Here is a 115343-nt window from a genome sequence, read left to right as displayed (position 1 = left end):
CCAATTCGTCGGACACTACCCGGATAGGCAATGTGTCGGGCGCGTATGCGGGGGGACCGGCGCTGATATGCGCCTTCGCATACAAGGACGTGCCCGAGAGCTTCACCGTCACGAACCCGTCGCATTCGTCATCTAGGTAGCCCCAGCTCACCTGGTTACCATTGGCATCGGAATAGCCCGCAAATATCTGTGCCGGATTGGTGTAAAGCGGATTAGGCGTTCCGGTTTCGGAATAGCCGCGCCATTTCCCTTTGTTAATATCATACAAAATAGGGTCCTCGCGCCGACCGGCAAATACGGGGTCTATTTGCTCTTTCCCATTGTTGAACCTGGTCAGCGCCGAGCCGTAAATCTTCCCGGCGGCCGGCGTGAAGCGGAACCTGATTTCGGGAAACTCGGGCGTGGGCCTGATGAACTGCACGAACCCGAGCGGCAGCGTTTTGCCGTCGATAAAATTCTTGCATTCGGCCAGCAACGGTTTCAGCTCGTGGGAACGGATGTCGTCGATAGTGGCGTACATCTTGTCGTTCTCGTCATTGGTCCTCCTGAATATCTTGATATTACCCACTTGCACGTCCCAGGTGAGTTCTTCCAGTTCGTGGCCAGCCTTTTTCAGCAAATCGACCGTCAGCGGGACCAGCCGGTCGGGTTGCTCGTCGGTGATCGCGAACACTTCCAGGAACGGGGCTACCGGGTGTGCTTTCCCGGTTTTATCGTCGAGGTTTTCGGCGTCTTTGAAAGCGACGTTCTTCGGCTTGTAAGCGGTGATCTCCCCCGTCGATGGATGTACATTAAAACTTTTCTCCGGGACGATCGTCCGGAAATCCAGGGGTTTGTTTTTAGATAATGTAAGATCGTAGGCGGCCATCGGCTTGTCCGATTCGCCCAGGCGACCGATCGCAATGGGGGGAAGTATTCTTAATGCTAGAATTTTCATATCCGGCAATGTTTTTTGGCTTTGATGTGTTGAGAAACTCAGGCCAGCTCGGCCTGCATGAGTTGGGCAATCGCTTCCAGCAGTTTGCGGTCGATTTCCTGCAAAACATTCAGGTACTGCATGTGCGGTTGGCTTTTCAATGCTTTCAGGCTTTCGACGAGCTTGCCGGAAGCCAGCAGCAGGTCGCGGTGCAGGCGCCAGCGGTTGTGCTCCCCGAATGGCAGGTCGAAGCTGTAAGGGGATGTAAACGGCGGGCCGGCCATGAGCTTGCTGCCTTTGGCGATCGGTGTTTGCACGAGGATGGTCGCCAGGCTCCGGAGATTGTACATTTCCCCGAAAGTAGAGTTGATGATCAGGCCGCGCGGTGTGAACGAGCCGACATTGTTATTACCATTGTCGAGCAGGAAGCTGTGGTTGAGAAAGTTGAGCAACAACCGGTAGCGGGTATCGAAGAGATTGGCCCATAAAATACCGTCCTCGCTCGTAATGCCGTTCTCCTCCATTTCGTCGGCGGGCTCGTTCGAGGCGGTCCCGGCGTCGTCCGGGTTGCCTGCATACGGGTTGGTGGCCACATTATAGGCAGGGTCGAATTGGCCGCCTGTTTCTTCCAGAATGGCTTTAAAATCCGTGTAAATGAATAAAAAGCGCTCGAAATGCGAGGGTGTATCCGAATCGAGGTCGTCGCCTTCACCCTGTTCGGCGATCTGTTCGAGCGCATTGTAGGCATCATCGCGCGAGAGCAGTGGCGCCACGAGCACGTCGGGGCTGTGCGTGAAGCGGCTGTCTTTCGAGCTTCCCCTGTTTCCGCCGGTATAGCCGCGGCCCCATTCGTCGAATTTAGCCTGGTAGGGATAAGTTTCGGGCTGGAATGCGTCGTCCGAGATCACATCCGGGTCCTGGATCAGTTGTAACAGCACTTTGAAAAGTGCGCCCACGGTATGCGGGTCAGAAGCCTCGGCGTGTACCGTTTTGTTGATTTCTTCCGCTATCGGGTCGGTGCCGCTGAGCCATTCCGCTGGCGCTTCGGCATATACGTATTTGGCCAGCGACCCGAGCGTAAACTTTTCGAGTGTGAAAGGAAACGGATAGAAAGGCACATCCCAGGGATAGCTTTCCCGACCGAAGTTCAGCGGGGCGCCAATGATTTTCAACACATTTTGAACCGAAATAAAGTGTCCCATTTCCTCTTTGGCAATCCCCAGCACAATATTCTTCCAGTTATGTACCCGCTCCCGGTACTTTTCAGGGATCTGCGGCCCGCCTATGCTGTAAGCCGCGTAGAGGTATTGCAGCATCAGGCCATGTTCGATTTCGGCATCGACGTGCAGCAACATGGTAATGTAATCTTTCCCGGTAAACTGCGTGGGAACTACGAAGGGCATGTCTGCCGGGGCGTCGTCTGCGGCGCCGTCCAATGCCACCGATTCCGAATCCGACGCGGCCAATCCTTTCAAACGAAGTTCTTTGGGTTTCTGATTAGCCCTGGCCCATTCCAGCACCGGGTCAATGAAATTCTTCCTTAATTGTTTTTCGTCCATGATGATCATTTTTGTGAAACAGGTAGGCAATACTTTTTCAAACCAATGCAAATGCAATGGCCTGTTGAAAGGCAATCTGAAAAGAATTTAGTGGGGCGCTTAAACAGCTACTTCGAAGTAATTCTATATGCAAAAAGCAAATAGTTTCGCAACCTACCCGTAACGGACTGTAATTTTTTAAAGAAGCATTATTAAACGGTCGTGTATTCGATTTTCGGAGAATGGCCGTCGGTCCAGTTTACCTGCGGCAAATCAAATACCAATGTGACGGTCGTGCCCTGGTTTCCGTCGATTTGCAGTGTTCCGCTTACCTCCGTCGCGAGCCCGTGCATGAGGCTCATACCCAGCGATTGTACCTGGCTTGCATCGAAATCGGCCGGCAGGCCGATGCCGTTGTCTTTGATAATCAGGGTTACCTGTGTTCCGACACAGTATTTAAAGATAACGTCTATTTTGCCGGGGCGGCCTTCGGGAAAAGCATATTTGATGGAATTGGTAATGGCTTCGTTGAGCAAAAGACCCATCGGTATCGCGTGCGAAACGTCGAGACAGATCTCGTCCACATCTGTCACAAAAGCGATATGATGCATGGATCCGAAGCTGTCGCGCAGGTACATAACGAGCTCCTTGATGTACACCTGCATATTCACAGTCGTCACATTATCAGTAAGATAGAGTTTTTGATGGATCAACGACATCGCTTCGATGCGGTGCTTGCTGTCCATGACCGCGTCAAATTCTCCGTTGTTCAGGTAGGACGCCTGGGAGTCGATCAGGCTGACGATCATTTGCAGGTTGTTCTTCACGCGATGGTGTACTTCGCGGACCAGCCATTCTTTTTCGCGAACGAGTTGTTCCAGGTAGGAGTTCTTCTGGGCAATGCTGTTGCTGTATTTCTGGACGATTTTCCACCGGCTGAAAAGCGAGAACAACAGCAGGAAAGAGATCAGGAATGCGACGATCGTTACATTTCTGGTCGTATTGCTTCGGTCGAGCAATTCTCCCTGTGTGGCAATATCCTTTTCAAGCAGTTTGATGTTCTCCGATTTCAGTTTTATTTCCGCGTCCTTTTTTTCGAGGTCATACCGGGCGGCAAGTACTTTCAATTCATCTTTCGACCTGAGCAAATTCAATGAATCGCTGTAAGCTTTATAATTGAGGTGATTAAGAAAAGCATTCCTGAATTTCCCTGAAACCGAGTCGGTGCGGTAGCTTACATAATAATAGTCCTGCAAAATGGACAAGTCGGAAGTCCTGTTTTTCAATAAAGCATATTTATCCAGATAAGCCTGGGCCATTTTAATATTCCCGACCATCAGGTAATATTCCACCGCATCCCGATACAGGTTTGCATTAAAAGAAGTATTGCCTTCCGATTCATAGGCAAGACATTTATTTAAATAATAGAGCGTCTTGGGCGCATTGCGCGATTTTAAAAAGAAGACGCGTAAGTCTTCTTCGATTTCGTATTTGACAAACAGGGTCATGTTTTTGGAATGCTTTTGCAGCAATTTTTCCAGGTACGAAATCTGGGCGTTCATTTTGGCGCCCATTTTGATACTGGTATCGATGATATTCCCCAGAATTTCGACAGTACCATCGTCCCATCCGTTTTTGATCGCGTAGGACAATCCCTTTTGCAGAAATTCCAATGCAGTCTCGAAACGTTCGAGTTTTGCATAAGTGACACCGAGCCGGTTATACGTCGTCGCCGCCACGATGGACGTGTCCCGCCGTTCTTCCAGCACTTTCACGGCCAGATGCCCGTACGTGAGCCCGTTGTTGAGGTCGCCCGACACCGTGTAGATATGGCCGATCAGGTTGTAAACCGATTGCAATGCCAGGTAATCGGATTGTTTGTAAAGCGTAATCGCCTTCCTGAGCCGCGATATAGCCTCCGCCGGCTTGCCTTTCAACTGGTAGAGGTCCCCGAGTTCGAGGTTCGCGTCCGCCTCGTGAATTTTATCCCCCGCAACCGCGAACCGGTTTACGGCCATTTTCACGATATCGATCCGCTTATCCATCCCGGGGCCATCCCAATGGTAATAATGCCGCAGCTCCATTAATGCGGCGCCTTCCCGGTCAGGATTTTTTGCTTTTCTGAATAATGTAATGGCCGCATTGACTTTTTGAATAGCAGAAGCGGTGTTACCCGATTCCTTTTCAATATGGGATTCCAAAAGAAAAACATCGCCGCCAATGCGGTCCGAGTGCAATTGGTGATTCAACCGCGCTACGGAATGACAATAGTAGCGGGCAAGTTGCAGGTCTTCTTTGGTTTCGCCGGGTTTCAACAAATAAAAATATCCTAATTCGGTCAGCCATTTCGCCTCCTCGACCTGCGTTTTCGCTTCGCTTAAATTCGTTTTCAGTTCGCGCAGGCGTGCTACCTGATCGTAACCCTCCGCGCGTACGCCATGGGCCACGATAGTCAATGCAAACACCAGCGCATAAATGTATTGCTTCACGAAATCCCGATTTCCCTTTTTATACCCAACTTCTTCATTTTCGAACCTAATGTAGTGGCCGGAATGGCGAGCACTTTGGCCGCACCGTTTTCCCCGCTGATCCTTCCTTCGCATGCTTTCAATACGGCAATAATGTGGTCGCGTTCGTTTTCGAAGATGTTTTTGAATGTCGGTTCCGGCGGATTTCCGGCATCTTTGGGTGTGCTGTTGCCGGGCAGGGAAATCTGGTCGATGACGTTGCCTTTGGCCAGCAGCACGCTCCTTTCGATCACGTTTTCCAGTTCCCGGATGTTACCGGGCCAGTCGTAATCCAGTAATGTTTTCATGACTTTGTCGGACACGCCGCTCACGGCCTTCCCGATTTTACGACTGAAATAGCCGATAAAGTGGTTCACGAGCAGTTCCACATCGTCGATCCGCTCGCGTAACGAGGGCATGACGATCGGGAAAACGTTCAGCCGGTAATAGAGGTCGAGCCTAAACTTGCCTTCCGCAACGGCCCGTTCGAGATTGCGGTTGGTAGCGGCTATCACCCGGATGTCGATCCGGACCGTTTCCGTCCCTCCCAGCCTTTCGATTTCGCGTTGTTGCAGCACGCGCAGCAGTTTCATTTGTATTTCAACGGGCATATCGCCGATCTCGTCCAGGAATATCGTACCGCCGTTGGCCTGCTCGAACCTTCCGATGCGCCGGGTGGTAGCGCCCGTGAAGGCCCCTTTTTCATGCCCGAACAGCTCGGATTCGATCAGGCTGATCGGCAGCGCGGCGCAGTTGACCTTCACAAACGGCTTGTTCCGCCTCGACGAAAAGGAATGGACATTGTCGGCCACCCGCTCTTTACCCGTACCGCTTTCGCCGGTGATCAGCACGGAAGTGTCGGTACCGGCTACCTGGTTGATCAGGTTAAACACGTTCAGCAGTAAATGGCTTTGCCCGATCATGCCTTTGAATGCCTGTTCAGGATCGCGGTTCCCCGCAACGATCCCCACGGATTTTCCCAGCTTGACCTCCGGGAAAGACGGCGGCATTTGCTCGGTCATTTCCTTGACTACCCGTTCGAGCGGCGCCTGGATCCGGTCGCACAGTTCGAGGTCGTTGTCATTGAATGCGTCCGGGCGGCGGCTGTATAGTGATATGAAGAAGAATTTGTCGCCGATCTTGATACCGGGATAAGGCATGATCAGGTTCGACCGCATGCCGAATTTCGTCGCGATCATTTTCCGGATCGAGTTGCCCGATGCTATTTCTTTGAACCGTTCGCCATTGTAGAACTGCGTACGGGGATCTATGGGCGTGGCTTTCATTAACGAGTCGAATTCCGCGTGGGTGATATTCCAGACTGTCCGAACGCCTTCCGAGTCCATTACCTGGTAATCATCGAAACCGGTACGCAAAAAATGCAGGGCATTGAACGGCAGAAAGTTCACCCCGATGCAGCCTACCGCGGCATAATCGAAGGAGATCAGCTTCTGTAATGCTTTGACGATCCCCAATACCCGCCCCGACCATTCGTACTCGTTTTGAAGCAGCTGCTTCACCTCCAACTGAAAATCGGCTTCCCGTTTCAATTGCGATTCGCTACCGTTTTCGTGCAGGTATTCGGCGATTTCGAGCGAAACCAGCAGGTCTTTTTCCCTGAACGGCTTCACGATAAAGCCGCTCGGGCGGGTCGCTTTGGCCTCTTTAAGTACTTCCTCGCTGGAATTTGCGGACAGGTACAGGAACGGGATATGCTGCTGGTTCAGAACCCGGGCCAGATCGATGCCCGTCTTTTTTCCGGCGAGAAAAATATCAAGCAAAACGATTCCCGGCGAGTCCTTTTCAATCAGGCTCACGGCCTCCTCGAACGTCCTGGCAATGCCGGTTACCTCATATCCGGCGCGTTTCAGCATAATGCGCAGGTGATTCGCTTCAACGAACAGGTCTTCGACGATCAGTATCTTTCGTTTCATGGGTTGAATGGGTAGGGAGAGAATCCGGGCTCCGGAAAGGAATGATCATGCAAAATCATGCCCGGCCGTGGCAGGAAAGCGAATTATTTCCTGTACTGCTAATACTAAGCGATTTACCACTCAGAAGCCGTGACTGGCGGGTAGGCGGGCAGGGCATTCGCCTCCGAAATATCGTCATTTGTTTCGTAGATTGACGATATTTCGTCAAAAACGGTAGCAGGTATACCCTCGATTTAATCCGGCAATTCCACAAAAAACGTGGTTCCGGTGCCGGTCACCGATTCGAACCAGATCTTTCCGCCGTGCGCTTCGACAATCTGTTTGCAAATCGAGAGCCCGATACCGAAGGATTGCTCGCCGGCCGTCCCTATCCTCCGGGCGTCGTTGGAAGAGAGAAATATGTGCCCTTTGAGGTCGTCCGGAATGCCGATGCCGTGGTCCTGCACGCTGAGCAGCGTCAGGTTCGAACGTTTTTTCAGGTTTACATTAATGGCGCTTTCCCGGGGAGAGAATTTGACCGCATTGCTCAGCAAATTGGAAAATACGCGCCAGATTTTTTCCCGGTCGACGGGTACGATGGCTTTCTCGTAATCGTAATGGATCGTCTGCCGCTTTTCTTTTCCCTTGTAACTCAGCATGTCAATGCACGACTGCACGATTTCCGACAAATCCTCCTCGCTCTTGCTGATCTTCTTTTTGTCCGGGCCTGCTTGTAATATCTGTCCGATCAGCCCGAATGCCAGCTGGCCCGACTGCTGGATGGCGTTCACGAGCATCGCCTGTTCCTCGGACGGCGACTGGTCCCAGAAGAGGACATCGGCCCCCGAAACCATCGCTGCAATCGGGTTCCGAAGGTCGTGCGCAACGATCCGCAGCATTTTTTCCTTCTCCACTTCCGATTCCTCCAATGCATTGACGGTATCCTGAAGAGCGACATTACTTTTTGTGATGACCTCGTTCAGTTTGGTCACCGCGCGCAGGTTCGCGGCACGTTTGCGGGCATTGCGCCAGATCAGGTATACGATCACGGCCATCGCCAGGGAGAACAGGATCGAAAATTTCAGGTATAAACCTTCCCGGGCAGCTTTTTCGGCCGCCAGTTCCATTTCATGCTCACGCTGAACCTGTTGCAACATATGCCCGACATTGTTTTTGCTCTCCGCATTTCTTTTCTGCTTGCTGTTGCGTTCCGCTTCAAGGTTAGCCATAAACAACCGGCCGGCACCTTTGAAATCTCCCGTTCCGTATAAAATGGCGGCTTGCAGGGTCTGATACAAGCTGTTCGCAGTCGCATTGCCCGTAGTACCCGGCAACAGCCGCAGCGAATCCAGTTGCGCCTGTGCCTTGTCATACGCGTGCGAATCGATGTAAATCTGCGCCAGTATCTGCCGCGACTCCCGCTCGACGTCGATAGACCATTCGATATTCGGGTCGTGTTCGAGGCACTTTTTGATCAATCGCTCCGCGGTACGGTTATCGCCTTTCAAAGCGTAGGCTTCGGCCTGGTTTCTCAGAATGACGATCCGGGCGAACCGGATGAAATTCTGCTCTTTCGGAAACCTGCTTGCATTGCGGTTGATAAACTGGTCGGCCTGGATAAAGTAATCGAGCGCTTTGCCCGGTTCATTGATCAGCATATAGGCCATGCCGATATTGCGCATACTCCCCTGCTTCTCGATGAATTCCAGCTGAAAATTTTCGGGCTCCCGGCAATGCGCCAGCTCCTCTAATTCATGTTTCCAGTACTCGATCGCCTGGTAATAGTTTTCTTCCTTGAACGACATGTTGGCGATCCGGCTGCTGTACCGCGCACATTCGCATATTTCTCCCATCGACGTCAGGAAAGACTTCCCTTTGTAATAGTTGCGATAAGCCTGGTAATATTCCTTTTGCTTCAACAAGTCATCCCCTTTCAGCAGTAACGCTTTGGAATAATCGATCGGGTTTTCCCTGCGTACGTGCCCGGGCCCGAACAACCCGAGCAGGCTGTCGGTATACGCGAGCGCGGCGGCATCCATCGTGGAATCGCGGTGGCTCAGCACCTTCATGAATTTGAAATAGAGAATGCTGTCATGGATGTCCCTGTTTCCCAATGTGGCCATGAAGGAATCCAGGCTGGCGATCGCCCTCGGGCTGCCGATGATCCGCGAACTGCGGTCGAGGCTGTCGATCCACGCTTTCAGCTGCACGTCATGGCTGGCTTTTTCCGACTTCCGGCATCCCGCGAAGCCTCCTGCCAGTACCAGGCAAAGCAGAATAATCCTACATTGAAAATAGGGCAACAACAGGCCAGATTGGTTGTTCATCGCTTTCAGATTGGTTTCTCTTTTACAATGATACCGTGAGACGAAAAAGTATATGCGTTTTGTACAATTTACGCCTGTTTTCCAGCAGGTTGATGGAGCGATCAGGATCGAAAAGTCAGCAAAAATCTACACAATTTGTCTGGATAAATTGTAGAAAGAATTCAGTCCGGAAAGTAAATTAAAAGGCCGGCAGCCGTCCCTGTACCGGGAAGCCGCCGGCCCTTTCGTGACAGCCGTGGTTATGATTTCAGATTATTTAAAATCTGAAAGAAAAAGTGGCCACGAAGTTTCTCGTAAACTGGGCATTCCCTACCGAATCCCAATACCTTGCATTGGAAAGGTTATTGAGTTTCAGGCCGAGTTTCCATTTCTCTTTCTGGTAAAAAGCGGTCGCATTGATGGCGTGATAGGCGGGAATCGAGTAAGTATTGCTGGAATTGACGTACGAATCACTCACATAATTACCCCCGAAACCCAGTCCGACACCTTTCAGTTCGCGGAAAGGCAAACGGTAGCTTACCCAGTAGTTCACGATATTTTGGGGCGCCTGCGTTTCGAATTTCCCTTCATACACATCGGCTTTCACGAATTTATTTTCATTGAAACCATATCCCGCGATAATGTTAAGCCCCGCGACGGGATTGGCAGTAAGCTCCACCTCGACGCCCTTGCTTACCTGCCGGCCGTCCTGGAAACTGTACTGCGCGTCGTCGGTACGTAACGCATTGTCGATATCGATGTAATAATAGCTGATGCTCCCGCCCAGTTTGTTGCCGGGCAGTTCCGCTTTCAGACCGCCTTCCAGCTGGTTGGCAAATACGGGCTTCGGCTTGAACAGGCTGCCATTCGGCTGCTCTACCGGCCCCTGGTTCCGGAAGCCGTTCATGAAGTTCCCGAATACTGATACCTGGTCTTTTACGACCTGGTAAACGATTCCCAGCTTCGGGGAAAGCGATGGTTGCACAAATCCTCCCTCATAGGTTTGCTCGAAACGGTCGTACCGCAAGCTCAGCATCGTCGACAAGCGGTCCGTCCACTTGATCACATCGGAAACATAGATCCCGAGCGCATTGCCTCCGTACGCGTCATGCGATACGGCCGTGGAAGGATCGGCCAGGATGCTGTTGACGCGGTTCAGGCTTGCCTTTTCAAAAGGTCCGTTCACATTGATCTTGTCGAGCGGAACAACGGCGTAAGTGAGTGATTCATCATTATATTCATAGCTGGCGCCGATCAGCAGGTTGTGACGGAACCGGCCGGTATTGAAACTACCATTAAAATTCTGCTGGATATTTGCGTAAGTCCTTTCCCTCGGGCCAAAATGCCGGATGCTGGTAACGGCCGTATCTGCGCTGATCCAATTTATATAAGGCTGATAGCTATGGTTCAGAAACTCGTTTACGTGGGAAATACCCGTTGTGGAAGTCCAGTTCGGACTGATCTGGTACCTGGCCTGCGCGAAATACTTGGTCGCCTGCGCGTCGCTCAGCAGGTCGTTTGCAAAGAAAGACTTCTTGAAACCCAGCGGAATATCCTTGGCCGACTTGAATGGCACCTCGTCCGCGAAAAGCAGCGTGTAGGCTAACCGTGTCGCATTGCTTTTGAAATATTCGAAATCGAACAGGAACGAAAGGCGGTCGCTGGCCTGGTAGGAAAGGCTTGGGGCGATGACGAACCGCTTGGTTTTACCGTACTCGTTGGAGCTGTTCTGCTGGTGTTGTACCGCATTGAACCGCAGCAATACCTTTTTATCTTTATCGAGCGGGGTATTGATGTCAACCGTAGCCCTGCTCAGGTCGAAACTTCCCATGCTGTAACTCACTTCGCCCCCGAAACCCGCGTAGGGCTTCTTGGTGACGAGGTTCATGGCCCCGCCGAAAGTCGATACCTGTGAACCAAAGAGCGTACCCGACGGCCCTTTGATCATTTCGACGCGTTCCAGGTTGGCGATTTCCGTCCCGGTCCGGTAAACCGAAGTCGCCATACCGTTCCGGGCGTAATCGAAGTTGGTAAAGCCCCTGAATACCACCGCGAAGCTTCCGGTAACGTATTCCGAAGGCGCTACCCCGGCGGCGGCACGAAAGACGTCCTTCACGTCGGTCATCATCTGCTCTTTCATCAGGTCCTTGCCCACGACATTGTAAACCTGCGGATTTTCAAGGTTTTTCAAAGGCATTCGCGCCACGTAATCGGTTTCCTTGTTCGTCAGCCGGTTATCGCCGCGCACTACCACCTCCTGCAACTGGCGGTTATCCTCGGCCAGGGTAAAATCCACGGAAGTCGTTTCCCCGGCAGCGACGGTCACCGAGCTCGTTTGCGTGATGAGGCCGGTAAAACTGGCCGTCAGGGTGTAGGTTCCCGCGGGGACCTTGTTGATCGTATAATGTCCTGCCTCATTCACCACGGCGCCTTTAGCCGTTTTTTCAAGAATGATGTTGACGAATTCGGCGGGTTTGCCGTCGGAAGTGGTAACGGTACCCTTGATCGTGCCCGTTTGAGCGAAGGCCTGTACGGATAGTATGGAGAAAATCAGTGCTAAAAGTCTTAACATTTGCATTTATTTTATTTGGACTTAATATAAATAATGGCAAATGTATAAAACTTCCGGTTGGTTCGCGATGGTGTGCCCGGTTAAATTACCGGGCCGACATCAGATGATGGAATAAATATCACCGGGGATTAAGCTTTTTCAGTTCCCCGAGGATCAATTGCTCGTCGCCCAGGTAAAATGCCGCTTTCCGGTAAACGATCTTGTTATTCTGGTCCACGATCAGCATTACCGGGAGGTAGGATATAGCGGCGGCCCTGCTGAAATCCTCGTTGGGGTCGAGATAGGCGTCAAAGGTCAATTGGTGTTCTTTAATGTCCTTTTCCACTGTTTTCGCGTTCTGGGCCGGATCAAAATTGATCATGATCACCTTGGTTTTGGTCGATGCAGCGATCTCGTTTTTGATTAATGTGAATGCATCCAGGCACAGCAGGGCGCTTTTGGAGTCGGATTTCCACCCCAGGATCAGCAAATTTTCGCCCGGGTGGGCAATGCTGGCCGTGTTGACAATTTTCCCACTCATGTCGGAAATTTCAGCAGAAGGCAGGCTGGCCGATTCTTCCTGCGCGAAGGCAAAAGGAAACGTGGTAATCATTAAAAGCAAAGTAAACAGGATTGTACGGTGCGGTCTCATAGCGAATACGGTTAAATAACGGAAGTTGCTTACCTGTTCGCAGGAAAAAATGTACCACCACTTTCACGGAAGCGCCTCGACGCCCCAGCTCGTATTCGGCTCCGGCCCCATTTCCAGCACCAGCGATCCGCCTTTCAAAAGATCGGATGCCTTGAACCAGAAATTTTTCAGCGGCTGGCCATTGAGGGTTGCATTTTGCACATACACATTCTTTCGCGAGGTGTTTTTAGCTTCGATCGTGAAGGATTTGCCCCTTCCGAACTGCTGTCCCAGGTCGATCACCGCCTTTTCAAACAGGGGGCTGCCTACCTCGTATATCGGGTCGACGCGTGTGCCGCCGTCGGTCTGGAAAAGGCCGAGCGACGCCATGACAAACCAGGCGCTCATCTGGCCCTGGTCCTCATCACCCAGATAGGCATTGGAAACCTCGTGGCCATAGTACCTGTCCACCACCGAGCGGCTCCATTTCTGCGTCAGCCAGGGCTTTTTCACCCAGTTGAACAAAAACGCGAAATGCATCGATTGCTGGTTGCCCTGCACCACAGGGTAATCCCAGTACTGATCGTTCGGACCATTGTAGCGCCATTTTACGCTTTCGTTGAAACCCCAGTCGAGCCTTTTTACAAACTCGTTCTCCCCTATCGTTTTCGCAAGCCCGGGAACGTCCTGCGGTACAAAAAAGGTAAGCTGCCACGCATTGCCTTCCACATAATGGTGGTTCGCGCCGGATTTGAACGGATCGAAATCGGGCAGCCATTTGCCTGTCGAGTCTTTCATACGGGCAAATCCGGTAGCGGGGTCGATGACATTCTTCCACCACGTTGCCCTGTCCGCGAATGCCTGGTAATCTTCTTTTTTGCCTAATGCTTTGGCAAACTGGGATACCGAGTAATCGTCGAAACTGTATTCCAAAGTGTTCGAAAACCTGCCCTGGTCGTAAGGCACGTACTTGTGCTTCAAATAGGTAGTCAAATCCTCGTTACCGGCCCGCCCGCCGCCGACGGTGTCCGCCGGAACGGTCTGCATTTTATGTACGGCCTCGTAAGCCTTTTTGACGTCGAAATCGCGGATACCCATCTGGTAGGCACCCACAATGAGCGGGACCTCGTGCTCGGCAACCATCACCGGTATATATTCCATCCCCGCCGGCCCTTTCGCCAGCCAGCCGCCGCGGTCGTACATCGCCAGCTGCGATTTCACCCAGCGGTTCGACCATTCGGGCGTAACGAGGTTCCAGAACTGGTTGAGGTTCCAGAAAGTATTCCAGAATGCGTCGCAGCCTAATGCGACATCGTCCTTGTTCTGAAATTTGTTGACATGCTCGTACGCGTCACGCCAGCTGCCGTCTACATCACTAAACATATTCCTGCTCAGCGAGCGGTACATATTCGTGTAAAACCGTTCCTTCTCGCGCTTGTCGTTGCTGGTCACCGCCACGCGGCCGAGGAGGTCGTTCCAAACGTTTTCTTGGTTGCTTCTTACCTTTTCAAAATCCCAGCCGAAAGGGTCGGAGATCTCCGTTTTCAGGTTCAAAGCCGCATTCTCCACGCTCACGTACGAGATACCCGAGCGTACCTGCACGGATTTGTTCGTTTTCGTATCAAATTCGAGGAACAGACCCGCATTCCGGGCGCTGTCTGCGGCCAGATTGGTTTGCATTTTCACTTCGTCGTTCAGCCAGGTGCCATAGTTTTTGATGGGCTGGTCGAATTCGATGACGAAATGTACCGTGTACTGCTGGTCGATCCCGCCCGCCCATACATTACGCGAGAGCTGGTCGCTATACCCCTCGATCCGCTTATCGCTCACCTTGTCGATCTTTACCTTTTGGATCTTGTAGCCGTATTCCGTCGGGATTTTCAGGTCGACCATCACGCGGCCGGTTTCACTTTTTTCCCAGGTATATTTCTGGAAAGATGCACGGGCGGTGGCGGTCAGCTCGGCGATAATGTCGTTATCGGTCAGTTTTACTTTGTAATACCCCAACGGCGCCTGCTCGGTACTTTTATCGAAACGCGAGCGGTAGCCCGTGTCCGGGTTCGCCTGGTCGCCGATCTTTATTTCCAGTGGCCCGGCAGTGGGGAAAATGCCGAGACCGGTCATCGTCCATTCGTGAATGTGGCTGAACGTCCCGATCGACTCGAAAGTAGGGTCATAACCCGCCTGCCAGCCGCCATTCTGGTTGTCCGGACTGAGTTTCACCATACTGAAAGGCATCCACGGCCCCGGTGCGATCATCCACCGCGAATGCCCGGCACCCAGCATTGTATTCACATATCCGGCCGGTGTTTTGAGCTTTTGTCTACCACGCGCAACTGTCCCGGACTTTATCAATTTTTTATTCACAAAAACCTCAAATACCCCTGTGCCCGGTTGCTCCGCGGCCGGCATTGGCGCTTCCAGCACATAGCGGTCCTGTTCTAATTTTTGGGACAGAATGGTCTCTCCGTCCAGCTTTGCCTCGATTAACGGCTCTCCACGGAGCTGAGTCACGTCGATTAACAACGGCTGAATGAGCTTCCCATCCACATTCAATTCATAATCAGCCGCGTTCACACTTCGCAGCAATGCATCGCCGGGCGTCGACACGCCGGGCGTCGCCACGCCCGGCGTGGCCAAGGTGGCCTTTGCCGGTCCGAGGAGCTTCACCTGGTCGAATGCCAGCCAGCCGCCCTGCAAGGTGGTCATAACGATCTCATTGACGCCTGTATGAATAAGATTCGCCGGAATATCGATCTCCGCCAGTTGCTGTTTTGGCTTAGCCGTAAACTTTCCCGGATCTTTAAAACCCGACCCTTTCGCGAGCCTGAACTTCCAGGATTTACCGTTCACCGATACTTTCAGCAGCGGCGCATGCAGCGAATCGGTTTCAAGCACATCCACGACCAGCTTCCATTTCCCCGGGCGGCCAGGCGGTTTGCCGGCCACCGGCGTGGTTTTAATATCAAACAAAACCGTCAGAAAATGCGACCTGATCCCCGAGGTTCCGCCCGTCCCTCCCCAGCCGTTCACCGGGCCGGGCAGTACATAAGGCCAATCCTTCGATGCCTGCGAGCGCCCGACGAGGAAGAAATTATCTTCATATCCAAAATCCTTTTCCAAAAACCGCTTGTATTCGCCGGGAGCGAGCGCCATGCCCTTCGGAGCATTATCGGCCTCGCCGATCTTCCAGATCGTTTTCTGCTGCGCAAATGCCTGCCCTAGCATGCAGGTGGCGACCAGCAGGACTGCCAGCGTTTTGGTGAGAAGATTTTTTTTCATGGAGTTTATGACAAGCGGGTTTTATGAAATAGTATGTTTATACAAACTATTCCCATATAAAGGTTTATCTAGCTTAACTAATACTCAAAATCAGCGTTTTTATCAAAAATTGGCATTCAACCAATTGCGCCACAAGTATAATGCATCCGGTTTGTATATACAAAGTATCCAAATTAATCTTCTGCCCCAACAGAACCATGATACCGAACCGAAGAAATTCGACACGCTGACTACGAAATAACAGCATCGAAATACTATATATTTACAAACCAAAAGCATCCTCGTTATGAACAGAGTATTGATCGCCGACGATCACGATATTGTCCGGTTCGGGTTGACCATGCTGATCCAGGAAACATTTCCCGGCTGCACGCCCGACGAAGCGTGGAATGCGGAGAGCGTGATGGCCATGATGAAGAAGAACGAATACCCGCTGCTCTTGCTGGACCTGGTAATGCCCGACACCGACCCCAACGCATTACTCCATCACATCAGGCACTTTCATTCCGATACCCGGGTGTTGATCCTCTCCATGAATGACGAAAGCCTTTACGGTGCGCGTTTCATCCAGTTAGGCGCACAGGGATACATTAAGAAGGACGCGCCGAAAGACGAAATCAAGAAAGCCATTCATACGGTACTGGCCGGCAAAAAGTATGTGAGTCAGGAATTGGGGGAAGTATTGGTGCAGGACTCGCTTGACGGGAAAAAGGGCAACCCGTTTGAAAGGCTAAGCGCCCGGGAATTTCAGGTAGCCATGCACCTTGTACAGGGCTATTCGCAAAAACAGATATCGGAAATGCTGCAAGTTCAGTACGGCACCGTGAATACGCTCAAACAACGGCTGTTTGAAAAATTGAATATCGAACACCACAAGGACCTTAACGAACTCTCCCTCATTTACGGGCTTTGACCGACGCTTTCTCCTGACGATCCACCTGGTGCAGCGGTATGCCACTCACCAAGACCGTCGTCCCCGCTCCTTCCCTGCTTTGGATCGTTAACCGTGCGTTCAGTCGGGCCGCGAAGTCGCCGATAAACTGGTAACCCAGCCGCTCCCCGGAATCAAACTCACCGATTGTCCCGGCTTTCCCGATCAGACCGTTGATCTTTTCGAGTACGTCGGGGCGCATGCCGTTGCCGGTATCCGACACCCTGATGACGCACGTCATATCGCTGTCCCTGCTACAATGGACGCTGATCGTCCCGTGATGCGTGTGCTTGTGCGCATTCTCGATCAGGTTGCGCAGGATCGCTTTCAGGAGCTCTTTGTTGGTATAAAGCGCGTACTCTTCTTCGGTTTTGAATTCGAAAGTATTGTCATGCAGTTTCAACAAGTCCCTGCAAAAAGCTTCGAGCTCGTCCACGAGCGATGTCAGCGAAAAGGCGGCTTTCTTCAAATTGAACTGTTCGTCCTGCACCCGCGCCCAGAGGCTGAATTCATCCACGAATGCATAAATTTTCCGGCTCGTGCGCTGCATCTGGCGGCTTATCGAACCTGCTTTTTCAGTTTGATCGGACATTACCGCCTCGTAGTTGGCCTCCGACAAATACCCCAGGAAATGCAGCGGCGACTGCAAATCGTGCCCTACCATCATCAGCATTTTCTCTTTGAGGCGGTTGGCATTGTTCAAATGCGCTGTCCGTGACGCTACCTCGTGCGCCAGTTCGCGGTTGCGTTGAAGAAGGTAGGCATATCTCAATTTGACGATCGCGTAGACGAGCAATGCGATCACCAGCAGCACGATCAGTTTGAAATACAATGTCTGGTAAAAAAATGGCTTCACAAACAGCGGAATGTTCGTCATCACCACATTGTTAATGCCGAAACCCGCCCGCTTCCGCAGTTGCAGGCTGTAATTGCCGTGCGTCAGATTGTTGAATACGACGGTATTGTCTTCCTTCAATGGCTGCCAGATGCTGTCGAGGCCCGTGAGCCGGTATTCGAGCTGCTGATTGGCGGGATTACCGAAAAACGGTGACGCTACCTGTACTTCCAGGTATTTGAAATCCGGTTCCAGATCGAGCGATCTGCCGGCGGGATATTGAGGTTGGCCATCCACAAGTAATTTATCGATGATGATTTTACTGACGGGAAGCAGTTCCTGAATCGCATCGGGCTGAAACTGTACCAGCCCGTCCATGGAGGGGAACGAAAATTTTCCGTTACCCAATACCACAGCCGACGGGGTACAGCTCCCGTTGAATTCATTCGTATTAAAGCCCGAATCGCGTTTGAAACACTGATAATATACTTCGCTAACCTTTCCCGCAACGAAAAGGTCGAGGTCCGCTTTCCGGCAACGGAACAAACCATTGTTGGTACTCATCCAGATAAACCCGTTTCGATCCTCCATAAACGAATGGACGTCTTTCAGCGAGCCGTATTTGTCCAGGGGCATTTTAATCACCCGTCCCTGCCTGATCGCATAGAAACCTTTGCCCGTCGTACCTACCCAGAGTACCTTGTTCCGGTCGAGATGCAGGGTTTCAACAACATCCTTTTCAAACATTTTATATTGAATTTGCTTACCGGTCTTCACATTCAACAGGGCGAGGATACGCATTCCGGCGATCCAGAAATTCTCGTTGTCGAGCGGCAGGAAGGTTCTCACAAGCTGCGTTTCGGCCCACCGCCCGGGCGCCGACCGCAGGGAATCCCCATCCACATAGCGCAGGTTTCCGACCCTCTGGGACGACAGCCAGATCCGGCCATCCGGCGTCTCCCTGATACAGTTACTCCCTATATGTTTAGGCCATGCTTTCAGTTCATTGAGGTTTTCGTCGAGTTCCACCAGCGACTGGTTGTAATGTACTTTATCGTCTATCACCGCTTTGTGCATCCAGTAGTGCCCGCGGCTGTCCCGGAGCACGCCGGCCGTCAGGTCCTTGATAAACGGCACGCCCCAACGCGACGATCCCGGATACACAATGCCGTTGTAGACCAACACACTGGAATCGCCGTAAGGCACCTGCGAGTAGAAGTTCCCGAAACCGTTGGTATGCTTATGAGTGGCGAACTGCTTGCGGCGCAGCAGGTATAACCCTTGCGTCGCTGTTCCGATCAATTGCAGGTTCAGCGCCGGATAATTACGAAAAAAACTGATATCCGTTATATCCGTTTCCAGAACCAGCGTCGCATTCACCGCATTAGGACCGGTTTCGGTCAGTTGGTAAATGGCTTTGCCGGTATAATACCAAAGCATATTGTCCTGTTCAAAGAGCGCGTACTGGCGGCCGGCATTATTCACAGGTGCGGCCAGGTGCGGAGGCAATCCGGTTATGCGGATATTTGACCTGTTTTTTTGGGCATCTATGGCGATCAATGACCCGTTATTTCCCAGAAAATAGCATTTATGGTTTAGCCTGCCCCAGAGATTCAGTCTATTGCCGGAAACCAGCTCCGGCACAATCATTTCCCACCGGACTTTACCTTTGGATGTGAAGGACAATGTGTGTTCCATGGCCCACAGGTGATCGTTCCGGAACAGGGGAATGCTCCGTGTGTACGCTTCTCTTTGTAACATTCTCAGATGGCCCGTGCGATCGAAAGTGTATTTCTGGAAGTCTTCGTCCACAAAGCATACTACCCCGGCCGTGTCCAGTTCGACGCGCCGCATACGGTTGGAATGCAAAAGCGGGTAACCATCCCTGTCATATACTTTGAACCGCTGCCCGTCGAAACGCACCATCCCGGCCTCCGTACCGATCCACAGAAAACCGTCTTTATCGAGCTGTAAGCCCTTCACGCTGTTCTGCGGCAATCCGTTTTCGCTCGTGTAATGCGTTACGTGGTAATCGGCGGTCGACGCAAACGACCGGGATGTTGCAAGAAACGCCACAAACAATACAATGGCTTTTCGAAAAGTAGAATAATGCATTTTTCCTGACGATAACGGGTGCACGCCCAAAAGATTTTTCTACAATATACAGCGATTTTGTATTGATATAACTACAAAATCATTCTACATATCGATACAATAAAAAGACAACTTTTATCACGAAAAGTTCTCTCACTTCCATACAAACCGGTTCACGGCCAAAAGCCAATTTTGACGCTGCTAATTTCAGCTCAACCAATCGTTTTTATTATGAAAAAGTCCTACGCTCTGCTTGCAGGCACTTTGCTTGCAATATCTTTTCAAACCCATGCCCAAACCAAGGTAGGCGGCGCCGGAGCGCCCGATAACAGCGCAATGCTCGAAGTGACCGGTGGAACGGGCAACAATAAAGGCTTACTGGCACCGCGGCTCACCACCGCACAACGCGATGCGATCGCAAACCCCGCGACCGCATTGATGATCTACAACACTACCACGAACCAGTTGCAGGTAAACACCGGCACGCCCGCCGCGCCGGTATGGACGTCTTCGACCGTCAGCAATGCCTGGAACCTTACCGGAAATGCGGGCACCAATATAGCCACGAACTACCTCGGGACTTCGGACAGTCAGCCGCTGGTATTCCGTACCAATGCCGCCGAACGTTTGCGGATCACAGCCGCAGGAAATATCGGCATCGGCAACGGCGCCCCCATTGCACCTTTGTCGTTTGCATCCGCATTAGGGACCAAAGTCGCATTTTTCGACGGCGGGAGCCCGGCCGATTTTCTCGGGATCGGCGTAAGTCCCACCCAGCTCAACTACCACACCGCCACCAACTCCTCGCACGTATTCTGGGCTGGCGGGACAAACGGGGACGGCACAGAGCTCATGCGGATTCGAAACGATGGTAGTGTAGGGATCGGCACCAACGCGCCCGGCGCGAAGTTGCATGTGGCCGGAACGGCAAGGATCACCGGCAGTACCGGCACGCCGACCACCATTGTCGGCCGCGACGGATCGGGCAACCTGGGCAATATCACTTTGGGAAGCGGTTTGTCCATCGTCGGAGGGGCACTGTCGGCTTCGGCAGGCACGGCGGGCTGGTCGCTGACCGGTAATGCGGGCATTAACCCGGCCACCCAATACCTCGGCACTACGGATGCACAACCGCTCCTGCTGCGTACCAATGCGGCGGAGCGGTTCCGGATCACTCCCGCAGGTAATATCGGTATCGGCAACCCGGCACCGGTTGTGCCCCTGGCCTTTGCCTCGGCGTTGGGAGCCAAGCTTTCATTCTTTGATAGCGGCGCTGCCAACCACGTTGGCTTTGGTGTAAGCTCGAATCAATTTAATTACCACACGGTCCCTGGTGCCGATCATGCGTTTTTTGCAGGTGGTAAAAACGGAGACGGTACCGAGCTATTCCGCATTCAGGGCAATGGCAATGTAGGCATTGGTACTTCTTCCCCCGTTGCGAAGCTGGACGTGAACGGTACGGCGCGCATTGCAGGCAGCGCGGGCACACCTGCTTTCATCACAGGGCGCGACGCGACGGGTAATGTGGGCAATATCACGTTAGGCACTAATCTTTCCCTGGCCAACGGCGTATTGTCGGCATCGGGCGGTGGCGCGAGCGGTTGGGGACTGACCGGTAATGCCTCCACCAACCCTGCTACCAATTACGTGGGCACTTCGGACGCGCAGCCGCTCGTCATGCGTACGAATGCGGCCGAACGTATGCGCATCCTGGCAGACGGGACCGTGAGCATCGGTACGGACACGCCCCATCCCAGCGCCAAGCTGGATGTAAGCAACGGGAATATGCACCTGTCGCCCCGGTACGGTATCCGCTGGGCCGAAAACGACGACGCCGAGCGCATTTACATGTACCCGGCTCTGGGATTGCCCGGCAATAACCTTTATGTGGAAGCGCGGGAGAATATGGTGTTCATCACCGACCGCAACAATACCCGGATTAACAGCAACGAAATTGGCTTTATATGGGCTACCAACGGAAGCTGGATCGATGGCAACACCCCGTCGGAATGGATGCGGCTGACTGATATTGGCAGACTGGGTATCGGTACCACGGCGCCGGCCTACAAACTGGATGTAGCAGGTGATATCAATGCTTCCGCCTCCGTGCGGGCCAATGGCGTGGTACTGACTTCCGATGCCCGTTTGAAACGCAATATCAGCAGCACACACCACGGTTTGGGCACCGTAATGAACCTGCGTCCTGTGGAGTATGACAAGAAAAACAGCGTGGAAGCTTCGGACTACAACCGCCACGAGATCGGGTTTGTTGCCCAGGAAATCAGGAAGGTGTTGCCATCGCTGGTCAGCGAAGGGAACGATGCACATAAAACGCTCTCCGTTTCCTATACCGAGTTGATCCCGGTATTGACGAAAGCCATTCAGGAGCAGCAGGCGCAGATCGAATCGTTAAAAGCGGAAAATCGGGAATTGAAAGATAGCCAGGCCGTTACCGCGCAACTCGTGGAGCGTGTGAAGCAAATGGAACAAATGATGGGGGTTAAAGCAGATCAGGGAGTTTCAAAGACTGTCAGCAAGTAATATTATGAAACGACTTATCATACTAACCCTGATTTCCGTCATCGCGGGCAATGCAAGTGGGCAAAACACGACCTATGGTGGTGCCAGCGCCCCGGCGACCGTCGACGGCGGCCGTTTCAGCGACTATTCTCCCGGCGGCACGGTCGTGCTTGCTGACGGTTCCGTCGCATTGGCCAACAATTCGGTTTACGAACACGGCAATAACCTGCTGCAAGTCAACGGCAGCTGGACAGCAACCGGCAGCCTCGACCTGTTCGTAGCGCCGGGGGCCAATACCATCAGCGGCAACATGGCCCCCAGCTTCTCCAAAGCACGATTCAACATCGGCGCGGGCAATACGATGGCCATTACCAACACCCAGGGCGTGAACATCACGGACAGTTTATACTTCAATAACGGGATTACCACAACGGCGCGCAATACACACACTATCAGCGCACTCCGTTTCGGTGACGGCGCTTTCTACACGGGTGGAAATACGGACGCGCAGCACGTCAACGGGTACGTCACAAAAACCGGCGACGACGCGTTCCTGTTTCCCGTCGGCAATGGAGCCGACCTGAGAACGGTGCTGATCTCGGCGCCTTCCGCCCCGGCCGCCATCAGCACCGCCTGGTTCGCCGGAAGCCCCGACAATGTGGCTGACCCGTCCGACGGCAGCACGCACAGCCTTACCGCGCTGGCCTCTTCCCTGAAAGCGGTAAGCCCCGTGGGTTTCTGGGATTGGGCGGTAACGGCCGGGAACGACGACAATATTTTCGTAACCGTTTCGATGCCCGACGTTTCCACATTCGCAATCCCGTCCGACCTGCGGCTCGCCGGTTGGGACGGCACCCGGTGGATTTCGCTGAGCGCATCCGGCAACGCCATTGGAAACACGGAGAACAGCACGCTCAGCGGCATTATTCCGGCAGGCGTTACCATCAGCGCTCTTGCCATCGGAAGCTCCGAGCCCCCGCTTCCCGTAACACTGGTGAGTTTCACGGCGCGGGCAGCGGAGCAAACCGCCCTGCTCGAATGGGAAACAACCGAGGAAGTGAATGCGTCCCATTTTGAAATCCAGCGCAGCAGCGACGCCAAGAATTTCGAAGCGATCGGCACAGTGGAAGCCGCCGGAGACAGCCGGGACCTGGTCAGCTACCGTTTCACCGACGCTTCCCCGCTGGCCGGTATCAACTATTACCGGTTGAAACAGATCGACCGCGCCGGGGACGGTCAGGAAGGTCCTTATTCGTATTCGCGCACGGTCTCGGTCCGGTTTGATGTGGATGTAAAAATCAGTGTTTACCCCAATCCCGCCACCGATCTGATCCGCATCGAATCGGCAGGTCAGCTGGGTACTGTTGAAATCTTCACATTGACCGGAGCCCGGCTCACCGGAGCCCGGCTCAGCGGAGCACAATCGCTTCAAAATCCTGGATCAGGTGCAGCTTGCGGATTTCAAAAAGAGATCAATATCAGCGCATTTCAACCAGGTATTTATCTTTTAAAAGTCAATGGACAGACTTTTAAAATTGTAAAACAATAGTGTATTAAAAAGCGCATGAATTCGGCAGGTCGCCGTTTTCATGCGCTTGATACAAATACATTCTTACGATCAGAGGTCAGCCAAAATTTCGTCGTAATCGACTTCAACAACGCCCATCGCGGTACCTTCAACCCGGTAAGTTGCAACATCGGTAATGCCGATGTAAGTGCCGAATACTGCTTTGATATAAGACTCGATGAACTCGTAACCTTCCGGCCAGAAAGCCTGTTTTCCGCCCGAAGCTATCGCGAGGTACACCTTCTTGTTTTTCAAACAGCCTGCCCTCGATCCGTCTTCATTAAATCGGTAGGTAAGCCCCACGCGCACCAGTTGGTCCAGCCAGGCCTTTAACGGAGCCGAAACGCCCAGGTTATGCATGGGCGTGCTGATGACAATGATATCCGCCTCATCCATCTCGCTGAAAATCGCGTTGGAATAGCGGAGCAAATGCTTTCCTTCCTCCGTGGCCGAATCCGCGTGTTTGTAGAACTCCCCGATGAGCTCTTCGTTCAGATAGGGCGGAGGCGATTGGATCAGGTCGCGCTCCACGACTGTGCCGATTTCTTTTCTGTCTGTTAACTTCCGGACGATGGCCGCGCTCAATGCCCGGCTGTACGACTGCCCGCCCCGCGCACTCGATGTAATGTGTAATGCCTTTTTCATGATTCCGATTACCGTTTGACACATGACGACCGGCATTGCGAAACGGGGACTCAGCAACCTCCGTTCATCCAAAATAGTTTGCTATCATGAAATCGAACTCGCATTTTGCATAAAAACTTAGCGATCATGGAAAAGAAAAAGCCATTTAAATTCTGGATTAACCTGGCGACTTTTTCGCTCGACATTATCAGCTTAATACGCTTGGCATTTCTTTAATTACCAAAAATTAACTGCTTAAAGCTGACCGGCATACTCGGTATCCCGGGTCCGGTATAATTGCTCCGGAACGGATGCCAATTTCGAAGGATGTACTTCACTGCCAAGCCCGTAAAAGCGCTGAAAACTCATCATCAGCGGCCGCCATTTATCAGGGTCGACGTGGTTGGGGTTTTGATCGGATACGATCGACTCGTCGAGATGCACGCGGAGAATTTTCAGTTCCAATGTGACACTCCGGATGTTTTCGATACCTGTTTCGGCAGCGAACGGGTGTATCGCCACGAAGGCCGCTTCCAGATGAACCGGGCATTCCATAACTCTCGGCGCATTTACAATCGTCGATAGAAGTGGCGTCAATCCGGCTTTCCCGAATTTGTCGGCTTCGTGCGTGTAGCCTTTCAACACCTTCCCGGCTGGTACCGGATCGCTTCCGGTGACTAGCGCAAGTCTGTCCACCGCCTCCACCTGGTCCACGGATGGCAGGTTAAGCACGCATTCCCGCGTACGCAGGATGTTTTCCGTGGTTTTGGAATGCGCCGCAATGCCGATCATGCAGCGGTAACCGAGCCAAAATGCGGATGATATGGGGGCAAGATTAAAAGTACGGTCGCTGTTGGTCGTGCCTACGAGTACAACGGGCGTACCGAAGTACAAAATTGAAGGATTGCTGAGATGATGCATTTTTCGCTGCTATTTTTCATCAAAACAGCCAAATATCCGGTTGCCCGCAAACCCGTTTCTTGCGGTGTCGGGTTTTCATCCATTCTTTCGGTGATTTGTAACTCAGGTGCGTCATATTCAATGAAACCACCCGACGGCTCGATGAATCTGCCATTCTACTCTATGAATGCTATATAAAATATATAACTTATTCATTTTGTGTGATTTAACATTCATTACAGGCAATCTGTCGTCGTTCCCTACCTCCCTGTCGATTCCGTTTTGCGGGACCGAGGAAGGCGATTAACATTGTATCGGAAGTCGGCAGCAATCCCGCTTCCGTTAATCTTAAACAATCACATTTAAATCATAAACAACCATGAAAACGCTCCTCGCATCAGTGCTACTAACATGCTCACTTGCCCTTTCTTCAAGTGTATTCGCCCAATCCGAAGCCGGGATTTCACACGCCATCGGAGACGATACCAAAACCCGTTTCTGGGTGGCATCGACTGAAAACGGAAAGATCGACGTCAGCGTCATCAAGTCGGAAAAGGAAGTTTCGGTCAATGTGGTCGATCAATTCGGGCATACACTGGCATCCAAAACGATTAAAAAATCCGAAAGCGCTACCCGGACAAGATTTGACCTGAGCCAGCTTCCCGACGGCCCGTACAAAGTCGTGTTGATCGACGGTAAAGATAAAGAAGTGAAAACCATCGAGTTGAATACCCAGGCTGTGGAAGCCCAGCGGGTCGTATCTTTGGGATAATACAAATTTCAACAGGATTATATCGAAATGTAGGCGGGGCGTCGTGAATACGCCCCGCATTTGATATGCGCTGTTTTATTTGCCTACAATTATTTTAAGGGACTGGGCCTTACCGTCATCGAACGTGAGTTTCAGTGTATGCAAGCCACCAGACAACCTGCTTACGTCGATCCCCCGGGGACCGACGATGCCGGTTTCAAGCATTTTCATGCCTGACCCATTGTAAATAACGGCTTCCCTCACATGACCGTAGTCCTCCACAAACAGCGTTTCACTGGCCGGGTTAGGGTAAACGTTTGCGTAGCCCCGGTTACCAAAATCCGCACGCTGAACCCGGCTATATGCAAATGTTCCATCGCGATCAACCATTTTCAAACGGTAGTAATTGATCCCCGGAGCAGGTCCGTGGTCCTGGTACTGGTAGGCTCTAAGTACCGTGCTTTCACCGTTTGACGCCTGTCTCCCGATGGCCTTCCACGTTTTGCCGTCTGCGCTTTTCTGAATTTCAAAATAGTCGCTATTCGTCTCTTCGGTGGTCGACCACGTCAGCAGCGCGGCGGATGCCTCCCTGGTCACTTCGAAGGAAACCAATGTGACTGGCAGGCTTACGCAAACCGCGTCGAAGGTATCGCCGGTGATCGTCCAGTTTTTGGTATTCACGAGAAAATCCCTCGCTGCTGACGCTTCCGGCCCATAGCTGAGACCGGTCGCAGCAAGGGACCGCGCCGCGGGGGTCGATGGATTGTTTGCCCAGCCTATTAGCGTGCTGGTATAAGTGGGACAACCGATACCACTGGGGATGAGCATATTGCTTATATCAACGGAAGCATTCAATGTCCAGTTGCCCAGATTTTGATTGAATGCAGTGGCATTCTCGAACATATGTCCCATGTTGGTTACCTTGCTTACATCCCAGTCCGAAAGGGGCTGATTGAAGGCGGACGCTCCGTAAAACATATAGTTAGTTGCGGTTGCATTACCGACATTCCAGCTGTTAAGCGGCTGATTGAAGGATGTTGCACCGACAAACGTGCTATTGAAATCGGTCCCCTTGCTCACATCCCAGTCGCCCAACGGCTGATTGAACGATGAAGCATTATAAAACATCCCGCCAAAACTGGTCACGTTGCCGACATTCCAGCTATTAAGGGGTTGATTAAAAGCCGTGGCCCCAAAGAACATGCTGAACATGTTGGTGACGCTGCTCACATCCCAATTATCCAGCGGCTGATTAAACGACTCGGCTCCTTCAAATGCGCTGACCATGTTGGTAACCTTGCTCACGTCCCAGTTGTTCAATGGCTGGTTGAATGCCGGCGTCCCGCGCAATACAAAACTCATGTCGGTCACCATACCGACGTCCCAGGAATTCAGGGGCTGATTGAATGAGGTCGCGTTCGAGAACATGCCATACAGGTTAGTGACCTTGCTCACATTCCAGCTACCGATGGGTTCGTTGAACAGCGGACAATTTGCGAACATCTGATTCATATCGCGGACATTACTCACATCCCAGTTTTTCATATTGGGTGCGCTGCTCAATAGCGTACAATGCGCAAACATCCCGGCCAGGGTAGTCAGGTTGGTGAGTACGGGACTATCCGTCGCCGTGATCGCAGACAAATTGATACAATTTTCAAATGTTAATTCCAAAGAATTCCATGCGGTTGTACCCCATTGCTCGATTGTAAGCAGTTGTGCAGGAGTATTGGCTCCGAAATAGATGCTATTGAGAGGAGCGGGCGACCTGGGCCGGAAGGCAAGACGATATTCGCCGGGGGCAGGCAGCGTAATGAAGACGAAACCATCGTTAAAGGGGGATATTACACCGGACGTTCCGGCAGGAATACTTTCATAATACACATCGAAGTGCCCACTGGCAAACACAGCTACCTTCGGTTCTTCGGCTATGTAAATGTTCGTCTTGACGGTAACCACAAGATCAGCGGGAGTAACCTGGGCTTCAACAACATGCGACCCGAATATGCACATGATCAACAACGCCGGAAGGTGGCATTTACGGCATTTTTTTGCTGCGGAAAAGTATATGTTTAACATCGGCTCCGGATTAAAATTGAAAACATTTCTAGTCTCGAATTTCCAATTTTACCGATATCTGAATGTATTGATTTCAACTACGCTTTTGTAGATAATACGCGACAAAAAAGCGGCCGGCATCCATCCATGCCGGCCGCTGTGTCAGGTATTAAAACGTTAAAGAACGTCGCTGATCATTTTGTTGACCAGCAGCCATTTACCGCCGATTTTGTGAAAGGAAAGATATTCGTGATAAAGAAAATCATACATTCTCACCCTTACCTCGGCCACGGCAATGGAATGGGTGACCCGGACATCAAGCACCTCTCCCTTGAACGGCTTATCTGAATCCCTGGGGCTCTGGCGGTTAGCCACGCCGTCGAGGTACTCGGCGAGTGTTTTGGCATAAGGCTGCCCTTTCACGTCGCCCCAGAGCAAGGTACCTGGGTGATATACTTTGCGAAGCCGTTCCACATCTCCGGTGTAAATGCCATTGAAATAGTCGTTTTCCAATGTTTGGGAGATGATCAATGAATCTGACGTTTCCATAGTCTTCTGTATTTGGGCCATGCTGCCATAATGGAACAACAGCATGGCAATGAACAGGATGTTTTTCATGGGATCACTATTTCACGCGGAGCGATTGAAACGCGGCACGTAATTCTTTGGTAAATGCCTCAGGCTGTTCCCAGGCTGCGAAATGTCCGCCCTTTTCCAGCTTGTTGAAGTAGATCAGTCTGGGATAGGCCCGTTCGGCCCAGGTGCGCGGTACGGCGTAGATCTCGTCGGGGAAGGCACTCACGGCGACGGGTATTTTCAAACCTCTCGGATCGAAGAAACCGCCCGTAGCACCCTGCGAAGCCTCCCAGTAAAGCCGGGCCGACGAAATACCGGTGCGGGTAAGCCAGTACAGGGTAATGTTATCGAGAATATCGTCCCGCGTGAGACCTTCTTCTTCTCCCGCGAACACGCGTGTGATGAGTTTGTAGCTACGGTCGTCGTGATCCAGCATCCAGGCGGCGAGGCCCACCGGCGAATCGTCGACGGCGTACAAGGTCTGTGGACGCAGGCTCATTTCGCTGGCGTAACCCAATCCTTTTTTGTAGAAGAAATCCAGCTGTCCGTAGGCAATTTGCTCGTCTGCGGAAAGCCCGGCGGGTTTGTTACCGGATGCCAATGCCTTCGAAATGTCGGCCGGGACGGTGGCGGCCATATTGGTATGGATACCGAGCAGTGCGGCAGGGGCAATCAACGCCATATTTTCCGAAATGGCATTTCCCCAGTCACCGCCCTGCGCAACATATTGCTTGTAACCAAGCCGGTCCATCAGCGTGATCCACGCTTTCGCGACGCGGACGGGGTTCCAGCCGAGTTCCGCAGGTTTGCCGGAGAAACCGTGTCCAGGAATAGAGGGGATTACCACATCGAAGGCATCCTCCGCTTTACCGCCGTATTTCACAGGGTCGGTCAGCGGGCCGACGATTTTCAGTTGCTCGATCACCGAGCCGGGCCAGCCGTGCGTGATGATGACCGGCAATGCATTTGGATACTTCGAACGGACGTGGATAAAGTGAATATCCACGCCATCGATGTTGGTTACGAACTGTGGCAATGCATTCAGCCTCGATTCGACTTTGCGCCAGTCGTATTTCGTGGCCCAGTAACCGGCAAGCGCCTTCATCGTGGCAAGTTGCACGCCCTGGGTTTCGTCTTTCACGAGTTCACTGTCGGGCCACCTCGTGGCTGTAATGCGATGTTTGAGGTCCGCGAGCTCCGCATCGGGAATGTGGATTTTATAGGGGCGGATGGATTCATCCCCGCGCGAGGCGGACTGGGCATTGACCGGGGCCGCGATCGCCAGCCCGGTGGCCAGCAGACTCGCGGCAATTATGTGCTTTTTCATGTTACTTCATGTCTAAAATTCTGACACAAAGGAACATGGGAACAGGAACTTCATTGCGTGACTTACATCACAATTCTACGGCTTCGTTTTTCATTCAATTTCCACCACTTTGGGAAAATCGACCGGGATTTTCGTCAACGCGTACACATAATTGGTGAACGTGCGCAAAGTCACCAGCGAAATAAGGTCCATCAGCCCGGCTTCGTCATAACCGGCTTCGAAAAACGCATCCCTGACCGCGTCGCTGACGTTCGCTTTGTTTTCCGCAATGGCTTTCGCGAGCTGAATGGCCGTATGCAATTTCGGATCGGCGGCATCGCCTTTGCGGAAACCGATGATTTCCTCGTCTGTAAAACCTCTCTTGCGCGCGAGTATCGTGTGTGCGGCAAGGCAGTAGTCGCATTGGTTTACCTGCGATACGACGAGGTAAATCGCCTCTCTTTCCTTCGCATTGAAGACCCCGTGGCCGAGCGCGTCTTCAAAGTTCATCATCGCTTTCAGGGAAGTCGGCGAATAGCCGATGGTCGCGTACAGATTGGGCACTCTGCCCAGCCGTTTCGAAAAACCATCAAAAATTTCCTGTGATTCAGGGCTTACCTGTTCGCGGGCAGGGACTGAAATAGTTTTCATTGCTTCAAAATATAAGTATTAAGTTGAAATGCGAAAGCTACCGGCTGGTGCTGTGCTTTGCTGCAAATATGGCAAAATCGGCAAGCACTTTTTGCGATGCGCCGGTATCGATATCCATAAAAGGCCAGACATGCTGCTCGCCCTCGAAAGTGATCAGTTCGGCTTCCACCCCGGCGGCCAGAAAGTTGCGGTGCAATTGGATGCTGTCGTCTTCCAATATCTCGGCCGTACCGCAAAGGATCAGCGCGGGCGGTAATCCGCTCAGGTCCGCATTCACGGGCGATACAAGGCCGTCCGCCCGGCCCCTGTTTCCTGCATATAAGCCAGCTGCCCATTGCAGGTATTCGCGGGTCAGGACCGTGTCGGCCAATTGGTTACGGGTATAGCTGTCATTGTTGCATTCGAGGTCTGTCCAGGGCGAAATCACCATGCTGTACCGCGGCATGGGGCGGCCGGCCGCTTTCAGGCCGAGCTGCGCGGCAACGGCCAGGTTACCGCCGGCACTGTCGCCGATGATCCCGAAAATGAGGTCGGGATGTTCTGTCAACAAGCCGGTAATGGCTGCAACGCAATCGTTTAGCCCTGCGGGAAAAGGATTTTCCGGCGCCAGTCGGTAGTCGATCATCAGTACATTCCGTTTCAGCGCCGAGGCAATGTGGCTCACCATCGGGGCATGCGACCGGAGCGAGCCATAAATAAACGCCCCGCCGTGGATAAATACCGCCACTTCGCCCGCGAGCGTCCCCGCAGGCCTCACCCACGTACACGCAACGCCGGCAATGGAAGTGGTTTCGAATTGAACATTTCCGGCGGCCGGATATTGGCTTCCCAGCATATCGAAGCCCGCGCGTCCTGCAAGTAATGTTTCCATAGTTTCGTTGATTGGCGACAAAATTCTGTGTCGGGCAGCGGAAAAAAAATTAAGTTATCTTAGTTTTTTCAACCGGTACATCGACGGAACTTTGTCCATTTGCACCCCCAAAAATGCCCACACAAGATGACCACGCCATTTGCCAGCATACTCGCGAACATAAAAAGATATACGTCATTCACGCCGCAGGAAGAGGAGGAATTTTGTGCACTGCTGAGCATCAGGAAGGTCAAACGGAAAGAATATCTCCTCCGCGAAGGCAACATCTGCGATTGTGAATACTATGTCAATTCCGGCTGTCTCAGGACCTATCACCTCGATCCGAAAGGTGTTGAGCATAACCTGTATTTCGCGATTGAAGACTGGTGGACGTCCGACCTGTACAGCCGCACCACCCGCGAGCCGACCCATTGCAATATCGTAGCCCTCGAAGATTCGGAAGTGGTGCAGATCACCCAGGACGACCTGGAAGCATTTGCATTGCGCGTGCCGGCCATCGAGCGTTTTTTCAGGATATCCTACCAGCAATCGTTGATCAACCAGCACCTCCGGAACCTGCGGATGCTTTACATGAACGGCCAGGAGCGCTACATCCATTTCCGCACCAACTTCCCCGAGCTCGCCAACCGCATCCCGCAAAAGCATATCGCGACATTCCTGGGCCTCACACCGGAGTTTTTCAACACCATTCATGCGAAGGTTTTGCGGTTGCCGGGCTTAAAGTGATAAATTGGGGCTGTAAAAGTTTTCCCTGAATATTCGCCAAGATATGCGCTTCGAAAATGACGATCATGAAAAGATAGGAATCCATGAACTGGACGCAGGGAACTATCAGGAAATCTATGACGTGCAGGCAACGGATATGACGTTCATATGGAACGTCGGGAAACGCATGGAGATCACCGTCGATAAAATCACCTACCAGCTCGCGCGAAATCAGATCATTTTCCTTACCGAGTTTCACCAGATCGACAGCGTCGAGCTGGAAGCCGCGAGAATGGTGCGGTTTAACCAGCCTTTCTATTGCATTGTAAACCACGACAACGAAGTAGGTAGCAAGGGATTTCTTTTCTTTGGCGCGTCGGGCGTGCCTATCGTGTCGGTCGACGAACACGCGCTGCGGGCATTCGAGGTTTCGTGGGAGATGTTTTGTACTGAAATGCTTTCTTCCGATATACTGCAACGGGATATGCTGCAATGTATCCTCAAAAGGATGCTCATTCTGTCGGCCCGCATTCTGCGGCGGTCTTCCAATTTCCACAAGCTCGAAACAAGTCAGAGCGACCTCGTCAGGGAATTTAACTACCTGGTAGAAAAGCATTTCGCCATGCACCATGATGTGGCGTTCTACGCTTCCAAGCTCAACAAATCGCCCAAAACGATTTCCAATCTCTTCTCGGTTTTTTCCAGCCGCGGACCCCAGAATATCATTCACGACCGCATTATGCTCCACGCGCGCCGCCAGATCGGCTATACCAGTTTGTCGATCAAGGAAATCGCCCATGAGCTGGGGTATGACGACATCCAGACGTTCAGCCGTTTTTTCAAAAACAAGGAAGGCATCTCGCCGGTCCAGTACCGGGAGAAAATCCTGCAAACCGCCGGTATAAAAGGAAAAATTGACAACAATTCAGGAATTGCTGCCTAGTATCGGTAACATGGAAAGATGCAACTTTGGGACATGAAATCATTAGGATTTCCTAACCAAAAATCGCATCATGAAAAGAATAGCAATCAATGGATTTGGCCGCATCGGGCGCGCCGCGCTTAAAGTAATTTTCGAAACCGACGACCTGGAACTGGTGGGTGTCAACGACCTGATGGATATCCAGAACGCCGCGTACCTGCTCAAATACGACAGCAACTACGGCAAATACGAAAAAGAGGTTAAAATCGAAGGGGATACGCTGCTGATCGGCGGCAAACCCGTGAAATACCATAGTATCAGGGAAATCGAAAATCTTCCGTGGAAGGCACTCAACGTCGACATCGTGATCGAGAGTACCGGGATTTTTACCAATCAGGCGGCAGCCGAAAGGCACATTACCGCCGGCGCGAAGTTTGTCGTGATCTCGGGCCCTACCAAAGATACGCCCACTGTCGTGCATGGCGTGAATACGGAGGACGGCAAAGTGGCGGTATTCTCCTGCGCGAGCTGTACCACCAACAATATCAGCCCTGTAATCGAAATTTTAGGCCGGAGACTCGGCATCAAAAAAGCGATTTTGAATACCGTTCACGCGTACACGGCATCGCAAACGATCGTGGACGCACCATCCAAGCGCGAACCGCGCATGGGCCGCGGCGCAGCGGTCAACCTGGCTCCCGCCGCTACCGGCGCTGCCGTTGCAACGACGAAGGCATTGCCGCAATATGCGGGCAAGTTTGACGGCGTCGCGATCAGGGTACCGGTGCCCGTGGGATCTATTTCCGACATCACTTTTATTGCCGAACACCCGACCACAGCCGAGGAAATCAACAATATCCTGATCGAGGAGGCTGCCACCGAGCGATATGCGAAAGTACTGGCCGTGACCGACGAACCGCTGGTATCAAGCGATATTGTCAAAAGCCCTTATGCGGCGACGGTCGACCTCGAAATGACGCGCGTCGTGGACGGCGACCTGGTGAAGGTAATGGCCTGGTACGACAACGAATGGGGTTTCACCAATCAGATGATCCGACAAATCCAGTCGATTTAAACTGGTAATTTTCAACCGGTATAAAATTCCACTGTTATGAACTATTCAGCGCTTGCGTTTTCGGACGGCATCAAGGCCATTCAGGAAAGAATGGGCAGCCGGAACGCCTATGAACGGGTGCAAAAGGCGAGCTTCACCGACGGGCTGACGATCGTCGAAACCCGTTTCATTTCGGACATGGACAGCTTTTACATGGCTTCTTTCGGCGAGAACGAATATCCTTACATCCAGCACCGGGGCGGTCCGAAAGGCTTCATCAAGGTGATCGACGCGCAAACGATCGGAATAGTTGATTTCAGTGGAAACCGGCAATATATTTCAGTTGGTAATATCACACATAATCCCAAAGTGTCGCTGATCCTCGTCTCCTACCCGCTCCGTGCGCGGTTGAAAATCTACGCGGAGGCGGAGATCGTGGCCATCAGCGATAACCCTGAGCTGTTCGAGTTGCTCAAACCGGAAGATTATCCGGTCAAGCCCGAACGGTTGCTGCTCTTCCATATCAAAGCCTACGATTGGAACTGTCCGAAACACATTACCCCGCGATACAGTCCGACGGACATCGAGCAGATCACCAATTTCCAGGATGTTTATATTCAAAGGCTGGAACGGGAGATCGAAATGCTGCGGGAAAAAGTGAAGGAGTAGCCAGGTAGCTATTGTAATAAATGTAAATATCAAACTAAAAAATATAACTTTGTCAAAAATGTAAACTTGACACCTCTTCACTGAAATGCCGTATAGCCAACAAGTTTCTGATCAGCAATTGCTGGAAGCTTTATGCGCCGGGCATGAGTGGGCCTTTACGGCCATTTACGACCAGTATTGGTATCCGATGTACAAGGCTGCATTCCACAAATTAGGCCAAAGGCACATTGCCGAAGAGATCGTGCAGGACATTTTCACCCGCCTCTGGAACGAGCGCCGGAACCTGCACACGACCACACTGAACTACTACCTTTTCTCCGCGGTCCGGTTCGAAGTCATCGACCACATCCGCAAAGCCGGGCCGAGAAGCCGGTACCTGGCCTATTATCAGGCATTTGCGAGCCGGCATGAGCATTATACGGAAGACGAGGTCGCCTATAATGAGCTGTTGCGTAACATTGACGAGAGCCTGAAACCCTTTCCTGAAAAAACACGTGAAATCTTCAAACTCAGCCGGATAGAGAGCTGGACCGTCGCGCAGATCGCCGAATTCATGAACCTGTCGGACAAAACGGTCGAATACCACCTCGGCAAAGCTTCCAAAGCAGTCCGCGAGTATCTGAACGAGACTTTGCTCCTGCTGCTCCTCAGTATTTTCTCCTAGCATTCCCCGTTGCATTATTACAGGAAGTTTAATCCAAATCCCTTCATTTTACATAAACTTTCCAAGTTATTTTAAAAACATTCAGGGATAACCCGTGATCAATACGGTTTAGAGGTTGAATCAGACAAAAAGACAAATCTGAGCCAGCCACCCCTGAACCTATGAGTTACGACGAAATCGAAAACCTGCTTCTGAAATACCGCGAGGGAAGATGTACGCCCGCGGAAAAGGACCGCATCCATGAATGGTACGACCAGGTCCAAAGTGGCGCGCCGCAAACCGAGCTTTCGGACACCGAAAAATCAATCCTGAAAGCCAGAATGTGGAACGCGATCCAGCAGGAAAGAAAATCCCCCGAAAAAACCAGAACATTTTTACCACGCCCGGTTATCCTGCGCATGTTTGCGTCGGTCGCCGCGGTACTGATCGTCTCCCTCTCCCTGTTTTACTTTTTTTCAGACAAACCCGCTTCGCATGCGGCCGTGGCCGGGAAGTTGCTCCTGGAAGCGAAGGGGGAAGGCCTGATCTCTACCGCTAACAATACCACCCGGCCCATGCGCATCAGGCTGGCCGATAGCAGTGAGGTCACCCTCGCGCCCGGTGCAGGACTCACCTATCCCCGCAAATTTTTAGCTGGAAAACGGGAAGTTCAACTCCAAGGCGACGCGTTTTTTAACATTACCAAAGACAGCCAGCGGCCGTTTTTCGTGTACAGCGGCAAGCTCGTGACACGCGTGCTCGGTACGAGTTTCTGGGTGAAAGAAGGAGGCGAAGCGCACCAGATGCAGGTGGAGGTGGTATGCGGGAAGGTGTCCGTATTTGAAAACGAAAGCATTGATACGCCGGAACCATCTTCCGGGGCCAGGCATCAGTTCAACAAAGGCGTGATCCTGACCCCGAACCAGCGTGTAACCTATTTCGAAGAAAGCGGGCATTTGATGACCAGCCTCGTCGACCAGCCGGTACTGCTCACCGCCCACGCCGCCCTGCCTCCCGCGATTTACAAGAACATGGCCATGCCGGAGATTTTCCAACGCCTGGAAGATGCCTACGGGGTGGACATCGTGGTATCGGGCGAAGCCGTGAATGAATGTACGTTCACCGGCGACCTTACCAACATGTCGCTGTTCGACCAGCTCGACCTGATTTGCCAGTCCAACGACGGCTCCTACCAGGTTCAGGGAACACGAATCCTGATTTCGGCGGCCGGCTGCAAGTAACTTTTGTTTAACCTAAATAAAACCTTATGCGATAAACCTGTCCAAAAGCCCAAAAAGAAACCGGCAGAAAGCTACCCTGCCGGTCAGTACTGTCCCGCCGCCGGGAATCCGCCAAGATGCGGCTGCGGGGTATTCATTAGTTATAAAAACCTGTCTAAACTATGAAAAAAAACCGATACCGAAAAAACCGGGCATCGCTCTGCTTGCTCATGAGAATTTCTTTGGCCCAGCTTATCTTTTCAATCGTTTTTTCCAGCCTCACCTACGCGGCGCACGTCAGCAAGGCGCAGGAGGTGCTGGAACGGAACGTAACGCTCCACGCCGACAAGGTGGAACTGTCGACGGTGCTCGACCAGTTGGAGCAAAAAGCGAACGTAAGGTTTGTGTACAGCAATAAGGCAATCCGCGCCGAGCGCCCGGTCGCGATCCATGTTGTTAATCAGAAACTGTCGGTGGCATTGCAAACATTGCTCGCCCCTCTCCAGATCACCTACCAGGTTACCCCGTCGGGACGTATCCTGCTCAAAGCCAGCAAGGAATTGCAAACCAAAAGTGCCGGGCAACTCACGATCCAAATGAGGGATATGCTCGCGCAGGTGCTGAAAGGCAAGGTGAGCGACGAAAACGGCGAAGGCCTCCCGGGCGTGAGCGTACGCCTGAAAGGCACCCAACTGGGTACATTGACCGACGCCTCGGGAAACTTCGAATTCGAGGTCAGTAATGTGGAAGCGGTGCTGGTTTTCAGTTTTGTAGGTTACAAAACGCAGGAAATCGCTGCGGGCGACAAGGCGGTGATCAATATATCGATGGTACCGGACGATAAGTCGCTGAACGAGGTGGTCGTGATCGGTTACGGCAGCTCGCGGAAGCAGGATGTGGTCGGATCTGTGGATATTGTTTCCTCCAAAGACGCCGGCGCCACCACCGCTACCAACCCATCGCAGCTGCTCATCGGGAAATCGGCGGGCGTGCAGGTATTGCAGTCGAACGGTACGCCGGGCTCCGACGCCCAGATCCTCATCCGCGGTACCGGCTCATTCACGGGCGTCGACCCCTTGTACGTGATCGACGGTATCCAGGGCAGCAAAACAATGTTCAACACGCTGGCGACACAGGATATCGAAAACATTACTATTCTGAAAGACGCCTCATCGACAGCCATTTACGGTTCCGCCGCGGCGAACGGCGTGGTGATCATCACTACCAAAAGAGGAAAATCAGGCGCGCCGCGCATTAATTTCAATACCCAATGGGGCGTTGCGAAGGCCTGGAAGACGCTCGATCTGCTGAATGCATCACAGTACATCGACCTGCTGAAAGATTTTGCGGCAACGACCAACTCGGCCTTGCCCGCGAAATTCAGTACTTCGGAGGTAACCACCGACCGCACCGACTGGCAGAAAGAGATTTTCAGATCGGGGCTCGTCTCTCAAAATGATTTGAATATCAGCGGCGGGGGCGAAAAAGTGGCTTATAATTTCTCTCTGGGTTATATCAAACAACAGGCCATTGTAAAGAACTTTGCCAACAGCAGGCTGAATGCACGCTTTGCATTGGACGAAACCCTGGGCCGCTTCCATCTGGGCCAGAGCCTGAATATCCGCTACACGAAAGACGACGGCCAACTGGCCAGCATTTCCGATGCGGTATATTATGCGCCCTACAAGCCCATTTACGACCCGACTATTCCCGGCGGCTATTCCAATACCACCAACGTAGACGATTTCAGCAATGGTAACAACCCGCTCGCGGCCATTAACCTGAACCACCCGATCAATACCGGCTTCGTGTTTTTCCCGCAGGTATTTGCCGAAGTGGATATCATTGCCGGTTTGCGGTTTCGTACGCAGCTTTCGGCCGAGATCGGCGGCGGCAAGAACCGGAGCTACCAATATGGCTACACGGCAGGTAACAACCTGACCAATCCGCAACAGGCTACATTAGGTTTCAGCAACTATTCCTTTTACACGCTGGAAAACTACTTTTCCTATAACAAGGTATTTGGCAAACACAGTGTTTCGGCCACGCTCGGTAACAGCTACCTCGATCCGGGCAATTCATCCGGCCTGAATGCGACCGGCACCAAAATTCCGAACGACGCCATTCAGAACATCAGCGTGGCGCAATCACAGGCCGTTACCGGTTCCAATTACGGCTATGCGCGCTCGTCGGTAATCTCCTATTTCGCACGTTTGGGCTACACTTTCGATAACAAGTACATTCTCACGGGAAGTTTCCGCCGCGACGGTGCTTCGAACTTCGGTGCCAACAACCGTTTCGGGAATTTCTACGGCTTCGGCGCCGCCTGGCGCTTTGTGGATGAGGAGTTTGTTAAAAACAACCTGAATTTCCTGAGCGACGGCAAGGTACGTTTCGGGTTGGGAAGAACGGGTAACAACACGATCCCGACCACCGGCGTGACCTCCGTACTGACTTACAGCGGTAGCCCCAATGGTAACCTGGTTTATTCGCTGGGTACCAATGAAGGATTCTCACCTGGTACCACCATTAATACGCTGTCCAACCCCAACATCCGCTGGGAATCGACCGACCAGACGGACATCGGCCTCGACCTCGGTTTCCTCAGCAACCGGCTGACCGTTGCCGTGGATTGGTATAACCGCAAAAGCTCCGGCTTGCTCGTGAGCGTACCGGTATCCGGAAGCACCGGGGCGTCGGCCAGTGGCGGGCAACCCAGCAAATATGCCAATGCAGCCAGCGCGCAAAATAAGGGCGTGGAGTTCTCGGTCGGCTACCGCGATCAGGCACGGGGTGGTTTCCAGTATAATGTAAACGCGAATTTGGCCTACAACAAAAACACCGTCAACTCCCTTGGAAGCGAGTTTGCCGCACCTATTCAGGCGGGGGCATTTAGTAATCTTCCTACATTTACCTACACGGCTGCGGGTTCGGCCATCGGGTCGTTCTTCGGTTATGAAGTATCCCATGTAGCGAAAGATCAGGCGGAAATCGATGCATTGAATGCGAAAGCAGCCGAGCAGGCAGGCGATGCCACTACCAAGTACCAGGCAGGTTTGCTCCCCGGTGACTTTATTTTCAAAGACCTCGACGGCGACGGCAAGGTAACCTCCACCGACCAGAAGATCCTGGGTAACCCAATTCCCAAAATCGTGTACGGTTTCAATGCTGGGGCCAGCTACAAAGGATTTGATCTGAATGTGGTGGTTTCGGGTGTTACGGGTCTGAAGATTTTGAATGCATTCAAATTCGTGACCGACAATGAATCGACGGGGCACAATGCTTCCACCGAAATCCTCAAAAGATGGCGCAAACCCGGCGATGTGGCCGAGCTCCCGCGTGCGGGCCAGAGCGCAACGGGCGACGGTAACCTTCGCCCCTCCGACTGGTGGCTCGAAAACGGTGCCTACCTCCGCGTGCGTAACCTGACGCTGGGCTATACCCTGCCCCAGGGCGTGATCGAAGGCATTGGCGGCGGCAAGGTATTCAAGAACATCCGGGTGTACGCGGCAGCGCAAAACCTGCTCACCTTCACCAAATACAAAGGTTATGACCCGGAGGTAAGCACCCAGAACGGCGGCAGCTACATCTTCTCGCGCGGTATCGACGACCGATTGCAGTTGCCGCAGCCGAGAACATTGCTTTGCGGCTTGCAGCTAGGGTTTTAATGGTTAGGAGAAAACTTATTTGAAGTGAACATGAAAAAGATCATATATTTTCTGACAGGAATCATTGCTGCTTTCCAGCTGGCCGGGTGCGACGAATCCAAACTGGAACTGGAAAGCCAGAGCGCCTACGATTACAACACCTACTTTACATCGTCCGAAGGGCTCAACCAGGCGGTGATCGCGACGTACGCCACATTGCTGCACAACGGGCTGTGGTCACGCGAGTACTACTTTATTTTTGACCTGCTCGGGTACGAAGCCAAGAAAACGACCAACCTGCAAGGCGACATGGCGCAATTGGCCGACTACTCTTTCGGTACCAGCCAGGCGCAGATCGGCCAGCTTTGGAACAGCCTGTACCGGTTGATCCTCCGGTCGAATGTGGTAATCGACCGGGCGGGCGTATGGAACCCGGCATCGGCCGCCGACCAGCAGGCAGCGAAGCAATACATTGCCGAAGCGCGGTTTCTGCGGTCGTATGCGTATTTCAACATTGTCAATTTGTGGGGTAAGGCACCGCTGATCACCGCTTACGACAGTACCGTAGCCAATAACTACCCTTCCCGGGCATCCGCGGAGGCAATCTGGGCGACCATTGAAAACGATTTGAAACTGGCGGCAGCGGATTTGCCGGTAACCTATGACGCCGCTACCGGCCTCGGCCGGGCTACCAGAGGCGCCGCGGTGGCATTGTTGGGCAAATCCTATTTGTACCAGAAAAAGTGGGCACAGGCGGAAACGACGCTGGCACAGCTGACGGCCGCGCCTTTCACGTATTCGCTCGACCCGTCGTACGAAAACCTTTTCAGTTCCACCAACCAGAGCAGTCCTGAAAACATTTTCCAGATCATGAACGCCAAATGGACCGACTGGGGCATTGGCAACCAGTACTACGTGTTCGGCGGGCAGGAAACATGGGGCGGTAAAGCGACGCATTCCGACCGTGCGCAGGAATATGGTTTCAAGGATTGGTTCAACGTTTACATATCGACGACGACCGTTAAATCATTCCAATACCCCAATCCCGCCACCAATGCCAATTACACGGACCCACGTGCGAAGTTCACCTTCTACGGCAGCAAGGAAAGCGGCGGCGATACCCAATATTGCCAGAAATGCACCGGCGGCCCGATCGACTTCCCATTCAAGGCGGATGATCCGCAGGGGTATTATGTCTGGAAAAAATACCAGTACTATAACGAAGTGGCGTCTTACGGCGGACCGGCAAGCTCCATTAACGGACAAGTGATCCGTTACGCCGACGTGCTCCTGATGCTCGCCGAAGCGCAAATCCAGCAAGGAAAAACCAGTAACGAAGCGCTGGCGCTGATCAACCAGGTGCGGAAACGCTCGGGCGCGGTAGCTTACACCGCATTAGGTGCGCAAGCCGACGCCATGAAAATCATCATGCGCGAGCGCCAGGTAGAGCTTTGCGGCGAGCAAAGCCGCTATTTCGACCTTATCCGCTGGGGCATCGCCAAGCAGACCATCAATGCGCAACGCGCCACCGAACCGGGCGATGGCAAACAGCCTTTCCAGGACAAAAACGTACTTTTCCCAATCCCGGATGTTGAAAAAAACTATAATCCGAACGTTTCGAAGGATATAGCGAACGGCTGGAACTAAGCCGGCACGATTGAAAAGAGGTTGTATCGCGTTTGATACAACCTCTTTTATTTCTCCCAAACACCATCAGCATCACGGATTATGGCGAAACCAGCCGGGAAGCCTGCCGCTGATCTACGACCGGGTGTGGATATACGGCGCCGAACTGCCGCAAATGGTGGTCGGAATGCTTGTAGGCAAATATCCCTATTTCCTCCCGCGTCATTTTGCCGAAAAAGTCGTGAATGAAATCCGGGTTTGAGAAGCTTTTGTACGCGTCGATCAACCCGATCCAGATTTTCTTCTGCATTTCCAGATCGCCATCCTGCTCTTTTACGATGAACGGGCTGCTCGTGGGAACATTCTTCTTAATGGGCCGGTCGTCTTTTACGAAAGTTTTCAGGGCCATCCTGCCAAAAATCCATCCTATAAGCTCCTGTTTGTATTTCGGCTTATGGACGCCTAGCACCCATTCATCCCAAATGGTGCAATGCTTTGTCATCTGGTATACATTCATTTTACCCCATTGCGCGGCATTGCTTTTATCGAGCGACTGAATTCTTCTGATCAACTCGTCCCGTGTAGCTTCATCGAAAATCGTTTTCATCGTTTGTTTGTCGTTTAGTTGATGATGTAAAATTACCCGGCACCACAAAGTCGGTCGGCGTGTAAAAATGACAATCAAAGGTGTATTTTGTGCCATCTTTTTGATAGCTTTAAACAAACCTGTCGAACCATGCGAACCAGACATATTTCCGTCATCGTATATGAGGACGTTCTTTTGACGGCCCTGTCCAGCACGGTCGCATTGCTGACCGGCGCGAGGGATGCGGTCGTCGGCAGCGGCAAAGCGGCCCCGTTCGAGGTTGAACTCGTGGGCGTGCACCTGCATGAGGTACAGCTCAACCACCCGGTTCAGTTTCAATGCGGGAAAACCTTGTCCGACGATTTTGACACGGACGTGATCGTCGTGCCGCCGATGAACACGGAAGGTGCGGACATGGATCAGCTGCTATCCAAATACGCGAAACTAACCGACTGGCTTGCAGAAAAATACCGGCACAAAGCACAGATTATCAGCCTCTGTACCGGCGCCTATTTCGTTGCGGAATGCGGGCTGCTGAACGGTATGCCGGCTACTTCGCATTGGGGTGCGATCGACGACATGCGCAAAAGGTACCCGCTCGTCAATTTCAGGCCCGAAAGGGTCGTGACGCAATCGGAGGCTATCATTACCGGCGGCGGGGGCTTTTCGGCATTGAGTGCGGTGTTGTATTTTATCGAAAAAACCTGCGGAAAAGACACCGCCATTACGCTGAGCAAGTATTACGCCCTCGATTACGGACGGACTTCCCAAAGTATCTTCACCATATTCTCCGGCCACCGGGGCCATCAGGACGAGGACATTCACCGCGCACAAACCTATATCGAAAGCGAGTTCAAGGCCGACATTTCCGTAGATCAGATTGCGGGGGAAGTCAACATGAGCAAGCGGAACTTTATCCGCCGCTTCAAAAGCGCCACTTCCCTGAACCCGATCGAATACATCCAGCGGATCAAGGTCGAAGCAGCCAAGAAATCCCTGGAAGCAGGTGAGTCAAATATTGCCTATGTTACTTACGACGTGGGTTATAATGATCTGAAAACGTTCAGGACGATATTCAAACGGATTACCGGGTTGACGCCCATTGAATACCGGAACCGGTACAATACGGAGACGTTGTTGCGTTAAGATGTAACCGCCATGCAACGAAATACCAGTCATCCACGGTCTATTGAGCTGCCGGCGCGTCAGGACACCGCGCCGGCCTTTTTTAACGCTCAACCTACCATCGGATCATCATGTTAAACAAATTAAGAACCAAAGCCCTGAAAAGCCTGAAACTGCTTTTCCCCGTGTTTGCCTGCATTGTTTCGATCTTCCAGTTGGCCTGCGACACGGACCGCAACGTACCCGCAAATCCGCAAAGTATCATTGCCGGATCGGATTCAAGTCCGGTTATTTCAAAAGTTATACCCCGGCAAAAAGCTGTAAAAAACGCCCTTCATCATACCGACACCCTGGCAATCAAGCCATAATACCTCACGCACGCCTGCCCGAAAGAGAAATTAATTCACCCTACCACTTGTATCGTACGATTTAAATCGTACCTTTGAAGGGTACTTAATTTCCCAGCCATGAGTTCCGAAAAAACCGAACCCACCAAAGCCGAGCTCGACATCCTGACGATCCTCTGGAAACACGGGCCATCCACCGTGCGCTCCGTGCACGACCAGCTGAATACATTTAAAGAGGTGAACTACACCACCACCCTCAAACAAATGCAGCTGATGGCCGAAAAGGGCATGCTCACCCGCGACGAAAGCAGCATGAAGCACGTTTACAAGGCGGTCGAGGAAGAGCAAAAAACGAAAGGTCTTCTGCTCGACCGTTTTGTCGATCATTTGTACGGCGGCTCGGCCAGTAACCTGGTGATGCAGCTGCTGGATAACAAAAAAGCTTCCAAGGCCGAGCTGGACGAAATCCGTGCGGTTTTGGACCAATTGGAAAAAGGAAACTCCTAAACGAGCGCAGCCATGAAAAACTTGCTCACCTCCGAAACCACTTACGCCCTGATCAGGCAGATGGGGCTTGCATTGGGCCATTCGCTCTGGATTGGCGCCATTACCGCGCTTCTGGCCGCCGCTGTTGTAGTGTGCACGCGCCGCAGTCGGCCGGAAATCCGTTATAACCTGCTCACAGGCCTGCTTTTGCTATTTATCGTCGCTACGAGCGTTGCCTTTGTGCAATCGGGGCCCGCTGAAACCGGCGAACCTTCTGTTACTGACATTCAACCAGCTGGTATCGTGCGTGAAGCGGTGGTTTCCGCCGAGATAACGCCCCGGCAAAGCGTCGCCGGCATGGCCATCGATTTTCTGAGCCAAAACATTTACGCGATCACTTTGGCCTGGCTGGTTATTGTATTGGTCAAAATAGGCGGGCTCGCGGTCGGGCTTTACCGGTTGCACCAGCTTAAAACGCGGAAGATCTACGGCATAGGCAGCTACTGGGAACGGCGGGTGGCAGATTTTGCCCAAAAAATGGGGATCATGCAGCCCGTGAGGATACTTCAGTCGGGCCTGGTGAAAGTGCCAACCGTACTGGGGCATTTCAAGCCGGTGATACTCGTCCCGCTGGGCGTGATCACGTCCATTCCGGCGGACCAGATCGAAATGGTGCTGCTGCACGAGCTCGCCCACATTCGCCGCCTGGATTTCTTCGTGAATTTCGTACAGCGGCTTACCGAACTGCTTTTCTTCTTTAATCCCGGCATTCTCTGGATTTCCAAACTCATCCGCGAAGAGCGCGAGCATTGCTGCGACGACCTGGCCCTGAAATATTCGGGAAATCAGACGACCTATATCCGCGCCCTACTCTCGTTTCGCGAATACCAGTTGAATGAAAACGTATACGAACTGGCGTTCTCAGGCAAAGGCGGCCTCGTGCAACGCGCCAAACGCATTGCTTCCCGCACCAATTCTACGCTCGGCGCTGTGGAAAAGACGGTTTTGCTCATGGTAATGCTAGCGTTCTTCACCTTTTCGGTCCTGTTTGCTCAAAGGCAATCCCCCGTATCGCGTTCGGGTAGCCCGAATGCGGGCGGCCAGCAGGTTGCACCGCAAAAAGCCCATTTGAAGCAGGTCCGCAATCCGAAAGCAGTTGTACCTTCTCCAAAGAACCAAGCCAATCGGCAACAGGGCAACAACCAGCCGATTAATTTTGAAAATCAAAGCATTAACACTTTAAATACTGCGAAGGACCAGACTATCCAAAATGCAAACCGCGATCATCTGGTACCGCTGGATACCTTGCAGCCATTGCAAAAATCGCTCGCGCCACGCTATCAGCCGATCGGGCAGTTATATCCCGATTCCTCCGACCGGGGACGCCTGGCACCCGTGTTGCACCGGGCTTATGTGCCGACTTACGAAATGCAGCCGCTAAAAACCTACCAACAGGAATACCGGCCGGGCGAGATCCGCATCAAAAGACAGGCGATCAACGAGAAGATTATGGACGCCATCGAGCGGCAGGGCGTGTCGATTTCCCGAAACGAGATCGATTTCAGGATTACCAATAAAGAACTGACCGTCAACGGCATAAAACAACCGGCTACCGTGCACAAGGCCGTGCTCGACGCCGTGCTTACCAAACCGGACGATGTGATCGATTTCACCTACGGCAGCCACCGGTAATCCGATTTTAATTTATTCATATTCAAAAACTTACTTTTTGTAGGACAGGCAAGCTATGCCTGTTTGGCCCAAAAACATAACCTTACTATTAGCTCATGAAAAACATGAACCGGGTGAGAACCACCCTGTGGATTGCCGTTGCCTTGCTGGCGGCATTGGGGAATGCTTATGCCCAGATTAAAGGAAAAGTGGTAACGCAGGACAGCAAACCGCTGGAAGGCGCAGCCGTTTCCGCGCTCGCCGTTGCGGATTCAAGTCTGGTACAAACGGTGCTAACCGAGCGGGACGGAACATTTACAATTTCCGGCCTGAAAACGGGCCATTATTTCACGTCTGTCTCCATGATGGGATTTAAAAGTTTTACCGGCAGCCCATTTGAATTAACCGATGAAAAAACGCATATCGAACTTGGAACCATTGCATTAACCCAGGCCGACATCAAACTTGACGAAGTAAAAGTTACCGGGCAGAAGAATTTCGTAGAATACGAGATCGACCGGACGATACTGAACGTCGACGCGCTGATTTCGAATACGGGGGCCAATGTGCTGGAAGTCCTGGAAAAAGCACCCGGCGTAATGGTCGATCAGAGCGGAAGCATCAGCCTCAAAGGCCAGACGGGCGTGCTGGTACTGATCGACAACCGCCCTACTTACCTTTCCCAGGCCGCGCTGGCAGCCTACCTCCGATCGTTACCCGCCAATTCGGTGGAGAAGATCGAGCTGATCACCAATCCACCCGCACGTTACGATGCGGCCGGCAGCGCGGGGATTATCCATATCAGAATGCGTAAAAACAGGGTTCACGGCCTGAATGGCAGCATTACCCTGAGCCCGTCGAGATCGAAATACTGGCGGCATAATGAAAACCTTAACCTCAACTACCGGAGCAACCGCTTCAATTTCTTCACCAATGCGAGCTTCAACAGCACCGACCAGTGGCGCCGGCTCGATATCGGACGAAGGTATTACGGCGAAAACGGCGCGTTACTGTCGTCGTTTGACCAAACCACCCTCTTCTTTCCCAAAAGCAGGACTACTAACCTGAAAAGCGGAGTCGATTTTTACATCAATGAAAAAACTACCTGGGGCCTCGTGTATACGGGCGCGTTCACCCATTCGCGTGAGCAGCGGCCTGTGAGCAGCGCGGTCAGGAATGCCGCGGGGGCGATCGATTCGCTCATCCGGGCCGACAACAGCGAGCGGAACCGGTTCCGTCAGCATGGTATCAACCTCAATTTCAGCCATCAATACGACAGTACCGGAAGGCTGCTCACCTTCGACCTCGATTATATCAACTACCGCATCCGCGCCCGGCAGACGTTCGTCAATGATTTTCTCGACGGCGATGCGCATTTCAAAAGGCAGGAAAAAATCACCACCGAACTCCCCTCTTCCATCGCCATTTATTCGGCCAAAACAGACTACGAACATCCGCTGCGGAAGGGGAAACTCGGCGCGGGATTTAAAACAAGCCTCGTTCGGACGGACAATGAGGCCAATTACTACCTGCACCAGGGCGAAACCGTTTCGGTGGATTTCGACAAAACGAACCGCTTTCGTTATTCCGAGAATATCAATGCAGCTTATGTGAATTTCAACAGGGATTTTAAAAAGCTTTCCATACAAACCGGTCTGCGGGCGGAGAATACGAACGGTAACGGTCACCAGCTGGGCAATGCATTGAAGCCCGATTCCTCGTTCTCGCTGCATTACACCAGCATTTTCCCCACCGTTTTCCTGAGCTACAAGCTCGACACCAACCAGACGCGCCTGAACTTTTCGTACGGCCGCCGGATTGGCCGACCCTATTATCAGGATTTGAACCCCTTCGTTTTCCTGCTGGACAAATTCTCCTACTTCGCAGGCAATCCTTACCTCAAACCGGAATTCGGCAACAGGTTCCAGCTGTCGCTCAACTACAAGAGCAGGTTCAACTTGTCGGTCCTCTACAACTACACCCGCAATATGCAGGGAGAGGTCATCGAGCAGGCCGGGAACATTTTCATCAGCCGGACGGGCAACATCAGCCGGCTGATCTGGGGCGGAGTTACCCTGACAGCACAGCTCAAAGCAGGCAACTGGTGGACCTGCAACTTCTACGCGGAACTCATCCGCAACAACTTCCGCGGTATGCCCGGCGACCCTAACCGCACCACCGGCTCTACCTACGGCTACATCAGTCCGAACAATCAGTTCCTGTTCAAAAACGGGTGGAGTGCCGAGCTGAGCGGGTTCTACATTACCAGAAGCCAGAGCGCACAATTCGATAAGAAAGACCTGTTCCTCGTCAATACGGCGGTTCAGAAAAAAGTGATGAAAGACAAAGGAATCGTAAAGCTCTCGCTACGCGACGTTTTCAGCTCGCTGGAACCGAACGGGCGCATTCTCAACATACCCAACGCGGATGCGACCTATTACAACGATGCTGATACACGCGTACTTGTGGCTTCGTTTACTTACAGCTTTTCCAAAGGCACTTCCGGGAAGCGGAAACGCAACGTGGGTGGCTCAGGCAGCGAAGAGCAGCGGGTTAAGAACTAGGTTAGTTGGCAGCAAATACTGCGGTATCGTGTAAATCGTCGGAATGGGCCACGAGATCTTCGGTGAGGCCGGTCACCTGCTTGCGGTGCTGGTGGATAATCAACGGATTAATGCTCGAACCATTTACAAGTGTCAGTAACGTTTCATATTCCGTGATGATCTGGCGGTGCATACTGACGATCTTCTGCATCGCCATCCCGGTGTTACCGTCCATGTTCATGATCATCATCGGGCTGGCTTCCGGGCGGGTAATACAGTCGTCGCGCATGCAACATTTGAGCGCGTCGTAGAGGTTTGCGAGTTCTTTTTTTAATACGGAACAAATCATATAATCCCTGCTCAGCAACTTTCGCAGCCCAAAAGGGATATCCTGACGCATCGCAACGGTCAAAACCAACTGTTGCATTTTATAAAGGCGCCAGATCTTCACTACTTGCTTCACGATCGCTTTTACGTTTTCCATGTTAGTTAAGGTTTTACCGTGAACAGCAATAATCATTCCAAACATTTTGACTATCAACTAATTAAATATAGCTACAAAAAACCCGCCTCGCAACGATACGTGCGAGGCGGGCCTCTCATTTATAGGAAAATATCAGTTTATTTTTGTAAAAAACTAATTGTATATTTGACATACAAGCACCCTCTTCTATCTGAAAAAAATGCACACGGATGTCAAAATCGGTTTTGACATAGTATTTGACAATGCTTCCATCGGGATCGTTATTGCCAATGAACAGGGACACATTGTCCTTGCCAATCCTTTTTTGCTCAAACTATCCGGTTACCGGGATACCGAGCTCGTCGGCCAGCCCATTCAAAAACTCCTTCCTTCCTGCACGGATAGTGGGCGCTTGCCTGTCAACATCGCCTTGGAGCCCGGGCGGGAACTGTTTGCGGTCAGGAAGAACGGCAGCCGCTTCCCCATCGAAATAGACCTTACCGAGCACGATACGGACGGCGCAAAACTGGTGATGGCCTGTATTACCAACATTTCGCAGCAAAGAAAAGCAGAGCAGGATGTCAAAAACCTTTCCCGGCTGGTAGCGGAAACCGAGGCGAAGGACGTGGAACTTAACCGGGCCAATAGTTTCCTCAGAAACCTGAGCGAGTTGAAATCGAGGTTTGTGACGATGGCCTCGCACGAATTCCGGACCCCGCTGAGCACGGTGCTGTCCTCGGCTTTCCTGATCTCCCAATACCCCGGCGCAGAAGACCATGCCAAAAGGGAGAAACATGTGCAACGCATTGTGTCGTCGGTGAATATGCTGACGAATATCCTCAACGACTTCCTATCCGTGGGCAAAATCGAAGAGGGTAAAATACAGGTACGTAATGCGGTTTTCGACATCCGGCAAAACATCACGAACCTGACCGCCGAACTCGACGGCATATTGAAGAAAGGCCAGCACATTGCCTACACCCACGAGGGCAGCACGACCGTCCGGCTCGATCCCGAATTGCTCAAACACATTATGATGAACCTGATTTCCAATGCCGTAAAATTCTCGGCGGAAGAAAAACGGATCACGATCATCAGTAAAAGGACCTCAAAAAGTCTGGCGATCTCCGTCCGGGACGAGGGGATCGGCATTTCTCCCGAAGACCGGGAACACCTGTTCGAAAGGTTTTTTAGGGGAAGTAATACCAACACGATCCCGGGAACAGGACTGGGACTGCACATTATCCGAAAATACACGGAGCTGATGAACGGCACCATCGAATGCGTCAGCAATGCCGGCGAAGGCGCGACTTTCACGGTCACATTTGCACTTGAAAATTCCTAACTACACTCGCTATGCAAAAAATACTGCTCATCGAAGATCATGCGGAGATCCGCGAAAATATGGCGGAGATCATGGAAATGGCCAATTACACCGTCCTGACGGCCGATAATGGCAAAAGCGGCATCGCACTGGCCCTTGAACAAATCCCCGACCTGATCATCTGCGATATTACAATGCCGGAGCTCGACGGCTACGGCGTATTGCACCTGGTGCAGAAAAACACCACGCTCCGGAATGTGCCGTTCATCTTCCTGACCGCCCGGTCGGAGCGGGCCGAGATACGGAAAGGTATGGACCTGGGCGCCGACGATTACATTACCAAACCTTTCGATGGCTCCGAACTGCTGAATGCGGTGGAAAGGCGGTTGAAAAAGAATACGCAATTTGCCGACCTCCCGGCCAGTGAAATCTGCCTCGACAGGTTTAAGGAAAAGAGGAATTTAAACCACTATAAAAAGAAACAGATGATCTATACCGAAGGCAATCACCCGGCCCGGCTTTATTACATCAGCAAAGGGAAGGTGAAAACTTTCAGGAAAAACGAAGACGGAAAAGAGCTCATCGTGGGCCTGTACAGCGAAGGCGACTTCCTCGGCTACACCCCTATCCTTGAAAATGTAAATTACCGGGAATGCGCCGAAGCATTGGAGGACGCCGAACTCGCCGTTATCCCGCGGGCTGAATTCGAAGAAGTGCTTCGGTATAATCCGTCGATAATGAAAAAATTCATTGAAATGCTGGCGGAAAATATCAATGAGCGGGAAAATAAGCTGTTGGCCACAGCTTATAATTCCCTCCGCAAAAAAGTAGCCGATACGCTGGTCACGATCAACGAAAAATATAACAAAGAGAAGAAAGAGGGCTACTTCATAGACTTCTCCCGGGATAATCTGGCGTCCATTGCAGGCGTGGCCAAAGAATCGCTGATCAGGACGTTGAGTGATTTCAAAAATGAGAACCTGATCAGTCTGGTGGGAAGCCAGATCTATATTCTCAATTACAGAAAGCTGGTGACCATGCACAATTAAATGCGGCAGGCTAAATCTCCGAAAGGTATTTTTCGAATGCGGTTTTCATATCCCAAAAGCAGGCGATCAGTACTTCGATTTCCTGCTGCATTTCCACGACCTTTTCGGAAAACTTCCCGTTCCTGGCCTCAGGGGGCGTCTCAACCATAAGTGTCGACACTTCGTGCCGGAACAGATCGATCACCTGGTCCTTATTGATGAACATTTGCTGAAATTCTTCGGCCTTTTCGACGAAATTGCCAGCCAACTTACCCTGCAAAGCCCTGGAAAGGCCGTTTTTCAGGTTGATATTCTCCTGTTTCAGGTAATCCAGTTCGAAAAGCAATACGCGTACTTTTTCCACCGTATTTTTCCCGTTTTCCCCGTTCGATATAGCGCTCATGATCGTGCAGATAAGGGTTCTTCCATAATTGCAGGATTGGTCCGAACCATCGCCCGGGAGCGGCCGGACCAATCCCACAGCCACATGAAACTATATACTTAATTGGTAATGAGCACCTTCTTCATTTCAGCCCGGTCGCCCTGACTGATCTTCAAAAGGTAAATTCCCGCGGGCGCCCCGTGCAACCGGACCGTCTCGTGATGAATGCCATGCCCTTTGATGATTTGATCGTGCCAGACTTTCCCGCGCATATCCACGACTGTGAGCGTGCTCTCGCCCGTACGTGTGTGGGTGAAGCTGACCACGAACGTCGATACCGCCGGGTTCGGGAACACATTTACCGCCTGAATCACCGGACAGTCGGCAGTTGCGTCTTCCACCACCGCGAGCCTCGCACTGCCGGACGCTCCTCCCGTCACACAAATCTTGTCCTGCCGCAAGCTATGCCCCGACAAGCCCTGGATTCGGACGGTATTATTGCCTGCGCCCAGTGCAATGGCGATCGTTTCCTCCCTTGACACGATGTTCCAGGTATGCGTAGCGGGCAGGGTTACAGAAGGCATGACCATGTTCCCGTTCACCGAAATACTCACCATGGCGTTACCCGCCGCATAATACCGCAGTGTCAACTGATACACGCCCGCCGAGCCTACGCCATTCACGGCATAGTCGACGTAGTGATTGTAATTGTTCTGTTCCCCCCTTGTTTTCCCCCCTGAGGCATTAGGGTCGCCCGTGACGGGCCCGTTACCGTCCGAGTTCTCGGATTCCAGGCACAGGTTCAATGCCTGTCCAGGCGTTACAACGGGAGGCTGGCAGTTGGCTACGGTAATGGATGCCGTAGCGGTTTTATTGGAACAACCGTTACGTGAGGCGGTTACCGTATAAGTAAATGATCCGTTGCTGCCGGGCGCATTCAGATTTACCGATTTGCCCGACAGGTTAATGCCGTTTCCGCTCCATTGGTAACCCACGCCCGAACAATCCGCTCCGGTACAGTCGGCGGTGAGGGTTATCGCAGCCGAGCAGGCAGGCGTGCCGGTTGACGGGCCCGCGGTAACATTAAAATTACAAGCCGGCGGGGTCTCACCTGTCGTAGTCGGGGTTTGGGTACCGCTTCCCGTGACGCAGATGCGGTCCTGGCGAACGCTGGTACCCGGCAGGCCCTGTATCCGTACCGTATTATTGCCCGCTCCCAACGCGACATTAATCGTCTGCTCCCGCCAAACGATATTCCAGGAAAACGTAGCGGGCAATGGCTCGGAAGCGCTCACCACATTGCCGTTGACCGAGATACTCACCGAAGCCGCGCTGTTGGCATAATAGCGCAATTTTAGCTGGAACACACCTGCCGAACCTACGCCGTTCACAGCGTAATCGACGTAGTGGTTGTAATTGTTCTGGTCCCCCCTTGTTTTTCCCCCTGAGGCATTGGGATCGTCGGTAACCGGTCCATTGCCGTTCGAATGCTCGGCTTCCAGGCAGAGACTGAACGACTGCGACGTCACGACGGGCGGCTGGCAGCCCGAAACGGTAATGGACGCCGTAGCGGTTTTGTTGGAACAACCATTGCGCGATGCAGTAACCGTGTAAGTGTATGGCCCGTTGCTGCCCGGCGCATTCAGATTCACCGACTTACCCGACAGGTTAACGCCATTGCCGCTCCATTGATATCCAACGCCTTGGCAATCCGCACCGGTGCAGTCGGCAGTGAGGCTCATTGCTGCCGAGCACGACGGCGTGCCGGTGGACGGACTCGCGGTAACGTTGAAATTGCAGGTTGGAGGGGTTTCAGCGACATGGACTGCCAGGTTGGCCGTCTTATCCGCACACCCGGTACGCGAGGCCGTGAGCACGTATGTGTAGTCGCCCGGGGACGCGGGCGCGTTGATGTTCGCGGACGAGCCCGAGGCATTGGCTCCATTACCGGTCCAGGCAAAACTGGTCCCGCCGCAATCGGCACCGGTGCAGCCTGCATTGAAGGACATGGCTTGCTGCGGTGTATAGGATTGCCGGTCGGCGGTGGGGCTGATGGCGAAATTGCAGGTCACTGCCGGGGTTTGGGTGCCGCCACCCGTTCCGGTGACGCAAATGCGGTCCTGCCGCGCGGTGGCACCCGGCAACCCCTGTATGCGCACGGTATTGTTCCCCGCTCCCAGCGTCACCGGAATCGTTTCCTCTCTCGAAACAATGTTCCAGGTATGCGTGGCCGGAAGGGCAACCGAAGCCGCTACCACGTTCCCATTTACGGATATACTTACGAACGCGGTACTAACGGCGTAATACCGCAGTTTCATCTGATACACGCCCGCCGAACCTACCCCATTCACAGGGTAATCGACATAGTGATTGTAGTTGTCCTGGGCGCCCCTGGTTTTGCCTGCCGAGGCATTGGGATCGCCGGTAACAGGCCCGTTGCCATCCGAATTCTCCGATTCCAGGCAAAGGCTGTACGGCTGCGAGGTCACGACGGGCGGCTGGCAGTTGGACACCGTAATGGACCCCGTGACGTTTTTGTTGGCACATCCGTTTCGGGATGCGGTGACCGTGTAGGTATAGGGCCCGTTACTGCCGGGCGCGTTCAGGTTCACCGATTTACCGGCTAAGTCGATACCATTGCCGCTCCATTGATAACCTACGCCGGAACAATCCGCACCCGTGCATTCGGCGGTGAGGCTCATGGCCCCCGAGCAGGATGGCGTGCCGGTGGACGGGCTCGCAGTCACATTGAAATCACAAGCCGGTGCTACCACCTCTCCGGGGTGAATGGAAGCGATATTCGCGTCCATCCATGCCAGCCGGTTCGTCAGCCAGGTTTTCAGGTAATCCCTTTCGGCTTCGAGCGAACCGCCTACGAACGACGGCACGTCCGTCCAGACCTGCGTTGTCAGAATGGGCCATTTTTGAAAATTCCGTTGATAAGCCCCTCCCCCGTCCTGATTCAGCGTAGCAAATTGTGCGTCGATAAATGCGGTCAGGTCTCCCGTTTTCAATGCACCGGCGCGAAGCTCCTGGTACCGGGTAACCAGTTTTTGACGGAACTTGGCGCATTTTAGCAACTTTTCCCAGAAAAACGGGACAGGAAAAGAAGCATCGCCCGGCGCATTGTAGCGCCATCCCTGGTAGTTTTGGGCATAACCGGCGAGCGGGTTGGTCAAAAAGCCAAATGCGAGACCGAAATCCCAGATCGGCCCTGCCCGGAGTTTGCCGTCGCGGTCTTTGGAAAAAAACGTACTGAACCGGTAAGCATCGGCATTACTGGCCATCTCCTGAAACAGGATGTAATCGATAAACGAGGACTCGACGATGTATTTATTGTACCCGTTCACCGAATCGCAGGCAGAACTGCCCTGAACCACGTCTTCGAATTGGGTGATATAGTCTTTGATGTAGGCGAGCTGCTGCGGTTGAAGGTTGTCCGGTTTGGGATAATCGATGCCCCAGCCGTATTTCCTTCCGGCCAAACCACCCGGACTGTCATAAGCGGTATTCCAGTGGGCCACTTCATCACCACAGGCCTTGTCGATTTTGAGAATATATCCCCCGCTCATCTTGGGAAGTGCCAGGTCCACGGGATCCATCTTTTTGATGTTGACGCGTCCCGCGTTGCGTTTGATTTTTTCCTGAAAAACATAAATGCCCTGGTAAACGCCGTCGAGTACCACCTCCACATATTTCGTCCTCGACGCGTAGTCGCCGGCGAGATTGGACATATAAAATGGCAGCGCTTCACGGATAAACGATTTATCGGTGTACGAGGCATTGAGAACCCAGTCGGCCTCGGCCGGAAAACCGAACAAACCGACGTTGATATCGCTGGCCGTATTCACCGAATCGCGCAACTCCACGCCGAACGACTTTTTGGGGAAGTTTTGCGAAGTACACCCCCGAAACTCGGCCTTTGCTTTCCCTTTGTATTCATTGGGTGGATCGGTGCTGCGGTTAACATTACCTGCATTGTTGATGATGGCAAAATTGACGACCACGCCGGGCTCGTCATTAATCGGCTCGCCAATGGTATTGATGATCACAATGGGGAGATTCGACGTAAATTCCTGAGCATAACAAGCACAGGAAAGCACAACCCATAGCATGGTTTGACAATAAACTTTTTTCATAATTGACAGGAGGATTTAATCGTGGAACAATGTATCCCACGAGGTTTTCTTTGAAATAGAAATAGTTTGATATTCATTATTACCACAATGACGTTTGCGGAACTATCAGTAATAATGAAATAGGTTGAGAGAGGTAAGCAGCTTTTTCAGAAGCAATTAACCTGTTAAATTTATTACGATACATCACCGGATTGAAATGACGAACGTCAATGATCGCGATGATTACGATCACCTGTTTCGACATTGGGCCGCTATCATTTTGTGTCCGCGATACAACTAGGGTATAACAAAGCAGAGCGCCCCACAGCGATTAGCTATGGGGCGCTCCGGCCTTTTTTGCGGTTTAATGGGTTTTACTTTTTCGTTAACTCCTCAATCAATTCCCGCGCCTCATCGCCGCTTTCCCCCTTCTCATTGGATATTTGCAATGCCGCCTCCGCCGCTTTTAGCGCCAGCTCTTTATTACCTGCTTTCTTTTGGAGTTGTGCATAAATACGCAGGTGATCATAGGTTCTATTCAAATTCACCACCTTACTCATGATCTCGGCACCTATTGACAATGTTTCCCGATCCTTTGCAAAATAATTCAGGTAGGCGCCGGTTTCATACATGGTTTGCCAATCCGCCGCACCGATGGTATTTCCGTATTTCAAAGTTGATTTGGCGTAGTTGAGCCAGTCCTCCCGCCCGCCATAAAAGTAAATTTGCACGAGCGACAGCATTTTAATACTATCGGCAAAGTTACCGGCTGCGACTTTTCTCAGACCACTCATCAATATCAGGTCGTTCTGCCGGCCAGCGATACCGGCCGTACCAGTCATAATCCTCTGTGCTCGTTTTTCGACTTCGGGTTTGCCAAACAGCGGAATAAATTTTTCCTGATTTTGCAGCAGATATTGGGTTGCAGTCGATTTAAAATCAAGGTCGGTTTCAAAAATAAACCTTAAATTCTTTTCCGATCCCAGTGCATTGGCTGGTTGCGTGCTTAGATATTCGTCTGTTACTTTTTCTTTCGGATTATTATCAACCATATAATATTTTAGCGCCTTGCTCAGATTAAAAAGCAGTTCCGGCGACTTCTCACCCCCGTTATATGTGGCGAGCATCGAAAAGAGTGCAGTATGGGGATCGGATGCATTCCGGCCATCCCGGATGAAATCGTCTGCGGGCTTGAAACCTGAACTTTGGTGAAGCTTTTCCCCCTTTTTATCAAAATACAAATAAGTAGGAAAACCCACGATGCCGTGCTGTTTCGACAAAGCCTCCCCTGCGCCTCCATCCTCGATGTCAATTTTATAGTTGATAAAATTCGCATTATAATAATCGACTACATTCTTGTCTGTAAAAACCTCCTTTTCCATTTGCCGGCAAAAGCGGCAGGATTTTGTCTGCGCATACACGAAGATTTGCTTTCCGCTTTTCCCGGCATTCTGAACGGCTTCGTCCCAGGAAGTGGTCGTAAACGCAATGCTCTGGGCGCGGCAAATAGTGGCGCAAAAAATCAGAAGTATCAGGTAGAGAGGTTTTTTCATGGACGGTATCTGAGTGGTGACTTTTAACAAAACTAATATTTTGAAAAATCTATCATCTAAATATCTTCTAACAAAACCAGGATTTATTTTTATTTTAGATCGAATATCAACGGTTTCAAACTTTAAACTTCTGACGCAACATGAAAGTAAAATACTATCTCCTGATGGTTATCGCGATGGGTTTGGTTTCCCTGGCTGCCACAAAAGCAATCCTTCCCGCGGACATTATCGGTACCTGGAAATACCTGATCAGCGACGTTCCGCCTGAATACGAATCCGGATTTTTTACTTTCGAGCAGAAGGACAATAAGACCACCGGCTACGTGGGCGACACTGAAAAGCAGGAAATGAAGGAACTGACTGTGGATCAGGACAAAGTAATTTTCACCATCGAGAGCCAGGCGGGTGTTTTCAAATACAGCTTCGCGCAAAAAGGCGATACATTAACCGGCATCGTTTCATCGCAATACGGTGACTTCCCGATCAAGGCGGTCAGAGAGGCTAAAAAGTAAGGCTGCGACGCAAAAATTGTCTGCCTGAACTGCAACCATTTGAAAGAAATGCATCATTGAAAGGCACAGTTTTCAATCATGTATATGTCAGACAGTTTTTGGGAAGCTGCGTACCGACAGAATATCGCCAAAATGATCGGCGTATGCTGTCGGTATACGCAAAACCGGCAGACGGCCGAAGACCTCGCGCACGACGCCTTCCTCGTCGCGATCGATAAAGTTTCCAGCTTTGAAAACAAGGGGCCTTTCGAGGCATGGCTGCGGCGGATCGTCGTCAATGTGGCCTTACAGCACCTGCGTGAGCAGAAACGACAGGAAAAATGGGAGGCGGCGCATGCCTACCAGACCATTATCCATGAAATTCAGGACGAAAACCCGTTCCACGACGATCGCGTCTTTTCGGAAGCAGAGCTGTTGGAAGTGATCAACTCCCTGCCTGATCATCACAGGCTTGTATTCAACCTTTACGTCGTCGACAATTTCACGCACGCGCAGATTGCCTCCCTGCTCCATATCAGCGAAGGCACCTCTAAATCACATCTGTCGCGCGCCCGGAAACGGGTGCGGGAACTTCTTCATGACAAGCTCAGGAACGGCAAGGAGCGCAAAAGGGCGTTTTTCTGGCTATTGCTCCCCTACCCGTTCGGTGGTATCGACCGCCTCGTTGCCGGCAAGCTGAGCAACCTCGCCATTCTGCCGCAAAGGAATACCGCATTTCATATGCTACACGAAGCACATGCTCCCGTTTTCAAACCGGCAGGTATTTCATATGCTACCTATGTCAAAACCGGTGTGCTGACGATCGCTACCGCCGTTTTCCTCGCGGGTGGGCCTGAGGTACGCTTGCGCGACGATGGCAGAGCTATTCTCCCGGTACGATATCCGATGCCTGTTTCGACCCCGGATAGCCCCCCGCCCACTGCAACCATTTCTGAAAATCGCATCATAGTTGAAAAAACTAAAATTTCAGAACCGATGAAAAATCTAAGCGCTTTGGGAGGATTACTGGTGGCAAGTCTGGCTTTGGACACGGCTCAACTGACGACCGGCCTACCGGATGCATTGAAAAACCGGCAAATAACGATCAGCGGCATCCCGGGACTTGCGGCCAAGCCCGAAATCGTCCGGACGGTCGCCCAACGGAATGCCGATCCGACCTCGGGTACATTCTATGCGGCTAAACTGTTCTGGTCCGCAGAGAATAGTGAATTGTATTTTTTGGGAAATGATGTAAAGGTGAATGTGAGCAGCAACAAATTCGCCGGCGCCGGCAAATTCTCGTTCCTGAACAAGGTAAGCTACCTCGTTGTGGACGGCGTCGCAGTGAAGCAAAACCAGACCATTAAACTCCAAGAGAAGAAATACAATCTGGTCAGTCTGGATGGAGCGGAAGGAATGCGAAAATATGGCGAGAACGGGAAGTCGGGCGTTGTGGAGATTAGTTTGGCCGAATAGGCGGAACGGCCCCGCTCGTTAGCGCGGCGGGACTGTTAGCTAGCCTTCGGCTTCAAAGATTTCCCGGTAAATCTCGCTGTATTGCTACTGCTGTAAAATCGATATGGATGTAGGTAAATTTAATAAATATCCCTCCATTTGCAGTAAAATTGATAAACTTAAATTCCTCAAACTTTTGCAGTAAAACAGTTTTGCTTGCAGTAAAACGATTAAAATATCCATCTTTTGCAGTAAAACAGTTAAAATCTCTGACCCTTTAATGCAAATGGGCTGCCCAGGAAGCAGCCCATTTGCATTATGCGTTAAAAAACGTAATTAATGGCTCCCAGCCGCAACAAATGCCGGATTGGCCCGGAAATATTTGCCGCCCTCGAAGCTCACGGAATAATCCGATTTGAAATGTGTGCTTTTGAGGTAGTAATCGGTGGTGATGATCTGGGCACCGGAGCCACAGGCGGCCTCGAAACCGCTTTTATCGTTTTCGCGTGCCTGGCGCGTATCCGAGTCGGCGCGCGTACGGATGATGTAGCCTTTTTTCACGAGGCCGGCGATTTCCGGGTCCTTGGGGTTGTTGCGGATCGTCATCGCGGCCTCGGGCTTGCCTGGGTCCGCACACACGAACATCACGCGACCTTTCAGCGACGGGTGGCTGGCCACGTACATATCCATTTTCGCACCATGGTCGTCGAGCAGGAAAAGGAATTTACCTTTCGCATTCTTTACGGTCGGCCAGTTGTTGTTCAGCACAGCGCTTTCGAGGGTTTCATATTTGCCCCTCACGATGTCGGGCGTGATAATGTGGTTTTTACCAAGCTTTTCAGTCAGTATTTTATCCAGTTCACTGAAAGCGCTTTCGTCGAATGTTTCCGATGAAGCCAGTCCGGTGTTTTGTCCGGCGCGGCCTTTGGCTTCGAGCGTGATAAAGACGGGCGTATGGTCAGGATGTGCTTCCGACCATTTCCGCATGGCTTCCAGGCAGTCGTTCAAAGTCAGGTAATGGCTGCGGAAATCGAGGTCGGGAACATGCAGGATCTTGAAGCCGGGCTGTTGCATTTTACCTTCCGGGTCGAATGCGGGCTGGTTGGGTACCATATCGAGCCCTTTCGGATGGGCATAACGCCCGCCTTTTTCATCCGAATACACATCGATTTCGAGGTTACGGAGACCCATATTCAGCTGCTCGACGATCCCGATATGCTCGTAATCGATTTTACTCGCCGCTACCGAATCCTTTTTCTGAAACGCCTTGAACAATGCCGGGTCGATCGCCTGCTTGTAACTGTTATGCGAACCGATCACCTGTATCCGGTTGATCGGCAGATTGTCCGTGTCGGCCAATTGGGAAGCCGGCAAACCCAGCGCCAGCAGTAAACTTAAAATCGTTTTCATAGTGAAGATAAAGGGGCCGGCGGAGCGAATGTCGCAGTTGTTGACAACGCGCTCACCGACCTGTCTGTTTCCACAAAGTTAAACGATGAGACCAGTGTGGTGACATTATATTTGTGTTACCACCGTTGCGGCTAAGTTAACAGGCTGTGCCGGACCGCAGATCCGGCACAATAGCGTTCACACACTTGCCCTACACCTGCGAATACGCCGTCGGAGCCAGGAAGCTGTTACTGATTTTGGAAATGGTATTGGCATACTGCGAATCTCCGATCAGCTTTTTCCACGCGGGGTCGGCAATGAATGCGGTCCAGCCTTTGTCGCGCGCCTCCATGCTCGCACACGAGAGCAGGTACGTGAGGCGCGGGAGCCTGTCGCCGGCGATGACGTCGCCGAAGAAGACGGGGTTGAGCCCTGCCCGCTGAAAAATCGGGAACTCGCCGTCATGGAACATTTTGATTTTCCTCGTTACGGCATCTTCACTGTATCCTTCGTACGTCCGCAGTTCGAATACCCGTGGCTCTGCGGCAGGAACCGTTATGGCGGGCCAGCCTTCGAATGCCACCATCAGCGAGGAGGTAAACCGGCTGTATAATGCTTTATCAACCGGAATACCGTTGTATGCAGCGCTATTTTTGATGTACTCCTGATCGGTCTTTAACTTGTCGTGGATCGCGAGGCGTTGTTCCAGGGAAGCATAAGGCGTGAGCAAAAAGAATTTGGTCGGGTCGGATGGCCGCCATTCTTTGAACACGCCCACCGTTTTTACCCCAAGCTTATTCAATGCAGGGATAAGCGCCGTTTTGAAATAATTTTCCAGCTGCGACTGGTCCGCACCGAAGCGCATTTCGTATTCGCGCCATTCATAAATTTCCCTGCCCGCCGCAGGTGCATTACCGGTTAATGTGTTGTTGGTGCCAACGGCCGTTCCCGCTGTGGCCGCGAGTGAGGATTGTAGGAATTTCCTGCGTTGCATAATTTGTGATGTTTTTAGATTGTATCGAATACCGCCCTGATATCGCGGCAAAAGTGTATGTGAAGCCGTTTCAGAACAACAAATTGAACGTACTTTTCGCATTGAGCACCGCCACGCTGGATGGCGACCAGCCATTGAGCAATATCGCAATAGTTGTCTGATAATCGGGAAGATAGAATACTTTTCCGACAAACCCATACACATGCCCGTCATGGCCGATGGCGGTGCCGTGATCGGTTTCGAGTTTCATCAGTCCCAGCCCGTATTGCTTGTAATATTTCAGTTCGTCGGGCAGTGTGGAAGGGTCGATGTCCTGGTAGGTATGCATCAACGCCAGCGAGGCCGGCGACAGGATTTTGCCCGTCAGCAATGCTTCCAGAAACATGGCCAAATCTCCCGAAGTGGCGATCATCCCCCCATCCAGCGCACCTTCGCCACCGACCGCGTTGTTGTCTAACCAGGTCACCTCCTGCATGGCACCATCGGTTTCAAAGTAAGATTGGGTGAGTGAAGAAGGCAAAACCACACTCGCGGAGGTATTACGCAGCCCAGCCGGCACGATCGCCTTTTCGCGGACGATACTGTAAGCACTTTGCCCCGTCACCGCTTTGATGATCTCCGAAAGGATCAGGTAATTGGTATTGCAATAGTTTCCCTTGCCGAGCGGGTAGTCGGCCGGTTTATCGTACACCAGCGCCAGGTTCTGCGCCGCGGGGTATTTGACGATCTTCCCCGTGGCGATGCCCTCGATCGTCACGTCGTCAAGGTATTCACGGATACCCGACGTGTGGTTCAGGCATTGTTCGATGGTCGCCTCGCCGGCATTGGCGATGCGGCCGGTTACGCTGGCCGGCAGGTGTTTGCTGATCTTGTCGGTGATCGACAGCTTGCCCTCCTCCTGCAATTTCAGGATGGTAACGGCCGCGAACACTTTCGAAATACTGCCGACGCGGAGCGTATGTTCGGGGTTCATGGCAATACCTTTCGCTTTGTCGGCATAGCCGCCCGTTCCGTGCCACGTGCCTTTCGGCGAGCGTATCGTTACGCTTACGCCCGAGGCGCCGGCTTCCATAAACCCGCTGACAATTCGCTGATACTTTTCTGCATCGGGGTGTTCGACGGGCGGAACGTGATCTTTGATGCAGGCAATTGTCCAAACGGCCAGGATAGCTGCCAGGAATGCTGTACGTAATGCGTTGTTGATGATCCGGTTCTGGAGATACCGGCGGATAGTCTGTCTTTTCATCTTTGCTGGTTTAAAGTTTTGGCAAAGATGACATAGCACAGATCAGGCGTCGCCCCGGCGTGTAGGATGGCACAAAGTTGAAGCGTCCGGCGCTATTCTTTTGGTGGAAGATGAATGTCCTGCTGTGCCAGGAACTCGCTGGGCGACAAGCCGGTATGCTTTTTAAAATTACGGTTAAAGGAAGTTTTGGAGTTAAACCCGCATTCGAGCGCCAAATGGAGTAATGTGTACTTCTGGTTTTCATCAGACCCCGCTATCCGGGTAAACTCGGCGATCCTCAGGGCATTGATGTAGTCGTAAAAGCTTTTGTTACCGATCATATTGATGACCTGCGAAAGGTGATTGGCATTGGTACCGAGCCTTTCCGAGAGTTGTACCAATGTTAGTTCCGGGTCGGTAAAAAGCCGCTCGCGGGCCATCAGATCTTCCAGGTTCTGGTACATAACGAGCGCCACCTCCCGGCTCAGGCCCGACCGGGCGTATTTCGGTTTCCCGACGGCCTCCTGCCCCGTATCGTCCAATTCCGGGATAATTTCCCGTGAACCGGCCGCGCCCACCGCGGCCGGCGGTGCAACGGCGGTTTCCCGCGCAACACCCGCCTGCTCCCAAGCGAGCCCCGACTGACCCGTGAAAATCCCGGTTTGCCGGATGCCGAAATAGCCGATAAAACATACGAACATCACCACCGCGCCGAAAATATAGGCTTCGTCGTCCAGGAAGATCGTCAACCAGATTACCGATATGCCGGCGATCAGGTAACGCAGCCACACGAGGTTAATCTTTTCCGTGTTAGAGAACCGGGCGTCGATACGGCTGCGATGCTTTTGGAGCCTGAGCCACGAAAACAGCGCGTACAATGTGCCCGAAAGCACGATAGCGACGAGCAACAGCAACTGCCGGTCGCGAAAACCTTCGCCTTCATGCTGGTATACCTCTATTTTCCGTCCGGGCGTCAACAGGTAAAAAGGCAGGATGAAGAAATAGGCCAGCATGATTGGCACAAAATGAAGGAACCTGTGCCGCGGTTTCATCTCGTGCCCGGTCAGCTCGGACGTGTACAGGTACAACAGCGGCCCGTAAGCGAGCGGAAGGGGAATTTCAGCACCCAGTAAATAAGGAAACCGGAGATACCTCCCGCTCGCGACCGAGTAGTACAATGCCAGATGGATGCCGATCAACACCAGCAAACCCAGCAACACATAGTCGGCACGGGTCTTGTGCTGTTTTCCCCACAAAACGACGGCCAGGAAGAAAGTAATCGTCAGCCCTATCAGACTCAACATGTTCGATTGTTGAAATTTGGAACGCGGTTTGAGCTGCCTAACTTAGCGATTTTTGCCAGAACTTACTTCCAGACAAACGTCGCCACCGCATTGGGATCGATCGTGTAGGTGAACTGGCTGCCGTCTGCCGCGATCGTGAGCTTCTGGTTATCCTGCCCCTGGTTCAATACGACCAGCACTTTCGAGCCATCGGCATTTACGAATGCGACGTGTTCCAGCCGGCTCGCCGCGCTCAGCTTGTCGGACTGAACCCGGAATGCGCCCGGCCTCACGAATTTAGACATGTGAGCAATGGTGTAGTATTCCACGTTTTTAGTAATGCTCCCATTGGCCGAAATCGTCACCACACCGCGGCAATTGTCGCAGCCCTTGTTTTTGGGACCATCGTTTTCATCCAGTGCGATGTTCCACAGCAGCGCATTCTTCGACCAGTTGTTGGCGGTGCCGATGAAGATATTGGACATGTTCCATTTCAGATTATCGGAGAAATTGGTAGCCCAGCGCCCGCCCGATATTTCCGTGAAATACAGCCCTTTGTCCGGAAACTGGTCGTGCACCTGGCTCATGGCCGAAACATTCCCGCCATAAGCGTGAAATGCCGATCCGGCCACGTACTGGCTCGCCTTCGGATCATTGAGAATGGCTATCGGATAGCCCGGCCTGTCCCAGTTATGATCGTACAAGAGGATTTTGGTTTTGATAGCCTTCCCCTGGAACAGTGGCCCGAAGTGATTTTTGATAAACTTGCCCTGTGCTGCCGAATCCATGCCCATCGAAGGATAAGCGGCTTCGTGCAGCGGCTCATTCTGCACCGAAATCGCGTCGATAGCGATTCCCTCCTTTTGGTAAGCATCGAGATATTTCATGAAATAATTGGCATATGCCCCGTACCATTCCGGTTTCAGGCTCCCGCCGGCCAGTTTACCGCTCGTTTTCATCCACGCCGGCGCCGACCACGGCGTCGCCATGATTTTGATCGCCGGTTGCAATGCGACCACCGATTTCAGCACCGGTACCAGGTCCGCCTGATCTTTGGCAATGGAAAACTGCTTTAAATCCGCATCCGTTTGCCCGGCAGGCAGGTCATTATAAGTGAAATCTTCCAGCGAAAAATCCGACGCGCCCATGGTAATGCGCAGGTAACTGATGCCTATGCCCGCCTGCGGATCGAAAAGGTCTTGGAGCAGGGCCGTGCGCTGCGGCGCATTCAGTTTTTGGTTGATCAGATAGGCCGAAGAACCTGTTAATGCAGCCCCGAAACCTTCCATTTCCTGCAATTTGGTCGAAAAATCGATATTGATCAGGTTGGCGGACGGGGAGCCTGTGCCCGCTTTTACGATCGGGAGCGGGTTTTCACTTTTGAGTAATTTGCTTTGCGTACCGTTCGTAACCCAGACCGCCACTTTGTTGGCCGTTGTCGTGTCAACCGGTGTTGGGGAGTTACCATCCGGCGTGCTACCCGAGCAACTGTTGAATGCAAGCGTCAGGCCCCCGAGCGACATTATCAGAATTTTTTTCATGGATTTGAGTAAAAAAAGGAAAGCCATGCCCGGACGGATGTGTTTCAAACACCCGCCGATCAGGCATGACTTCAAATGAATTTTTAGTAACCCTTATTCTGGGTCAGGTTGGTATTCTTGTCGATCTCACCTTGCGGGATCGGCCACAGGAGCCTGTTATCGGTCAGTTTGTAGTTCAAACTGTTACCCGAGCCATCCTTTACCGCTTCCATCACCGGCACCACGCGTCCCGTGCGGTTGAGGTCGTACCAGCGCTGGCCTTCGAATGCGAGTTCGAGGCGACGTTCCTTCTCGATCGCCAGACGCATCGCCGCCTGATCGGCCGCCGTGGTAGCCGCCAGTTTGGCACGCGTCCTGATCTGGTTTACTAATGTTCTTGCGCCGGCCAGGTCGCCGGTTTCGTTCAATGCTTCCGCTTTCAGCAGGAGCACGTCGGCCAGGCGGTACATAATGATGTTCTGCGAAGCGTCGGTATTCCGCATTTTGTAGGCGAATGGAAACTTCGTCAAAGCCCAATACTTGTCCGACCATTTGCCGGTTACATTCGCGGTGAAAATCGTCGATGCCTTGCGAACGGCGTCCTTTTCGTCGTCGAAAGCCTTTATGAGGTCATTGGAAGGCGTGTTGAACTTCTTCCAGTCGGTGCCGTAGAACATGGACGAGCCCCAGTTTCCACCGGTCGACCAGTCTTCGAAATTCAGTTCAAAAATGGCTTCCGCACTGTTTTCGTGCTTGCCATCCCACAAGTCCTCGAAATTAGGCATTAAGGTATAACCCAGTGCGATTACCTTGTCGGCATTCTCCTTCACTTTCGCCCAGTCCTTGCGGGTAGCGTACACCTTCGCGAGCAATGTATGTACCGCGCCTGGCGTAACGGTCATTTTGTTCGGTCCGGATTGCGGTACCGCCGGAGCGGCCTCGTCCAGATCTTTGATAATCTGAACATACACTTGCTCAGCCGTGCTTCTGGCCGGGTATAGCTGGCCGTAAATCTCCTCCACATTTTCGGAAGTAATGGTCGGCAGCTCGTCCACCACCAGCGGTACATCGCCATAAATCCGCACGAGGTCGAAATAGGCACGGGCGCGGATGAACTTCGCCTCAGCCACGATCTGTGCCTTGCGCGTAGCCGATAACGAAGCGTCGGTCACCTTAGGAACATTGGCTATGATCGAATTGGCACTTGCAACGTGGTTATACAAATACTGCCAGTCCCTGGCCGCTACCGCATTGGTAGAAAGAATCCGGAACTCGTCGACCTCGAACCAGGCCGCATTATCGGCACCGGCATAGGCATTGTCCGACTCCCCGTCGCCTACGATGAAATAATCCATCACATAATATTCCGATGAACCATTCTTGAATATCGCGTAACTGCCGGCCAGCGCGGCTTCGGCACTCGCAGCGTCCTTGATAGACGAACCGGCGGTACCGGTACCGCTTCCGCCTACCACGGTTTGAGAAATCGGTTGTAAATCCAATTGGTCCTGGCATGAGGGAAGCAGCATCGACGATCCCAGGATAATGGCTATATAATTGATCTTTTTCATAAATCTCCTGAATTAAAAAGTAACATTAAGACCTGCCACAAATGCGCGGGATACCGGGTAGGTTCCGTAGTCGATACCCAGGGTGGCACCGCTCGATGTGAATGCATTCACCTCAGGATCAAACCCTTTGTACTTGGTGATCGTAAACAGGTTTTGGGCTGTCAGGTAAACGGTGGCCCGACTGAGCTTGATTTTCTCCGCGAAATTTTTGCTGAGCGCGTAAGAAATGGTCGCACTTTTCATGCGCAGGAAAGAAGCGTTTTCGACAAAGCGCGAGGATATCAGCGAGTTGTTCACGTTTCCATCGGTCGCTCTTGGAATATCGGTGATGTCGCCTGCCTTCTGCCAGCGTCTCAGCACCTCGGTCGACTGGTTCTTGCTGTCGTACATTCCCTCGGTTTCCAACCTCGAAGCATTGAATGCCTTATTACCCTGTGAGCCCTGGAAGAGGAACGAGAGGCTAAAACTCTTGTAAGTCAGGTTGTTGTTCATCCCGTAGGTGAATTTCGGCTGTGCCGAGCCCAGTATCGTGCGGTCGGAAGGCGAGAAAGTGCCGTCGCCATTGACATCCCGGTAGATCATATCGCCGGTTTCGGGGTTTACGCCGTCGGCAATGTATCCATAGAAAGTCCCGAGCGAAGCGCCTTCCTGTAAAATGATGATCTGGTCGCTGCGGCCTTCCACGTCGGCATAGCGGTACACCTTGCTCAGCTGCAACTCGGTGATTTTGTTACGGTTAAATGCAATGTTGAAATCGGTGGTCCATTGAAAATCCGATTTATCGAAATTGATGGTCGACAAAACAAATTCCAACCCCTTGTTTTCCAGCTTGCCCGAGTTTCTAGGCATATAGGAATAGCCGCTCGTATTCGGCAGAGGCACATTCAGCAACAGGTCGTTCGTCTTTTTCAGGTAGGCGTCCGCAGTGAATGTCATGCGGCCCTGGAACATGCTCAGGTCCACACCGATGTTGGTCTGCGTGGTGGTCTCCCAGCGCAGGTCCGGGTTAGGCGCATACGTAGGAGGCGTCACGGCCGGGCCCGAAGGCGGGGTGGTCGGTGTGCGGCGCGTGTAAGTGTTCAAGCCGTACGAAGCATAGTTGGCCAGCCCTTCCTGGTTACCATTCTGCCCCCAGCCACCACGGAGTTTCAGGTCGGTGATAAATTTCACATCTTCCATGAAAGGCTCCGCCGAAATACGCCAGCCTGCCGATACCGACGGAAAAAAGCCCCACTGGTTGCCTTTGGCCAGCTTCGAAGAACCATCCGCCCGGAAGTTAGCGGTGATCAGGTATTTACTGTCGAAGTTGTACATCAAGCGGCCCAGGTAGGAGTTCAGGAACCATTCCGACTGCTCGGTGTACGCGTCGGTGATCTCATTGGCCGCATTCATCGTTTTCACGACGCCGTCCGACGGGAAATCGCGGCCTGCCATGTAGGAGTTATTCCAATTGTTTTTCTGGACGGTAGTACCTGCCAGTGCCGAAAATTCATGTTTCTCCCACTTTTTCTCGTAGTTGAGCGTATTTTCCCAGAGGTAGGTAAACGAGTTGGAACGGGTTGCATTGCCTAGCCCGTGGGTGCTGCCGTTGGCGCCCCAGCCTTCCGTCGTGCGGTAAGGATCGAGGTAGTAGTCGTTGGCATGGTTCATGAAATCGATCCCGAAGTTGGAACGGTACACCAGCCCTTTGGCAATGGTGAAATCCCCGGCCACATTACCGAAAATGCGGTTGTCCTTAGCCGCCTGGGTAGGACCGAACATCGCAGCCAGCGGGTTATCCCAGCCTGCTTTGAGCGGGTTTGTCGAGAAAATGGTACCGCGGATCGAGTCCTGGCTATAAACACCCATCGTCGGCGGAGCGCCCAATGCACCCAGTACCACGGCGTTACGACCTGCATTGTTGTTATCCTTCACGTCGCGGATCTTCGCATTCGAATAGCTGAGATTGGTCGTCAGCTTGAACCAGCTTTTGATCTGGTTATCCAGGTTCATCCGGAACGAATACCGACGGTAGCTGGCAGGCTGGATGATCCCCTTGTCCTGCGTGATCGCCCCGGAGACGAAATATTTGTTCTTGTCGGTACCGCCAGAGAACGAAAGCTGGTAATTCTGGTTGTGCCCGGTCGTAAAAACCTCCTTGTTCCAGTCGGTCGTCTGGCTGCCTACGGAAATATTGTGCCCCATTTCATTCATCAGGTCGACGTATTGCTGCGGGTTCAGCACTTCGATCTTCTTGGCCATGTTCGAAACGCCGTAATAGGCCGAGAAATTCACCTGCGACTGGTTCGCCTTACCCCTTTTGGTCGTCACGATCACGACGCCGTTGGATGCCCTCGCACCATAAATAGCGGCCGAGGAAGCGTCTTTCAACACCTGAATGCTCTCGATATCGTTCACGTTCAGGTCGCGGGTATCCATCGTCGGCACGCCGTCGACTACGTACAGCGGCTCGTTACCCGCCTGCACGGACGTAGCGCCGCGCACGCGGATGGACAATGCGCTGCCGGGCTTGCCCGAAGGCTGCGTCACCTGCACCCCCGCCGCTTTTCCCTGCAATGCCTGTGCGGCCTGCAAAATGGGCCGCTCTTCGATGTCCTTCGTATTCACCGAGGCAATGGAAGTCGTCACATCCCCGCGTTTCTGCGTACCGTAACCGATCACCACCACCTCGTTCAGTGTCTTCATATCCGCCCCGAGTGTAATATCGATCTGCGTTCGGTTGCCCACTGTAACTTCCTGCGTTCCATAACCGATAAATGAGATGACCAGCACCGCCTGTTCGTTGGGCACGCTGATCGAATAATTGCCGTCTACATCTGTCACAGTACCTGATTGCGTCCCTTTCACCAGCACGCTTGCCCCCGGCAATGTCTGATTTTGCTGATCCCTGATCACCCCTTTCACGGCGATATCCTGCGCATGCGCGAGGGTAACTGCCGTCAGAATCATGGCAATGAACATCGTAATTCTCTTTCCCATAGGATGTTAATGAATTATTGGTAATTAATCTGATAATTTTTAGGATAATTCCATGTGGCAAAGTTAGGGATACTTTGAGAAAATCAATAAACAAAAATTTATCTAAATGGCTGTAAAATAGATACTTACATTAATATTGATACGGTTTGGCACCGTAGCCAAATCCGCACGATCCGCCTGATTTACAGCCCGTATCGCACATGTGGAGGCATATCTGCCCATGCTTGCTGATACGCCTGCAAACCGCCGATTTTTGATTAAAAAAATGTAGACATGCCCCGTAAAATTTTTAAAAGGAGTTACATACTGGGGCATCAGGGGGCATTGACGGCGTTAAGCTGTTTCCAGGGAGTGTTCCAAAACCAGCAGGCTCCATCCCTCGCCCGATTTGGACGCGGCGATTTCCTTGCGGCGGTCTTGCATCACTTTTTTGATCCGGCTCGCGTAAGCCCAGCAGGTACCTTGCCGGATGGAGAGTATTTCGGAAAGTTTGTGGGAAGAGATTTTGCCTTTTGTCGTGTACATCAAAAAGACCATATAAAACGCCTTGTTGATGGGAATGCGGGTGTTCTGGAAAATCGTATGAGCGATCACCGACTCGTCGTAGTCGCATTTGGCGCACCGCCGACTGTAAGGGGTATGGCCATGAAATGAATGATCGTGACCACATTTCCGGCATTGGTAATGGTCGCTCGCCGTCTCGTTGCCCCATTTCATCGCGGCCAGAAACTTGAAACAACTGTCGTTGTCGGGATAAATCTTGCTGAATTCTTCAAAATCGACTTCCGCGGACATTACCCGCGCCTGCGTGACCTTCACCACATTGGTATGCAGCACCTCGTTGTCTTTTTCCAGCAGCAGGTTCATTTGCAGGATTTCCTCTTTCTGTTTTTGCAAAAGCGCATTCACTTCCGTCAGTTCCTCGTTTTGCGCCGCTATAATCGCCGATTTTTCGAGTACCTCGTGCGTACGCTCCCGCACCTGCGCTTCCAGCCTGCTATTCAGCGAGTCCTTCAACTTTTCATTGACCATCATCTGGTGAATGATCTGCTTTTGGGCCTTATCCTTCTTCCTTTTCAAAATCCGCACCTTATCCCCGATCGCAAAAGACAGGAAAACCATTTCGAGCACAAAACAAATGCTGAGACTATAATAGGTGACCACACCGAAATTGAGGCCCTCGACATGCAGCATCAGTAACAACTTGTGAATGAATCCAATAGACAAAAATGTATATCCCAACACAAAAAACCTGGCCGGGTGGTAACCTTTCCGGTAAATGTAGATACCCGTGTAAAAAGCCACCGCCAGCGGCACCAGCTCTACGAACTTGTAGCTGAACCAGTCGGTATTGAAGAAGAGGCAGACCACGAAAAAGACGGTCCGCAAAGCCATGATACCCACGATAATGCGGTCGAGCACCGGGGCTTTTCTGGGCGTGTAAAGCAGCGTCCGCGTGAATTGCAATGCGAAAATGCTGACGCCGTACAATGCAATGCCGTAGGCGTACTGGTTCCATTCGGGCGCATTCGGCCAGAGGTATTGGTAGGCGACCCCGTCGATGCACATTTCGAAAAGGCCTACGCACAGGTTGTAAAGTACATAATACAGGTACTGAACCTGACGTACTGCGAGGTACATCATCAGGTTATAGAAGCTGAAAACCAGCACCATACCGTAAAATATCCCGAAAATAAAATACTCGTCCAATGCATACCGGATGAACCGGTTCACCGACCGGAGTACGATGATGGCGTCGGCAGTCTGGTGCGACTTGACGCGGAAATAATAGGTACCGTCAAATTGCGCATCGTTGGCAATGTTGAGCTCGAAGTTCTTGTGTGCATATTCCCGCTCGCTGAACGGCAGCTGGTCACCCATCCGCCGCATGCTATACCCGCCCTTTCCATCCGGCAGGTAGGCGGTAATATCGTCGATGGTCTGGTCGAAAAATTCCAGTATCCAGTTCTTGCCGCTTTCAGGATTGTGCCGGATTTTGACCCTGAACCAGTAGGTTGATTTCAGGTGGTAATTTTGAGGTGTATTGGTCGCGCTATTGACAAAACGGCCGTTCAAAGGCGGCGACAGGATTTGTGAGAGGCTATAAATGCCCGCCGTATCTTCCAGGTACTGGATTTCCTCCCCGACAAAAATGTGCTGATCTTCCGAATCGGTTATCGCCCTTACACGCTGCGAATATGCGCCCGTGAGCGTCATGAGCATAACCAGCAGGCCAATTGCTATGGATTTGGTGCCACTTAGAAAGACGGGTGCGTGTAAAATTGAAGCCTTGATCACGGTATATCAGTTTCCAGCATTGATGATTTTACCTCTAAATTACCATTTTACAACCACAAGTAGCGGGTTTACAACTATTGGTAGCGGGATTCTTAAAGACCGCCGAGAACCGCCTGTATACATTTGCAACATCGAAAATAAAAACACAAACACGAATTTCTATGGAACCGAATCTGGTTGGAAACAAGATTGTCGCAGCACGCAAACAGGCAAACCTTTCGCAATCGCAACTCGCAGAACAACTATTTATCAGCCCGCAGGCGGTGGGGAAATGGGAGCGCGGGGAGTCCGTGCCGGACATTATTACAGTAACGAAGCTCGCGCAAATCCTGGGTGTCGACCTGAACTATTTTTCGGAAGGCTTTACCTCTGCCGGAACGGAAAATACAACTCCCGGGCATTCAACAAAGGCAGGGGAAGAAGTGGCAATCGCAAAGCAATCGGGCAAACCTAACTGGGACATGTCACGGGGCAACTGGGTGGATGCGGATTTTTCGGGCTTGAAGAACCTGCATGAAAAGTTCGCCTCGTCCAACTTGCAGCGCTCCAAATTCATCGGCTCGGACATGTCGAACCTCATCATGAAAGCCAATAATGTCGAAAGCTGCGATTTTTCAAAGTCTGACCTGAGCAACAGCCAGTTCGAAAACTCGCACCTCGTAAGCAACACATTTAACGAATGCCTGCTGCAAGAAGCCCGTTTTTCCGGAAGCTACCTGAAAGGCTGCGACTTTACGAACGCGGATCTGACCGGGACGCATTTTAGAAGAAGCTCGTTGCTGAAGACCATCCTAGCGAATGCGATACTGAACCGTACCTCGTTCGATGAAACAGACCTTTCCGCCATCATTTTCAATGGCGTCGTACAGGATTGCACCTTCGATAACTGCTCGTTCTCCAAAGTCATTTTCCAGGACGCGAAGCTCATCAACACATTCTTCAAAGGCAAAGGCATGAAAAACATCCGCTTCGAAAACTGTGAAGCAGACCGGCTAACGTACGAATTCCTGAAAAGCGGGAAGGCAGACCTGACGGGGGTTAGTTTGATGACTGAATAAAATTACCGGAAGGTTGTGCGCAATGGCAAGTCGGGCCATTATAATATTTGCAAATGCAACAGGAAGGATGTAGGTACCTCCATCCTTCCTGTTGAAATATTGCCCGCCTCGCGTTATGGCCGGCAAACCTGTTAGTACTTATTGCTTTGAACGCTTGTCGGCATAACCGGTCCGGACGAAGTCGTAAGAACTTTCAACCACCTGCCCATTCCTGACATATTTGTGAAAACCAATCAACACATCCGACCTGATATCCTTCATCAACTCCACATTCTCCTTCTTCAAATGAATCATCACAGTATCCGACCCTTTCGACCAGACGTAGGTTCCTTCAAACCTTCCAAGGCTTGCATTCTTGATGTTGTCACCTTTGTTGACCTGCGCGCTTGCGCCGAAGTTTGCAATAAGCAGCAGAAACGATATGAAATAGGTTGCTTTCATTTGTTATCCCTCGCCGAAAATAATTAAGAACCTTCCAACAACATGTAAATATTCCTCATGGTTACTTTTAAAGACAGCTAACTTATTCATTTCCTAACGATGAAGCCCACAATTTTATCAGTACTGTTTCTTTTGACCTGGATGCAGATAGCTGGACAGGATTTAAAACCGGGGCCTGTTACTAAAATGCTCAATCCGCGTTTGGTGATTCACCCCGGTTACCTCGGCGGTATCCAATGGCAGAAGCATACTGTTACATTCGACCGGGCCTATTATGTTTTTGACGACGCCAACCGGGTTTTCTCCTATGAGGAGGTACTGGCACTGAAAAAACAGGACTATGTAAATACCAACAATAAATCGGATGATTTTGAATGGAGAACGAGTCTGTCAATTGTAAAAAGGCAACCCGGTCGAAACGCCCCCTATCTCCTTACTCCGCATCATTTTGACACCTTCCCTGCCGTTATTTCTTTGTGGAATTGCGAAATACCTGCCACATATTCCATTAAAATACAGCGATATGTGGACGAACAACCGGCAGGGGACACATTGCTGACGCAGGGGCTAAAAATCTTTTCGATAGCCCGTGATATTCCGTCCCTCAACGGAAAAAACATCAACTTCAAAGCGATCAGATATGACGTGAATCGAGGTGCCCAACTTTACAAAAGCGACCTTCTGACATTGAAGAGGGCATTCACCAATACCGTTATGGTCACACAATATGACACGAGTTTTTTAAAAGCCTGCGACGACATAGGCATGTATGTGATACTTAAACTGGAAACGGGCGTCGCTGCGCGGTATAAGGATTGGAAATCCATTTCAGATTCTTTTCAAAGACTCGAATATTTTAATATGCAAACTTTCAATGGCCAAGGCACTGGCAATCCATTTCGTTTCGGTAGCCTGTTATGTGTTGTAGCTGATTCGAAGGACGATATACTATTAAAAGAATTAAATTCTCTATTAAGCTTCTACAATAGAAACGAAAAAAATGTATTCAAGGCCAGCGATAAGTTATTTGCCGAACTAGCATCCAAAAGCCCGGCGCTCGACGCCGTGAGTTCTTCCGAAGCAGAAGCCAAAATAATCTCGTTCATCAAATCGAAATACATTCCTGTCAATGCATATCCCATTGACCTGAGTAAAGGGACTATCCGAATCCATAACAAATTCGATTTCACCGATTTATCAGGTACCGAATACCATTGGATTTTAAACCGTGGCGAAAACAAACTCGACGAAGGAAAGGGGATTATTGATAAGCTCGGTGCTCAATCGGAAACCGATATTAAAATCTTCGAAAACATTAAGTCCTTCGAAAGCAATCATACCTATTCCCTGAAAATAACACTTAAACAGGCCATGCAGATTTATTCGGCCAAAGAGGACATTGAATTGAGTCCAATCAAATTCGCCGTTCAGGCACTGCCCGAGCAAACGGAAATCATTTCCCCATAAACTTCCCCATATTCACCCTCTGAAAATAGACCCGCTCCTTATCCTCCGCCGTCCTGCTGCCTGAGTACGCGATGAGCAGCTCGTCGTTAACCAGTTTGACGACCGGAAAGGTCGCAAATCCTGCATTGGATGCTAAATGCGCGGTTTTGAGTTTCTCTCCTTTGGGGGACCGCACTTCCAGGCCGATCAGGCTGCCGTTTTCGGTGTGCTCGTCCCATACGATCGCCTGGTTGCCGTTTTTCAAAAGCTGAATTTGCGGGTGCTTGCCAGCGGTACTGTTGCCAACGGCGTTTCTAGGGGAAAAAGTTTTGCCGTTATCGGTGGAAGACGCGAAGAATACGCCCCTGCCGGTACCCATCGTGTACCAGACGAACGACAATGCCGAGTCCGTCTGCGTGATGGCGGGGCCGGTGTGCGGGCAGGCGGCGATTACCCAGTTGTCCGGGCTGATACGTGCGGGTGCCGAAAAGCTCTTGCCATTGTCCAACGACGCGATATGCACCATGTCGCGGATGGAGTCGTTCAGGATTTTGCGGTATGCGACGTGCAGGCCGCCGGTTTTGTCGACAAACAGGTCGGTGCGGCAGCATTGGCACACGGTTTCGTCGATGGCCTTTTCGCCTTCGAAGGTATTGTTTTGACCAAAAGTGGCAAAGTACAGCGACGAGCCTTCGTGCTTCGTATTCTTCCGGCTGTCGAGCCAAACGGCACCTACCGTTCCGTCTGGCAGTATTTCGAGATCAAAATAGCGCTGGTCGATGCTGTTTTCGGCGGGACTGATGGCTACCGGTTTGGTCCAGGTAATCCCGCCGTCGGCCGATGAACTATAAATCACGAGGCCTGAATATTTATTTTGCGGGTTCGGATTAGCCACGCCCCAGGCTGCAATGATTCTGCCGTTTGGGGTCCGGCCATCCGGGGTCCGGCCACCCGGGACGAGGATCACTTTCGAGAGGTTCTCGCCGTGCGGTTTCACTTTTTCACTGCCCGGCACGGTAATGGTTTTTCCAAAATTGTTTCCGTCGGACAGTTTGAAACACAATACCGCCTCCGAATCCGACAAGATGCGCACCCAACTGAAAACCGCTGCCGTATCGCCGCTTGTAAACAAATGGGGACAGGCACCTGTAAATGTGCCATCTATGGCGCTCTCAGCTTCCGGGGACGCTTTCTTGTCCGATTTTTTCTCGGTGGCGCACGCTACCACGCAGGCAAGGGCGATGTAATAAATGATATGCTTCATCCGGGTGTTATATTGGCTTCGCAGGCGATACCTGCATTAAGCTGTGCAACCGGCGAAGCTGGCAAGTAGTTCCAAAAAACCGCTTCCCGGTCGTCAATATCCCGCAGCCTGTCCGTCTTTCCGCATTTCCGACGCGCCCTGATAGACTTTTTCCTGCTGATCGACCAGGATCGCCTGATAGCCGCCGAAGAAATCCTTCTCTGCAAACTGGTGCCCTTTCCGCTGCAATGCCTCGCGTACAGGCGCGGGAATGCCGCTTTCGAGCGCTACTTTACCCCCATCCGACATCACGGTACCAATGGGTTCACTACTGCCCGAATGCGCAAAACGGGCCGCGTCGCCCGCCTCCTGCACATTCATACCAAAATCGATGATGTTGCAAAGTATCTGCAAATGCCCCTGCGGCTGCATGGCGCCACCCATCACGCCGAAGCTGAGAAACGGCTTGCCGTCTTTGAGCACAAATGCCGGAATAATGGTATTGAACGGTCGCTTCCCGGGCGCATACACGTTGGCGTGTCCGGGTGTGAGGTTGAAGCCGCTGCCGCGGTTGTGAAATACGAAACCCAGTCCGTCCGGCACCATACCGCTACCGAATTCGAGCATATTGCTCTGGATGAGCGATACCATATTACCCTCGGCATCGGCCACGGTAAGGTATATCGTATCGCCGTCTTTCAGCACCGACTGGCTCGCATCGAATTTCACCGAGGCTTTGTCCGGGTTGATCAACGCCCGGCGCTCGGCGGCGTATTTTTCGGATAGCAATGCCTGCACGGGGATTTTGGCAAAATCAGGGTCGGCATAATAACGGGCTCGGTCCTCGAATGCGAGTTTTTTGGCTTCGATCAACAAATGCAGGTATTCTACGCTGTTATGGCCGAGCTTTTTCAAATCATAAGGTTTGAGGATATTCAGCATTTGCAGTACCGAAATACCCTGGCCGTTGGGCGGCAGCTCGTACACGTCGTAGCCCCGGTAATTCACCGATATCGGCTCCACCCAGGTGCTTTTGGTAGCGGCAAGATCTTCTTTTCGGATCAACATGCCCGTTTTGCGGGCATACGCGTCGATCCTGTCTGCGATTTCGCCTTTATAGAACACATCCCTGCCCTGTTTTGCGATCTTCTCGTACGTAGCAGCCAGGTCCGGGTTTTTGAAAACCTGCCCGTAACGCGGCGCGGCACCGTTGATGAGGAATGTTTTGCCAAAATTTTCAAACTCTGTAATATCCTTCTGGTCTTTCAGGCGCTTGTGCGCGACATCCCACGAGTACGCGATCACTTCGGGTACGGGCGCGCCCTCCCGTGCGAATGCGATGGCAGGTGCGAGGACATCGGTCATTTTCAGCTTTCCAAAGCGCTGGTGCAATGCAAACCAGCCATCCACGGCCCCGGGCACTGAAATTGATAGCGGCCCATAGAGTGGAATCTGGGGCCTGTCGCCCAATGCGGATTTCAGCTTTTCATAGGAAGTACCATTGGCGGAACGTCCGCTCGCATTGAGCCCGTAAAGCTTTTTGTCCTTCGCTGACCACACAATGGCAAACAAATCGCCGCCGATGCCGCAGTTGTTGGGCTCTATCACGCCCAGGGCTGCATTGGCCGCAATGGCCGCGTCCATGGCTGTGCCGCCTTTTTTGAGAATATCCAGGCCCGCCTGCGTGGCGAGCGGGTGGCTCGTAGCGACCATGCCGTGCATCGCCAGCACCGGACTGCGCGATTCGAAATTAGAGCCGCTGATACGGTCGCCACGACCCGACTGCGCCGTTGCATTCGTCAAAAAGACAACCTGGGACGCCAACAGCGCCCAGATCATCCGGAAATTCATTTTAATCATTGGAAGTAAAATTCAGGCGATTTCGGCGCCGATTCGTTGCAGTAAAAGTTTGGTGGCGCGAATGCCGTCGTCCTCGCTCATGCGCGTGCCGGAATATTCGATACCCGCGTAGCCCTGGAATGCCTTCGTTTTGGTTTTCTTCGCGATAGTGAGCAGACGGCGGAAATCGATCGTCGTTTCGTTGCCGCTGGCATCGAAATCGCGCGATTTGGCACTCAGGCCTTTCGCGAAGGGCATCATTTCTTCGGTACCCTGGTAGCGGTCGTACGATTTGGCACAACCATTCTGGGCGCGTTCGAGGCAGAAATTATCGAAATCGGGCAAAGTACCGCAGTACGGGTTATTGATTTTCGTGATCACCCCGGCCAGCCATTTCGCATCGGACGAAAAACCGCCGTGGTTTTCCACCAGCACGCCAATGCCGGCCTTCTTACCATATTCCGACAATGCACCGAGCCCGTCGATCGACGCCAAGGCCATGTCTTCCGCGCTACCGGTGCCGCGCAGGTTCACGCGGATGGAATGGCAACCGAGGAATTTGGCAGCGTCCACCCATTGGTAATGGTTCTCCACAGCCGTTTTACGTTTGGCCGCATCGGGATCGGCCAGCGGCCCGGCCGTATCGATCATAATGAGCACATTACGCACGCCCAGATCCGCGGTACGCTGTTTTAGTTCGGAAAGGTAGGTCTGGTCTTTGGCCTTATCGCGAAAGAACTGATCTACGTATTCGACGGCACTGATACCGAAGTCGTTTTTGGCCTTGGCCGGAAAATCCATATTCACCAGCTTGCCCTCCTGCAAAGTCCGGTGCAGCGACCATTCGGCCAGCGAGATTTCAAAAAAAGGCTTTTTGGCTGCACCGAAGGCATCAGGCAACTGTCCGGACCACGCCGCAGCTCCCGCGGCCAGTCCGGAATATTTCAGAAAAGAACGTCTGTCCATGGTGCCGGTCAGGATACTTTCCCGAGTTTCATCGTTTCAGGGTCCCAATTCACCACGGTACTTTCGAAATAGCTCTTGTTGGAAAGCAATGCCGGGCCCGCGGCACGCAAACCGAACACCGCATCTTCCAGCACTTTCTTGTTGTTACGCATTGCATCGAAGAAAATCGAGAAGTGGTCCAGCCGGTCGTCGTAGCCTTGCGGGGCTTTGTATTCCTGCACATCGGGCTCGGACATTTCCGGGCGCGACGGGTATTTCTCATTATATTCTACCAAAAACTTGTCCTGCAATGCTTTCGGGAAAGTATCGATCGTGTACCCCGGCGCGGCAGCCATTTTCTTCCGCTTCACCGTCACGGTGTTGCCCGACAGCGTGATCTGCCCGTCGGTACCCACAAACCGGAAACCCGAGCCACCGCCCGAGCCGTCGGCGAAGTTCACGCGCAGGGTGAGGTTGAATGCCGGATGCGAAGCCGTTTTGGGATAATCATAAATACCTACCATTACATCTGGCACATCGCGACCGTCTTTCCAGTAGCGCAGGCCGCCGCTGGTCATAATGCGGGTCGGACCTTTGGAATCGAGGATGTAATGCATGCCCGAGAACAAATGCACGAACAAATCACCTGCCACCCCGGTACCGTAGTCCTGGTAATTGCGCCATCTGAAAAAACGCAGCGGATCGTAGGCGATCTTGGGCGCCTTATCGCTCAGGAAGCGGTTCCAATCCACGGTCTGCGGCGAAGCGTCGGGCGGAAGGGAGTATTGCCACGCACCCTGTGCCGAATGGCGGTCGTAATACACTTCCACGAAATTAAGCTCGCCGATCGCGCCCGATTTGTACAGTTCCTTGGCTTTGGCATAAATAATGGAGCTCACGCGCTGGCTGCCTACCTGAAACACCTTTCCTGAATCGGAAGCGGCTTTAATCATGTCATAACCCTGCTCGATCTTGTGCACCATCGGTTTCTCGCAGTAAACGGCCTTTCCGGCCTTCAAAGCCTGGATACCGATCTGCGAATGCAAATGGTCGGGCGTGGCGAGGATGATCGCGTCGATGTCCTTGCGGCTCAGGATCTCGTTGTAGTCGCGGGTCGTCTGGATATCGTTGCCGAAGAGCTCCTTGGCGCGCACAAGGTGACCATCGTACAGGTCGGCGACGGCCATGAGCTTCACACCGGGCACTTTCAATGCGGTACGGGTGTCGCCGATACCCATGATACCCGTGCCGATACAGGCGATCTGGATATTGTCGTTGGCGGCGAACCTCGGCTTTTCCCACGGGAGCTCGCGCGAGTAAATGCGCTCGCCTGCGAACAGGGGCCCGGACGAGGCGGCCGTGAGTAGCGCGCTACCGGTAAATTTCTTGATAAAGTCCCTCCGGTTGTTGTCGTTGTTGTTAGGCATATTGCTGAATATTGGCGTTTAGGAAATCAGTTACAAATTGGTGAGCATACGGCAATTTACAATGGATTCTGTTTCAAAATATCTGCTCCCATGATATCGATCTGCGTCTGCGGGATCGGGTAGTACTCGTCTTTACCCGCCTCGAACACAGCTCCGTTCAGGAAAGTACGTTTCAGCTTCTCCTTTTCGAGGTATTTGTTGAGCACCTCCGCGGCAACGCCCCAGCGCACGAGGTCGAAAAAGCGGTGCCCTTCCATAGCCAGTTCCAGCCTTCTTTCAAACCTCACGGCCTTCCGGGCAAAGTCCTTGTTCGGGAATGAGGCATATTCTTTGACCAGATAATTGGCGGCCGGCTTGCCGTCGGCGGTCGTCACCACACAGCCCGCGGCGCGGCGGCGGATGCTGTTGACGATATTCAATGCCATAGCCAGATCGCCTTCTTCCACGGCGATCTCCGCACGGAACAGCAGCACGTCCGGGAAACGCACGGCCCGGTAGTTGTTCGCATTCGAACGGGCCACGGTTTCGGCGCTGTTCTCCCCTTTATAATAGAGGTTTTTCAGGTTGGTATAAGGCCCTGAAAAGTTCTGGTCGCGGATCCACGCGCGGCCGGGGTGCGTGCCCCAGTTCAGGAACGGGATTCCGCGGCGGCCCACGGTCCAGTCCAGGCGCGGGTCGAGTGTGCCCGTGTAGGGCGTGAACGGGTCGGTCGAAGCCAGGCCCTGGTCGCTTTTTACATCCTCGTCGTTGAAGGTATCGAGCAAAGGCAGGCCGTTCGCATCGGTTTTGAATGCATTGACCAGGTTCTGCGAAGGCTGGAAGAAACCGCAGCAGCCACCCGGACCGCCGCCGTACGGGTAGTTGTAGTTATCGCCCCGGTCGCCGTTCTGGCCCGCGCCGCCGTCGCCAACCGAATGCTGGACGTCCAGCACCGACTCCACATTGTTTTCGGTGGTGATCTTGAAGTTATCCTCAAAACAATCCATCAGCTTGAAAGGCCCGTTATTGATCACGTCGTCCAGCAGCGGTTTGGCGGCGGTATGATCTTTCTGAAACATATGTACCTTCGCAAGCACTGCCTTGGCCGTCCAGCTGCTCACGCGCCCTTTGGCGTTTTTGGAAGCCGAAAGGTTGTCGGCCGCATATTGGAAATCCGCCTCGATCATCGGCCAGATATCCTTGTCGTTAGGCACGCGGAAGTCGGTCACCGTCTCGTCGATGTAAGGCACCATATTCCACATTTTTTTGGCTTCGAAATGGTACCAGCCGCGCAGGAAACGCGCTTCGGCCGAAACCTGCTTCTTGTCCGCGTCGGTCATGTCCGTGGCGGTCGCCATTTTGATCAGCACGTCGTTCGAGCGCGAAACGCCGTCGTATACGGTGACCCATTTGTGGTTGAAACCGATGATGTCGGGCTGGCTCACGTATCGTTCGATGGAGATAATGGGCGGCTGGTCGCCGACGTCGCTGCCTTTGTAGGCGTCGTCGGAGGTCACGCTGCCATAAATCCAGTTGCTGCCGGCCGAGTACACGTCGTACCCCGCCCCTACGCCGTCGAGCAGGCTGTAAGCGCCAATCAGCAGCGCGTTCACACCGGCTTTATTCGAAAGTGTCGACTGGCCCGCCACACCGATCGGCTGCTTTTCCAGGAAACTGTCTCCGCAGGAGCTTGCGGTCCCCAATGCGAGGATATAAGCGATGGTCAGAATTTTGTTTTTCATATGTCTGATAGCTAGAAGCCTACATTAATACCGATCTGATACATTTTGGAAGAAGGATAAACGCCCTGGTCGACGCCCATTTGCGAGGAAGTGCCGCTGCCGGTCACGCTTACCTCGGGGTCCAGGCCACTGTATTTCGTAATGGTGAAAAGGTTCTGCGCCTGCACGTACACGCGGGCCGATTCGAGCCTGAGACGCGACAATGCTTTGGTGGGCACCGTGTAGCCTATTTGCAGGTTTTTTAATCTCGCATAAGAACCGTTCTCCACGAAATACGACGACGGCTGCTGGCTCAGGTTATCGCTGGCGTCGAGAATGGGAAGCGGCGCATTGGGGTTTTCCGGCGTCCACGAATCGTTGAACATCCGCGTGCTGCGCTTGCCGGCCTGCTGGTTGAAATCCAGCCAGCGGCGCACAATGTTGATCATATCGTTGCCCTGCACACCTTGCAGGAATGCCGACAAATCGAAGTTTTTGTAGCCTAGCCGCAGGTTGATGCCGTAAGTAAAATCCGGGTGCGGGTTACCGATAAAGGTCCGGTCGTTGTCGTTGATCACGTTGTTGCCATCCATATCGCGGTACTTGTATTTTCCCACCGCCGCATAGCCCGGATAGGCGGGGCCATTCTGCACATCGGCCTCGTTTTGATAAATACCGTCGATCATCAATCCATAGAAAGAATACAATGGCATTCCTGTAACCGATCGTGTATAAACGTAGCTCCTTACGGCAGGCCCGAGCAACATGGTGCTGGTGAGGTTGCTAAGCCGCACGACTTTGTTTTTATAGGTAGAAAAATTCAGGTCCACCCCGTAAGTAAAGTCCCCGCTGGCTGAGCGGTCGTTGTAGGAAATGCCGATATCGATCCCCTTGTTGGTCATCGCTCCTACGTTCACAAATGGTGCAATGGCCTCACCTTGCGTAGCTGGAAGCGCTACCTGGTAGAGCATATCCGAGGTTTTGCGGTTATACCAGTCGATATTGAAAGCGAGCTTGCCTTTAAGCACGGTCAGGTCGAGGCCGACGTTGGTTTGCGTGGTGGTTTCCCATTTCGCATTCGGGTTACCGATGGCTTGCGTATCGAAACCCGAGACAACCGAGCCGTTCGTGCCATTGATATCGTAGGAAGAATTGCTAAGGCTGGTCCGGTAGGTATCAAAACCATTGTAGTTTCCGATTTCCTGATTACCGGTTTGCCCCCAGCCGGCGCGGAGTTTCATATCGTCGAGCCAGGTAAGCCCTTTGAGAAACTGCTCCTCCGAAAGCCGCCAACCCGCGCTGAATGCCGGGAAAACGCCATAACGGTTATTCTGCCCGAAGCGTGAAGAGCCGTCGCGACGGACGGTCGCTTCCAGCAGATAGCGCTCGTTGAACGAGTAATTGACCTTCCCGAAAATCGAGAACAGCGCCCATTCATACGCATCTCCCGCGTTTTGCAAATTGGCAGTACCCGAGTTGAGCACCATATACTGCGGGTCTTCCGCAAAATAATTGCTCCGCGACGCCTGGAAGTTCGAACCTTTGGTGTTAATCGCCTCGGTACCGGCCAGGATATTCAGGTTATGCTTGCCGAACGTGTGCATATAATTCAGCGTATTCGACCACGTCCAGCCCGATTCCTTATTGTTTGCATTGGTTAGCGAGTTGGTCGTGAGGCCTTCCTGTTTCTCGGTTTCGATGTAGCCGTATTCGGTACGGTTGGCAGCAGTATAGTCGAATCCGAAACTGGTGCGGGCGGTCAGGCCATTGATGATTTCCAGCTCGGCATAGGCATTGCCGAATGTCCGCAATGTACCGGTGTTGTTATCCTTGGCCCGGTAGAGCTGAGCGAGCGGGTTTTGTGAGGGACCAAAACCCGACGCGATGGTACCCGCCCAGTTTCCCCGGATATCGCGCACCGGGATAATGGAAGGAATGCGGTAGGCATAGCCGATCGGGTTACTGTCGCCGTTATTGCTGGAACTGCTGGCGCCGTTGTTATTGAAATACCCCTTATTCTTGATAAAACTGACTTCCAGGTTCTCACCCATTTTCAGGCGCTTGCCTACATTAAATTCCGTGTTGGCACGCATGGAAAGCCGGTTGAACGACGTGTATTTTACCGTACCATCCTGATTGAAATAATTCATGGAAATGGCATAACGACCCGTTTCGCTGCCTCCCGAGGCACCTACATTGTATTCCTGCAAAGAAGCGGGCGCGAGGATCACGTCGTACCAGTCGGTACCCTGCTTGTTGGCTTTCACGATCTGGTAAAAACCGTCGCGGGAGTAGTTGTAGCGCGCCGGGTCGACGGCCGGGTTGCCTTCCATCAATCCATATTGACTACCTGCGAGCAGGTAATCGGGTAGCACGGCTGTGGGGCCATTGCCGTACTGGATATGCGAAGGATTACCGTTGGTTAGCTGGCCTGCATTGCGGAGCTGCGTCCATTGCAAATCGGCCTGCTGCTGCGGGTCGAGGATCAGGTCGAGCTTGCTTTTCGACGTCTGCATGCCATACCGCATGTTGAAATTGAACCGGGGCTTGCCGATTTTTCCTTTTTTGGTGGTTATGATAATCACCCCGTTCGAAGCGCGCGAACCGTAAATGGAGGCCGAGGAAGCATCTTTCAATATCTGCATCGACTCGATATTGTTCGGGTTGATGTTGTTCAGTCCGCCTTTTGTGGGCACGCCGTCGATAATGTAGAGCGGATCGTTGTTATTCACCGATCCGAAACCGCGGATGCGAACGGTTGCTTCGCCGCCGGGCGTATTGTTGCTGATGACCGTCACGCCGGCAGCGCGTCCTTGCAGCTGCTGGGCCAGGTTGGGCGCAGCCACTTTCGAAAGCTCCTGCGCATCGATCGTCGATACGGCGCCGGTAATGTCCCTTTTCGACTGGGTGGAATAGCCCGTTACTACGAGTTCGCTCAACGTTTTTTCGTCCACAGCCAGTTGCACGTCCAGCGAAGAGCGGGAACCTACCGTCAGCTCCTGACTTTTATAACCCATAAAACTAAAAACCAGCACCGCCTGATCGTCGGGTACCGAGAGCCGGAAGTTCCCGTCGGCATCGGTGGTCGTACCTTGCTGCGTCTGGCGGATCAGGATACTGACCCCCGGCAGACCGCCCCCTTTCTCATCGGTGACTTTCCCGGTGAGCTGGCGGTCTGCCGCAGGCGCGGCTGCGGGTACGAGCAAGCCTTCCAACGGCTTTTTCCGGAGCAAAATGCGCGAATCGATCACCTCGAACTGCACTTGCAGCGGGGTGAGCAGCTCTTCGAGCACTTTGGCGAGCGGGCGGTTAGACAGGTTGAGGGTCACGCGGTGAGAGGAGTTGATCTTGGTGCTGTACACGAACTTCACATCCGCCTGCTTCTCGATCTTCGCCAGCACAGTCCGCAACTCCATGCGCTCGCCGCTAATGCTCACCATGCGGTTGAGCACCTCCTGGGCGCGGCCGTCGTGCGCGGATGCGAGCCCGCAGCACACCACCATCAAAAGCAACTGGGGGATCGTCATTCGCATCGCTTTCCAGAGAATTTTAGGAATCGGTAAGGTTTTTTTCATAGATTTACTTGTTTTTGATTGAGCAAATTGAAAGCACTTCCCTCCCACAGATTGGCGTTTGTAGAGGGATTTCACGAAGCCGGAAATGTCCTACCATTTCCGGCTTTACTTTATTCGGAACATCAGAAATTCAATCCAAAAAACTTAGCAGCCGTCGCCTTCGATGAACACCACCGTCCCACGCTTTTCGTAGGCGGCGTCGATGGACTTGCACACCAGTTCCAGCTGCGTGAACATCGACAGCCCGCTGAGGTCGGCGGTAATGCTGCAATCCTTCAACTTCGGGTTAGCCACCACGAACTCGATCCCGTACACCTGCGTGAGCGCGTCGAGCACGGTTTGCAGCGAAGCCACCTGAAAGTTGAGTGAAACAGGCGCTGCTTTCGCGGATGCGATCGGGACGGGCTGCGGCACGATTCCCGTGATGATGTTGCGCGTCGCCGCGTCGTAGCTTACCTGCTGGTTGGGTGTCAGGATCACTCCGTTGCGTTGCCGGTCACCACCGGTATTCTGGGTGTACACCGACACCTTTCCCGAAGCCACGGCTACTTCCGTGGTGTTGCTGCCCGGGCGCTGACGGATCAGGAAACTTGTCCCGAGCACCTCCGTTACCAGCTCTCCCGCATGGACCACAAACGGTTTGAGCGGGTTCCTTTTGACCTGGAAAAACGCCTCGCCTTGCAGGAACACCTCCCTTCTTTGCCCGTTGAACGACTTCTCATACCGTAGTCGGCTACCGGGTTTTAGGCGCACTAGCGTCCCGTCGCTCAGTTTGATCGGCTGTTCGGACGAAGTAGTATTTGCTACCTCGATGCCCTGGTGCGTCACGGAAGCCACGGTGTCCGCTTGTCCCTTCGCCCCCTCCTTTTCCCCGTGGTACCACCATAATCCCGCCAGCAGGCACGCTGCGGCGGCCATGCCGGGTACAATGGCCCAAAGCCTTTTCACCCGTCCTGCGCGGGGTATTCCGGCCAGTACATTCTTCCACATTCTTTTCCGGATCAGTTTCGCCTCGTACTCGCCCCATTCCGGTTCCGGTTCGGGGCGCTGGCCTTCCATCCATTGTTGCAATAGCCGCTCTTCCTCTAAGGTCGCCTGGCCGTCCAGGTACCGCTTCGAAAGGTCGTTGAATTCTTTTCTGGTCATAGTTTGCTGATTAGTTTTCCGAGTGATAGGCCCGCAGGTTCTCCCTGAGGAACTTGACCGACTTGGTAATGTGGTACTCGACGGCCTTTTCACTCAGGTTCATACCTGTCGCGATTTCGCGCACCGACTGGTTTTCGAACCGGCTGCGCTTGAATACCTCGGCGCTTTTTTCCGGCAACCGGCTCAGTACCTTCTCTACCGCCGCCGACAGTTCCTGGAAGCCGACGATCTCGTCGGTCACATAATGCTGGGAAATCTCACTGAAAACCAGGTACTCCTGGTATTTGCGAAAGCTGAATTTCGATTTGAAGAAGTCGTAGACCTGGTTCTTCACGGCAATGGTGAGGTACAGGTCGAGATTACGGATGGTCACGTGGTCGCGGCGGTTCCAGAGCGCCAGGAAAACCTCCTGCACAATCTCCTCGGCCTCCTGCTGCACGCCGGTGCTGTGGTAGGCCATGGCCAGCAATTTGCGCCAGTACCGCCGGTATATTTCCTCGAACGCGTCGATCTTTCCGTCGCTCAACAGCGCAGTAAGCCGCTCGTCGTTCAATTGCTTTAATCCAATCATTTTATGTCAGGAGTGAGCCTCTTTCTTGTACAGTAGAAGTAGACGCGAAAACCCCTAAACACTCCGTAAAAAAATTTTTCTATTTTAAAAAAAAATGAAATAATCTTTGCCCACATAGGATTTAGCCCACTTCAATAATTTAAAAACAATCATAATACGGAATAAACAAAAACCACCGGGCTTGGGACCCGGTGGCAGTGTGAAGCGTTAAAAATGACCGATAATCGTTATTGTTTCATAAACTCCGCACTTCGCTGCTTACCGGCACCATCGCGGATGGTAAGCACATAAATACCGGAAGGTAGCTTGTCCAACCCCTCGACAATTAAAACCTCATTGTAATTACTGAACGACCGTTCCAATACTACTCTACCCTGCGCGTTGGCAATGGATATTTCCAGGCTGCCTTTCAATCCGTTCGCTTTTACTGTAAGCTCCGATTTCACCGGGTTCGGGTAGAGGATCGCCGCCGCGTCGGTCATTGAAAAGTTCACCGCCGCAATCCGCGAATAGCTTTCGGTACCGTCCAGATCCACCTGGCGCAGGCGGTAGTAATTCACGGAATCCGCTACCGGCGCGAAATCGGGGAATTGGTAGTTTTTGATTTGCTTTGAATCCCCATTTCCTTCCACATGACCGATTGTTCTCCAAACTTTGCCGTTGGTACCGCGTTCGACGACAAATTCCTTGTGGTCCGTTTCGGAGCTGGTCTGCCAGGTGAGCAATACGCCGCTGCCGGCCTTTTCCGCATTGAAATACACCAAACTCACGGGTAGTGCGGAATCCGTCAGTTCGTAAATGGCCACGTCCGCACCGGGGATCGTCGTGGCCAAGGTACCCTGCGCCGTGGTTGCCTGCGTTCTGGCAATGGTCGCGCCGCTGAACAGCTCTTTGACCTGATAAATGGCCGTACTGCTCAGTCCAGCCCTTTCGAGGTCGATATTGAATGCACGCGGCGAGTCGCCGAAGTTGCACACGGCGAGGTAGGTATGCGAGCCGACGGTTTTGACAAACAGGTTATTAGGGTCCCAACCCGTATTTCCCTCCACCGGATGGAACGCCTTGCCGTCCTTCGCCAGATTCATCAGCGCGGTGTTTTGAAGCAATGCCTGCGCACGGGCTTTCCACGCGCCGTCCGACGAGTAATCGTCCCCGACCATGAGCGTACCCGTGATAATGGACGATGCAAGCCGCAACTTGTTCTTGTTCTCCGGTTGCGTCCCGAAAACGACATTATCGCCGTCGATATACTGGTAAATATGCCCCTGCCACCAGCCGTAGTTGGTACTGTTGAGCGTGTACGCCGACTCCCAGGTATCGCTGTACGCGTCGCAGGCGATCCTGCGCATGTGTGCGTAGCGGCCGGTCGCGAGGTTGGGCGAAATGGCTGCGTACACGAGCATGCTGCCGTCGATCTGGTCGATCAAATACTCCATGCCCGATTTGTAGGCCTGCATACCGGTGTACACGCCAGATTGGTAAAAACTGTCGGCTTCGAGCGAAGCGTGGGCGAGAAAGTCGAGCTTGATCATTTCAAATCCGCATTCCTTGAAACGGCCGATCAGGTACGCAATGCGCTCCTTCGTGCCCGGGTGCGTGGGGTCGAGCGCGTAGGCGCCGTCGAGTTCTATCGGCCCGCCGTTCACTTTCGTCCAGGCGTCGGCGTAGTTGTAGGTGGTACCTTCCATCGTACGGCTCCATTTCCCCCAGTCCACAAACGGCGCCCAGTAAATACCGGCTTTGAAGCCTTTGGACTTGCAATAATTGGCGAATTCGGTGAGCTGGCTGAAATCGCCGGTCCACGAGCCGGGTGTCATATTGTCCCAGTACGAATCCAGGTCGATATATAAGGTATTGTCGGCATTGCGGAATGCGGGCAGTCCGGTGGAGAAGTAATCGACCACGGCTTTGCTGTTTTGCAGGTTAATGCCCGTCTGAATGGCGCCCCAGCTGTTCCAGCCGAATGGCGTCCCGCCGGCCCACGGCTCGATGTAGCGTGGCTCGGCGAGGGAATTCACTTTTCCGTATTCGTCCAGGCCTTCGCGCCAGTCGGCGTCGTAGCTGATCATGACGCGCGGCGATGGGCAGCTGGTTCCTCCCACATTCACCCAGCCGTGCCCGCGCTTGTCACGCGTGAGGTTTTCCTGCGTCCAGCCCGCGATCACCGACATAAATGTGCTTCCCGAACGCCCCTCGCCCACCTGGTTCACGCCCGTTTTCCAAACAGAATGCTCTACCGAACCCACGGTAAGCCCTTTGCGGCTGGTATTGTCATAAACAGCGCCCACCTCCGAGCCGGTAAAGGTGGAATAGCGGCTTTCCCTGGCCTCGTAGCGTACCCAGGCGTCATTATCAAATGGCACAAGGAGCTGCCGTTTATCTGTGTTGGATTGTATATCAATAAAATTGGAAGTCAGCGGCGACATCCCATAGCAGTTTGAACCGGCACCATTCAAAACTACCTGTGTAAAAAGGTAATTCCGGGCCGGATAGGTGTAAAAAACCTGCTGCATTTCGAGCTGGCCACCGTTCGACGGACCGCCGTTCGACGGACCGCCGCCGCTCATCGTGATAATGTGCCGGGTACCCGAGCCGAAAGCGTCGTTCACGGGTTCGGAGCTGTACGAGCGCGAGGTATAGCCGTCGGTACTCCGGTAAACCTGGTCGGAACTGGCGGTAGCGAATGCGCCGCCGATGATTTTCTGGTTGTTGAAATAAATATCGTACACGCCGTTCGCGAGGTCGTAGTCCACGCGGCTGTTGTTGCCGAATGCGATGGATTGCACAATGGGTGTGTTGATCGGCGTGAGGGTGATCTTGTCGATATTCGGGCCATAACTCGACGGGTTATCCAGCCGGATCGTATTGCTGCCTGCATTCAATGGTATCATCGCTTTAATGAACGCCGGCGTGGCCCAGCCGCCGGAAGCGGGGCAGGTTACCGCCACCAGACTACCGCCATTGGGCGTGACATTGATCGTCCGCTGATCGCCGGTGCAATAGGTCACCGTCACATTGTAAATACCGGCGGTGGCCACGGAAACCGGTATTTCCACCGCGCCGGTACCGAGCCCGCCCACCATCTGTCCGGCCGAGCAGGAAGCACATCCCTGCAAATCGGCACCGCCGGTGCGCGTGCCCGACTCGGCTTCGTAGGTTTGCGCGAAAGCGTAAGAGCCCCAGGCCAGCATGCCTGCCAACAGCAGGGCGGTCCTGCGGGCTTTCCCATCATTGTAAAAAATCCTGGTCATAATCGGGAATTTAAGTTGAGTGATCAGGGGGTAAAATTAGATGGTCGGCCAGCCGCCGAAAATGGATAAATACTTTAAAAAGATGGATTATTCGACAACAACTCCATGATTTAGTCCATTCAGATACTTCTATAATCCATTTACCACGCTATCGCTTTTAGCTAGTTTTGCCCTTGAAAATGGCTTATTCCATTCCCTTTTCTGCTTCGATACATGACTTTGATTACCTGCACCCCGTGGGGCGAAACCGCAAACGGACCGGCATACCTGTTCCGGCTGACCAACTCTACCGGGGCCTTTGTTGAACTGACCAATTACGGCGCCACGCTGGTGTCCGCCCACGTATCCGACCGCGACGGACGCCTGGGCAATGTCGTATTGGGTTACGGGAGCCTCGAAGGCTATCTCGCCGACCGTAACTATATGGGCGCGACCATCGGCCGGTTTGCCAACCGCATTGCCAACGCCGCTTTCGAACTCGAAGGCACACATTACCCGCTCGAAGCCAACGACGGTGCCAACACCAACCACGGCGGAAGCGACGGATTTCACCGCCAGACATTTCGCCACGAAACCGCGGAGGACGGCATTACCTTTCATTATACCAGTCTTGACGGCGAAGGCGGCTTCCCCGGCACGCTCCAACTCGCCGTGACGTACCAATGGACAGACGACAACGCCTTGCTGATCCGCTACCAGGCCACCACCGATCAGCCGACCATCGCCAATTTCACGAACCACGCCTATTTCAATCTTTCAGACCAAAAAAGCCTGATCGACGATCACGAGCTGCGCATTTGTGCGAGCCATATCGTGGAAGCCGATCCCGATCACATTCCGACCGGCCGGATAATACCCGCCGGTGCATTGATTTTCGATGGAATTAATGTTGGCAAACAAATAAGGGAGGAAAACGGCAGTCGCACCGGACTGAACATTTGCTATGTTTTGGAACAACAAAGCACAGCCCTGCACCAGGCCTGCCAGCTCACCGACCCCAAAACCGGCCGGAGCCTTGCGATGCGCACTTCTTACCCCGGCATGCTGCTCTACACCGGCGACTACATTAGCGGAGATACCCACCAACCGTTCGAAGGCCTTTGCCTCGAATGTCAGTTTTTCCCCGACAGCCCCAACCACCCCACATTCCCGGACACCACATTACGGCCCGGCGAGGCGTACGACCATACCATTCAGTTCCAATTCAGCTAAACCCGATCGCACCGCTCCTTTTTCCCAACATTTAACTAAACCCCATTACCATGCGAACCCGCATTATACTCCCCGTCCTGCTCCTGTTTGCGGTGCAGGCCTGGTCACAGTCCGCCAAATTCGGCCTGGAATCGCCCAATAAGGCATTAAAAATCGATATTACCGTTCAGGATAGCATCACTTACGCGCTCACGCTTGGCGGCAAGCCTGTGTTACTACCGTCCGCTATCGCTATGGATTTTGGAGGCGTGAAGGCCGGCAAAAACGCCGTTGTCGGCAAGACGGTTAAAGACAATGTCCGTGGCGAGATCACACCGCCTTACGGGCAGTCGGCAAAGCTGCGGAACGATTATAACGAGCTGAAAATTGATTTTAAAAACCTGTATTCCGTCATTTTCCGGGCTTACGACGAGGGCATTGCCTACCGTTTCTCGACCGATTTTCCGGCACCTGCAAAAGTCGTTTCGGAACAGGCTACGTTCCGCCTCGCAGGCGACCCCGAGGTTGTATTCCCCGAATCGGATGTGTTTACTTCCTGGGAAGTGCCTTATGTGAAGTACAAAAGCCTGTCTGCCATTGCGGAGGGCAAGAAGGCCATTTCGCCGGCATTGTTCGGTCAGGCCACAGGTGCTAAAATCGTCATCGCCGAATCCGACCTCCTGGATTATCCGGGTATGTACTTGCAAAAACACGAGGGCACCATCCGCGGAACGTGGGCGCCGTACCCGGCCAAAACGGAACTGGGTAGCTGGGGGAATTTTGTTTCGGTGGTAAAAGAACGAAAAGATTACCTGGCCGAAACCGCTGGCAAACGCGATTACCCGTGGCGCATTGTCATCGCCGCACAGCAGGAAAAGGATCTGCTGGCCAACCAGCTGGTTTACAAGCTCGCTACGCCGAGCGCTATCCAGGATGTTTCGTGGATCAAACCCGGCAAGGCCGCCTGGGAATGGTGGCACGATGCGATGCTGCCGGGCTCCGACACCCCGTCGGGCATGAAGAACCGCGGCACGGCATTGTATAAACGTTACATTGATTTCGCCGCCGACAGCCATTTGGAATACCTGATGATCGACGCCGGCTGGTCGGATGTATATGACTTAAAAAAGGTGAAGCCCGAAACCGACGTCCGCGAACTCGTGCGTTACGCGAAGGCGAAAAATGTGAATGTGTTCCTCTGGTGCGTAGCCACTACCCTGCTCAACGACCTCGAAGGTAACCTGGACTTCATCCGTTCCACCGGCGCGGCGGGCATTAAAGTCGATTTCTTCGACCGCGACGACCAGCCGGCCATTCAGTGGTTTGAGAAAATTGCGAAAGCCGCTGCCGACCGACAACTGATGATCGATTTCCACGGCTGTTCCAAGCCCACCGGATTGGAAAGAAAATATCCGAATATCGTCAATTACGAAGCCGTCCGGGGCGCCGAATGCTCCAAATGGGACCTTACCGCCAACCCGGACCAGCATTTACTGACGCCCTTCATACGCATGGTCGCAGGCCCGCTCGACTATACGCCCGGCTCCATGCGCAACGCCACGCGCGAGACATTTAAACCCGTGGACCCGGGCCTGCCCTCCACACAAGGTACCCGCTGCCATGAGCTGGCCATGTTCGTGATCTTCAACCAGCCGCTGGCGATGCTTTGCGATTCCCCCATGGAGTACGTCAAACATCCCGATATTATGCAGTTCCTCTCCGCCGTACCCACCGCATTCGACGAAACCAGGGTGCTCGACGGCAAGGTGGGCGAGTATGCCGTGATGGCGAAAAGGAAGGCGGATAGTTGGTACATCGGCGCGATGACCAACTGGGACGCACACACCGTGGAGCTGGACTTTTCTTTTCTTCCCGACCGGAAAACTTACGAGGTAAGCCTTTACACCGACGCCGGAGACGCCGGAACGGATGCTTCGCATTACACCTTCAAAACCATACAGGTTACCCGGAAAACACGCCTGAAATTGCCCCTGGCAAAGGGCGGCGGAGCCGTGGCGATGATCCGTCCGTAAGCCCCGCGCTTAACACGGGGATAACGTAATATAATCCATCTTGTTCATAAAATTGACCATTTAAGGGGGCTCATTTTATTCCGACCTTGCACAAGGTTTAATCACAATTATTAACGGAATAAAACAAAATCTACTCATGCGTAACCCGCGGCTCCCTGACCGAAATTCAAGTTCTGATCTCCCTTTCAGCCATGCAGTATGACGCTGCATGGCTGCCGACGTTACAACCAGTTTTTCTTTCTTATCAAACCTTTATGCAATAGTATCCCGATGAAAAATCAAATTTTACAGATACTGCTGCTTTGTCTGGTCACGACCGCCGCTCTCGCGCAAAGCGTGACCGTCAAAGGGCGTGTGACTGACAAAGCGACCAAGGCACCGGTTTTCGGCGCATCGGTAGCACTGAAATCCGACCTATCCAAGGGCACCATCACCAACGATACCGGCGAATTCACACTCACGGTTTCCGGCCCCGACGCCAAGGTGATCATTCATTCGTTCGGTTACCAGGATATAGAAATCCAGGTCGGCAACCAGACTTTCCTGGAAGTAATTATGGACGAAGAAGCCAAGGGGCTCGAAGAGATCGTGGTAGTGGGTGCGGTGGTGCGTCGCGAGAGCCTGACGGGTTCGGTGGCGTCCATCAATGCGGCCAAAATTTCGCAAACGCCTACCAACAATATCAATCAGGCATTACAAGGCAAAGTGGCGGGCGCTTACGTCGTGTCCAACTCACAGCCCGGCTCCGACGCCAGCATTAAGATCCGCGGAAACAACTCGATCCAGTTCGGCACGAATCCTATTTTCGTGGTCGACGGCGTGATCATCGACGGCGGATTCAACACTTTGAACCCCGACGATATCGCATCCATCGATGTGCTGAAAGACGCCGCTTCGACGGCCATTTACGGCTCGCGGGGCGCAAACGGAGTGGTGGTGGTAACGACCAAAAAAGGTCGCAGCGGTGCGGGCAAAGTAAGTTACAATGCCTGGTTTGGGGTACAGAGTTTTAGTAAAAAGGTGGATTTAATGAAAGGAAAAGACCTTTTCGACCTCCGCGTGGACGCTTACGCCAATGCATTTATCGAGAAAAACCCGCAGGGCAACCGCCAGCAATACATTAACGATTCGCTGATGGGCCCGAACTCCCTCGCATTTGCCCAATACGAACTCGATGCTTACCGCCAGGGTAAATCCTACGACTGGCTCGACGCCGTTACGCGCAAAGGTTTCCAGCAAAACCACACCCTGAACTTCTCCGGCGGTACCGAAAAAGGCAGTTATTTCCTCAGTTTCAATTATACCGACCAGAAAGGGATCGTCAAAAGCTCGGGTTACAAGCGCCTCGGCGGACGCATGAACCTCGAACAGGCCATTAAACCGTGGCTGAAAGTGGGTACCAATACGTCCTTTACCAATTCGAAAGACGACTATGTGGATGGCAGCGTGTTCTCGGTAGCCGCAGTGGCTAATCCGTTGCTTCCGGTGGATACGGCGGGGTATTACCTCAAATACGGCGATATCGAAAACCAGGACGCCTACAACCCGTTACGCAGCCTCTCTATTACGGGAGATAATATATCAAATCGCTTGCTTTCAGCAAATTATGTAAATATTTCACCTATCAAAGACCTGAACATCCGCTCGACGGTTTCGTTTGACCTCACTAACCAACAAACTTTCTGGTACACGCCGATGACGACCGGGCAAGACCGCCGGAACAGCAACCACGGGAAGGCATCGCAGCGGAAGGATGTGTACAACAACCTGCAATGGGACAACACGATTTCGTATAACAAGAGCTTCGGGCCGCATTATCTGTCGGTTCTCGCGGGAACCTCTTTGCAGAAGAACCAGTACAACTACAATCAGGTGGACGCATTCGGGTTCCCCAACGATGATTTCGGGTACAAATTCCTCGGCGGGGCTTATTCCAAAGACAAAACCAGCCTTTCCTCCGACTTCATCACCACTACCCTGCTCTCGTTCCTGGGCCGCGCGGATTACAGCTACAACGACAAGTATTTCGTGACGGCCACCCTCCGTTATGACGGTTCGTCGCGCTTCGGTGCGAACAACAAATGGGGCGCATTTCCCTCGCTGGCATTGGCTTACGATATGTCGAAGGAAGGTTTCATGAGCAACCTGCACCCGATCAGTCGGCTGAAATGGCGTGTGGGATACGGTATCGCGGGTAACCAGAACATCCCCAATTATGCATTTGCAAGTCTTTACCGACCTAATTACACCAATAATTCGGTTACCTACGTGTCGGACGGACGCCTTGGAAACCCCAACCTGCATTGGGAGCGCCAGAAGCAGCTGAACCTGGGCGTCGACCTTGGGTTGTTCGATAACCGGTTGATGGTCACCGCCGATTATTTCAATATTAATAATGATGACCTGCTGATGGTGAAGACATTATCCACTACTACCGGCTTCACCAACACCGTTTCCAACGTAGGCGCATTAAATAACAAAGGAATCGAGTTTGCCGTAAGCGGGGCATTGATCCGCAAGCAGGATTTCCAATGGAATGTAAACCTCACCGTTTCGCACGACCAGAATAAGGTAACCGCATTGTACGGCGACACCAAGGCGATCTACAACAAAGGTGGCTACACCGGCGTGGAGATCCAGCGCACCGGAAACCTCTTCCTCGGCGAATCTCTGAACAGCGTATATAGTTATAAGTTCGATAAGATCGCGCAGCAGGCGGACATGGAACGCATCAAGGATATGGACTTCGCGGGTCGTACCGTGCATCCGGGCGACATTATGCCGGTCGATAAAGACGGCAACGGCGTGATCAACGACGACGACCGTTATGTGGTGGGTAAATTAAATCCTAAGTTCTACGGCGGTTTCGGCACGGACGTTACTTACAAGGGCTTTGGTTTCAACATGTTCTTCAACTATTCCTACGGCTTGAAACGTCTGAGCGGATTGTACGAAGGCTTAATGTCCTCGTCGGGTGTGAGCGCCGCGCACGAGGACCTGAAAAACCGCTGGACACCCGAAAACACCAACACGAACGTGCCCCGCGCATTGTACGGCATTCCGCGTTACAGCTACGGGGACACCGACCTCGGTCTGCAAAACGCTTCTTTCCTGCGCCTTTCGACATTGACCGTTTCCTATACCCTGCCCCGCAAGGTAGCCAGTGTGCTTCGGTTGGAAAATACACGCTTCTACGTTACCGGCGCCAATATGCTCCGGTTTACCAAAGACCGGGGCTACGATCCCGAGACCGGCGACGGCTACCCGAATTCGAAAATGCTCACAGCCGGTTTGAACATTACTTTCTAGCATTAACCTCTATTTGAAATGAAAATAAGAGCTGCATTAAGCATACTTCCGGTACTGATAATGGCTTCGACCGTGTCGTGTACCGACTTTCTCGACCAGCAACCACAGACGGCCCTCACCCAGGAACAGGTTTTTGCCAAACTCGAAAACATCGATCCGCTCATTACCGGGCTTTATACCAACTGGCGCAACGCCCGCAAGGATCGCGGCGGGTTTATGTTCCAGCTGGGCGGCGACGAATCCCAGCAGGGCGCATTCCAGGTGCGTTCGGAGGCTGATCAGGCCGGTCTGGACCGCTACGACGGCTTCCTGGCACCCCGCAACAATGCATTGACCCAGCAATGGGACCTGCGCTGGCCGATCGTTTCGGCTGCCGCGAAAGCCATTCTTGCATTGCAAACCAATACCGAGGACGAAGCCAAAAGGAATGTCCTGCTCGGTGAAGCCTCGTTCATCTGGTCGGCCGTAACATTTGAATTGACACAGTATTGGGGCGAAATACCCATCATCGATGCTGGCAAACTCAACGAATTCGGTACCAGCCGCAAGCCGCTGCCGCAGGTGTATGAGTACCTGATTAAAAACCTGCAATTCGCTGTGGATCACCTGCCTGAAACGCAAACCGACAAGCGCCGGGTCACCAAATATGCCGCCATGGCGCTCCTCGGAAAAGTATATTTGTACGCGCCCCAGGAATCCAATGCGAGGGATTATCAAAAGGCGGCAGATATGTTCGACGGCGTGATCAAATCGGGCAAATACAGCCTGTTACCTAAATTCGCGGACCTTTTCGACCCGTCGAAACCCAATTCCAGCGAATCGCTGTATGAATTCCAGTTCACCAACACCTATCCGGATAACAACCAGACGCAATGGCAAATGGGCTCCCGCGCGCTGGCGTCCATCGACGGCAACTGTTCATTCGGCGGATACGATCTGATGGTCCCGACCGCGTACGCCTACAAGGACGCGACCGCGGGCGGTGTGTGGGAAGCGGGCGACGTCCGCAAGGCGGCCTCTATCCGTTACGATTTCATCTACAATGGTCAGCCTCCTAAATTGCTTTCCGGCTTCGGCGGCGACGAACTCGACCCGCACGTGAAGAAGTTCGAAGACCCGCGCACGCAAGGCACCATGAGTTTCTGGTATTCGGGTAAAAACATCAATTACATGCGCTATGCCGACGTGCTACTCTGCTATGCGGAATGCCTCAACGAGCTGAAACGCACGCCCGAAGCCGTAGGGATCGTCAACAACCAGGTACGGGCCCGCGCATTCGGCGGCACGCTGCCCACGGCCATGAAGTGGAGCGAAGGCCTCAGCCAGGACGAATTCCGCACCAAAATGCTCGACGAGCGCATGCGCGAGCTTTGCTTCGAAGGCTGGCGCCGCATGGACCTCATCCGCTCGGGCAAATTCGTAAGCCTCATCAAAGCCCGCAACCGCTGGGCCGCCGAAAGCAACACGATCCAGGAGTTTCACAAGAAATACCCGATCCCGCTGACGGAAGTTTTGCAGAACGAGGATATTTCGGATGCGGATCAGAATGAGGGGTATTTGCCGTAAATTTTTTATAAAAGAGGGGTGGCCGGAATTTCTTCCGGCTACCCCTCTTTTATTGTCAGGCTTGAACGTCCCTCAAAGTGGGATACGTAAATCGAAACATATTAACAATCATACGCTCAGTAGCGTCAATATCCTCGCATCGGCGATTGATCAGCGAGTAGGATGACGCCGCTTCATATTCGAAATGCTCAAACGTAATCCTACCAATCAACTTTGAAGCGATATACCGATAGATGTTAAAACGTTGCGTGGGGTTTCTGTTTTCGAGTTTTTTAGACTTCTTGTCATACGAAGGTGCTCCAACAAATGCAAACGAGGCATTCGGACAAAACTGTAAAACCTCCTGAATAGCAGAAAGACAGGTGACCAGGATATTTCAATCTGTATCCTGGATAATCAAATGTCAAGGTATACGATAATTGGTTTGATGATTAGCGTTTTTGTGTAAATCCTCTTCCGAAAGCCTTTTTCCTACAACCATTTCATTGGTTATTCTGGTCGGTTTGACAGACGAAATCGGCTCCCAGTTCATTCTATCACCCTTCGGTAGGCTTTTTGTTTTTCTTGTAGCACGCTCCATGATGATAGCTTTGTTTTGATTATTAAGTATACAACAAACAGGGATAATAGTCCTATTGTTCCATTATTTTTTTTGAACTTCCCTTCAAGTAAGACAAAAAATCGAAAAACGCCGCGGGTTGCAGAACGGGCTTTACTTGCTCTCGGTGGGTGATGAAACTTTCAAGGTGATGGCCAAGCATTAGAGCATGGAATTAACCTCACGCATTCACCATATTCCGCTTCCGATACTCCGTAGGCGGGATGTCCATCAGTTTCGAGAACATCCTCGAAAAATAGTACTGATCCTCCACGCCCAGCATGATCGCCATTTCCTTGATGCTCATTTTCGTAAATGTCAGGTATTGGCAGGCTTTCTGGATTTTGAGGTGGTTGAAGTATTCAATGGGCGAATAGCCGGTTTTGCTGCGGAAAAGGACGGAAAAGTGGGAAACGGAAAGGTTCGCGAACGAGGCGAATTCGTTGAGGCTGATCACGTCGCCGATGCGCTTTTGCATGAGGTCGATCGTGAGGGCTACCACATGGTTTTCCTGGGCGGCTTCCAGGTTGTTGAACTTGTCTTCGTACAGCAATGAAGAAAGGAAATGCGAGAAGGTCATATTCACATACCGTAATGTATCCGCGCTGTAACCTTTTTCCAGATTGGTGTAAATTTCCTCGAACAACTTGATCCTGTTGGCATTATAAGCCAATGTGGGCTTGTAGTTCTTGGCACCTTTCAGGATCAGGTCGACGATGTAGCCGGCGGTCTGGCCTTTGAAATGGATCCAGTAAATGGTCCACGGATCGTCCGTCGCCGAACCATAACGGTGCGGGGTATTGGCCGGAATGGCGATAAACTGGGACGGCGCCACCTCGATCTTCGTTTTGTTGATCTCCACCCAGCCGTGGCCGTTGATGCAATAAATAATAATGTGCTGACTGATCCCCTGCGGCCGCTCCACGTAATGGAACTGCGCTTTGGGATAGTAGCCAATGTCGGTAATGTAAATCTGCCTCGTGATCGGGTCGTCGACCAGGAACTCATTCTGGATCTTGCGGGGCAGCACGATCAGGCGCTGCCCTTCGAACCCTTCCCGCTTTCTTGTTGCTTTCTCTTTCATCCGCAATCTCTGCTTGGGTTGAATTTCAATCCAATTTAGCAACAGGCTCCCGGTTTGCAACCAATGCGCGCAAACGTTCCGCACTCACCTCGGGCGTGATGTCGCGCTGCGGGTTACCCATGAGCTCGTAGCCTACCATAAATTTCTTCACCGTGGCCGAACGCAGCAACGGCGGGTAATAATGCATGTGAAAATGCCAGCCGGGATATGCCTTGCCGTCCGTGGGCGTCTGGTGAATCCCGGAAGAATAAGGGAACGAAATGCCGAAAAGCTGGTCGTAAGCCGCCGTGACGGTTTTGGTAATGTCTGCAAAAGCGTCGCATTCCGCGTCGCTCATTTCCAGGATATTTCCGAAATGCCTTTTGCTCACCACCATGGTTTCAAAAGGCCATATCGCCCAGAACGGTACCAGTAATGCGAAGTGCGCATTTTCCGCGACAATGCGCTTCCGGTCCGTCAGTTCTATTGCAAGATAATCCGACAAGATACTACGGCCATTTTCAGCAAAATACGCTTCCTGCATGGCCGTTTCCTTGGCGGGTTCCACCGGCACCGAGCTTTGCGCCCATATCTGCCCGTGCGGGTGCGGGTTGCTGCAACCCATCATAGCGCCTTTATTTTCAAATATTTGCACATAATTGATAAAGTCCAGCGCGCCCAGCGCCGCGTACTCCGCACGCCACACATCTACCACTTTCCGGATATCGGTCACGTCCATGTCGGCCAGCGTGAGGTCGTGGCGGGGCGAGAAACAAATGACCTTACAAATGCCGCGTTCCGCTTCCGCGCGTAACAATCCGTTATCGCCGAAGCGGCCTTCGGGTACCGAGCGGTTCAATGCGCCGAAGTCGTTTTCAAAAACGAAAGTGTCGGTATAATTGGGATTGACGCCGCCGTTGGAGCGTGCATTACCGCGGCAGAGATAACAATCGGGGTCGTGCGGGAGCGAAACGGGACGCGGGATGCTTTCCTGCTGCCCCTGCCAGGGCCGTTTGGCGCGGTGCGGCGATACCAGTATCCAGTCGCCGGTGAGCGGGTTATATCTCCTGTGCGGGTGTTCGGTCAGATCGAATGCATTCATATTAATGTACACTGAAAACCTCGCCGATCTCTTCCAGGGTCTTGCCTTTCGTCTCCCTGACTTTCAGCCAGGTAAATGCAAGCCCCGCGAAACAAATGGCGGAGTAGATGTAGAAGGTATAGTCTTTGAATTTTTCAAAAAGAATGGGAAATGTAAAAACAAGCACGAAATAGGCCGCCCAGAGGCATAGTATGGCCACCGTGGAGGCCTGGCTACGGATCTGGTTCGGAAATATTTCGGAGATCAGCACCCAGGTCACGGGCGCGAGCGTCATGGCGTAAATGCCGATGGCCGCGAGAAGGAACCAGGCCACATCGGCGGAACCTTTGCCTAGCATGATAGCGACGATAATGTAAATCACGGCCAGCCCGCCAGCACCTATGAGCATCAGCGGCTTACGGCCTAGCTTATCCACGAGCAGCATGGCCGCAATGGTAAAAACCAGGTTGATACCGCCGATGAAAATGGTCTGCAAAAGCTGCCCGTCCTGCGAAACGCCGATGCTCTGAAAGATTTTAGGGGTGTAATTAAAAACCACATTGATCCCGCAAAGCTGCTGGAAAACCGCCAGTCCAATGCCCGTAAGCACGACCGGAAGCATGGCTTTCTTGAAAACATCGGAATAACTACTCCTCGACGGACCGCCGTGCGACGGACCATTAGCCATCGATTCCCTGATTTTGCTTAAACCTTCCTCCATATAGGCCTGGTTACCGATCCTGCCCAGTACTTTCGCCGCTTGTTGCGTCCTGCCTGCCATGGCAAGCCAGCGAGGGCTCTCAGGTAAAAAGAATGCTCCAATCACGAAAAACAGCGACGGTACCGCGCCCAGCCCGAACATCCACCGCCAGGCATCGTCGCCGTGGTTGCGGAGGGTGTAATTGACGAGATTCGTCACCAATATCCCGATCACTACCGTCAGCTGGTTGATCGCCACCATTCGTCCGCGCAAATGCGCCGGCGCCACCTCCGCGATGTACACGGGCGAAAGCATCGAGGCCATTCCGACACCGATACCGGCCACAAACCGGAACGCTATGAATGCATTACGATCGGGAGCGAGGGCCATGGCGATGGACGAAATGCCAAAAATCGCCGCGGCCAGCAGCAAGCCAGGCCGCCTGCCGTACCGGTCCGACACCGATCCCGCGACAATGCAACCGAGAATCGCGCCCAATGCGAGGCTCCCCGTAGCGAAGCCTTCCCAGTACACATCGAGCCCGAATTGCTGCTGCAAAAACGGCAGCGCCCCGGCGATCACCGCGAAATCGAAACCAAAAAGATAGCCACCCAGGGCGGAGATCAGGGAAATGCCCAGGATGTAGGAACTGTTGTATGCGGGGGCCTCATTCATAAAGTTCGGGTCGGTTTTTTTGTTGTATTTCAAATAGGTTTCGGACCGTCACAAAAGCGAGGTTCCGTCATCGGTTACGACGTGGTAAACTTCCGTAATTTTGTCCATCTTTTGTCGATAGGCATTGCTCACAGACCCCGCGAGATCGTCGGCAAATCCTTCCCGGACGATATTGATCGTACATCCGCCGAAACCACCGCCTACCATGCGTGCGCCCTCCACCGCCGGGTGCACGAGCGCGGCCTGCGCGAGGAAATCCAGCTCAGGGCAGCTTACCTCGTAAGCCTCGCTCAAACCGGCGTGTGTCTGGTTCAACTTCTTACCCAACGCGGCGATATTGTTGCTTTCGAGGTCGTCGCAGGCCGCCAGCAGCCGGGCGTTCTCCCCTACCACGTAACTACACCGTTTGAACACATTCCGAGGCATCCGGCCTTCGAATGCAGCCAGCATTTCTTGCGTCACATCGCGCAGGTCGCTGATTTCCGGGTATTCGGTTTGCAGCAATGCAACCCCTTCCTCACATTCCTGCCGCCGCACGTTGTATTCCGAAGACGCCAGCGAATGTTTCACATTGGAATTGAAAAGCAGCAGGTTGTAACCGTCCATAGCCAGCGGCACATACCGGTAATCCAGCGAGCGGCAATCGAGGAGGATCGCGTGGTCCTTTTTACCAAACATACTCGCAAACATATCCATGATCCCGCAACGCACACCCGCGAAAGCGTGCTCGGCCGCCTGCGCCATTTTCACAAGTTGCAGCCGGTCGTAGCCGGTTTGCAGCATTTCGTTCAGGCCAAATGCAACGGCGCATTCGATAGCAGCAGACGATGAAAGCCCCGCGCCCATCGGAATATTACCCGTCATGACCAGCTCGAAGCCCGGCAATGCGTGACCGGCCTTTTGAAACTGGTCGGCAACGCCGAGGATGTAGTCGGCCCAGGTGGCGGTCGGAGCAAGTGCAGCAACATCCGCATTTACTTTTTCCTCATAATCAGCCGCGTACAAATGGATTACCCCATCTTCACGCCTGCGCATGGCCACATACACGGCCTGACTGATCGTCGCGGGCAGCACGAAGCCGTTGTTGTAATCGGTATGCTCGCCGATGAGATTGATCCGCCCCGGCGAACGAACGATCAGATCGGGCGTGCCATCAAAAACACTTTGAAAGAGCCGCGTCAGATCGTCTTTGGAAATGGTATTCATGATTTAAACAGAATATAATAGCTCGAAAAATGACCACATCCTCAGGTAGGAAGCCGCAGCCTGATGGTTTGCATTCAAAGCAACCACCTCTTCCAGCAATGCCCTGGCCGTTTCGTATTCGCCCAGCCCGAGGTAACCCAGGCCTTTCAGATACAGGCAATGCACGCGGTTGCGAAGGTTGAGATCGGCGTCGAATACGAGCATATCGGGCAGCGAAACCGCGAAGTAGTCAATGCGGATATGGTCATCCAGGTGTACATTCCCGAAAGTAACGAACCGTTCGAAAATCGCGCGAGCCTGCTCCGGCGCATCCAGTTTCAGCCACGCAAGGCCCTGGTAGAATATCTTGTCGGGCTGCTGGTCGTTGTAGTAAATGGCCTGAACCGGTTCGCTGATGCCTACGGTTGCCTTTTTGAAATATTCGACGGCCTGTTTCTCCTGCTGCAAACCGGCATAGGCCAGCGCCGTCAGATAATCGGTATCGTTTTCCTGCGTACCGTAAATTTTACCTTCACCGAGGTTTTCAGGATAAACTCTTGTCGCATTCAGTAATTCCAACGCATTTTCAAATTCCTGCGCCTCGATCGCCTGTTTGGCAAGTTCGAGATGGCACAGCAGAAACTGGCCGAGTACTTTGCCTTCCCCGCCTTCCCATGGGTGGAACTGGCGGGCGGCCAGCAATGTCTTTGCTTGCCCGTATTCAAAAAGGCTGTTCAGCAATGTCACGCGTTCGAGGTACAGGTCGTCGCGCTCGTTCACCAAAGCCGGGTGTTCGTCCAGCAACGCAAGCCTTTCCTGCGCCGGTTTATTCAATATTTTGTACAGCTGATCGAGCTCCATAAGTACGCGGGCGTCCGTATTGTCGAGCGCGAATGCCTTTTCGAGCAATGCCAATGCTTCCTGCTTTTTACCCAGCTTGTTGTAGTAAGCCAGCGAAAGGTTGCGGTAAGGCGTCGCGAAGGTTGGCGCAAGGCGTATAGCGGCCTCCCAGGCGGCAATGGCTTCGGCAAACTGCCGTTTGTCATACCATAAATTACCCAGCAAATAATGCGCATGCCCGTCCGAAGGATTCAATGCAATGGCATTTTGCAGGATAGCCACTTCTTCTATTTTGTTGGGAAAACAAAATGCAGGACTCGTCCCGGCCGCCTTCCGATAATGGGTTAATGCCTTTTGCGAATCGCCGCTTTGCGCCGCAAACCATCCCAGGTAGTACTCGACCAACGGAGAAACATCGTTTCCATCCTGCTGATAAAGCTCCAAAACTTCCGATGCCTCCGCATACAGGCCCGCATGAGCGTATGCGAGCGCCAGCTCCTGGTAGTTCTGCAACGCGCCGCGCATGCGCTCACGCAGGGAGGCGAGCATCATGTCGGTTTCAATGCCCTGCGCCTTCTCCGCCCAATGCCATTCGAGCAGGCACCCGAAATTGAACCGATCGATGCCCAGCGACTCCTGCGCCAGTGTGGCCGCGTCGGAATATTGGCCTGTTTTGCGCAGCAGGGCCGTTTTCAAATGGCGTGCTACCGGGCTGTGGTAATTGCGTATGAGCGATTTTTCTACTAGTTTCAGCGCCTCGGCCCATTTCTGCTGGTGCGTGGCGATACGCGCCAGGAACAGGAATGCGCTGTGCTGAAAAGCATCGTTCCAGGTCGCTTTGAAGAATGCGTCGTAGGCAGCCGGGTATTTTTGCTGAAAAAACAGGGAAAGGCCGAGGTTGTAATGCGGTTCGCCGTCGTACGGGTTAGGGTTGCGTTTCAAAAGCGTCGCTACGGCGCGTTCGAAGTAAGGTTGCGCCTCCGCAAACCGGCCGCGTCGCAGCAGGAGCAGCCCCATGGCATTGTTGCACCGCACGTCTTCCGGGCTTCTGCGCAAACCTTCTTCATAGTAGTCCTCCGGCCGGAAGGTCGCATGCCGGTACTGTTCCAGATGCAGGCCATTCAAATACAAATCCTCGATCTGTCCGATCTCCGCCGGGGCTTTTGCGGCGGTTGCGGCTTTGGGAATCTCCCTTTCAATATGCGCGGCTTCCGGTTGCCAGCTGATCAGTTCATTGCCTTTGCTATCGGCGACGATCAATTTCCAAAGCTCCGGTTCCGAGGTATCATCGGTTTTTATAACTGTTTCAAAAATAGCGGCCGGCGAGATCGTGGACGTAAAAGCGGCCACTTGCTCCCCGTTTTTCAGTAAAGTAATGCGGGCATTTTCATAAACAGCGGTGGCATACACTTTGATATGTGCTTCATTACCAGCAAATTCCAGGTTCAACGCCGCTTCCTTGCTTGCATTTTTCACCAAACCGATTTTGGCATAAGGCATGAAATACTGCTCGAAGGTTTTGCCCTCGTTGGGTTGCAGCCAGGAGAAATCGGGCTGGTTGTCGGTGAACATGCCGGTCATGAGCTCGATGTACGGTCCGTCCTCGTCGGTGAGGTTGCGGTCCCAGGCAAAACCGAAATCGCCGTTGCCCCAGGTCCATTGCTTTTTTCCCGGCGACACATGGTGATCGGCCACGTGCAGCATACCCGCCTGCGTGTCGTGCTCGTAGCAACCCATAAAGTCGTATTGCGACTGGATGGCCATGTAGGAAGTCGGCACAGGAATGTTTTTATAGCGCGAAATGTCCGTTCCCGGCGCGTAATCGACCTTATAATAAGTGCCCGTCGCAATAGGGAAGTCCGAAACATCCCGCTTGCCGTGGTCGAAAACAGCGAATACGTCGGGCGGGAATACCGATTGGTAATGGTCGTTCACCTTCACGGCAGGGTTGGCCCACCAGAGGAACGTCTGCGGAAAGGGCGTCGGGTTGAAGAGCTTGCCCTGGATTTCGAGGTAGGCTTTGCCCGGATAGAGCGTAAAACCGGCCATTCCCTTCGTCCGGAACATGATTTCAGTCTCATTCACCCACACCGTTTTGCTCCCGTCGGGGTTTTCCGCGATGGAAAAGTCCACGGGACTGAATGTGCTCGGCCGGTGGTGCTGTGGCCAGTTGAACTCGATCCCGCCGGATATCCACGGTCCCGCCAGGCCCACCAATGCTGGTTTTACGACCTGATTATAGTAAACAAAATCGCGTTGCTGCACCTTGTCCCACGCGCGCTGGATGCGCCCGCCAAGCTCGGGCAGGATCATGATTTTGAGGTATTCGTTTTCGAGAAAAACGGCATTGTATTCCTGCTCGGTTTTCTCGTCGGAGATTTTCTCGATCACCGGATGCGGGTACACCACCCCGCTGCTACCCTGATATACCCTCTTTTCGAGGAACATAGGGTTCTTCTCAGGCTCGCCCGCGCGGTAGGTCGGGATCGTCACCTTTTCGGTCCAGGCTGATACGTTCATTAATTTTGAATGATTGAATGATTGAATGACTGAATGGGGCAATTTTGAATGAGTGAATGAGTGAATTTTGAATGAGTGAATTTTGAATGAGTGAATTTGAATGTGTGAGTGGTTAGGGTTGGTCATGAGTGGTCATTTGTAGTCAAAAATTGTCATTGGAGTATTCTAGTTAAAACAACACCTGACTATAAATGACCACACCTGACTATTCACTCATTCACTCATTCAATCATTCAATCATTCAATCATTCAATCATTAACAAAACCGCTGCACTTTCAAACTCGTTGTACATCGTGAATTGCAGGCCGGTGGTCATCAGGAATTCGCCGGTGAAGGATTTGCCTTCGTAGGCTTCGAGTCGGCTGAATGTGGCTTTGTTGATTTCGGTCAGTTTGTAGCGGGCGTCTTTTTTGAGACCTTTTAGTTTGATCACAGATTTGTCGCCGTAGATCGATTTTTGTTGCAGGTAATTGAAAACCAATACACTATCCTGCTTCTCGCTCACATAAGAGATGGCTGCGCGGTCGTGTGTGTAGGGTGATTGAAGGCGGTACAGGTCGCCGTGCAGTACCACGTTGCGCACCTGTTTGTAGGTTTGAATGGCCTTTTTGGAAAACTCCTTCTCTTCGGGCGTCATCATGCCCGGCTGCAAATCCATCCCCAGCTTACCCGACATGGCTACATCGAAACGGAATTTCAGAGGCGTCGTGCGGCCGGTCATGTGGTTGGGCGTGACGGACACGTGCGAGGCGAGGCCGAGAGCGGGGTAAAAATGGTTGGCACCCCATTGGATTTTGATGCGGTCGAGGGCGTCGGTGTTATCGCTCGGCCAGTATTCCTGGAAATACGGCATTGTTGCGTAATCCATCCGGCCGCCGCCACCGGAGCAAACCATCATGGTCACGTCCGGAAATTTCTTGCGGAAACGATCGAGCACGTTCATCAGTCCGCGCGAGTAATCGATAAAAATGTGCGATTGGCGGTCTTTGGGAAGGTACGCCGAGCCCGGATTGGTGAGGTAGCGGTTGCAATCCCATTTCAGGTAGCTGATACCCTTGTTGTTGGCCACCACTTTTTCCAGAACACCATACACATAATCCTGCACGGCCGGGTTGGTCAGGTCGAGGATCAGCTGGTTGCGTTGGAGATCGATGTCGCGGTGCGGAGCTGTGAGCACCCATTCCGGATGCTTTTCGTACAATTCGCTTTTCGGGTTTACCATTTCAGGCTCTACCCAGAGGCCGAATTTGAGGTTATTCTGTTTACATTGTTCGATCAGGTACGGAATACCGTGCGGGAGCTTTTTGGCATTCACCTCCCAGTCGCCGAGGCCTGCGTTGTCGTTGTTGCGCGGATATTTGTTGCCAAACCAACCGTCGTCGAGCAAGAACAGCTCAAAACCCATGCTGGCGGCGTCTTTGATAATGGTCGAAAGTTTGGTTTCGTCGAAATCGAAATAGGTGGCTTCCCAGTTGTTCAGAAGAATGTCCCGCGACGCGTAGCCGTCCTTAATGCCATACTTCCGCGCCCAGCGATGGAAACGGCGTGATACTTCGCCGCTACCCTCGTTGCTGAATGTAAACAAAAAGCCGGGCGTTTTGAAAACCGTGCTGGGAGGAAGCTGGTATTGGGAAGCAAACGGGTTCATGCCTGCCGTCACCTGCAAACGCTTCTGGTAATCCATTTCGAACCGGAACTGCCAGTTGCCCGGCCAGGCGAGCGCGCCGGCGAACACATCACCGTGGTCTTCGTCCATTTTACCGTCCAATGCGAGCAGGAAAGAGGGGTTGGTCATCTGGTCGGTGCGCACGCCTAGCTTGGAATCAAGTACTTTGGTACCTTCCGTCAATGCCGTCTCCACCGCATTGAACTCCTTGGCCCAATCGCCGTAAAAGTAGTTGAGATGCGGGGCAGGGCGCTGGAATGCGAAGCTCGCGGAGGCGAAATTATATAAGGTAACCGGCGTTTTCTCCTTGTGTTCCAGCTCCATCCATTGCTCGATGATGTTCTGGTCATGGTAAGTTTTGTAGCACAGCCTTACTTGCAGCGGGTAATAGGAATCTTTCAGGAATACGGTCGTCTGCGTCACATTGGCATCGATCTTCGTGACGGTATTCCGCTCGTACACGAGGCGCGTGGTAAGGTTTCCGTCGGCATGGGTAATGCGCAGTGCGGCGTCGGACACGTTGGTACCATAGGCCGGGAACGCGACGGCAGCCTGCTCAGCGATGCCTCCGGGCAAAGAATCGTCCATTCTTTTACCGAAATACAATTGCTTCAATTGTCCCTGATTATCAACCCCTAATACCAAAGAATTATCCCTGGTACCGATGCGGATCACGTCGCTCGCCGTACTTTGGGCGAAGCTCGCGAACGGGCAAAGGAGCAAGATTTGGAACACCCCTGCGGCAATCAGGGCCATTCTGAAAAGGAAAGGTTTTTTAACCATTATTAATGTTTTACAAAATCTTCAAAAAGTACCGAATCAGATGCCAAAATTGCCGGTTTGGCCCTGAAATGGAAATAGTCCATCTTATGGAAATGATGGACTATTTTATGGTACTGGATGTAGAACTACCACTCCTGCACAATAACCCCCAGCTGCGTATCCGTCAATGCAAATTCTTTCGCGCCCCAGGGCCGGTGCGTGATTTTGCTGAGATTCGGGTGAAGAAACTCCGGGTGGCTGGCCGCCACTTTCCGGTAAACGGCTTCAATATCATGCGTTACCAGCCTGAATTCAGGATTATGCTCACCGGCGAGGTTGGCGTCCTGGAAAAGGTTAATGTGTATCCCGTTCTTTTCCAAGACGCAAAATGGCCTCGCACTGGCGATTTCGTTATGACCGATCGTAAATTCCAGGCAATCGACGAACATTTTCAGGCCGTCGTGGATGTCCGCGTAAAAGATGTTAGGGACCAGTCTGGTGAATTCCATTGGGATGAGTTTTAAGAGAGGTTTGAATTTCGCGGAAAGTACACTATGCCTTCGGCTTATAAAACTGCCCGAAATGCCACAAAATACCCGACGGGTCATGCACGAAGCATTCGCGGCCCCAATGATCGTTGCGGATCGGAACCAGCCGTACATTTTTATACTTTTCAGGAAGATTGAGTGCTATCAGTTTGTCCCAGAATGACTGCACGTCTTCGACTTCGAGAAACACCATCGTATTGTCGATCCAATCTTTCACAAATGCGTCTTGCAAATAGAAACCCGTGTTCCCCGTTTTGAAAAGAGACATTTCAGGCGACAGTTCCACTTCCTGAAAACCCAGGTCGCGGTAGAAATTTCTCGAAGTCGTAAAATCGACGGAGCCGATAAATGGCCGGATTGAAAGCGATTGAATGTCCATAGTCAAATGATTTTAAACCAAAAATAGGGCATGTATATCACCTGCCCTATTGATCGAAATCAAGAAATGCCTTCCCTGGCCATCGACTTTCGCACCCTGCTCAGCGTTTCGGGCGTAATTTTCAGGTAGGAAGCAATTATTTTCAAGGGAAATGCCTGGATCAGCCGCGGCCGGTGATCGAGTATAAATTTATATTTTTCAGCCGGGCTCATCGCCTGATCGAAAAACTGCATTTTATCTACCGCTCTCTCCAATACCCTGTTCAGTTGCATAAAAGCAATGGAGCGGCTAACCAGGTAATGCACTGCTTCCAGGCTCAATTCCAGCATATGGCAATCCGTAAATGCTTCGATATTGACTGCGGAAGGTTTTTGTGCAAGCAGGCTTTGATAATTAAGGACCCATTCTTTTTCCACATGCAAATCGGTCACGTTGATTTCGGTTTCCGAAATGGCATCATATTGCCATACCGCACCTTTCAGCAAATAGCATATCGATTTCGATATTTCACCTTTTGAAAGCAGAACGCACTTTCGTGGAATACGGCGTTCCCGAACGGCCCGCTCAAAGAGCCGGACTTCATCATCCGTGTAATGCCCGGTGGCGCGTAATATTTCTGAAAACATACTGATTGCTAGTTACCGTACGCTTCCGTAAATATCACTTTTTATCCATTAACTCGATCCATTCTTTGATAACTGCCTTCAAATCTTCGCGTTTGGCCTCAATTTCGGCCATCGTGCTGAATTTGGCATATGCCTTCCCCTTGGGCGCCGGTTCGAGCACGGTGCGGGGCGTCAGCTGCTCGCCCTCATGAAAAACGAGCACGGCCTGGTCCTTCACGCGCGGGCTGAACGTCGCGATGTCGCCTTTGTAATAGAAACTTGGGCCGCCCCATTTTACCTCTTCGGTTAATGCAGGGTCTGCTTCCATAATGATTTGCCGGATTACCTGCATTTCATTTTTTAAAGGATGATTGAGTTCAGACAGGAAATCGTCTACTTTTTTAGATGTCATAATTGAGTTAATTGATATGATAGCAATGGCCCGAATTACCAAATACATTTAGAAAGGGCATTTCGAATGCCCCCTACCCGTTCGGCTCAGGTAAGGGCGAAATTAGAAAGCCTGATTCGGAAAAGAATTTACAAATGTTGAGACTCCGGGAATTATTTGTATTTAATTCGTTAAAATTTCTTAACAGGCGGTTACAGACAGAAATAGTTTCAGTATTTTGCCTCTGTTCCAATCTGTTCGCCATGAAGAAAAATATTACACTTGCATTATTTCTGGCATTGATCGTTGCCTGCGTTGTTTACATTGCTTTACCTGGAAAATCAAATCCTTCAAGACCGCAGGAACCGAAATTACCCTACCCCTATCGCAGCGAAGAAATCACATTCCTGAATGAGCATTCCAATATCAAGCTGTCGGGGACGCTGACGCTTCCCGCCAAAGAGGGAAGTTTCCCCGCCGTGGTATTGATTACCGGTAGCGGCCCACAGGACAGAAACGAAGAGATTTTTGGGCACAAACCCTTCCTTATCATCGCGGATTACCTCACACGCCACGGTTTCGCGGTATTGCGCTACGACGATCGTGGCATCGGCAAGTCGACCGGACGCTTCATGACGGCGACTTCGCTTGATTTAGCCTCGGATGCCGAGAGCGCAGTGGCCTATTTGAAATCCAGGAAAGAAATCAACCCGGCCCAAGTCGGCCTTGCAGGGCACAGCGAGGGCGGACTCGTGGCGGCGATAGCGGCATCCCGGTCGAAGGATATCGGATTTGTGGTTTCACTGGCCGGGCCGGGCGCTCCGGGTCTGGAAATCCTTGCTTTGCAAACCGAGCTCATCGCACAGGCTGGCGGTGTGGATCAGGCTGGAATGGCGCTGCTCAAAAAGAGCAATCGCGAAATCGCCGGAATCCTTCGAGCCACGCCCGACACGGCCGAATTGAAGACGAAACTAACCGCTTACACGGACGCACATATGGGCAATTACCCGGCTCAAATGCTGCCCCCCGGCCAAACGAGGGAAACATTTTTCAAAAATCAGATCCAAATGATGTGTGGGCCCTGGTACCAGTTTCTGTACAAAGTTGAGCCGGCCGTGTATTTCAAAAATGTCACCTGCCCCGTCCTGGCCATCAATGGCTCCAAAGACTTACAGGTTGACGCCCGGCAAAACCTGCCTGCGATTTCAAAAGCATTAAAAGAAGGAGGAAACGGGAAAGTAACCATAAAGGAATTGGCTGACCTGAACCACCTGTTCCAAAAAAGCAAAACCGGCCATCCCAATGAATATGCCGGTATCGAGGAGACTTTTTCACCGGCTGCACTAGCCATTATCTCCGACTGGCTTACGGCACAAACCAGTCAGAATAGCATTATTACTGCTCACTGATTTTCTCAACATCGCTCACATACGAAGCAAGCAAAAACGCCGCGGCACTTCCTACCCAAACCGAATAATCGAACGGTGCTTTTACGCCAAGCGCAATGCTCATGGCCAATGCGAAAATCATTAATAGAACGCCCGTTCCAATTGCGGCCAGTTTTGTTTTAAAACCCAAAATCAGCATGACAGGCAATGCTATTTCCAATGTCGTAGCGGCGTAGGCCGAGAGTTTGCTCAAAATTTCCGGCAGGAAAAAAGTAAGCTGCGCGGTGTATTTTTCAAAATTTTGCCAGTTTCCCCAGGCAGAATTGGCGCCCCAGAAGCCGAACCTGTCCGCCACGGCGGAGAGCATTGTTACCGCAAGGGCGATTCTTAGAAATAGCTGGGGAAACCGGTCTTTGTTGTTCATTTATTTAATCAGGTCTGTTAGCAGCCTAAAATTGCAACCCGGGATGGTGAAAAAACTTAAACCAGTTTAAGAAATGCATTAACTCCCGATTTTTTTTCGCCCGTTAATCAACTTCCGCGCTGTGTGGATTGAAATTTGGAAAATCGGTGAACCCGATCTCCCCGTTCCGGGTGTAATAGGCCGAGCGATCGGCTTCGACCAGCGGCCAGTTGTTTTTAAAGCGGGCAACCAAATCCGGGTTTCCGACGAACGGGCGCCCAAAAGCGATCATGTCTACCATACCGGTGGCCAACGCTTGCTCCGCCGATTCCCTGCTGAAACTCCCGCACCAGATAATGCCTCCCCGGAACTCCTCACGAACCTTTTTGACAAACGCATCAGGCAGGTTGGTCTCCTCGAACCTCGTTACCTGTTCCATATTTCCTGACGGCAGGAGTTGATACAACAAATGGATATACCCGACACCCCGGCGGTCGAGCTCGCGGCACAAATAAAAGAATGTATCCTCCCCGTGCGGGTCGGCGGGAATGCTGTTGTAATGCCCGAACGGCGATAACCGGATGCCGATCCTGCCTGCTCCGAAAATCCCTGCGGCCAAATCGACCACTTCCAGCAGAAACCGGGTCCGGTTTTCGAAGTTCTGGCCTCCGTAGTGATCGGTACGGGTATTAAGTGTCGAGTTCATGAATTGCTCGAAGAGATAGCCATTCGCCGCGTGCAGCTCGATACCGTCAAACCCCGCCTCGCCAGCATTTCGGAACGCCCGTTCAAAATCATCGAGCAATGCAGGCATTTCCTCCGTTCCGATCTGGCGTGGCTTGCTGGCGCGCACGAATGTGAGCCTGCCATCGCTCCCGTGCGCGAACACGTCGGAGCCCACGGCCTGCTCATCGGTAACGCCCCACGGCTGCTGGCCATCCGGCATAAGGGAGGTGTGGGACATCCGCCCGACATGCCATATTTGCTGGAAAATTTTCCCGCCGTTCCGGTGAACCGAATCGGTAACCAGTTTCCATCCCCGTACCTGTTCGTCGTTGTAAATACCGGGCGTCCAAAGGTAGCCCTTGCTATGCGGTGCGACATCGGTGGCTTCGCTGATAATCAGCCCTGCACTGGCCCGTTGTCCGTAAT

At 52.5% G+C, this 115343-nt stretch carries 79 protein-coding genes (2 of these 79 running past the window's edge); 28 read left to right on the top strand and 51 right to left on the bottom strand.

The annotated features are described in order from the left end of the window. The 8 genes from BMW93_RS05780 to BMW93_RS05745 all read right to left on the bottom strand — a co-directional run. Positions 1-937: the start of a hypothetical protein gene (locus BMW93_RS05780; RefSeq protein WP_090374246.1), read on the bottom strand. 1295 nt of this gene lie to the left of the window's left edge; 937 of the gene's 2232 nt are visible here — the first part of the coding sequence; the start codon lies at positions 935-937; its stop codon lies beyond the left edge, outside the window. Positions 938-975: 38 nt separating this feature from the next. Beyond that, positions 976-2475 (bottom strand): ferritin-like protein, encoded by a 1500-nt coding sequence (locus BMW93_RS05775; protein WP_090374514.1) that lies wholly within the window; start codon positions 2473-2475, stop codon positions 976-978. Positions 2476-2666: 191 nt separating this feature from the next. Then, positions 2667-4943 carry a histidine kinase dimerization/phosphoacceptor domain -containing protein gene (locus BMW93_RS05770; protein WP_177194019.1) on the bottom strand — a complete coding sequence of 759 codons (2277 nt, stop codon included), beginning with the start codon at positions 4941-4943 and terminating at the stop codon, positions 2667-2669. Then, the gene (locus tag BMW93_RS05765) at positions 4940-6895 is read right to left on the bottom strand and encodes a sigma 54-interacting transcriptional regulator (RefSeq protein WP_090374244.1); all 1956 of its coding nucleotides are present in this window, start codon (positions 6893-6895) and stop codon (positions 4940-4942) included. The genes BMW93_RS05770 and BMW93_RS05765 overlap by 4 nt, the downstream gene beginning before the upstream one ends. 233 nt (positions 6896-7128) lie before the next feature. Beyond that, positions 7129-9201: a HAMP domain-containing sensor histidine kinase gene (locus BMW93_RS05760; RefSeq protein WP_090374243.1), complete on the bottom strand. Its 2073-nt coding sequence runs from the start codon at positions 9199-9201 to the stop codon at positions 7129-7131. A 256-nt stretch (positions 9202-9457) separates the two neighbouring features. After that, positions 9458-11752: a TonB-dependent receptor gene (locus BMW93_RS05755; protein ID WP_090374242.1), complete on the bottom strand. Its 2295-nt coding sequence runs from the start codon at positions 11750-11752 to the stop codon at positions 9458-9460. Positions 11753-11870: 118 nt separating this feature from the next. Further along, positions 11871-12383 (bottom strand): redoxin domain-containing protein, encoded by a 513-nt coding sequence (locus BMW93_RS05750; RefSeq protein ID WP_090374241.1) that lies wholly within the window; start codon positions 12381-12383, stop codon positions 11871-11873. A gap of 63 nt (positions 12384-12446) precedes the next feature. Beyond that, a complete protein-coding gene (locus BMW93_RS05745) occupies positions 12447-15644 on the bottom strand; it encodes a GH92 family glycosyl hydrolase (RefSeq protein WP_090374240.1) in 3198 nt (1065 codons plus the stop codon). A 286-nt stretch (positions 15645-15930) separates the two neighbouring features. On the opposite strand from BMW93_RS05745, the gene BMW93_RS05740 reads away from it, so the two are divergent. Continuing rightward, on the top strand, positions 15931-16557 hold the full coding sequence (locus BMW93_RS05740; RefSeq protein ID WP_090374239.1) for a response regulator transcription factor: 627 nt from the start codon (positions 15931-15933) through the stop codon (positions 16555-16557). On the opposite strand, the gene BMW93_RS05735 is transcribed toward BMW93_RS05740, so the two are convergent. Beyond that, on the bottom strand, positions 16541-19525 hold the full coding sequence (locus BMW93_RS05735) for a sensor histidine kinase (protein ID WP_090374238.1): 2985 nt from the start codon (positions 19523-19525) through the stop codon (positions 16541-16543). The genes BMW93_RS05740 and BMW93_RS05735 overlap by 17 nt on opposite strands. A gap of 210 nt (positions 19526-19735) precedes the next feature. Here BMW93_RS05735 and BMW93_RS05730 point away from each other — a divergent pair, with 210 nt between their 5' ends. After that, a complete protein-coding gene (locus BMW93_RS05730; RefSeq protein ID WP_090374237.1) occupies positions 19736-22045 on the top strand; it encodes a tail fiber domain-containing protein in 2310 nt (769 codons plus the stop codon). A gap of 4 nt (positions 22046-22049) precedes the next feature. Further along, positions 22050-23573 (top strand): T9SS type A sorting domain-containing protein, encoded by a 1524-nt coding sequence (locus tag BMW93_RS05725; protein ID WP_090374236.1) that lies wholly within the window; start codon positions 22050-22052, stop codon positions 23571-23573. A 69-nt stretch (positions 23574-23642) separates the two neighbouring features. Here the strand turns inward: BMW93_RS05725 and BMW93_RS05720 are convergent, their stop codons facing one another. Both BMW93_RS05720 and BMW93_RS05715 read right to left on the bottom strand, forming a co-directional pair. After that, positions 23643-24236 (bottom strand): FMN-dependent NADH-azoreductase, encoded by a 594-nt coding sequence (locus BMW93_RS05720; protein ID WP_090374235.1) that lies wholly within the window; start codon positions 24234-24236, stop codon positions 23643-23645. Positions 24237-24470: 234 nt separating this feature from the next. Then, positions 24471-25136 carry a flavin reductase family protein gene (locus tag BMW93_RS05715; protein WP_090374234.1) on the bottom strand — a complete coding sequence of 222 codons (666 nt, stop codon included), beginning with the start codon at positions 25134-25136 and terminating at the stop codon, positions 24471-24473. 358 nt (positions 25137-25494) lie between these two features. On the opposite strand from BMW93_RS05715, the gene BMW93_RS05705 reads away from it, so the two are divergent. Beyond that, positions 25495-25887: a hypothetical protein gene (locus BMW93_RS05705; RefSeq protein WP_090374232.1), complete on the top strand. Its 393-nt coding sequence runs from the start codon at positions 25495-25497 to the stop codon at positions 25885-25887. Between the two features lie 75 nt (positions 25888-25962). Here BMW93_RS05705 and BMW93_RS05700 read toward each other — a convergent pair whose 3' ends face one another. From BMW93_RS05700 to BMW93_RS05680, 5 genes are all read right to left on the bottom strand, one after another. Next, positions 25963-27945 carry a BspA family leucine-rich repeat surface protein gene (locus BMW93_RS05700; RefSeq protein ID WP_090374231.1) on the bottom strand — a complete coding sequence of 661 codons (1983 nt, stop codon included), beginning with the start codon at positions 27943-27945 and terminating at the stop codon, positions 25963-25965. Positions 27946-28101: 156 nt separating this feature from the next. Further along, entirely contained in the window at positions 28102-28542 is a 441-nt protein-coding gene (locus BMW93_RS05695; protein WP_090374230.1) for a nuclear transport factor 2 family protein, read from the bottom strand. Between the two features lie 7 nt (positions 28543-28549). Continuing rightward, positions 28550-29827, bottom strand: a complete 1278-nt coding sequence (locus BMW93_RS05690; protein ID WP_090374229.1) for an epoxide hydrolase family protein — start codon at positions 29825-29827, stop codon at positions 28550-28552. A gap of 90 nt (positions 29828-29917) precedes the next feature. Next, positions 29918-30457, bottom strand: coding sequence for a carboxymuconolactone decarboxylase family protein (locus BMW93_RS05685; RefSeq protein ID WP_090374228.1), 540 nt, complete (start codon positions 30455-30457; stop codon positions 29918-29920). 37 nt (positions 30458-30494) lie between these two features. Then, a complete protein-coding gene (locus BMW93_RS05680; RefSeq protein WP_090374227.1) occupies positions 30495-31328 on the bottom strand; it encodes an alpha/beta hydrolase in 834 nt (277 codons plus the stop codon). 126 nt (positions 31329-31454) lie between these two features. On the opposite strand from BMW93_RS05680, the gene BMW93_RS05675 reads away from it, so the two are divergent. The 8 genes from BMW93_RS05675 (at position 31455) to BMW93_RS05640 (ending at position 41835) form a co-directional block, all read left to right on the top strand. Continuing rightward, the gene (locus tag BMW93_RS05675) at positions 31455-32054 is read left to right on the top strand and encodes a Crp/Fnr family transcriptional regulator (protein ID WP_090374226.1); all 600 of its coding nucleotides are present in this window, start codon (positions 31455-31457) and stop codon (positions 32052-32054) included. A gap of 43 nt (positions 32055-32097) precedes the next feature. Then, positions 32098-32976, top strand: coding sequence for an AraC family transcriptional regulator (locus BMW93_RS05670; RefSeq protein ID WP_090374225.1), 879 nt, complete (start codon positions 32098-32100; stop codon positions 32974-32976). Positions 32977-33046: 70 nt separating this feature from the next. Then, on the top strand, positions 33047-34030 hold the full coding sequence (locus tag BMW93_RS05665) for a type I glyceraldehyde-3-phosphate dehydrogenase (RefSeq protein WP_090374224.1): 984 nt from the start codon (positions 33047-33049) through the stop codon (positions 34028-34030). Between the two features lie 36 nt (positions 34031-34066). Then, entirely contained in the window at positions 34067-34678 is a 612-nt protein-coding gene (locus BMW93_RS05660; protein WP_090374223.1) for a pyridoxamine 5'-phosphate oxidase family protein, read from the top strand. Positions 34679-34763: 85 nt separating this feature from the next. Beyond that, positions 34764-35342, top strand: coding sequence for an RNA polymerase sigma factor (locus BMW93_RS05655; RefSeq protein WP_090374222.1), 579 nt, complete (start codon positions 34764-34766; stop codon positions 35340-35342). Between the two features lie 161 nt (positions 35343-35503). Further along, a complete protein-coding gene (locus BMW93_RS05650) occupies positions 35504-36562 on the top strand; it encodes a FecR family protein (RefSeq protein WP_090374221.1) in 1059 nt (352 codons plus the stop codon). 161 nt (positions 36563-36723) lie between these two features. Continuing rightward, positions 36724-40209, top strand: a complete 3486-nt coding sequence (locus BMW93_RS05645) for a TonB-dependent receptor (protein ID WP_090374220.1) — start codon at positions 36724-36726, stop codon at positions 40207-40209. A gap of 30 nt (positions 40210-40239) precedes the next feature. Further along, complete coding sequence (locus BMW93_RS05640) at positions 40240-41835, top strand: RagB/SusD family nutrient uptake outer membrane protein (RefSeq protein WP_090374219.1); 1596 nt, start codon at positions 40240-40242, stop codon at positions 41833-41835. Positions 41836-41914: 79 nt separating this feature from the next. Here the strand turns inward: BMW93_RS05640 and BMW93_RS05635 are convergent, their stop codons facing one another. Continuing rightward, a complete protein-coding gene (locus tag BMW93_RS05635) occupies positions 41915-42421 on the bottom strand; it encodes a DUF1569 domain-containing protein (protein WP_090374218.1) in 507 nt (168 codons plus the stop codon). Positions 42422-42550: 129 nt separating this feature from the next. Between BMW93_RS05635 and BMW93_RS05630 the strand changes: the two genes are divergently transcribed. The 5 genes from BMW93_RS05630 (at position 42551) to BMW93_RS05610 (ending at position 48593) form a co-directional block, all read left to right on the top strand. Further along, positions 42551-43546 (top strand): GlxA family transcriptional regulator, encoded by a 996-nt coding sequence (locus BMW93_RS05630; RefSeq protein ID WP_090374217.1) that lies wholly within the window; start codon positions 42551-42553, stop codon positions 43544-43546. Between the two features lie 110 nt (positions 43547-43656). Next, entirely contained in the window at positions 43657-43893 is a 237-nt protein-coding gene (locus BMW93_RS05625) for a hypothetical protein (protein WP_090374216.1), read from the top strand. Between the two features lie 99 nt (positions 43894-43992). Beyond that, the gene (locus tag BMW93_RS05620; protein WP_090374215.1) at positions 43993-44379 is read left to right on the top strand and encodes a BlaI/MecI/CopY family transcriptional regulator; all 387 of its coding nucleotides are present in this window, start codon (positions 43993-43995) and stop codon (positions 44377-44379) included. A gap of 12 nt (positions 44380-44391) precedes the next feature. Continuing rightward, on the top strand, positions 44392-46050 hold the full coding sequence (locus BMW93_RS05615) for a M56 family metallopeptidase (RefSeq protein WP_090374214.1): 1659 nt from the start codon (positions 44392-44394) through the stop codon (positions 46048-46050). Between the two features lie 95 nt (positions 46051-46145). Beyond that, entirely contained in the window at positions 46146-48593 is a 2448-nt protein-coding gene (locus BMW93_RS05610) for a TonB-dependent receptor (RefSeq protein ID WP_090374213.1), read from the top strand. 1 nt (position 48594) lies between these two features. Here BMW93_RS05610 and BMW93_RS05605 read toward each other — a convergent pair whose 3' ends face one another. Continuing rightward, a complete protein-coding gene (locus BMW93_RS05605) occupies positions 48595-49056 on the bottom strand; it encodes a hypothetical protein (protein ID WP_143061601.1) in 462 nt (153 codons plus the stop codon). Positions 49057-49255: 199 nt separating this feature from the next. On the opposite strand from BMW93_RS05605, the gene BMW93_RS05600 reads away from it, so the two are divergent. Together BMW93_RS05600 and BMW93_RS05595 are read left to right on the top strand one after the other, a co-directional pair. After that, positions 49256-50380, top strand: coding sequence for a PAS domain-containing sensor histidine kinase (locus BMW93_RS05600; protein ID WP_090374211.1), 1125 nt, complete (start codon positions 49256-49258; stop codon positions 50378-50380). Between the two features lie 11 nt (positions 50381-50391). Continuing rightward, positions 50392-51408, top strand: a complete 1017-nt coding sequence (locus tag BMW93_RS05595; protein ID WP_090374210.1) for a response regulator — start codon at positions 50392-50394, stop codon at positions 51406-51408. Positions 51409-51418: 10 nt separating this feature from the next. Here BMW93_RS05595 and BMW93_RS05590 read toward each other — a convergent pair whose 3' ends face one another. The 3 genes from BMW93_RS05590 to BMW93_RS05580 all read right to left on the bottom strand — a co-directional run bounded on the left by BMW93_RS05590 (position 51419) and on the right by BMW93_RS05580 (position 57440). Beyond that, the gene (locus BMW93_RS05590; protein ID WP_090374209.1) at positions 51419-51790 is read right to left on the bottom strand and encodes a hypothetical protein; all 372 of its coding nucleotides are present in this window, start codon (positions 51788-51790) and stop codon (positions 51419-51421) included. 98 nt (positions 51791-51888) lie between these two features. After that, positions 51889-55908 carry a CotH kinase family protein gene (locus tag BMW93_RS05585; protein WP_090374208.1) on the bottom strand — a complete coding sequence of 1340 codons (4020 nt, stop codon included), beginning with the start codon at positions 55906-55908 and terminating at the stop codon, positions 51889-51891. A gap of 353 nt (positions 55909-56261) precedes the next feature. Then, positions 56262-57440, bottom strand: a complete 1179-nt coding sequence (locus tag BMW93_RS05580; RefSeq protein WP_090374207.1) for a thioredoxin fold domain-containing protein — start codon at positions 57438-57440, stop codon at positions 56262-56264. A 140-nt stretch (positions 57441-57580) separates the two neighbouring features. Here BMW93_RS05580 and BMW93_RS05575 point away from each other — a divergent pair, with 140 nt between their 5' ends. Continuing rightward, positions 57581-57952, top strand: coding sequence for a hypothetical protein (locus BMW93_RS05575; RefSeq protein ID WP_090374206.1), 372 nt, complete (start codon positions 57581-57583; stop codon positions 57950-57952). A gap of 84 nt (positions 57953-58036) precedes the next feature. Next, on the top strand, positions 58037-59407 hold the full coding sequence (locus BMW93_RS05570; protein ID WP_177194017.1) for an RNA polymerase sigma factor: 1371 nt from the start codon (positions 58037-58039) through the stop codon (positions 59405-59407). A 315-nt stretch (positions 59408-59722) separates the two neighbouring features. Here the strand turns inward: BMW93_RS05570 and BMW93_RS05565 are convergent, their stop codons facing one another. The 8 genes from BMW93_RS05565 to BMW93_RS05530 form a co-directional block, all read right to left on the bottom strand. Continuing rightward, positions 59723-60796 (bottom strand): phosphatidylinositol-specific phospholipase C1-like protein, encoded by a 1074-nt coding sequence (locus tag BMW93_RS05565; RefSeq protein ID WP_090374204.1) that lies wholly within the window; start codon positions 60794-60796, stop codon positions 59723-59725. 190 nt (positions 60797-60986) lie between these two features. Beyond that, positions 60987-61769, bottom strand: coding sequence for an NIPSNAP family protein (locus BMW93_RS05560; protein ID WP_090374203.1), 783 nt, complete (start codon positions 61767-61769; stop codon positions 60987-60989). Between the two features lie 70 nt (positions 61770-61839). Further along, the gene (locus BMW93_RS05555; protein WP_090374202.1) at positions 61840-63015 is read right to left on the bottom strand and encodes a serine hydrolase; all 1176 of its coding nucleotides are present in this window, start codon (positions 63013-63015) and stop codon (positions 61840-61842) included. Between the two features lie 92 nt (positions 63016-63107). After that, a complete protein-coding gene (locus tag BMW93_RS05550) occupies positions 63108-64298 on the bottom strand; it encodes a helix-turn-helix domain-containing protein (protein WP_090374201.1) in 1191 nt (396 codons plus the stop codon). A gap of 62 nt (positions 64299-64360) precedes the next feature. Then, the gene (locus BMW93_RS05545; protein WP_090374513.1) at positions 64361-65818 is read right to left on the bottom strand and encodes a glycoside hydrolase family 30 beta sandwich domain-containing protein; all 1458 of its coding nucleotides are present in this window, start codon (positions 65816-65818) and stop codon (positions 64361-64363) included. An 83-nt stretch (positions 65819-65901) separates the two neighbouring features. Continuing rightward, on the bottom strand, positions 65902-67368 hold the full coding sequence (locus BMW93_RS05540) for a RagB/SusD family nutrient uptake outer membrane protein (protein ID WP_090374200.1): 1467 nt from the start codon (positions 67366-67368) through the stop codon (positions 65902-65904). A gap of 12 nt (positions 67369-67380) precedes the next feature. Next, on the bottom strand, positions 67381-70347 hold the full coding sequence (locus tag BMW93_RS05535; protein ID WP_229240219.1) for a TonB-dependent receptor: 2967 nt from the start codon (positions 70345-70347) through the stop codon (positions 67381-67383). Between the two features lie 333 nt (positions 70348-70680). Beyond that, a complete protein-coding gene (locus tag BMW93_RS05530; RefSeq protein WP_229240217.1) occupies positions 70681-72645 on the bottom strand; it encodes a 7TM diverse intracellular signaling domain-containing protein in 1965 nt (654 codons plus the stop codon). Positions 72646-72806: 161 nt separating this feature from the next. Between BMW93_RS05530 and BMW93_RS05525 the strand changes: the two genes are divergently transcribed. Beyond that, positions 72807-73703, top strand: coding sequence for a pentapeptide repeat-containing protein (locus tag BMW93_RS05525; RefSeq protein WP_090374197.1), 897 nt, complete (start codon positions 72807-72809; stop codon positions 73701-73703). Between the two features lie 138 nt (positions 73704-73841). Here BMW93_RS05525 and BMW93_RS05520 read toward each other — a convergent pair whose 3' ends face one another. Then, positions 73842-74144 carry a DUF6705 family protein gene (locus tag BMW93_RS05520; protein ID WP_090374196.1) on the bottom strand — a complete coding sequence of 101 codons (303 nt, stop codon included), beginning with the start codon at positions 74142-74144 and terminating at the stop codon, positions 73842-73844. Between the two features lie 99 nt (positions 74145-74243). Here BMW93_RS05520 and BMW93_RS05515 point away from each other — a divergent pair, with 99 nt between their 5' ends. Then, a complete protein-coding gene (locus BMW93_RS05515; RefSeq protein ID WP_177194016.1) occupies positions 74244-75611 on the top strand; it encodes a hypothetical protein in 1368 nt (455 codons plus the stop codon). On the opposite strand, the gene BMW93_RS05510 is transcribed toward BMW93_RS05515, so the two are convergent. The 9 genes from BMW93_RS05510 to BMW93_RS05470 all read right to left on the bottom strand — a co-directional run bounded on the left by BMW93_RS05510 (position 75598) and on the right by BMW93_RS05470 (position 91287). Continuing rightward, positions 75598-76854 carry a sialidase family protein gene (locus BMW93_RS05510; RefSeq protein ID WP_090374194.1) on the bottom strand — a complete coding sequence of 419 codons (1257 nt, stop codon included), beginning with the start codon at positions 76852-76854 and terminating at the stop codon, positions 75598-75600. The genes BMW93_RS05515 and BMW93_RS05510 overlap by 14 nt on opposite strands. 93 nt (positions 76855-76947) lie before the next feature. Beyond that, entirely contained in the window at positions 76948-78672 is a 1725-nt protein-coding gene (gene ggt, locus BMW93_RS05505) for a gamma-glutamyltransferase (RefSeq protein WP_218147675.1), read from the bottom strand. Positions 78673-78705: 33 nt separating this feature from the next. After that, positions 78706-79638 (bottom strand): sugar phosphate isomerase/epimerase, encoded by a 933-nt coding sequence (locus tag BMW93_RS05500; protein ID WP_090374193.1) that lies wholly within the window; start codon positions 79636-79638, stop codon positions 78706-78708. Positions 79639-79646: 8 nt separating this feature from the next. Next, on the bottom strand, positions 79647-81044 hold the full coding sequence (locus tag BMW93_RS05495) for a Gfo/Idh/MocA family protein (protein ID WP_090374192.1): 1398 nt from the start codon (positions 81042-81044) through the stop codon (positions 79647-79649). 56 nt (positions 81045-81100) lie between these two features. After that, positions 81101-82765 (bottom strand): RagB/SusD family nutrient uptake outer membrane protein, encoded by a 1665-nt coding sequence (locus tag BMW93_RS05490; RefSeq protein ID WP_090374191.1) that lies wholly within the window; start codon positions 82763-82765, stop codon positions 81101-81103. Positions 82766-82776: 11 nt separating this feature from the next. Further along, positions 82777-86319 (bottom strand): TonB-dependent receptor, encoded by a 3543-nt coding sequence (locus tag BMW93_RS05485; protein ID WP_090374190.1) that lies wholly within the window; start codon positions 86317-86319, stop codon positions 82777-82779. Positions 86320-86463: 144 nt separating this feature from the next. Continuing rightward, positions 86464-87465, bottom strand: coding sequence for a FecR family protein (locus BMW93_RS05480; protein ID WP_090374189.1), 1002 nt, complete (start codon positions 87463-87465; stop codon positions 86464-86466). A gap of 10 nt (positions 87466-87475) precedes the next feature. After that, a complete protein-coding gene (locus tag BMW93_RS05475) occupies positions 87476-88036 on the bottom strand; it encodes an RNA polymerase sigma-70 factor (protein ID WP_177194015.1) in 561 nt (186 codons plus the stop codon). Between the two features lie 227 nt (positions 88037-88263). After that, the gene (locus BMW93_RS05470; protein ID WP_090374188.1) at positions 88264-91287 is read right to left on the bottom strand and encodes a T9SS type A sorting domain-containing protein; all 3024 of its coding nucleotides are present in this window, start codon (positions 91285-91287) and stop codon (positions 88264-88266) included. A 213-nt stretch (positions 91288-91500) separates the two neighbouring features. On the opposite strand from BMW93_RS05470, the gene BMW93_RS05465 reads away from it, so the two are divergent. The 4 genes from BMW93_RS05465 to BMW93_RS05450 all read left to right on the top strand — a co-directional run bounded on the left by BMW93_RS05465 (position 91501) and on the right by BMW93_RS05450 (position 99386). Beyond that, entirely contained in the window at positions 91501-92499 is a 999-nt protein-coding gene (locus BMW93_RS05465; RefSeq protein WP_090374187.1) for an aldose epimerase family protein, read from the top strand. 50 nt (positions 92500-92549) lie between these two features. Then, complete coding sequence (locus tag BMW93_RS05460; protein WP_090374186.1) at positions 92550-94511, top strand: glycoside hydrolase family 97 protein; 1962 nt, start codon at positions 92550-92552, stop codon at positions 94509-94511. Positions 94512-94781: 270 nt separating this feature from the next. Next, positions 94782-97820 carry a TonB-dependent receptor gene (locus BMW93_RS05455; RefSeq protein ID WP_177194014.1) on the top strand — a complete coding sequence of 1013 codons (3039 nt, stop codon included), beginning with the start codon at positions 94782-94784 and terminating at the stop codon, positions 97818-97820. An 18-nt stretch (positions 97821-97838) separates the two neighbouring features. Beyond that, entirely contained in the window at positions 97839-99386 is a 1548-nt protein-coding gene (locus BMW93_RS05450) for a RagB/SusD family nutrient uptake outer membrane protein (protein ID WP_090374184.1), read from the top strand. Between the two features lie 779 nt (positions 99387-100165). On the opposite strand, the gene BMW93_RS05445 is transcribed toward BMW93_RS05450, so the two are convergent. From BMW93_RS05445 to BMW93_RS05400, 10 genes are all read right to left on the bottom strand, one after another. Further along, positions 100166-101068, bottom strand: coding sequence for an AraC family transcriptional regulator (locus tag BMW93_RS05445; protein ID WP_090374183.1), 903 nt, complete (start codon positions 101066-101068; stop codon positions 100166-100168). Positions 101069-101093: 25 nt separating this feature from the next. Further along, a complete protein-coding gene (locus BMW93_RS05440) occupies positions 101094-102149 on the bottom strand; it encodes a UDP-glucose--hexose-1-phosphate uridylyltransferase (protein ID WP_090374182.1) in 1056 nt (351 codons plus the stop codon). A gap of 1 nt (position 102150) precedes the next feature. Further along, on the bottom strand, positions 102151-103503 hold the full coding sequence (locus BMW93_RS05435) for a sugar porter family MFS transporter (RefSeq protein WP_090374510.1): 1353 nt from the start codon (positions 103501-103503) through the stop codon (positions 102151-102153). A 48-nt stretch (positions 103504-103551) separates the two neighbouring features. Then, complete coding sequence (gene galK, locus BMW93_RS05430; RefSeq protein ID WP_218147663.1) at positions 103552-104709, bottom strand: galactokinase; 1158 nt, start codon at positions 104707-104709, stop codon at positions 103552-103554. Positions 104710-104712: 3 nt separating this feature from the next. Then, positions 104713-108048, bottom strand: coding sequence for a DUF5107 domain-containing protein (locus BMW93_RS05425; RefSeq protein ID WP_177194013.1), 3336 nt, complete (start codon positions 108046-108048; stop codon positions 104713-104715). Between the two features lie 245 nt (positions 108049-108293). Next, positions 108294-110498: an alpha-galactosidase gene (locus BMW93_RS05420; RefSeq protein ID WP_218147662.1), complete on the bottom strand. Its 2205-nt coding sequence runs from the start codon at positions 110496-110498 to the stop codon at positions 108294-108296. A 125-nt stretch (positions 110499-110623) separates the two neighbouring features. Next, complete coding sequence (locus BMW93_RS05415) at positions 110624-110986, bottom strand: hypothetical protein (RefSeq protein WP_090374180.1); 363 nt, start codon at positions 110984-110986, stop codon at positions 110624-110626. 43 nt (positions 110987-111029) lie between these two features. Then, on the bottom strand, positions 111030-111404 hold the full coding sequence (locus BMW93_RS05410; protein WP_090374179.1) for a glyoxalase: 375 nt from the start codon (positions 111402-111404) through the stop codon (positions 111030-111032). A 59-nt stretch (positions 111405-111463) separates the two neighbouring features. Further along, positions 111464-112030, bottom strand: coding sequence for a Crp/Fnr family transcriptional regulator (locus BMW93_RS05405; protein WP_090374178.1), 567 nt, complete (start codon positions 112028-112030; stop codon positions 111464-111466). 34 nt (positions 112031-112064) lie between these two features. Continuing rightward, positions 112065-112421 carry a DUF1801 domain-containing protein gene (locus tag BMW93_RS05400; RefSeq protein ID WP_090374177.1) on the bottom strand — a complete coding sequence of 119 codons (357 nt, stop codon included), beginning with the start codon at positions 112419-112421 and terminating at the stop codon, positions 112065-112067. Positions 112422-112663: 242 nt separating this feature from the next. Here BMW93_RS05400 and BMW93_RS05395 point away from each other — a divergent pair, with 242 nt between their 5' ends. Then, the gene (locus BMW93_RS05395; RefSeq protein WP_090374176.1) at positions 112664-113809 is read left to right on the top strand and encodes a S9 family peptidase; all 1146 of its coding nucleotides are present in this window, start codon (positions 112664-112666) and stop codon (positions 113807-113809) included. On the opposite strand, the gene BMW93_RS05390 is transcribed toward BMW93_RS05395, so the two are convergent. Next, positions 113796-114212, bottom strand: a complete 417-nt coding sequence (locus BMW93_RS05390; protein WP_090374175.1) for a DoxX family protein — start codon at positions 114210-114212, stop codon at positions 113796-113798. The genes BMW93_RS05395 and BMW93_RS05390 overlap by 14 nt on opposite strands. Positions 114213-114315: 103 nt before the next feature. Continuing rightward, a protein-coding gene (locus BMW93_RS05385) for an alkene reductase (protein WP_090374174.1) crosses the window boundary here: on the bottom strand, positions 114316-115343 show its 3' portion. The gene runs 130 nt beyond the window's last position; only the last 1028 of its 1158 coding nucleotides appear in the window; the start codon falls outside the window, past its right edge; it ends in the stop codon at positions 114316-114318.

It is taken from the genome of Dyadobacter sp. SG02, assembly GCF_900109045.1.
Lineage (GTDB): Bacteria > Bacteroidota > Bacteroidia > Cytophagales > Spirosomataceae > Dyadobacter.
The sequence above is the reverse complement of the archived record's forward strand: the minus strand, read 5'-3'. Positions and strand labels throughout refer to the sequence as shown.

What these genes read in the sequence shown, in the direction of transcription:
- BMW93_RS05775 (WP_090374514.1), bottom strand. Translation starts at nt 2,475, where the DNA reads ATGGACGAAAAACAATTAAGGAAGAATTTCATTGACCCGGTGCTGGAA.
- BMW93_RS05765 (WP_090374244.1), bottom strand. Translation starts at nt 6,895, where the DNA reads ATGAAACGAAAGATACTGATCGTCGAAGACCTGTTCGTTGAAGCGAAT.
- BMW93_RS05760 (WP_090374243.1), bottom strand. Translation starts at nt 9,201, where the DNA reads ATGAACAACCAATCTGGCCTGTTGTTGCCCTATTTTCAATGTAGGATT.
- BMW93_RS05755 (WP_090374242.1), bottom strand. Translation starts at nt 11,752, where the DNA reads ATGTTAAGACTTTTAGCACTGATTTTCTCCATACTATCCGTACAGGCC.
- BMW93_RS05750 (WP_090374241.1), bottom strand. Translation starts at nt 12,383, where the DNA reads ATGAGACCGCACCGTACAATCCTGTTTACTTTGCTTTTAATGATTACC.
- BMW93_RS05745 (WP_090374240.1), bottom strand. Translation starts at nt 15,644, where the DNA reads ATGAAAAAAAATCTTCTCACCAAAACGCTGGCAGTCCTGCTGGTCGCC.
- BMW93_RS05740 (WP_090374239.1), top strand. Translation starts at nt 15,931, where the DNA reads ATGAACAGAGTATTGATCGCCGACGATCACGATATTGTCCGGTTCGGG.
- BMW93_RS05735 (WP_090374238.1), bottom strand. Translation starts at nt 19,525, where the DNA reads ATGCATTATTCTACTTTTCGAAAAGCCATTGTATTGTTTGTGGCGTTT.
- BMW93_RS05730 (WP_090374237.1), top strand. Translation starts at nt 19,736, where the DNA reads ATGAAAAAGTCCTACGCTCTGCTTGCAGGCACTTTGCTTGCAATATCT.
- BMW93_RS05725 (WP_090374236.1), top strand. Translation starts at nt 22,050, where the DNA reads ATGAAACGACTTATCATACTAACCCTGATTTCCGTCATCGCGGGCAAT.
- BMW93_RS05720 (WP_090374235.1), bottom strand. Translation starts at nt 24,236, where the DNA reads ATGAAAAAGGCATTACACATTACATCGAGTGCGCGGGGCGGGCAGTCG.
- BMW93_RS05715 (WP_090374234.1), bottom strand. Translation starts at nt 25,136, where the DNA reads ATGCATCATCTCAGCAATCCTTCAATTTTGTACTTCGGTACGCCCGTT.
- BMW93_RS05705 (WP_090374232.1), top strand. Translation starts at nt 25,495, where the DNA reads ATGAAAACGCTCCTCGCATCAGTGCTACTAACATGCTCACTTGCCCTT.
- BMW93_RS05700 (WP_090374231.1), bottom strand. Translation starts at nt 27,945, where the DNA reads ATGTTAAACATATACTTTTCCGCAGCAAAAAAATGCCGTAAATGCCAC.
- BMW93_RS05695 (WP_090374230.1), bottom strand. Translation starts at nt 28,542, where the DNA reads ATGAAAAACATCCTGTTCATTGCCATGCTGTTGTTCCATTATGGCAGC.
- BMW93_RS05690 (WP_090374229.1), bottom strand. Translation starts at nt 29,827, where the DNA reads ATGAAAAAGCACATAATTGCCGCGAGTCTGCTGGCCACCGGGCTGGCG.
- BMW93_RS05685 (WP_090374228.1), bottom strand. Translation starts at nt 30,457, where the DNA reads ATGAAAACTATTTCAGTCCCTGCCCGCGAACAGGTAAGCCCTGAATCA.
- BMW93_RS05680 (WP_090374227.1), bottom strand. Translation starts at nt 31,328, where the DNA reads ATGGAAACATTACTTGCAGGACGCGCGGGCTTCGATATGCTGGGAAGC.
- BMW93_RS05675 (WP_090374226.1), top strand. Translation starts at nt 31,455, where the DNA reads ATGACCACGCCATTTGCCAGCATACTCGCGAACATAAAAAGATATACG.
- BMW93_RS05670 (WP_090374225.1), top strand. Translation starts at nt 32,098, where the DNA reads ATGCGCTTCGAAAATGACGATCATGAAAAGATAGGAATCCATGAACTG.
- BMW93_RS05665 (WP_090374224.1), top strand. Translation starts at nt 33,047, where the DNA reads ATGAAAAGAATAGCAATCAATGGATTTGGCCGCATCGGGCGCGCCGCG.
- BMW93_RS05660 (WP_090374223.1), top strand. Translation starts at nt 34,067, where the DNA reads ATGAACTATTCAGCGCTTGCGTTTTCGGACGGCATCAAGGCCATTCAG.
- BMW93_RS05655 (WP_090374222.1), top strand. Translation starts at nt 34,764, where the DNA reads ATGCCGTATAGCCAACAAGTTTCTGATCAGCAATTGCTGGAAGCTTTA.
- BMW93_RS05650 (WP_090374221.1), top strand. Translation starts at nt 35,504, where the DNA reads ATGAGTTACGACGAAATCGAAAACCTGCTTCTGAAATACCGCGAGGGA.
- BMW93_RS05645 (WP_090374220.1), top strand. Translation starts at nt 36,724, where the DNA reads ATGAAAAAAAACCGATACCGAAAAAACCGGGCATCGCTCTGCTTGCTC.
- BMW93_RS05640 (WP_090374219.1), top strand. Translation starts at nt 40,240, where the DNA reads ATGAAAAAGATCATATATTTTCTGACAGGAATCATTGCTGCTTTCCAG.
- BMW93_RS05635 (WP_090374218.1), bottom strand. Translation starts at nt 42,421, where the DNA reads ATGAAAACGATTTTCGATGAAGCTACACGGGACGAGTTGATCAGAAGA.
- BMW93_RS05630 (WP_090374217.1), top strand. Translation starts at nt 42,551, where the DNA reads ATGCGAACCAGACATATTTCCGTCATCGTATATGAGGACGTTCTTTTG.
- BMW93_RS05625 (WP_090374216.1), top strand. Translation starts at nt 43,657, where the DNA reads ATGTTAAACAAATTAAGAACCAAAGCCCTGAAAAGCCTGAAACTGCTT.
- BMW93_RS05620 (WP_090374215.1), top strand. Translation starts at nt 43,993, where the DNA reads ATGAGTTCCGAAAAAACCGAACCCACCAAAGCCGAGCTCGACATCCTG.
- BMW93_RS05615 (WP_090374214.1), top strand. Translation starts at nt 44,392, where the DNA reads ATGAAAAACTTGCTCACCTCCGAAACCACTTACGCCCTGATCAGGCAG.
- BMW93_RS05610 (WP_090374213.1), top strand. Translation starts at nt 46,146, where the DNA reads ATGAAAAACATGAACCGGGTGAGAACCACCCTGTGGATTGCCGTTGCC.
- BMW93_RS05605 (WP_143061601.1), bottom strand. Translation starts at nt 49,056, where the DNA reads ATGGAAAACGTAAAAGCGATCGTGAAGCAAGTAGTGAAGATCTGGCGC.
- BMW93_RS05600 (WP_090374211.1), top strand. Translation starts at nt 49,256, where the DNA reads ATGCACACGGATGTCAAAATCGGTTTTGACATAGTATTTGACAATGCT.
- BMW93_RS05595 (WP_090374210.1), top strand. Translation starts at nt 50,392, where the DNA reads ATGCAAAAAATACTGCTCATCGAAGATCATGCGGAGATCCGCGAAAAT.
- BMW93_RS05590 (WP_090374209.1), bottom strand. Translation starts at nt 51,790, where the DNA reads ATGAGCGCTATATCGAACGGGGAAAACGGGAAAAATACGGTGGAAAAA.
- BMW93_RS05585 (WP_090374208.1), bottom strand. Translation starts at nt 55,908, where the DNA reads ATGAAAAAAGTTTATTGTCAAACCATGCTATGGGTTGTGCTTTCCTGT.
- BMW93_RS05580 (WP_090374207.1), bottom strand. Translation starts at nt 57,440, where the DNA reads ATGAAAAAACCTCTCTACCTGATACTTCTGATTTTTTGCGCCACTATT.
- BMW93_RS05575 (WP_090374206.1), top strand. Translation starts at nt 57,581, where the DNA reads ATGAAAGTAAAATACTATCTCCTGATGGTTATCGCGATGGGTTTGGTT.
- BMW93_RS05570 (WP_177194017.1), top strand. Translation starts at nt 58,037, where the DNA reads ATGTCAGACAGTTTTTGGGAAGCTGCGTACCGACAGAATATCGCCAAA.
- BMW93_RS05565 (WP_090374204.1), bottom strand. Translation starts at nt 60,796, where the DNA reads ATGAAAACGATTTTAAGTTTACTGCTGGCGCTGGGTTTGCCGGCTTCC.
- BMW93_RS05560 (WP_090374203.1), bottom strand. Translation starts at nt 61,769, where the DNA reads ATGCAACGCAGGAAATTCCTACAATCCTCACTCGCGGCCACAGCGGGA.
- BMW93_RS05555 (WP_090374202.1), bottom strand. Translation starts at nt 63,015, where the DNA reads ATGAAAAGACAGACTATCCGCCGGTATCTCCAGAACCGGATCATCAAC.
- BMW93_RS05550 (WP_090374201.1), bottom strand. Translation starts at nt 64,298, where the DNA reads ATGTTGAGTCTGATAGGGCTGACGATTACTTTCTTCCTGGCCGTCGTT.
- BMW93_RS05545 (WP_090374513.1), bottom strand. Translation starts at nt 65,818, where the DNA reads ATGAAAAAAATTCTGATAATGTCGCTCGGGGGCCTGACGCTTGCATTC.
- BMW93_RS05540 (WP_090374200.1), bottom strand. Translation starts at nt 67,368, where the DNA reads ATGAAAAAGATCAATTATATAGCCATTATCCTGGGATCGTCGATGCTG.
- BMW93_RS05535 (WP_229240219.1), bottom strand. Translation starts at nt 70,347, where the DNA reads ATGGGAAAGAGAATTACGATGTTCATTGCCATGATTCTGACGGCAGTT.
- BMW93_RS05525 (WP_090374197.1), top strand. Translation starts at nt 72,807, where the DNA reads ATGGAACCGAATCTGGTTGGAAACAAGATTGTCGCAGCACGCAAACAG.
- BMW93_RS05520 (WP_090374196.1), bottom strand. Translation starts at nt 74,144, where the DNA reads ATGAAAGCAACCTATTTCATATCGTTTCTGCTGCTTATTGCAAACTTC.
- BMW93_RS05515 (WP_177194016.1), top strand. Translation starts at nt 74,244, where the DNA reads ATGAAGCCCACAATTTTATCAGTACTGTTTCTTTTGACCTGGATGCAG.
- BMW93_RS05510 (WP_090374194.1), bottom strand. Translation starts at nt 76,854, where the DNA reads ATGAAGCATATCATTTATTACATCGCCCTTGCCTGCGTGGTAGCGTGC.
- ggt (WP_218147675.1), bottom strand. Translation starts at nt 78,672, where the DNA reads ATGATCTGGGCGCTGTTGGCGTCCCAGGTTGTCTTTTTGACGAATGCA.
- BMW93_RS05500 (WP_090374193.1), bottom strand. Translation starts at nt 79,638, where the DNA reads ATGGACAGACGTTCTTTTCTGAAATATTCCGGACTGGCCGCGGGAGCT.
- BMW93_RS05495 (WP_090374192.1), bottom strand. Translation starts at nt 81,044, where the DNA reads ATGCCTAACAACAACGACAACAACCGGAGGGACTTTATCAAGAAATTT.
- BMW93_RS05490 (WP_090374191.1), bottom strand. Translation starts at nt 82,765, where the DNA reads ATGAAAAACAAAATTCTGACCATCGCTTATATCCTCGCATTGGGGACC.
- BMW93_RS05485 (WP_090374190.1), bottom strand. Translation starts at nt 86,319, where the DNA reads ATGAAAAAAACCTTACCGATTCCTAAAATTCTCTGGAAAGCGATGCGA.
- BMW93_RS05480 (WP_090374189.1), bottom strand. Translation starts at nt 87,465, where the DNA reads ATGACCAGAAAAGAATTCAACGACCTTTCGAAGCGGTACCTGGACGGC.
- BMW93_RS05475 (WP_177194015.1), bottom strand. Translation starts at nt 88,036, where the DNA reads ATGATTGGATTAAAGCAATTGAACGACGAGCGGCTTACTGCGCTGTTG.
- BMW93_RS05470 (WP_090374188.1), bottom strand. Translation starts at nt 91,287, where the DNA reads ATGACCAGGATTTTTTACAATGATGGGAAAGCCCGCAGGACCGCCCTG.
- BMW93_RS05465 (WP_090374187.1), top strand. Translation starts at nt 91,501, where the DNA reads ATGACTTTGATTACCTGCACCCCGTGGGGCGAAACCGCAAACGGACCG.
- BMW93_RS05460 (WP_090374186.1), top strand. Translation starts at nt 92,550, where the DNA reads ATGCGAACCCGCATTATACTCCCCGTCCTGCTCCTGTTTGCGGTGCAG.
- BMW93_RS05455 (WP_177194014.1), top strand. Translation starts at nt 94,782, where the DNA reads ATGAAAAATCAAATTTTACAGATACTGCTGCTTTGTCTGGTCACGACC.
- BMW93_RS05450 (WP_090374184.1), top strand. Translation starts at nt 97,839, where the DNA reads ATGAAAATAAGAGCTGCATTAAGCATACTTCCGGTACTGATAATGGCT.
- BMW93_RS05445 (WP_090374183.1), bottom strand. Translation starts at nt 101,068, where the DNA reads ATGAAAGAGAAAGCAACAAGAAAGCGGGAAGGGTTCGAAGGGCAGCGC.
- BMW93_RS05440 (WP_090374182.1), bottom strand. Translation starts at nt 102,149, where the DNA reads ATGAATGCATTCGATCTGACCGAACACCCGCACAGGAGATATAACCCG.
- BMW93_RS05435 (WP_090374510.1), bottom strand. Translation starts at nt 103,503, where the DNA reads ATGAATGAGGCCCCCGCATACAACAGTTCCTACATCCTGGGCATTTCC.
- galK (WP_218147663.1), bottom strand. Translation starts at nt 104,709, where the DNA reads ATGAATACCATTTCCAAAGACGATCTGACGCGGCTCTTTCAAAGTGTT.
- BMW93_RS05425 (WP_177194013.1), bottom strand. Translation starts at nt 108,048, where the DNA reads ATGAACGTATCAGCCTGGACCGAAAAGGTGACGATCCCGACCTACCGC.
- BMW93_RS05420 (WP_218147662.1), bottom strand. Translation starts at nt 110,498, where the DNA reads ATGGTTAAAAAACCTTTCCTTTTCAGAATGGCCCTGATTGCCGCAGGG.
- BMW93_RS05415 (WP_090374180.1), bottom strand. Translation starts at nt 110,986, where the DNA reads ATGGAATTCACCAGACTGGTCCCTAACATCTTTTACGCGGACATCCAC.
- BMW93_RS05410 (WP_090374179.1), bottom strand. Translation starts at nt 111,404, where the DNA reads ATGGACATTCAATCGCTTTCAATCCGGCCATTTATCGGCTCCGTCGAT.
- BMW93_RS05405 (WP_090374178.1), bottom strand. Translation starts at nt 112,030, where the DNA reads ATGTTTTCAGAAATATTACGCGCCACCGGGCATTACACGGATGATGAA.
- BMW93_RS05400 (WP_090374177.1), bottom strand. Translation starts at nt 112,421, where the DNA reads ATGACATCTAAAAAAGTAGACGATTTCCTGTCTGAACTCAATCATCCT.
- BMW93_RS05395 (WP_090374176.1), top strand. Translation starts at nt 112,664, where the DNA reads ATGAAGAAAAATATTACACTTGCATTATTTCTGGCATTGATCGTTGCC.
- BMW93_RS05390 (WP_090374175.1), bottom strand. Translation starts at nt 114,212, where the DNA reads ATGAACAACAAAGACCGGTTTCCCCAGCTATTTCTAAGAATCGCCCTT.